At 55.1% G+C, this 115,343-nt stretch carries 97 protein-coding genes and 1 riboswitch (2 of these 98 running past the window's edge); of the genes, 45 read left to right on the forward strand and 52 right to left on the reverse strand.

Annotated features, from left to right (window positions below):
- The 3 genes from glnD to AAGR08_RS15050 form a co-directional block, all read left to right on the forward strand.
- Positions 1–2,205: the 3' portion of a bifunctional uridylyltransferase/uridylyl-removing protein GlnD gene (gene glnD, locus AAGR08_RS15040; RefSeq protein ID WP_097097593.1), read on the forward strand. 450 nt of this gene lie to the left of the window's left edge; 2,205 of the gene's 2,655 nt are visible here — the last part of the coding sequence; its start codon lies off the left edge, out of view; the stop codon is at positions 2,203–2,205.
- Positions 2,206–2,338: 133 nt separating this feature from the next.
- Positions 2,339–3,163: a 2,3,4,5-tetrahydropyridine-2,6-dicarboxylate N-succinyltransferase gene (gene dapD, locus AAGR08_RS15045; protein ID WP_049851491.1), complete on the forward strand. Its 825-nt coding sequence runs from the start codon at positions 2,339–2,341 to the stop codon at positions 3,161–3,163.
- A gap of 293 nt (positions 3,164–3,456) precedes the next feature.
- Positions 3,457–3,849, forward strand: coding sequence for a DUF3461 family protein (locus AAGR08_RS15050; RefSeq protein WP_097094878.1), 393 nt, complete (start codon positions 3,457–3,459; stop codon positions 3,847–3,849).
- A 42-nt stretch (positions 3,850–3,891) separates the two neighbouring features.
- Here the strand turns inward: AAGR08_RS15050 and AAGR08_RS15055 are convergent, their stop codons facing one another.
- The 4 genes from AAGR08_RS15055 to dgt all read right to left on the reverse strand — a co-directional run bounded on the left by AAGR08_RS15055 (position 3,892) and on the right by dgt (position 9,537).
- Positions 3,892–5,124 carry an alginate lyase family protein gene (locus tag AAGR08_RS15055; protein ID WP_345827239.1) on the reverse strand — a complete coding sequence of 411 codons (1,233 nt, stop codon included), beginning with the start codon at positions 5,122–5,124 and terminating at the stop codon, positions 3,892–3,894.
- On the reverse strand, positions 5,124–6,281 hold the full coding sequence (locus AAGR08_RS15060; RefSeq protein ID WP_097094880.1) for a CdaR family transcriptional regulator: 1,158 nt from the start codon (positions 6,279–6,281) through the stop codon (positions 5,124–5,126). The genes AAGR08_RS15055 and AAGR08_RS15060 overlap by 1 nt, the downstream gene beginning before the upstream one ends.
- Positions 6,282–6,465: 184 nt before the next feature.
- The gene (gene degP / locus AAGR08_RS15065; RefSeq protein ID WP_345827240.1) at positions 6,466–7,908 is read right to left on the reverse strand and encodes a serine endoprotease DegP; all 1,443 of its coding nucleotides are present in this window, start codon (positions 7,906–7,908) and stop codon (positions 6,466–6,468) included.
- Between the two features lie 135 nt (positions 7,909–8,043).
- The gene (gene dgt / locus AAGR08_RS15070; RefSeq protein ID WP_345827241.1) at positions 8,044–9,537 is read right to left on the reverse strand and encodes a dGTPase; all 1,494 of its coding nucleotides are present in this window, start codon (positions 9,535–9,537) and stop codon (positions 8,044–8,046) included.
- Between the two features lie 97 nt (positions 9,538–9,634).
- Between dgt and mtnN the strand changes: the two genes are divergently transcribed.
- The 3 genes from mtnN to AAGR08_RS15085 all read left to right on the forward strand — a co-directional run bounded on the left by mtnN (position 9,635) and on the right by AAGR08_RS15085 (position 11,493).
- Complete coding sequence (gene mtnN, locus AAGR08_RS15075) at positions 9,635–10,333, forward strand: 5'-methylthioadenosine/S-adenosylhomocysteine nucleosidase (RefSeq protein WP_345827242.1); 699 nt, start codon at positions 9,635–9,637, stop codon at positions 10,331–10,333.
- A complete protein-coding gene (btuF, locus tag AAGR08_RS15080; protein WP_345827243.1) occupies positions 10,326–11,135 on the forward strand; it encodes a vitamin B12 ABC transporter substrate-binding protein BtuF in 810 nt (269 codons plus the stop codon). The genes mtnN and btuF overlap by 8 nt, the downstream gene beginning before the upstream one ends.
- 106 nt (positions 11,136–11,241) lie before the next feature.
- Complete coding sequence (locus AAGR08_RS15085) at positions 11,242–11,493, forward strand: hypothetical protein (RefSeq protein ID WP_345827244.1); 252 nt, start codon at positions 11,242–11,244, stop codon at positions 11,491–11,493.
- 35 nt (positions 11,494–11,528) lie between these two features.
- Here the strand turns inward: AAGR08_RS15085 and erpA are convergent, their stop codons facing one another.
- Entirely contained in the window at positions 11,529–11,876 is a 348-nt protein-coding gene (gene erpA / locus AAGR08_RS15090; RefSeq protein WP_013507930.1) for an iron-sulfur cluster insertion protein ErpA, read from the reverse strand.
- Positions 11,877–12,076: 200 nt separating this feature from the next.
- Here erpA and hemL point away from each other — a divergent pair, with 200 nt between their 5' ends.
- Positions 12,077–13,357, forward strand: coding sequence for a glutamate-1-semialdehyde 2,1-aminomutase (hemL, locus tag AAGR08_RS15095; protein WP_345827246.1), 1,281 nt, complete (start codon positions 12,077–12,079; stop codon positions 13,355–13,357).
- Positions 13,358–13,387: 30 nt separating this feature from the next.
- On the opposite strand, the gene fhuB is transcribed toward hemL, so the two are convergent.
- The 6 genes from fhuB to hrpB all read right to left on the reverse strand — a co-directional run bounded on the left by fhuB (position 13,388) and on the right by hrpB (position 24,675).
- Positions 13,388–15,364, reverse strand: coding sequence for a Fe(3+)-hydroxamate ABC transporter permease FhuB (gene fhuB / locus AAGR08_RS15100; RefSeq protein WP_345829931.1), 1,977 nt, complete (start codon positions 15,362–15,364; stop codon positions 13,388–13,390).
- Positions 15,364–16,242, reverse strand: coding sequence for a Fe(3+)-hydroxamate ABC transporter substrate-binding protein FhuD (gene fhuD / locus AAGR08_RS15105; RefSeq protein ID WP_345827247.1), 879 nt, complete (start codon positions 16,240–16,242; stop codon positions 15,364–15,366). Before fhuD ends, fhuB begins: the two co-directional genes overlap by 1 nt.
- Before the next feature lie 8 nt (positions 16,243–16,250).
- Complete coding sequence (gene fhuC, locus AAGR08_RS15110; protein ID WP_097094888.1) at positions 16,251–17,045, reverse strand: Fe3+-hydroxamate ABC transporter ATP-binding protein FhuC; 795 nt, start codon at positions 17,043–17,045, stop codon at positions 16,251–16,253.
- An 88-nt stretch (positions 17,046–17,133) separates the two neighbouring features.
- Positions 17,134–19,350 carry a ferrichrome porin FhuA gene (fhuA, locus tag AAGR08_RS15115; protein ID WP_345827248.1) on the reverse strand — a complete coding sequence of 739 codons (2,217 nt, stop codon included), beginning with the start codon at positions 19,348–19,350 and terminating at the stop codon, positions 17,134–17,136.
- A gap of 214 nt (positions 19,351–19,564) precedes the next feature.
- On the reverse strand, positions 19,565–22,102 hold the full coding sequence (gene mrcB, locus AAGR08_RS15120; RefSeq protein WP_345827249.1) for a bifunctional glycosyl transferase/transpeptidase: 2,538 nt from the start codon (positions 22,100–22,102) through the stop codon (positions 19,565–19,567).
- Between the two features lie 98 nt (positions 22,103–22,200).
- Positions 22,201–24,675 carry an ATP-dependent helicase HrpB gene (gene hrpB, locus AAGR08_RS15125; RefSeq protein WP_345827250.1) on the reverse strand — a complete coding sequence of 825 codons (2,475 nt, stop codon included), beginning with the start codon at positions 24,673–24,675 and terminating at the stop codon, positions 22,201–22,203.
- A gap of 36 nt (positions 24,676–24,711) precedes the next feature.
- Between hrpB and thpR the strand changes: the two genes are divergently transcribed.
- The 9 genes from thpR to panD all read left to right on the forward strand — a co-directional run bounded on the left by thpR (position 24,712) and on the right by panD (position 31,661).
- Complete coding sequence (gene thpR, locus AAGR08_RS15130; protein WP_097094892.1) at positions 24,712–25,251, forward strand: RNA 2',3'-cyclic phosphodiesterase; 540 nt, start codon at positions 24,712–24,714, stop codon at positions 25,249–25,251.
- Positions 25,252–25,956 carry a DNA/RNA nuclease SfsA gene (sfsA, locus tag AAGR08_RS15135; protein ID WP_097094893.1) on the forward strand — a complete coding sequence of 235 codons (705 nt, stop codon included), beginning with the start codon at positions 25,252–25,254 and terminating at the stop codon, positions 25,954–25,956. It abuts the gene before it with no gap.
- 182 nt (positions 25,957–26,138) lie between these two features.
- Positions 26,139–26,594 (forward strand): RNA polymerase-binding protein DksA, encoded by a 456-nt coding sequence (gene dksA / locus AAGR08_RS15140; protein ID WP_007888770.1) that lies wholly within the window; start codon positions 26,139–26,141, stop codon positions 26,592–26,594.
- A gap of 70 nt (positions 26,595–26,664) precedes the next feature.
- Positions 26,665–27,600, forward strand: coding sequence for a tRNA glutamyl-Q(34) synthetase GluQRS (gluQRS, locus tag AAGR08_RS15145; protein WP_345827251.1), 936 nt, complete (start codon positions 26,665–26,667; stop codon positions 27,598–27,600).
- 37 nt (positions 27,601–27,637) lie between these two features.
- Complete coding sequence (pcnB, locus tag AAGR08_RS15150) at positions 27,638–29,050, forward strand: polynucleotide adenylyltransferase PcnB (RefSeq protein WP_320204508.1); 1,413 nt, start codon at positions 27,638–27,640, stop codon at positions 29,048–29,050.
- Positions 29,047–29,532, forward strand: coding sequence for a 2-amino-4-hydroxy-6-hydroxymethyldihydropteridine diphosphokinase (gene folK / locus AAGR08_RS15155; RefSeq protein WP_097094896.1), 486 nt, complete (start codon positions 29,047–29,049; stop codon positions 29,530–29,532). The genes pcnB and folK overlap by 4 nt, the downstream gene beginning before the upstream one ends.
- A 42-nt stretch (positions 29,533–29,574) precedes the next feature.
- On the forward strand, positions 29,575–30,369 hold the full coding sequence (panB, locus tag AAGR08_RS15160) for a 3-methyl-2-oxobutanoate hydroxymethyltransferase (protein WP_097094897.1): 795 nt from the start codon (positions 29,575–29,577) through the stop codon (positions 30,367–30,369).
- 15 nt (positions 30,370–30,384) lie between these two features.
- Entirely contained in the window at positions 30,385–31,239 is an 855-nt protein-coding gene (gene panC / locus AAGR08_RS15165; RefSeq protein ID WP_097094898.1) for a pantoate--beta-alanine ligase, read from the forward strand.
- A 41-nt stretch (positions 31,240–31,280) separates the two neighbouring features.
- Positions 31,281–31,661 carry an aspartate 1-decarboxylase gene (gene panD / locus AAGR08_RS15170; protein ID WP_007888760.1) on the forward strand — a complete coding sequence of 127 codons (381 nt, stop codon included), beginning with the start codon at positions 31,281–31,283 and terminating at the stop codon, positions 31,659–31,661.
- Between the two features lie 75 nt (positions 31,662–31,736).
- Here the strand turns inward: panD and AAGR08_RS15175 are convergent, their stop codons facing one another.
- The 3 genes from AAGR08_RS15175 to hpt form a co-directional block, all read right to left on the reverse strand.
- Complete coding sequence (locus AAGR08_RS15175) at positions 31,737–32,507, reverse strand: ABC transporter permease (protein ID WP_007888752.1); 771 nt, start codon at positions 32,505–32,507, stop codon at positions 31,737–31,739.
- Positions 32,504–33,430, reverse strand: coding sequence for an ABC transporter ATP-binding protein (locus AAGR08_RS15180; protein WP_049851473.1), 927 nt, complete (start codon positions 33,428–33,430; stop codon positions 32,504–32,506). The genes AAGR08_RS15175 and AAGR08_RS15180 overlap by 4 nt, the downstream gene beginning before the upstream one ends.
- A 202-nt stretch (positions 33,431–33,632) precedes the next feature.
- Positions 33,633–34,169 (reverse strand): hypoxanthine phosphoribosyltransferase, encoded by a 537-nt coding sequence (hpt, locus tag AAGR08_RS15185; protein WP_097094899.1) that lies wholly within the window; start codon positions 34,167–34,169, stop codon positions 33,633–33,635.
- Between the two features lie 165 nt (positions 34,170–34,334).
- Here hpt and AAGR08_RS15190 point away from each other — a divergent pair, with 165 nt between their 5' ends.
- Positions 34,335–35,624 (forward strand): cystathionine gamma-synthase family protein, encoded by a 1,290-nt coding sequence (locus AAGR08_RS15190; RefSeq protein ID WP_097094900.1) that lies wholly within the window; start codon positions 34,335–34,337, stop codon positions 35,622–35,624.
- Here AAGR08_RS15190 and cueO read toward each other — a convergent pair.
- On the reverse strand, positions 35,617–37,206 hold the full coding sequence (gene cueO, locus AAGR08_RS15195; RefSeq protein WP_345827252.1) for a multicopper oxidase CueO: 1,590 nt from the start codon (positions 37,204–37,206) through the stop codon (positions 35,617–35,619). The two genes, AAGR08_RS15190 and cueO, sit on opposite strands and share 8 nt — an antisense overlap.
- 177 nt (positions 37,207–37,383) lie before the next feature.
- Here cueO and AAGR08_RS15200 point away from each other — a divergent pair, with 177 nt between their 5' ends.
- Positions 37,384–37,731 carry a YacC family pilotin-like protein gene (locus tag AAGR08_RS15200; protein WP_097094902.1) on the forward strand — a complete coding sequence of 116 codons (348 nt, stop codon included), beginning with the start codon at positions 37,384–37,386 and terminating at the stop codon, positions 37,729–37,731.
- Between the two features lie 57 nt (positions 37,732–37,788).
- On the opposite strand, the gene AAGR08_RS15205 is transcribed toward AAGR08_RS15200, so the two are convergent.
- From AAGR08_RS15205 to AAGR08_RS15215, 3 genes are read right to left on the reverse strand one after another with little or no spacing between them, the layout of a single operon-like run.
- Positions 37,789–38,547, reverse strand: a complete 759-nt coding sequence (locus tag AAGR08_RS15205; protein WP_097094903.1) for a DeoR/GlpR family DNA-binding transcription regulator — start codon at positions 38,545–38,547, stop codon at positions 37,789–37,791.
- 6 nt (positions 38,548–38,553) lie between these two features.
- Positions 38,554–39,534 (reverse strand): D-threonate 4-phosphate dehydrogenase, encoded by a 981-nt coding sequence (locus AAGR08_RS15210; RefSeq protein WP_097094904.1) that lies wholly within the window; start codon positions 39,532–39,534, stop codon positions 38,554–38,556.
- Positions 39,527–40,798, reverse strand: a complete 1,272-nt coding sequence (locus AAGR08_RS15215) for a four-carbon acid sugar kinase family protein (protein WP_345827253.1) — start codon at positions 40,796–40,798, stop codon at positions 39,527–39,529. Before AAGR08_RS15215 ends, AAGR08_RS15210 begins: the two co-directional genes overlap by 8 nt.
- 185 nt (positions 40,799–40,983) lie before the next feature.
- On the opposite strand from AAGR08_RS15215, the gene AAGR08_RS15220 reads away from it, so the two are divergent.
- The 6 genes from AAGR08_RS15220 to AAGR08_RS15245 all read left to right on the forward strand — a co-directional run bounded on the left by AAGR08_RS15220 (position 40,984) and on the right by AAGR08_RS15245 (position 47,930).
- On the forward strand, positions 40,984–42,132 hold the full coding sequence (locus AAGR08_RS15220) for an iron-containing alcohol dehydrogenase (RefSeq protein WP_345827254.1): 1,149 nt from the start codon (positions 40,984–40,986) through the stop codon (positions 42,130–42,132).
- A 17-nt stretch (positions 42,133–42,149) separates the two neighbouring features.
- Complete coding sequence (locus tag AAGR08_RS15225; protein ID WP_345827255.1) at positions 42,150–43,034, forward strand: dihydrodipicolinate synthase family protein; 885 nt, start codon at positions 42,150–42,152, stop codon at positions 43,032–43,034.
- Positions 43,035–43,163: 129 nt separating this feature from the next.
- Complete coding sequence (locus tag AAGR08_RS15230; RefSeq protein WP_097094908.1) at positions 43,164–44,117, forward strand: phosphoglycerate dehydrogenase; 954 nt, start codon at positions 43,164–43,166, stop codon at positions 44,115–44,117.
- Positions 44,118–44,161: 44 nt separating this feature from the next.
- Positions 44,162–45,481, forward strand: coding sequence for an MFS transporter (locus AAGR08_RS15235; RefSeq protein ID WP_097094909.1), 1,320 nt, complete (start codon positions 44,162–44,164; stop codon positions 45,479–45,481).
- Positions 45,482–45,552: 71 nt separating this feature from the next.
- Complete coding sequence (locus AAGR08_RS15240) at positions 45,553–46,890, forward strand: MFS transporter (protein ID WP_345827256.1); 1,338 nt, start codon at positions 45,553–45,555, stop codon at positions 46,888–46,890.
- A complete protein-coding gene (locus tag AAGR08_RS15245; RefSeq protein ID WP_097094911.1) occupies positions 46,887–47,930 on the forward strand; it encodes a cyclase family protein in 1,044 nt (347 codons plus the stop codon). The genes AAGR08_RS15240 and AAGR08_RS15245 overlap by 4 nt, the downstream gene beginning before the upstream one ends.
- Positions 47,931–47,995: 65 nt before the next feature.
- Here the strand turns inward: AAGR08_RS15245 and yacL are convergent, their stop codons facing one another.
- The 7 genes from yacL to pdhR all read right to left on the reverse strand — a co-directional run bounded on the left by yacL (position 47,996) and on the right by pdhR (position 59,606).
- On the reverse strand, positions 47,996–48,358 hold the full coding sequence (gene yacL / locus AAGR08_RS15250; protein WP_097094912.1) for a protein YacL: 363 nt from the start codon (positions 48,356–48,358) through the stop codon (positions 47,996–47,998).
- Between the two features lie 172 nt (positions 48,359–48,530).
- Positions 48,531–51,128 carry a bifunctional aconitate hydratase 2/2-methylisocitrate dehydratase gene (gene acnB, locus AAGR08_RS15255; RefSeq protein ID WP_097094913.1) on the reverse strand — a complete coding sequence of 866 codons (2,598 nt, stop codon included), beginning with the start codon at positions 51,126–51,128 and terminating at the stop codon, positions 48,531–48,533.
- Between the two features lie 338 nt (positions 51,129–51,466).
- Positions 51,467–52,099, reverse strand: a complete 633-nt coding sequence (locus AAGR08_RS15260) for a hypothetical protein (protein ID WP_345827257.1) — start codon at positions 52,097–52,099, stop codon at positions 51,467–51,469.
- A gap of 440 nt (positions 52,100–52,539) precedes the next feature.
- Positions 52,540–53,964, reverse strand: coding sequence for a dihydrolipoyl dehydrogenase (gene lpdA / locus AAGR08_RS15265; RefSeq protein ID WP_008108560.1), 1,425 nt, complete (start codon positions 53,962–53,964; stop codon positions 52,540–52,542).
- A 173-nt stretch (positions 53,965–54,137) separates the two neighbouring features.
- On the reverse strand, positions 54,138–56,033 hold the full coding sequence (gene aceF / locus AAGR08_RS15270; protein WP_345827258.1) for a pyruvate dehydrogenase complex dihydrolipoyllysine-residue acetyltransferase: 1,896 nt from the start codon (positions 56,031–56,033) through the stop codon (positions 54,138–54,140).
- A 14-nt stretch (positions 56,034–56,047) separates the two neighbouring features.
- Positions 56,048–58,714 (reverse strand): pyruvate dehydrogenase (acetyl-transferring), homodimeric type, encoded by a 2,667-nt coding sequence (aceE, locus tag AAGR08_RS15275; RefSeq protein ID WP_345827259.1) that lies wholly within the window; start codon positions 58,712–58,714, stop codon positions 56,048–56,050.
- Positions 58,715–58,841: 127 nt separating this feature from the next.
- The gene (gene pdhR, locus AAGR08_RS15280; RefSeq protein WP_097094917.1) at positions 58,842–59,606 is read right to left on the reverse strand and encodes a pyruvate dehydrogenase complex transcriptional repressor PdhR; all 765 of its coding nucleotides are present in this window, start codon (positions 59,604–59,606) and stop codon (positions 58,842–58,844) included.
- A 513-nt stretch (positions 59,607–60,119) separates the two neighbouring features.
- On the opposite strand from pdhR, the gene aroP reads away from it, so the two are divergent.
- The 3 genes from aroP to AAGR08_RS15295 all read left to right on the forward strand — a co-directional run bounded on the left by aroP (position 60,120) and on the right by AAGR08_RS15295 (position 63,994).
- Positions 60,120–61,475 (forward strand): aromatic amino acid transporter AroP, encoded by a 1,356-nt coding sequence (gene aroP / locus AAGR08_RS15285; RefSeq protein ID WP_097094918.1) that lies wholly within the window; start codon positions 60,120–60,122, stop codon positions 61,473–61,475.
- A 162-nt stretch (positions 61,476–61,637) separates the two neighbouring features.
- Positions 61,638–63,044 (forward strand): MFS transporter, encoded by a 1,407-nt coding sequence (locus AAGR08_RS15290; RefSeq protein WP_345827260.1) that lies wholly within the window; start codon positions 61,638–61,640, stop codon positions 63,042–63,044.
- On the forward strand, positions 63,041–63,994 hold the full coding sequence (locus tag AAGR08_RS15295; protein ID WP_345827261.1) for a family 43 glycosylhydrolase: 954 nt from the start codon (positions 63,041–63,043) through the stop codon (positions 63,992–63,994). The genes AAGR08_RS15290 and AAGR08_RS15295 overlap by 4 nt, the downstream gene beginning before the upstream one ends.
- On the opposite strand, the gene ampE is transcribed toward AAGR08_RS15295, so the two are convergent.
- A complete protein-coding gene (ampE, locus tag AAGR08_RS15300; protein WP_097094921.1) occupies positions 63,976–64,830 on the reverse strand; it encodes a beta-lactamase regulator AmpE in 855 nt (284 codons plus the stop codon). The two genes, AAGR08_RS15295 and ampE, sit on opposite strands and share 19 nt — an antisense overlap.
- Before the next feature lie 16 nt (positions 64,831–64,846).
- Positions 64,847–65,398 carry a 1,6-anhydro-N-acetylmuramyl-L-alanine amidase AmpD gene (gene ampD / locus AAGR08_RS15305; RefSeq protein WP_345827262.1) on the reverse strand — a complete coding sequence of 184 codons (552 nt, stop codon included), beginning with the start codon at positions 65,396–65,398 and terminating at the stop codon, positions 64,847–64,849.
- Positions 65,399–65,580: 182 nt separating this feature from the next.
- Between ampD and nadC the strand changes: the two genes are divergently transcribed.
- The 4 genes from nadC to hofC all read left to right on the forward strand — a co-directional run bounded on the left by nadC (position 65,581) and on the right by hofC (position 69,679).
- On the forward strand, positions 65,581–66,477 hold the full coding sequence (gene nadC / locus AAGR08_RS15310; protein WP_345827263.1) for a carboxylating nicotinate-nucleotide diphosphorylase: 897 nt from the start codon (positions 65,581–65,583) through the stop codon (positions 66,475–66,477).
- Positions 66,478–66,655: 178 nt separating this feature from the next.
- Positions 66,656–67,099, forward strand: coding sequence for a prepilin peptidase-dependent pilin (gene ppdD, locus AAGR08_RS15315; RefSeq protein WP_097094924.1), 444 nt, complete (start codon positions 66,656–66,658; stop codon positions 67,097–67,099).
- Complete coding sequence (gene gspE / locus AAGR08_RS15320) at positions 67,099–68,487, forward strand: type II secretion system protein GspE (RefSeq protein ID WP_345827264.1); 1,389 nt, start codon at positions 67,099–67,101, stop codon at positions 68,485–68,487. Before ppdD ends, gspE begins: the two co-directional genes overlap by 1 nt.
- A complete protein-coding gene (gene hofC / locus AAGR08_RS15325) occupies positions 68,480–69,679 on the forward strand; it encodes a protein transport protein HofC (RefSeq protein WP_345827265.1) in 1,200 nt (399 codons plus the stop codon). The genes gspE and hofC overlap by 8 nt, the downstream gene beginning before the upstream one ends.
- A gap of 33 nt (positions 69,680–69,712) precedes the next feature.
- On the opposite strand, the gene AAGR08_RS15330 is transcribed toward hofC, so the two are convergent.
- Positions 69,713–70,753, reverse strand: a complete 1,041-nt coding sequence (locus AAGR08_RS15330) for a GMP reductase (RefSeq protein WP_345827266.1) — start codon at positions 70,751–70,753, stop codon at positions 69,713–69,715.
- Positions 70,754–70,972: 219 nt separating this feature from the next.
- Between AAGR08_RS15330 and coaE the strand changes: the two genes are divergently transcribed.
- The 3 genes from coaE to yacG are packed head-to-tail and all read left to right on the forward strand — an operon-like array spanning position 70,973 to position 72,535.
- A complete protein-coding gene (coaE, locus tag AAGR08_RS15335) occupies positions 70,973–71,581 on the forward strand; it encodes a dephospho-CoA kinase (protein ID WP_097097596.1) in 609 nt (202 codons plus the stop codon).
- A 4-nt stretch (positions 71,582–71,585) separates the two neighbouring features.
- The gene (gene zapD / locus AAGR08_RS15340; protein WP_097094927.1) at positions 71,586–72,329 is read left to right on the forward strand and encodes a cell division protein ZapD; all 744 of its coding nucleotides are present in this window, start codon (positions 71,586–71,588) and stop codon (positions 72,327–72,329) included.
- Positions 72,330–72,337: 8 nt separating this feature from the next.
- Complete coding sequence (gene yacG, locus AAGR08_RS15345; RefSeq protein ID WP_097094928.1) at positions 72,338–72,535, forward strand: DNA gyrase inhibitor YacG; 198 nt, start codon at positions 72,338–72,340, stop codon at positions 72,533–72,535.
- 31 nt (positions 72,536–72,566) lie between these two features.
- Here the strand turns inward: yacG and mutT are convergent, their stop codons facing one another.
- The gene (gene mutT / locus AAGR08_RS15350; protein ID WP_097094929.1) at positions 72,567–72,962 is read right to left on the reverse strand and encodes an 8-oxo-dGTP diphosphatase MutT; all 396 of its coding nucleotides are present in this window, start codon (positions 72,960–72,962) and stop codon (positions 72,567–72,569) included.
- 186 nt (positions 72,963–73,148) lie between these two features.
- Between mutT and AAGR08_RS15355 the strand changes: the two genes are divergently transcribed.
- Positions 73,149–73,544, forward strand: a complete 396-nt coding sequence (locus AAGR08_RS15355; RefSeq protein WP_097094930.1) for a response regulator — start codon at positions 73,149–73,151, stop codon at positions 73,542–73,544.
- 42 nt (positions 73,545–73,586) lie between these two features.
- Here the strand turns inward: AAGR08_RS15355 and secA are convergent, their stop codons facing one another.
- From secA to ilvI, 21 genes are all read right to left on the reverse strand, one after another.
- Positions 73,587–76,292, reverse strand: coding sequence for a preprotein translocase subunit SecA (gene secA, locus AAGR08_RS15360; protein ID WP_097094931.1), 2,706 nt, complete (start codon positions 76,290–76,292; stop codon positions 73,587–73,589).
- Between the two features lie 77 nt (positions 76,293–76,369).
- Entirely contained in the window at positions 76,370–76,870 is a 501-nt protein-coding gene (secM, locus tag AAGR08_RS15365) for a secA translation cis-regulator SecM (protein WP_320204463.1), read from the reverse strand.
- Positions 76,871–77,144: 274 nt separating this feature from the next.
- A complete protein-coding gene (gene lpxC / locus AAGR08_RS15370) occupies positions 77,145–78,062 on the reverse strand; it encodes a UDP-3-O-acyl-N-acetylglucosamine deacetylase (protein ID WP_097094933.1) in 918 nt (305 codons plus the stop codon).
- 101 nt (positions 78,063–78,163) lie between these two features.
- Positions 78,164–79,318 (reverse strand): cell division protein FtsZ, encoded by a 1,155-nt coding sequence (gene ftsZ / locus AAGR08_RS15375; protein WP_008108602.1) that lies wholly within the window; start codon positions 79,316–79,318, stop codon positions 78,164–78,166.
- 71 nt (positions 79,319–79,389) lie between these two features.
- Positions 79,390–80,646: a cell division protein FtsA gene (gene ftsA, locus AAGR08_RS15380; protein WP_007888634.1), complete on the reverse strand. Its 1,257-nt coding sequence runs from the start codon at positions 80,644–80,646 to the stop codon at positions 79,390–79,392.
- On the reverse strand, positions 80,643–81,482 hold the full coding sequence (gene ftsQ, locus AAGR08_RS15385) for a cell division protein FtsQ (RefSeq protein WP_345827267.1): 840 nt from the start codon (positions 81,480–81,482) through the stop codon (positions 80,643–80,645). Before ftsQ ends, ftsA begins: the two co-directional genes overlap by 4 nt.
- Before the next feature lies 1 nt (position 81,483).
- Positions 81,484–82,404 carry a D-alanine--D-alanine ligase gene (locus AAGR08_RS15390; RefSeq protein WP_345827268.1) on the reverse strand — a complete coding sequence of 307 codons (921 nt, stop codon included), beginning with the start codon at positions 82,402–82,404 and terminating at the stop codon, positions 81,484–81,486.
- Positions 82,397–83,872: a UDP-N-acetylmuramate--L-alanine ligase gene (murC, locus tag AAGR08_RS15395; RefSeq protein ID WP_097094936.1), complete on the reverse strand. Its 1,476-nt coding sequence runs from the start codon at positions 83,870–83,872 to the stop codon at positions 82,397–82,399. The genes AAGR08_RS15390 and murC overlap by 8 nt, the downstream gene beginning before the upstream one ends.
- A 70-nt stretch (positions 83,873–83,942) precedes the next feature.
- Positions 83,943–85,001, reverse strand: a complete 1,059-nt coding sequence (gene murG, locus AAGR08_RS15400) for an undecaprenyldiphospho-muramoylpentapeptide beta-N-acetylglucosaminyltransferase (RefSeq protein ID WP_345827269.1) — start codon at positions 84,999–85,001, stop codon at positions 83,943–83,945.
- Positions 84,998–86,212: a cell division protein FtsW gene (ftsW, locus tag AAGR08_RS15405; protein ID WP_097094938.1), complete on the reverse strand. Its 1,215-nt coding sequence runs from the start codon at positions 86,210–86,212 to the stop codon at positions 84,998–85,000. Before ftsW ends, murG begins: the two co-directional genes overlap by 4 nt.
- Entirely contained in the window at positions 86,212–87,528 is a 1,317-nt protein-coding gene (gene murD, locus AAGR08_RS15410; protein WP_345827270.1) for a UDP-N-acetylmuramoyl-L-alanine--D-glutamate ligase, read from the reverse strand. Before murD ends, ftsW begins: the two co-directional genes overlap by 1 nt.
- Before the next feature lie 2 nt (positions 87,529–87,530).
- Positions 87,531–88,613: a phospho-N-acetylmuramoyl-pentapeptide-transferase gene (gene mraY / locus AAGR08_RS15415; RefSeq protein ID WP_097094940.1), complete on the reverse strand. Its 1,083-nt coding sequence runs from the start codon at positions 88,611–88,613 to the stop codon at positions 87,531–87,533.
- The gene (gene murF, locus AAGR08_RS15420; protein ID WP_345827271.1) at positions 88,607–89,968 is read right to left on the reverse strand and encodes a UDP-N-acetylmuramoyl-tripeptide--D-alanyl-D-alanine ligase; all 1,362 of its coding nucleotides are present in this window, start codon (positions 89,966–89,968) and stop codon (positions 88,607–88,609) included. Before murF ends, mraY begins: the two co-directional genes overlap by 7 nt.
- Complete coding sequence (murE, locus tag AAGR08_RS15425) at positions 89,965–91,452, reverse strand: UDP-N-acetylmuramoyl-L-alanyl-D-glutamate--2,6-diaminopimelate ligase (protein WP_345827272.1); 1,488 nt, start codon at positions 91,450–91,452, stop codon at positions 89,965–89,967. Before murE ends, murF begins: the two co-directional genes overlap by 4 nt.
- On the reverse strand, positions 91,439–93,205 hold the full coding sequence (locus tag AAGR08_RS15430) for a peptidoglycan glycosyltransferase FtsI (RefSeq protein ID WP_097094943.1): 1,767 nt from the start codon (positions 93,203–93,205) through the stop codon (positions 91,439–91,441). The genes murE and AAGR08_RS15430 overlap by 14 nt, the downstream gene beginning before the upstream one ends.
- 16 nt (positions 93,206–93,221) lie before the next feature.
- Entirely contained in the window at positions 93,222–93,542 is a 321-nt protein-coding gene (ftsL, locus tag AAGR08_RS15435) for a cell division protein FtsL (RefSeq protein WP_097094944.1), read from the reverse strand.
- The gene (rsmH, locus tag AAGR08_RS15440) at positions 93,539–94,480 is read right to left on the reverse strand and encodes a 16S rRNA (cytosine(1402)-N(4))-methyltransferase RsmH (RefSeq protein ID WP_345827273.1); all 942 of its coding nucleotides are present in this window, start codon (positions 94,478–94,480) and stop codon (positions 93,539–93,541) included. Before rsmH ends, ftsL begins: the two co-directional genes overlap by 4 nt.
- A 2-nt stretch (positions 94,481–94,482) precedes the next feature.
- Positions 94,483–94,941, reverse strand: a complete 459-nt coding sequence (gene mraZ, locus AAGR08_RS15445) for a division/cell wall cluster transcriptional repressor MraZ (RefSeq protein ID WP_097094946.1) — start codon at positions 94,939–94,941, stop codon at positions 94,483–94,485.
- A gap of 493 nt (positions 94,942–95,434) precedes the next feature.
- Complete coding sequence (gene cra, locus AAGR08_RS15450) at positions 95,435–96,445, reverse strand: catabolite repressor/activator (RefSeq protein ID WP_097094947.1); 1,011 nt, start codon at positions 96,443–96,445, stop codon at positions 95,435–95,437.
- Between the two features lie 197 nt (positions 96,446–96,642).
- The gene (ilvN, locus tag AAGR08_RS15455) at positions 96,643–97,134 is read right to left on the reverse strand and encodes an acetolactate synthase small subunit (RefSeq protein ID WP_007885011.1); all 492 of its coding nucleotides are present in this window, start codon (positions 97,132–97,134) and stop codon (positions 96,643–96,645) included.
- A 2-nt stretch (positions 97,135–97,136) separates the two neighbouring features.
- A complete protein-coding gene (gene ilvI / locus AAGR08_RS15460; protein WP_345827275.1) occupies positions 97,137–98,861 on the reverse strand; it encodes an acetolactate synthase 3 large subunit in 1,725 nt (574 codons plus the stop codon).
- Between the two features lie 911 nt (positions 98,862–99,772).
- Here ilvI and leuA point away from each other — a divergent pair.
- The 4 genes from leuA to leuD are packed head-to-tail and all read left to right on the forward strand — an operon-like array spanning position 99,773 to position 104,449.
- Positions 99,773–101,335, forward strand: coding sequence for a 2-isopropylmalate synthase (leuA, locus tag AAGR08_RS15465; protein WP_097094949.1), 1,563 nt, complete (start codon positions 99,773–99,775; stop codon positions 101,333–101,335).
- Positions 101,336–101,337: 2 nt separating this feature from the next.
- Positions 101,338–102,429 carry a 3-isopropylmalate dehydrogenase gene (gene leuB / locus AAGR08_RS15470; protein ID WP_345827276.1) on the forward strand — a complete coding sequence of 364 codons (1,092 nt, stop codon included), beginning with the start codon at positions 101,338–101,340 and terminating at the stop codon, positions 102,427–102,429.
- 4 nt (positions 102,430–102,433) lie between these two features.
- Positions 102,434–103,840: a 3-isopropylmalate dehydratase large subunit gene (gene leuC / locus AAGR08_RS15475; protein ID WP_345827277.1), complete on the forward strand. Its 1,407-nt coding sequence runs from the start codon at positions 102,434–102,436 to the stop codon at positions 103,838–103,840.
- Positions 103,841–103,843: 3 nt separating this feature from the next.
- Entirely contained in the window at positions 103,844–104,449 is a 606-nt protein-coding gene (gene leuD, locus AAGR08_RS15480) for a 3-isopropylmalate dehydratase small subunit (protein WP_097094951.1), read from the forward strand.
- Between the two features lie 35 nt (positions 104,450–104,484).
- On the opposite strand, the gene AAGR08_RS15485 is transcribed toward leuD, so the two are convergent.
- On the reverse strand, positions 104,485–105,672 hold the full coding sequence (locus AAGR08_RS15485; RefSeq protein ID WP_345827278.1) for an MFS transporter: 1,188 nt from the start codon (positions 105,670–105,672) through the stop codon (positions 104,485–104,487).
- A 254-nt stretch (positions 105,673–105,926) separates the two neighbouring features.
- Between AAGR08_RS15485 and sgrR the strand changes: the two genes are divergently transcribed.
- The 4 genes from sgrR to thiQ all read left to right on the forward strand — a co-directional run bounded on the left by sgrR (position 105,927) and on the right by thiQ (position 111,098).
- The gene (gene sgrR / locus AAGR08_RS15490) at positions 105,927–107,588 is read left to right on the forward strand and encodes an HTH-type transcriptional regulator SgrR (protein ID WP_097094953.1); all 1,662 of its coding nucleotides are present in this window, start codon (positions 105,927–105,929) and stop codon (positions 107,586–107,588) included.
- 112 nt (positions 107,589–107,700) lie between these two features.
- Positions 107,701–107,793: riboswitch (TPP riboswitch) on the forward strand.
- 47 nt (positions 107,794–107,840) lie between these two features.
- Positions 107,841–108,827: a thiamine ABC transporter substrate binding subunit gene (gene thiB / locus AAGR08_RS15495; protein ID WP_345827279.1), complete on the forward strand. Its 987-nt coding sequence runs from the start codon at positions 107,841–107,843 to the stop codon at positions 108,825–108,827.
- Positions 108,827–110,413 (forward strand): thiamine/thiamine pyrophosphate ABC transporter permease ThiP, encoded by a 1,587-nt coding sequence (thiP, locus tag AAGR08_RS15500; protein ID WP_345827280.1) that lies wholly within the window; start codon positions 108,827–108,829, stop codon positions 110,411–110,413. The genes thiB and thiP overlap by 1 nt, the downstream gene beginning before the upstream one ends.
- A complete protein-coding gene (gene thiQ / locus AAGR08_RS15505; RefSeq protein ID WP_345827281.1) occupies positions 110,397–111,098 on the forward strand; it encodes a thiamine ABC transporter ATP-binding protein ThiQ in 702 nt (233 codons plus the stop codon). Before thiP ends, thiQ begins: the two co-directional genes overlap by 17 nt.
- Here the strand turns inward: thiQ and AAGR08_RS15510 are convergent.
- The gene (locus AAGR08_RS15510; protein WP_097094957.1) at positions 111,095–111,859 is read right to left on the reverse strand and encodes a DedA family protein; all 765 of its coding nucleotides are present in this window, start codon (positions 111,857–111,859) and stop codon (positions 111,095–111,097) included. The genes thiQ and AAGR08_RS15510 overlap by 4 nt on opposite strands.
- Before the next feature lie 165 nt (positions 111,860–112,024).
- On the opposite strand from AAGR08_RS15510, the gene polB reads away from it, so the two are divergent.
- A complete protein-coding gene (gene polB, locus AAGR08_RS15515) occupies positions 112,025–114,385 on the forward strand; it encodes a DNA polymerase II (protein WP_345827282.1) in 2,361 nt (786 codons plus the stop codon).
- Positions 114,386–114,537: 152 nt separating this feature from the next.
- Positions 114,538–115,343 carry the 5' portion of an RNA polymerase-associated protein RapA gene (rapA, locus tag AAGR08_RS15520; protein ID WP_345827283.1) on the forward strand. 2,101 nt of this gene lie beyond the right edge of the window, so the window shows 806 of its 2,907 coding nt (coding positions 1–806); its start codon is at positions 114,538–114,540; its stop codon lies beyond the right edge, outside the window.

Raw genomic sequence — 115,343 nt, forward strand, 5'->3', positions numbered from 1 at the left:
ACCGTCGCCACTAATCTGATCGAATCGCGCATGCTGACGGGCGACGTGGCGCTGTTTCTCGAGCTGCAAAAGAATATCTTTAGCGATGGTTTCTGGCCATCGTCGCGCTTTTTCGCTGCCAAAATTGAAGAGCAGCAGGAACGCCACCAGCGCTATCACGGCACCAGCTATAACCTCGAACCCGACATCAAAAGCAGCCCGGGCGGCCTGCGCGACATTCACACGCTGCAATGGGTGGCGCGTCGTCACTTTGGTGCCACCACCATGGATGAGATGGTTGGTTTCGGCTTTATCACCGAAGCGGAACGCAATGAAATCAATGAGTGTCAGGAGTTCCTGTGGCGCATTCGTTTTGCGCTGCACTTAACGCTGCCGCGCTATGACAATCGCCTGCTGTTCGATCGTCAGCTAACCGTAGCTCAACGCCTCAACTACCTGGGCGAAGTCAACGAGCCGGTTGAGCGCATGATGAAGGACTTTTACCGCGTTACGCGCCGCATCGGCGAACTCAATCAAATGCTGCTGCAGCTGTTTGATGAGGCCATTTTGGCGCTATCGACCACCGAGAAACCACGCAACCTTGATGATGACTTCCAGATTCGCGGTGACTTAATCGATCTGCGCGATCCCTCGCTGTTTGAGCGTGAACCGCAAGCCATCCTGCGCATGTTTTACGTGATGGTGCGTAACGAAAACATCAAAGGCATTTACTCCACCACCCTGCGCCAGCTGCGCTATGCGCGTCGCCATCTGAAACAGCCGCTGTGCCATATTCCTGAAGCGCGTGAAACCTTTATGGCGATACTGCGTCATCCCGGCGCAGTCAAGCGCGCACTGGTGCCGATGCATCGTCACAGCGTACTGTGGGCCTATACGCCGCTGTGGGGCAATATCGTCGGCCAGATGCAGTTCGATCTGTTCCACGCTTACACCGTTGATGAACACACCATTCGCGTGCTGCAGAAGCTGGAGAGCTTTGCCGATGAAGCCACGCGACCGATGCATCCGCTGTGCGTAGAACTCTGGCCGCGTCTGCCACAGCCGGAACTGCTGCTGATGGCCGCGCTGCTGCATGATATTGCCAAAGGCCGCAATGGCGATCACTCGATTCTCGGCGCGCAGGATGCGCTGGATTTCGCCGAATTACATGGCCTGAACTCCCGTGAAACGCAGCTGGTTGCCTGGCTGGTACGCCATCATCTGTTGATGTCGGTCACCGCGCAGCGTCGCGACATTCAGGATCCGACCGTGATTCAGCAGTTCGCCGAAGTGATGCAAAACGAAAACCGTCTGCGTTATCTGGCGTGCCTGACGGTGTCTGATATCTGCGCCACCAATGAAAGCTTGTGGAACAGCTGGAAACAGAGCCTGTTGCGCGAGCTGTTCTTTGCCACCGAAAAACAGCTGCGTCGCGGTATGGAAAATAGCCCGGATCTGCGCGAGCGGGTACGTCACCATCGGCTGCAAGCGCTGGCGCTGCTGCGCATGGAAAACCTCGACGAAGAGCGCCTGCACCATATCTGGAGCCGCTGCCGCGCCGACTATTTCCTGCGCCACACGCCGAATCAGCTCGCCTGGCACGCGCGTCATTTAATTCATCACGATCTCAACAAGCCGCTGGTGCTGGTGAGTCCGCAGGCCACGCGCGGCGGCACCGAAATCTTTATCTGGAGCCCGGATCGCCCGCACCTGTTTGCGGCGGTGGCTGGCGAATTGGATCGTCGCAATCTCAGCGTGCATGATGCGCAAATCTTTACCAGCCGCGACGGCATGGCAATGGATACCTTTATCGTGCTGGAGCCCGATGGCAGCCCGCTGGCCGCTGACCGTCATCCAATGATCATTCACGCGCTGGAGCAAGCCATTACGCAAACTGAGTGGGTGCCGCCGCGTACGCGCCGTCAGTCAGCACGTCTCAAGCATTTCAGCGTGGATACCGAGGTCAATTTCCTGCCGACGCATACCGATCGCCGCAGCTATCTGGAGTTAGTCGCACTCGATCAGCCAGGCTTGCTGGCGCGCGTGGGAGAAGTGTTCGCCGATTTGGGTGTATCGCTGCACGGTGCGCGCATCAGTACAATTGGTGAGCGGGTTGAGGATCTTTTCATCCTGGCCGATAGCGAGCGGCGTGCGCTGGGGGTCGAAATGCGCGATGTGTTGCAACAGAGGTTGACAGAGGCCCTTAATCCAAACGATAAACTCTGACCTGGCTTTCATCGTTCACGTTGCAGGTGCGTTGGCTTTCCTCGCTTGACCTGCAGCTTGAATGATTTAGGGTAGATATTTTAATCATGTCCGAAATTACGGACATCCGCTATGACAGAATCAGGAAATAAATATGCAACAGTTACAGAGCGTTATCGAATCTGCCTTTGAGCGCCGCGCCGACATCACGCCATCTAGCGTAGACGGTGCAACCCGTGATGCTATCAACCAGGTTATCGGCCTGCTGGATAGCGGTGAACTGCGCGTGTCTGAAAAGATCAACGGTGAGTGGGTAACGCATCAGTGGCTGAAGAAAGCAGTGCTGTTGTCGTTCCGCATTAACGATAACCAGGTGATGGAAGGTTCTGAAACCCGTTTCTACGACAAAGTGCCGATGAAATTTGCCGGCTGGGACGAAGCGCGCTTCAAAAACGCCGGTTTCCGCGTTGTGCCACCGGCTGCCGTGCGTCAGGGCGCATTCATTGCACGTAACACCGTGCTGATGCCTTCTTACGTCAACATCGGTGCGTACGTCGATGAAGGCACCATGGTAGATACCTGGGCAACCGTGGGTTCATGTGCGCAGATCGGTAAAAATGTTCACCTGTCTGGCGGCGTAGGCATCGGTGGCGTACTGGAGCCGTTGCAGGCAAATCCAACCATCATCGAAGATAACTGCTTCATTGGCGCACGCTCAGAAATCGTTGAAGGCGTGATCGTTGAAGAAGGTTCAGTGATTTCAATGGGTGTTTACATCGGCCAGAGTACCAAAATCTTTGACCGCGAAACCGGCGAAGTGCATTACGGCCGCGTACCGGCGGGTTCGGTGGTGGTTTCCGGCAATCTGCCATCGAAAGATGGTAGCTATAGCCTGTACTGCGCAGTCATTGTGAAGAAAGTAGATGCTAAAACCCTCAGCAAAACAGGCATTAACGAACTGCTGCGCAGCATCGATTAAGTTTATCCTGCCTTAAAATCTTCCTAACGGGCCTGTATTCAGGCCCGTAATTATTTGTTTACACTCCCACCTGAATTACCTGTTTCGCGCCGCGAATTAACCCGTGCGTTTATTTTTCAAACAGTTCATAATCCGCGCCAAGTTAACTCCGGTCGCGCACTGTTCATCCCGGTTTTTGTGTCTACAGTTGATTAAGTATGCCGTAAGCGTTCCGGTTGCCGCGTTTCTGCAGCATCCCGAATGATGATGATAGTCCTGCGCGCTCACCCACTCTTAGATGGAATATAAACGCTATGTACGACAACCTGAAAAGCTTAGGTATCAGCAACCCTGACGACATCGACCGTTACAGCCTGCGTCAGGAAGCTAACAACGACATTCTTAAAATCTACTTCCGCAAAGACAAAGGTGAATTCTTCGCGAAAAGCGTGAAATTCAAATATCCGCGTCAGCGCAAAACCGTCGTCGCCGATCACACCAGCCAGGGTTACAAAGAAGTGCAGGAAATCAGCCCGAACCTGCGTTATGTGATTGATGAGCTGGACCAGATTTGCCAGCGCGATCAGGTTGAAGTGGATCTGAAACGTAAAATTCTGGCGGATCTGCGTCATCTGGAAAGCGTCGTGTCAAATAAGATCGCGGAGATCGAATCTGACCTCGACCAGCTGACTCGCAACGGTCGTTGATTTTAGCGTGTTTGATAAGAGGCCAGCCGATGCTGGCCTTTTTTATGGCTGCTGAAAAGGCAGCGAAAGCAGCCAGGTATCGCGCTGCGCCTGCATCACCGCTCCCCTGCTCTTTTTATCTGTCGACCAGTGCGCCTGCGCGATCCACTGCTGATAACGGGGCTGCTGCAAACTGTTGTCGGCGATAGACAGTAATGGGATCAGCCGCTGGCTCACCCGATCGCGGTTTTTCCACGGCCAGGCTTTTTGCTCATCGCTATACGGCGCTATAGCATCCAGCGCATCCAGCAACGATCCGCTTTGCTGGCGGCTATGCCATAAATCACCCAGCCCCGCTTTGCTGGCCAACTGCGCCATTGCGGTCAACGCCTGCAGATTAAAATAGCTGTAATGGAACGATCGCGTACGTGCCAGCTCGGCTGGCTGGCTACCATCAGCACGAATTTGCATGGCCATTTTGCTGCGCGCCAGCTGTACCATCGCGGTTACCGTTGCACGATCGTCCAGATACCATGCGATCCCAGCCACCTGAGCGCAATACCAGCTGCCATGGTTATTTTCCGCCGCCGCTTCCTCAAGCGCCAGCGGGCTGCGCTGTAGCCAATGCAGATAATCAGTAAACCACTGCCGCATCACCTTTTCATCTGCTGGCTGCCAGCCCGGCGCGGCGCGCAACAGCGTCAATGCATCCACCACACGCGTGGCAAAATAGCGCCCATCCAGTACGCCATCATGACGACCAGCGGACCGGCCTGGTATGCCTTGCGCAAAATTAAGATTGGGATTCATCCGGCTAGCGGGCTCGATAAACCAGTGGCGCATCATCGCCAGCGCTTTATCTGCATAGCGTCGCTCGCCGGAGAAGTACCAGGCCAGCGTCAACGCCTGAAAGTCAGCGGTAAAACGCGCCAGGCGCACGCCATCGCTTTGCGCGTTTTTACTGGCGGGATTGACTTCACCATCGCGGCGCTGCCAAGGTAGGCCATCCGCCTTGCTGGCGTCTGGCCACCAGTAGGCGCTTAAACTTAAATAATCCTGCTTTGAACCGCTGGGTGGCAGCATGCCCTTATCGGTGACGCTGGGATTAGGGTGCTTCAGCGCCTTATCCGCCTGCTGTTGCAGTTGCTGCCAGCTATCGAGCGTGGGCGGCGCAGCCTGGTGTTGTGCGAGCTGCTGCTTCACCCGCTGAAGATCGGATAAGGAGAGGAAAGCCGGATCGTTGGCAAAACTTAGTGCACTACAAACCCACAACAGCAGAACCCAGGCGTTCTTCATCAACTTTGCTCATCCAGTTGTAACGCCACGTACAGCAGCAAACGATCGTCAAAGTTGCCCAGATCGAGTCCGGTCAGTTCAGAGATACGATTGAGGCGATACTCCAGCGTATTGCGGTGAATAAATAGCGCGCGCGCCGTCGCGCTGGGCTGTACATTATGACTGAACCATGCCACCAGCGTACGTCGCAGCAAACCATTGTTATCCATGCTTTTTAGTTTAGCCAGCGGGCGCGCCAGTTCGTTGGCTTGCCAGCCGCCGCGCAAACTGTCGAGCAGTACCGGCAGCACCAGATCCTGATAAAAATAACTGCGCTGCTCCGGCATACGCTGCTTCCCCACCATCATGGTGGTACGCGCCGTGCGATACGAACGCGCAATACTGCCAGGACCGGTGAAATAGTTACCGAGCGCAATACGCATGCGCACCTGGCCACTCTCTTTCATACGTTGCAGCAGTTGATCAACGCGACGTCGATGGTCGTCCTGATCGTAGCGACCATGCGCATTGAGCGCCGGTTTCAGCACCACCATTTCGGTGAGTGAGACAATGGCAATCAGATTGTCGCGCTCAGGCGTCGTCAGCAAGGTTTGCAGTTGCTGCAATTCTGACATGGCGCTATCTACGCCAAGCTGGCCGCTATCAACCTCAACCACCGCCACCACACGCGGCTGATTGAGATCGATGCCAAGCCGCTGTGCCCATTCACTCAGTGCCGGTGAAAGGGTTTCACTGCGCACCAGATTCAGGACCAGCTCTTCACGTAGTCGACTGTCTTGCGCCAGCATATGCAGTAAGCGAGCCTGCTCGAGCATCATTTCAGCGGTCATGCACACCAATTCACCGTAGTGACGCAGCGTTGCTGGCTGCCCGGTTAAACCGATAACGCCAACGATTTCGCCATCAATCCGCAGCGGTAAATTAATACCGGGACGTACCCCGTGCAGGTGTTTTGCTACGGCTTCGTCGATGTCCACCACGCGGCCTTGTGACAGCACCAGCAGTGCCCCTTCGTGCAATTCGCCAATACGCTCACGATCGCCACTGCCGATAATACGACCACGCGCATCCATCACGTTGACGTTGCTATCAATAATTTGCATCGTGCGCGCAACAATATCCTGAGCCAGTCGCGCATCGAGATGATAGGTGGCCATCAATCACTCCGAAGATAAGGACGAACGGACAGAATACGCATCCGTAATCGCGCTGACATTGTGCAACTGCCCATAGCCGAAGGGAGAATGCCGAATATGCGGCGGCCGTCACATTCAGTACCGGGCATTTGCACAGGCATTAAAAAGGCGAGCCTAAGCTCGCCTCTCATTTACTGCCTGAAACTTACTGCATCAGCAGATACAGGCTACTATCACCACGCTGTACATTCAGTGCCAGTACGGAAGGTTTAGTGTCGAGAACTTTGCGCAGCTCGCCAAGATTGGCCACCGCTTGCTGGTTCACGCCTAAAATCACGTCACCTTTTTTCAGACCAATACGCGCCGCTGCACTTCCCGCCTTCACGTTATCAACGCGCACGCCTTTCTGGCCGTTGCTGTCGATGTTGCTGAGATCGGCACCTTCAATGCCGGTGTAAATGGTGGCGGACTGTACTTTGTCCTGCGAGCTCTGCTGCAGTTCAACCGTAACGCTCACAGGTTTCCCCTCACGCAGCAGGCCCAATTGCAACTTGGTGCCTACCGGCAGCGAACCAACTTCCGCACGCAGCGCGGCGAAGCTGGTCAATGCTTTGCCATTCATTGACACCACGACGTCGCCGGCTTTCACACCCGCTTTAGCGGCGGCTGAGTTTGGCAGCACCTGACTAACGAAGGCACCGCGCTGTGCGTCGACTTTCATCGCTTTCGCCAGTTCGGAATTCAGCTCGGTACCCATAATGCCCAGCTCGCCACGTTTCACCTGGCCATATTCCACCATCTGCGCCGTCAGGTTTTTCACCATTGAGCTTGGGATAGCAAAGCCGATGCCGATGTTGCCACCGTCCGGCGCCAGAATCGCGGTGTTAATACCGATCAGTTCACCATTAAGGTTAACCAGTGCGCCACCGGAGTTGCCGCGGTTAATGGCCGCATCGGTCTGGATAAAGTTCTCATAATTCTCAACGTTCAGGCCGCTACGGCCCAGCGCTGAAACAATCCCCGACGTGACGGTTTCGCCGAGGCCGTAAGGGTTACCAATCGCGACGGTGTAATCTCCGACACGCAGATCGTCAGAATTGGCAATCTTAATCGCCGTAAGATTTTTGGCGTCCTGCAGCTGAATCAGTGCGATATCAGACTGCGGATCTTTGCCGATCACTTTGGCTTCGTAGCGACGACCATCGCTCAGCTGAACCTGAATTTTGGTGGCGTTATCCACAACGTGGTTGTTAGTCACCACATAGCCTTTGTCGGCGTTGATCACGACGCCAGAACCCAGTGCGCGGAATTGCTGTTTCTGCGCGTTAGCCCCGCCATCGGCGCCACCGTCACCCCCGCCGTTCTGGCACATGGGCGAACTCTGGAAAGGTGAGCCGTCCTGGCAGAAGGGTGAATTATCACCAAAGAATTGCTGGAACTGCTGCGGCATGCGCGGCGTTTTCACCGTGGTGCTGCCTTCAACGCTGATACTCACTACGGAAGGCATGACTTTTTCCAGCATCGGTGCCAGGCTTGGCAACTGTTGGCTCGAGGAAGACGCCGTCTCCGCCGCGAACGCACTCACAGGGCTCAATGCCATGCCAAGACTCAGCGCCAGCGCACTTAACATTAAGGTGCTTTTTTTCATTTTTCTCTGTCTCTCTAAGATTTAGGGCAGACCATTGCTGTGGCCGTGATGATGAGATTAAGTTTGTAGCGCGAAGTTCCTAATAAAGTTTTAGGGAAAGGTAAAAAATTGTTCTTCATCTTTACAAAACTCCGCTTATTCAACCGCCATTAAACGGCGATATTCATCCCATGCATAATTGTCCGTCATTCCACTAATGTAATCCTGAATCAGGCGTGCACGATAATAGCGTTCCCACAACAAACGCTCATATTTATGCTCAACAATTAATGCACGCATGTGCTGTTGATACGCTTTGCGATGTTTTCCAGAGAGCTTATGAAACAACCGCGTTTCAATAGGATGCTTTGCCAGAAAATCCTCGTTCATCAGGGTGGTGAATTGTTCATAATCCAGTAGCAGCAAAGATTGATATATCTCAAGCAATCCTTTAATTACGCGATAACCCTGTAATTCTAACTGCTCAACTTCCGGATGATTAAATACGTGCTGGCGCGCGACGGTCTTAAATAATTTAAGCAAACGCCCTTCTTCACCATCATCTTCCAGCAATGCGTGATTAAAATCCCCTTCATAAATCGCAGGAAGGTTATCGATAAAACGACGTACCGCATGGCTCACTAATACGTTTTGCACATTAACCCGTAGCGACATAAAGAATTGATCGCTAATGCTGCGACGCTTTTTCTGATTAGCTTCTTTCCAGGCATCACCAATGGTGCGGCTGAATACATCGCCATTTTTTACCGGCCCCCACGCCTCAATGAGATGCTTATACAATGTTTCAACATGGAAAATATCTTTTTCTACGGCGTCATCCAGGTCGGCAATACAATAAGATATGTCATCAGCGGCTTCCATTATCCAGGTCAGCGGAAAACGGTGATGTTCTTTAATATTCGTCGCCTCACGCAGCTCAGCTACATATTCCCGCTCTGATAAGTAGAAACCCGGCTTTTTCATTAGAACGCTGAATGCCTCAGGTTTATCTCCCTGCCACCAGGCAGGCGCGGTGTATTTCAGAATACAGGCGACCTGTGCATAGCTAAGATTAAGCTGCAGCAGCGTATGCACCAGACGAATGGCTTGCGCATTGCCTTCAAAATGGCACAAATCCTGACGAATCATGGCATTTAATTGGTCAAACGCTGAGCGCTCGGCTTCATCGGCAACGCCCGCCACCAGCGGGTCGACGAGCTCGGCAGACAAATTATCGTCGAACCAGTCATTGATCGCTGCTTCACCAAAATGTCCAAATGGCGGATTGCCGACATCGTGCAGCAGACAAGCCATCTCAATCAGGCTTTCAAATGCCCCTTCAAACTCATCCAACCCATAATTGGCCAGCCCGCCGCCCTGCGTTTTCAGCGCTTGCAGAATCTCTTTGGTGATATAGCGTCCGGTTTGCTGCACTTCCAACGAGTGTGTCAGACGCGAACGTACCGCGGCATTCCTTTCAAGCGGAAAAACCTGGGTTTTCTGTTGCAGACGCCGAATCGCAGCGGAATTAATAATGCGCCCGCGATCGCTTTCAAAGTGGCGCGTAATAAAGTATTCCCCTTCGGGATCTTTGCGGCTGGTATAAGGGCGGGTGAAACTGATCTTCTTCCTGAAATTGATCGTCGCCATAATTACCCCTTATTTTTTCGTGAATTCTTCCTCAATCAGCCATGTTAGACTATGCCTCACTTTTGCGGGCTACATCCATTAAATTAGCGAGATTGTTATGAAAGTAGGCATTATTGGCGCGATGGAGCAGGAAGTTACCCTGCTGCGTGACAAAATTGAAAACCGTCAGACGCTGACGCTGGCTGGCTGCGAAATTTACACCGGCACGCTGAACGGTGTTGAAGTGGCACTGCTGAAATCAGGCATTGGTAAAGTCGCTGCCGCGCTGGGTACCACCCTGCTGCTTGAACTGTGCAAGCCGAATGTCGTGATCAATACCGGTTCCGCAGGCGGATTAGCGCCGACGCTGAAAGTAGGCGATATCGTGGTTTCAGATGAAGTGCGCTACCACGATGCTGATGTTACCGCCTTCGGTTACGAGCCTGGCCAGATGGCCGGCTGTCCGGCAGCGTTCGTCGCGGATAGCAAACTGATTACCGCCGCTGAGCAAGTAATAAAGCAACTCGACCTCAACGCGGTGCGTGGCTTAGTGGTGAGCGGTGATGCGTTTATCAACGGGGCTGAACCACTGGCGCGCATTCGTACTACCTTCCCGCAGGCAATTGCCGTGGAAATGGAAGCGACCGCGATTGGCCACGTTTGCCATCAGTTCAAGGTACCATTTGTGGTAGTGCGAGCCATTTCTGACGTTGCCGATCAGGAATCACACCTGAGCTTCGACGAGTTTCTCAGCGTTGCGGCGAAACAATCTTCCCTGATGGTAGAAAACCTGCTGGTTCAACTGGCGCGTGGCTAAATATGTGCTGCTGGGGCTATTGCTGCTGTGCAATAGCCTGCTTGCCGCTGCGCCGCGGGTTGTCACCCTTTCACCGCATCTTACCGAGTTGGCCTTCGCCGCTGGCATTACGCCGGTAGCGGTCAGCACCTACTCTGATTATCCCGCCCAGGCCAACGGGCTGGAGCAGGTGGCGAACTGGCAAGGCATCAAGGTGGAGCGCATTCTGCAACTCAAGCCGGACGTGGTGCTGGCGTGGCGCGGTGGCAATCCACAGCGGCAAATCGAACAGCTGCAACGTTTCGGCATTAAAGTTGAGTGGATCGATCCGCAGACCATCGATCAAATGATTGATGCGCTGGCGGCGTTACAGCAGTGGAGTCCGCGGCCGCAGCAGGCCATTGATGCGGCGCAAGCGTTGCGGAAACAGGAAGCGGAATTACGACAGCAGTATCAGCAAAGCACGCCAGTTCCGCTGTTTCTGCAGTTTGGCCAGCAGCCGCTGTTTACGGCTTCACGTAATACTCTGCAAAATCAGGTCATTGAGCTGTGTGGTGGGAAGAACATTTTTGCCGATAGCAGCGTGAGCTGGCCGCAGGTGAGCCGTGAACAGGTGCTGATGCGCCATCCGCAGGTGATTGTGATGGGGGGAGACGCTGCACACGCCGTCAGCATTGCCAGATTCTGGCAGCCCCAGCTCAATGTGCCGGTGATCGCCATCAATGATGATTGGTTAAGTCGCCCCGGTCCACGTATGCTGCTGGCAGCAAAACAGCTGTGTACAGCTTTACATCCGACGAAAAAAAATACCGAAAAAGAGTAAAGATTCGGCAAAAATTGTCGAAAATCAGAATACAAGGCACTGCAGCCACGTATGCTCTGTGCCCCTTTAGCGCGTAGCGCAATTTTGTCTTCACCAGGAACTAACCATGACCAGAGCTCTGCTGCTGGCCATAGGGCTTATGATTGCTGCGCCACTGAGTGCAGCAACGTCCACCGGCTCTATTGCCGTCGCGTTGACGCTATTCTCGCGTTGCGACATCTCGCGCCAGAATGAACACACGCTGCCGACTATTGATTGTGGTCGTCACTTTAGCGCGCAGCCGCGTATCACCGAACGCGTATTAAAACGCGACGCCAAGCGCCGTGAATCGGCACGCTTAGTCACTATTGAGTGGTAAAGATCTGGCTACCGGGACGGCAGCCAGAAGCAGCATTAGATGCTGAAGGAAGAACCGCAGCCGCAGGTGGTTTTGGCGTTAGGGTTAGTGACGATAAAACGTGAACCTTCCAGGCCTTCTGTGTAATCCACCGAGCCGCCAACCAGATATTGCAGGCTCATCGGGTCAACCACCAGCGCCACACCTTGTTTCTCGATGGTCATGTCGCCGTCGTTCATTTGATCGTCAAAGGTAAAGCCGTACTGGAAACCGCTGCAACCGCCGCCGGTGATGTAAACGCGCAATTTCAGCTCAGGATTCTCTTCATCAGCAATCAGGTTTTTTACTTTTTTAGCTGCTGCATCAGTGAATTGCAAAGGCAGCGCTGCTACGTCGTCACTCATCTTTTACTCCGGGTAAACGTCCAGGTCAGAAAACGACCTTAATTTCGCTATTATCTGCCAGCCGTCCAGTGCAATCAAGTCTCAAGCTTGGCACTGTGTGCCGCAGCATGCGCATGAAAGTATATACCCTAAACTTTAGCGCAAGCCGTTCTTCCCGTAGAATGGCGCCAGATTTTTTCCCGAACAGCAGGAGCAGAACCATGAGTAAGTCAGAAAACCTGTATGCCGCAGCGCAACGCCTGATCCCCGGCGGTGTGAACTCCCCGGTACGTGCCTTTACCGGTGTGGGCGGTGTGCCGCTGTTCATCGAACGCGCTGACGGTGCCTATCTTTATGATGCCGACGGCAAAGGCTATATCGATTATGTCGGTTCCTGGGGCCCGATGGTGCTGGGGCATAACAACGCCAACATCCGCAATGCGGTGATTGAAGCGGCCGCGCGCGGTTTGAGCTTCGGCGCACCGACCGAGATGGAAGTCAAAATGGCCGAGCTGGTGTGCGAACTGGTGCCAAGTATGGACATGGTACGTATGGTGAACTCCGGCACCGAAGCCACCATGAGCGCCATTCGCCTGGCGCGCGGCTTCACCCATCGCGACAAAATCATCAAATTCGAAGGCTGCTACCACGGTCACGCCGATTGCCTGCTGGTGAAAGCCGGTTCTGGCGCGCTGACCCTTGGCCAGCCAAACTCGCCGGGTGTACCGGCCGATTTCGCCAAACACACGCTGACCTGCACCTATAACGATCTCAGCACCGTACGTGCCGCGTTCGAGCAATATCCTGAGGATATCGCCTGTATCATCGTGGAACCGGTGGCAGGCAACATGAACTGCATTCCACCGCAGCCAGACTTCCTGCCGGGCCTGCGTGCGTTGTGCGACGAATTTGGTGCGCTGCTGATCATTGACGAAGTGATGACCGGCTTCCGCGTGGCATTGGGCGGTGCTCAGGCTTATTACGACGTCACGCCCGATCTCACCTGCCTGGGTAAAATCATCGGCGGCGGTATGCCAGTAGGCGCGTTTGGCGGTCGTCGTGATGTCATGGATGCGCTGGCACCCACCGGTCCGGTTTATCAGGCCGGTACATTGTCCGGTAACCCAATTGCGATGGCGGCGGGCTTTGCCTGCCTGACGCAGATTGCACAACCGGGCACGCACAGCACGCTGACCGATCTGACCACGCAGTTAGCAGAAGGTCTGCTGGCAGCGGCGAAAGCCGAAAACATCCCGCTGGTGATCAATCACGTTGGCGGCATGTTTGGTATTTTCTTCACCGATGCGCAAGAAGTGACGTGCTATCAAGACGTAACGCAGTGCGATGTTGAGCGCTTTAAGCGCTTCTTCCACCTGATGCTGGAAGAAGGCGTCTACCTCGCACCATCAGCGTTCGAAGCGGGCTTTATGTCGCTGGCGCACAGTAAGGAAGATATTCAGCGCACCATCGATGCGGCGCGCCGCAGCTTCGCGCAGCTGTAAATGACAAGGGCGCCACATGGCGCCCTTCTGCTATGCCCTTCTCAGCAGCCAGATAAAATATGGCGCGCCGAAGAAGGTGGCCATCAGCCCTGCTGGAATCTGATCCGGGAACGCCAGCATCCTGCCGCACCAGTCGGCGAAGATCATCAATCCGCCACCCAGTAAACCGGCCATCAGCACCTGCGGTAACGCGCGGCGGAAGCCGAGCATTCTTACAATGTGGGGTGCCATCAGGCCGACAAAACTCAGCGGCCCAATGGTTAAGGTGGCTGTGGCGGTTAGCGCTGCCGCCAGCAGCAGCAAACAGAGGCGTGATGTGGTCAGCGCCATGCCTGCCGAACGCGCAGTGGCGCTGCCAAGTGGTAGCAATGTCAGCCAGCGGCTCGCCAGCGGCGCCAGGGCAATCAGCACTATGCCAACCACTGCGCTTTGAACGGCCTGCTGCATATTGATGTTGTAGGTCGAGCCAGAAATCCAGCTCAGTAAGCCGCCCATGCGCGGATCGCCACTCGCCAACAGCACCATCAATAACGTCACGAAGGCGCTGTTGAGCGCCATACCCGCCAGCAACATGCGTTCTGGCGAGAACCCGCCGCGACTCGCCACCAGCATAATCACCAGCAGCGTCAGGGCCGCACCGAGCGCGCCGGCGGGCAGCAGCCATGCCACGGCATCGCCCGGGACGAAGAACATCATCACCACGACGCCGCACGCGGCCCCCGAGCTGATGCCCAGCACTTCCGGGCTTGCCATGGGGTTACCGGTCAGCCGCTGAATCAGCGCGCCTGCTACGCCAAGCATCATCCCGACCACCAGCGCGGCCAGTACGCGCGGAGCGCGCCACGGCAGCAGCTGTTGCAGCATATCGCCGCTCACCCAGCTAAAGCCTTGCGCGTCACGCCCAAAAGTGATGCCAATCCAGCTCAACAGCGCCAGAATCAGTAAGCCAGTCAGGCACCAGCGCAACACGTTCTGCCGCTCGGCAGGCACATTGTCACCCTGATTGAGCGCAGGTGGCACCGAGCCCGTGCGCAGTCGCGGTAGCAGCCACAGCAGAATCGGCACGCCAATCAGCGCGGTCGCCGTGCCGGTAGAGACTTCACGCCAGTGGCCGGTCAGCCACTGCACGGCTTGATCCGCCAGCCACAGCAGCAGCGCACCAATCAGCGGGGCCAGCAGCATGCGGCTAAATAAGCGACGTCCGCCGAGCATCTTCGCCAGCAGCGGCGCAAACAGGCCGATAAAGCCGATAATACCCGCCACATTGACCAGCTGCGCGCTAAGCAAAATTGCCAGCGCTAATGCGGCAATTCGCGCCGCCGATAGCGCCAGACCGAGGTTTTTCGCTACACCATCGTCCAGCCCCATTAGCGTCAGCGGACGCAGCAGCGCCAGCGCCACCACAAACGCCAGCAGCAGACGCGGCCATAGCTGCGCCACGTTGTGCCCATCAAGCTGATTGAGCGCACCAGTACTCCACAGGAACATGTTCTGCAGCTGATCGTGATTGAAGATAGCAAAGATCTGGTTCACCGAACCGGCATACAGACTCAGCACCAAACCGGCAAGAATCAGCGTCACCGGCGAAAGACGTTTGCCCCAGGCAACCCCAAAGACCAAAACCCCGACCATCACCGCGCCACCCATCGCTGCAAACTGCTGTGTCAGCTCGCCACCCGGCAGCTGCCACAGCGTTGCCACGGTAATACCAAGCTGCGCACCGGACGATACGCCGAGCGTAGTGGGTTCTGCCAACGGATTGCGCAGTACCTGCTGGAACAGCAAGCCGGCCAATCCCAAGCCCGCACCGACCAGCAGCGCCAGCGCTAAACGCGACAACATGCTGTGATGAAAGACCACTTGCTGGATGTTGTTAATATCGGGCGCAAAAAATCCCTGCGGCCACTGTTCGATCGGCAATGCGTTACGTAAGTTAATAAACGTTAGCGCCAGCGCCAGCAGACATAGCGTACTCAGCAGCGCGACGGGAAAAAGACGATTGCGCATCATTGCGACTCCAGCGCGTGTTCCAGCACGCTAACAAATTTCAGCGCCGAATAGGTCGCACCGTAATACCACACCGCCGGAACGCGCTGGAAACGTCCGCCGCGTACAAACGGCAGCGCCTGCCACAACGCGGTTTTCATGACTTGCTGCATATCGCGCTCGTTGTCGTGATCGAAGCAAATCACCTGTACATCACCGACCTCCGCCAACCGCTCCAGCCCGACGACCGCGCTGCCCCAAAAGTTGGTTTCGCCCTGCCAGGCATTCCGCAACCCGAGGATCTCCATCACTTCGAGAAACAGGCTGTTTTTACCGAAGGTGATGGCATGGCGACTATCCATTAGCGACATCAAGAGCACCGGGCGATTGGCCCACGGCTTAAGGCGATCACGCGCTGCCGCCAGCTGCGCATCCACATACTGTAGATGCGCAGCTGCCTGCGCTTCTCGCCCAATCCTTGCTCCCAGCGCATGTAACGAGTGGCGCGCGGTGGTTAACGGTTTGCCATCGCCGCTATTGAGGTCAAAACCCATGGTTGGCGCAATGCGCTGCAATTTATCCAGCGCCGGGCCGTAACCATTGGAGTGCAGAATCAGTGAAGGTTCGAGCTGGGTCATTAGCTCAAGATTAGGTTCGGTGCGTAACCCCAGGTCAATCACGCGGGATGGCAGTGGTGGATCGCCCACCCACACGTTGTAGTTGTGCATATCAGCCACGCCGAGTGGCACCACGCCGAGCGCCATCAGCAGCTCCACCGGCAGCCACTCCAGCGCCAGAATGCGTTGTGCATCCGGCAATGCCGCTCGCAGCGGTAGCGCGGACATGAAGGGTGAGAGCGCCAGCGCCGTCAGTAGGCGGCGGCGAGAGATGTCTAACATAGTGCGCCTCAGTACACGAAACTGACGGGCGCGCCGCCCTGCGGATGAGGCAAAATCCCCATCGGAATACCGTAGATGTTGCCCAGCACATCAGCCTGCATGATCACTTCGGGGCCGCCTGCGGCAATCACTTCACCGCCACGCAGCGCCACTAAACGATCGCAATAGCGTGCCGCCATGTTGAGATCGTGCAGTACCGCAATCACCGTTAGCCCGCGCTCGCGGCTGAGTCGTTGGATCAGCGCCAGCACATCAACCTGATGGGCGATATCCAGCGCTGACGTGGGTTCATCCAGCAGCAGACAGCGGCTGTTTTGCGCCACCAGCATCGCCAGCCACGCGCGCTGCCGCTCGCCGCCGGAAAGGCTATCCACCAGACGTCCGGCAAAGGGTTTTAATCCCACCAGCGTAATCGCTTCGTCCACCCGATCGCGATCTTCCTGACCATAACGCCCCAGCGCGCCGTGCCACGGATAACGGCCAATCGCCACCAGTTCACGCACCGTCATCCCCTCTGCCGCTGGCAGCTGCTGCGGCAGATACGCGACCTGGCGCGCAAAATCTTTACTGCCCCAGTTTTCCACCGCATCTTCATTCAGCAGTACACGCCCTTCACTCGCCGCATGGTGACGGCCGAGCATTTTCAGCAGCGTAGATTTGCCGGAGCCGTTGTGACCGATCAGCGCCGTGACTTTGCCGGGCGCAAAGGTGAGAGACAGCGGATGAAGGAGCGTGCGGCCAGGCACCCGAAAACTAACGTTATCGAGCCTGAAAGTGGTTTCTGCGTGATGCGGATGCTGCATGATAATCCCTGGTTAATGGGCATTGTAAGGTCGCCATTAATGGCGACCAGAAACTCAGGTGCGCATAAATGCGCACCCTACAAACGCGTTAGAAGCGGAAAGTCGCGGTTCCGACAATCTGCCGCTCAGCGCCCCAATAGCAGGCGTATTCGCGGTAGCAACTGGCAACGTATTCACGATCGAACAGGTTATTCACGTTCACGCCAATCGAAGAGCCCGGCAGGCCGAAACGGGCAAGATCGTATTTCAGCGCGGCATCAACGGTGGTGTAACCGGCTACGTCAAAGTTTTGGTTAACGTTAGCCGCGTCATTGGGGCTGTAGATACCTTTACTTTCACCGACATAACGCACGCCTGCGCCCACCGTTACGCCTGAAAGCGCCGTTTCATGGAAGGTGTAATCGGTCCACAGCGATGCCATATGCTTCGGCACCTGATTTGGCGTTTTGCCCTTCAGGTTGGTGTCTTCGGTATACTCCGCATCGGTGTAGGTATAAGACGCCGTCATGTTGATGTTGGCATTCAGAGCCGCTTTAGCTTCCAGCTCAACGCCGCGTGAGCGAATTTCACCACTCTGAATACTGGCAAACGGGTGGTTAACCGTATCCGGATCGGCCGTCAGATTCTTGGTCTTCGTCAGTTGATAAACCGCAGCCGTGAGGACAACAGGACGATCTTTTGGTACGTATTTCACGCCCGCTTCATACTGTTTAGCGCGGGAAGGATCAAATGCCTGGCCATCCCAGGTTGAACCCGAGTTCGGAATGAAGGCTTCGCTATAGCTGAAGTATGGCGCGATCCCATTATCGAACACGTAGTTCAGGCCACCGCGCCAGGTGAAGGCCTGATCGTTCTGGCGATCAACCTTATCCGTCACGCGATCGTAAACCGAGTTCATGGCGTAATCGTAGCGTCCGCCCAGGGTTAACACCCAACGGTTCCATTCCATCTGATCCTGCGCGTACAAGCCGGTTTGGCGCTGCTTGTTAAGATGCTGATACGGATCATCAAACGGCGTTACGCTATCGTCGCCATATTGTGGATTGACTGCACTCAGCGGTGATGCGGTACCAAACTGCGCATCAATGTCGTTGCGGGTTCGCTGGAAATCAACACCCAGCAGCAGTGTATGATCAACCTGGCCCGTCGCAAATTTGGCTTGCGCCTGGTTATCCACCGCAAACTGATTCAGCTTTTCATTGGAAACGGCAGAACCGCGAATGATCTCTAAAGTGGCCGGATTAAAGTTGCTGCCATAAATACTGCGATAATCGGTACGCAGATCGGCATAGCGCAGATTCTGCCGCACCGTCCAGGTATCGTTGAAGCTGTGCTCAAAGTTGTAGCCCACCATCTTGGTGTTACGCGAGATCTTGTTGCTGTCTTCGCCTTCATCAAAGTTGGTCGGCAATTTGTATTCGCTACCATCAGGACGTTTAATGCCTACAACGGTTCCCTGACGCGGCAGCCAACCGTAATAGCCGGTTTCCGGTTCGTTCTGGAAATAGGTCAGCAGATCGAAACGGGTATTTTCATCTGGACGCCAGCTGAATGATGGCGCAATGGTATAGCGCTTCTCTTTGTTCATATCTTGCTGGGCGTCAGCGCTATGCGCCAGACCGGTGAGGCGATAACTGTACACGCCGTCATCATCAATCGAGCCGCCGAAGTCGAAACCGGTGGAGAAGAGGTTGTCAGTGCCCATTTGGAACTGCACTTCACGCAGCGTCTCCTGCGTTGGACGTTTGCTCACCAGCGATACAACGCCGCCTGGATTGCTCTTGCCATACAGCACCGAAACCGGACCGCGCAGCAGTTCGGCGCGTTCCAGGAAATAGGGATCGATCGCAAACTCTGAGTAGTTATCACCCTGCAGTTTCAGGCCATCAAGATATTGGTTGGTATTCGTTTCGCTGAAACCACGAATCGACAGGGCATCAATGACATTGGAACTGCCGCGGTTGCCGGTCAACACGCCAGGCGTATAGTTGAAAGCCCCTTTCACGCTGGTGACGTTTTTCATCGCCATCTCTTCCTGCGTGACCACAGAGATCGACTGCGGGGTCTTCTCAATCGGAGTATCGGTTTTAGTACCGGTAGCGCTACGCTTGGCGGCGATGGTAGGTGACGGCCCCCACGCGCTCTCCTGCGCAACGGCACTGCCGCCATCCGCGCTGACAACGACAGTATCTTCTGCCAGCGCCTGCGCGCTGAGCGTGCCCAGAGTCAATGAAATAAGCCAGGCCAGCGGTCGACGGGGTGAACTCGGGCGTAAAAAACAAGGATTAGTGCTTCGCGTATTCATAAGTGAGATCTCTCGAAAAAAGTCGATGCAGGCGAATACAAACGAGAATGATTATTATGACGCACGGATAATAGGCGAAATACGCCAATATTCGCAACTTGTAATGGCTTATTGCGCGGGGTTAGCGACCAGATCGCGCATATCCATGATCGCGATTAACAAAGTTGCAGGCATGAAAAAAGGGCGCCGTAGCGCCCTCTGTTTTCTCAGCATGCTATTTGCTGCCGAACATATCCTTAATCCAGCCAGCCACGCCGTCTGAATCTTTCTGCTCGTTTTGCGGCTGCTGCTGTTGCTGCTGCTGTTCTTGCTGCTGCAACTGCTGCTGCTGTTGCTGCACCTGCTCTTGCTGCTGCTGACACAGCGCATTCGGATCCAGCGACCACACCGGCAGAGAACGCCATGTGCTGCTGCCGCTACCACAGATAAAGTTACCGGCAGAATCGACGTTCATCTGCGTGATATCTTCCGGTGGCGTCAGCACCAGCGGCATCGGCGCCTGATTATCGAGATAGCGGCGATAGAGTTGCATCGCCCCGCTCGCACCGTACAGCTTCGATGTCTGGTTGTTGTCGCGGCCTACCCAGGTAATCGCCACCTCTTTGCCATCAACACCGGCGAACCAGCTGTCGATCAGGTCATTGGTGGTACCGGTTTTGCCGGCCAGATGGGCATTCGGGTAACGCGCACCCAGCGCACGCGCGGTACCATGATCTGCCACCTGCTGCATGGTGTAGAGCGTGAGATAAGCGGCCTGCGCCGGCTCCACGCGCTGCGCCTGCGGGTAGCTCTGATACAGCACGGTACCATCTTCAGCAATCACCGAGCGCACAGCCGAAAGCTCCGCGCGGTTCCCTCCACTGGCAATCGACTGGAACGCCTGCGCCACTTCAATCGGCGTCAGGTTCAATGCCCCCAGCAGCATGGACGGCACCGGATGCAGCTGATCTTTCGGCACGCCCAGCTTGGTCCAGGTATCCACGACCGCATCCAGACCCAACGTCATACCAAGGTTAACCGTCGGTACGTTCATCGAGTTGGTTAATGCATCCACCAGCATCACTTTGCCGCTGAAGCGACGATCGTCATTCATCGGTTTCCAGATGGTGCCGTTCGGCTGTTTCAGCGCAATCGGCTCATCAGCGATCCAACTGTTAAGGCGATAGCTGTTCGGCTGGCTCAGTGCGGTTAAATAGGTAGCCGGTTTCGCCAGCGAACCAATTGAACGACGCGCCTGCAGCGCACGGTTATAACCGGCAAACTGCGGATCGGCACCGCCTACCATGGCGCGCACTTCACCGCTAAAGCGGTCAACCACCACCATCGCGGTTTCCAGATCCTTCAGGCCACGCTGTTTTTTCAGCGTTGGAATCCCTTCCACCACCGCTTTCTCGGCCGCATCCTGTGAAATCGCATCCAGCGTGGTGAAAATTTTCACGCCAGAGAGATCTTTCATTTTGTCGCCGAGCTTAGCCTGCAGCTCATTCCGCACCATCTGCATAAATGCCGGCTGCGGCGTGATGACACCGCCTTTCGGCTGCACGCCAAGCGGACGCGCCGACAGCATGTCGTAAAGCTCCTGATCGATGACGTTCTGCTGCTGCAGCAAACGCAACACCAGATTACGTCGCTCCAGTGCCAATTTCGGGTTACGCCACGGGTTATACAGCGACGCTCCTTTCACCATACCCACCAGCATCGCCTGCTGATCGAGGCTCAGCTCATCCACCGGACGCCCAAAGTAATACAAACTCGCCAGCGGGAAGCCGCGGATCTGATCGTTACCGGTCTGGCCGAGATACACCTCGTTGAGGTAGAGCTCGAGGATGCGATCTTTGCTGTAGCGCGCATCCATGATCACCGCCATGTAGGCTTCACGCGCTTTACGCCACAGCGAACGCTCGTTGGTGAGGAACAGGTTTTTCACCAGCTGCTGCGTCAGCGTACTGCCGCCCTGCACCGCTTTACCGGCAGTCAGGTTGGCGAGGAACGCGCGACCAATCGAGTACGGGCTAATGCCATCGTGCTCGTAGAAGTGGCGGTCTTCGGTGGCGATCAACGTGCTGACCAACAGGTCCGGGAAACCGGCGCGCGGCACGAAGAGACGTTGTTCACCGTTTGGCGACTGCAGCATGGTGATCAGACGCGGATCGAGGCGGAAAAAGCCAAAATCGCGGCCGGTGTCGAGGTTTTTAATCTCGCTCAGCTCATTTTTGCTAAACGTCAGACGGGCGTTAATCTGCCCTTCTTTGCTGTCCGGGAAATCAAACGGACGACGCAGCAGATCAATGGTGTTGCCCTTAACGCTGAACTCACCCGGACGCGTGATGCGCGACACTTCGCGATACTGCGTGCCTTCCAGCAGCGCAATCATCTCTTTTTTGTCGTAGGGCATGCCCGGTTCAAGGCTCACCATGCGACCATAAACGGCCGCGGGCAGTTGCCACACTTTGCCGTCGATGCGACTGCGAATTTCCGAGTCGAGATAGACGCCCCAGGCGGCCATCACCACAACAAACACCAGGAAGAGTTTAATCAACCAGCCTAACCAACGACGTTTGCCGCGTGGCGGTCGTTTTCCTTTACCTTTACCTTTTGGTGGCACTGGTCCACTCTCCTCATCTTCTTCGTCAAAATCGTCCTGATCGATATCATCATCCAGCTCCCTGCGGCGACCCCGACGCGCAGTGCTGCGCGGTGGCTTTGGCGTTTTTCCTTTACGCCCAATAGGTTCGCGATCGTTCCCAGACATGCTTTTATTCTCCAGGCATTGCTACGGCGGCGGCCGTTACTCTAACTGCTTTCTCGTGCTGCGCATGGCAGAACCCTCTGAATTCGATCCAAAGCGTTTCACGATGAAAATTTCTTGGTCCGCCTTGTGGGTAAGGCGTTGGCCGGATCGTCCGGCCACGGATGCTTCGGATAGCGCCCTTTCATCTCTTTCTGCACGTCCAGATAGGCACCGCGCCAGAAGGCTGCCAGATCGCGGGTGATCTGTAGCGGACGGTGTGCAGGTGAGAGCAGCTCCAACACCAGCGGTATGCGGCCATCCGCCACCGCCGGATTCTGCGCTTCGCCAAACATCTCCTGCATCCGCACCGCCAGCGCAGGTGGCTTCTCAACATCGTAGCGGATCGGCAGGCGGCTTCCGGTCGGCACAGTGTAATGAGTTGGCAGCACACTATCCAGCCGCTGGCGCTGTGACCATGTCAGCAAATGTAATAATGCGCTGACAAGGTTGATGCCCTGCAATCCTTTCAAATCGCGCACCGTGCTCATCTCAGGTAATAACCAGCTTTCCAGCGTATCGAGCAAACTGTCATCGTCCAGCTGCGGCCACGCCTCTTCCGGCAACCACTGCGCTGCACACTGCACCCGCAAGCGTAGCTGTTCGGACTCCGGTTGCCAGCCCAGTACCGCTAAGCCTTTTTCACGGATCCAGCGCAGCATCGCCGGATGCAATATTTCGGCTTCCGGACGCGCCTGCGGCTGCGCTTTTAGCACCAGCGCACCGATGAGTTCGCGTTTCCAGGCGCGTAACGTGCCTTTCTCCTCATCCCACTCCACGTCGGTGCGTTGCTCAATCAGCGTTGGGCACTCGCGGCTTAGCGCGTCGATGTTCACCGGCAGCGCCAGCAGCATGCGCGCATCCGCCGCGCTCGCGCCCTGCAACAGCACCGGCGCGATCAGCCATTCATAGCGGCTCAACCCATCCTGCTCGTTGAGCATTGCGCCAATGCCGTTCGCCAGCTGATAGCGCGCGCTGTCGCCACGGCGCTGCGCCAGACGATCGGCAAAACCAGCAGCCAGCAGTTGCGGAAACAGATCGGGATTGATGTTGCCGCCGCTGGCGTTAAGGCGTTTTTGCCACTGACGCGCACGGCGTTGCCAATGCGATTGCGGATGGTTGAGCGCATCGCGCAGATCGACGCTGCTGCTGCGCGGGGGATCTTCCAGAATCGCCACCAGCAGCGCGGCGCTGGCAATGGCGTTGTTGTCTTGCCCGGCAGCAACCAGAATGGCACTCAGACGCGGATCGCTACCCAGCGCAGCCATTTTGCGACCGCGCGCGTTGAGCTGGTGATTTTTCAGCGCGCCTAAGCGGGTTAATTGTTCGCACGCTGCGCGCAAATTACGCGGCGGTGGTGCGTCGAGCCAGCTGAGCTGAGCTGCCTCCAGGCAGCCCCATTGCAGCAAGTCGATCTGCAGCGACGTCAGATCGCTGTTAAGGATCTCCGGTTCGCTCTGCGCCGCGGCACGCAGTGCCTGTTCCTGCGGCAGTAAATGCAGGCAGATTCCGGGTTCAAGACGTCCGGCGCGACCGGCGCGCTGCGTCATCGACGCCTGGCTAATGCGCTGCGTTTGCAGCCGCGTTACGCCGCTGCGCACATCAAACTGCGCCGAGCGTTCCAGCGCGCTGTCGACCACCAGACGAATGCCCTCGATGGTCAAACTGGTTTCCGCAATGTTGGTCGCCAGCACCACTTTGCGACGCCCCGCCGGTGACGGTAAAATTGCCTGCCGCTGGGCATCCAGCGATAACGCGCCATATAAAGGTGCCAGATCCACCTCTTCACTGACGCGCGCTTCCAGCTCGCGCTTCACCCGCTCAATCTCTGCCACGCCGGGTAAGAACAGCAGCAGCGAACCGCCTTCTTCGCGCAGTAGCTGCGCCACTTCGCGCGCTACCGCTTCTTCAAAACGTTGCTGGCTATTAAGCGAGGCATAACGGCGTGTGACCGGGAAGCTGCGGCCTTCCGACACAATAAAGGGCGCGTCCGGCAGCAGCTGACGCAAACGCTGGTTATCGAGCGTCGCTGACATTAGCAAGATCTTCAGATCGTCGCGCAGCCCCTGCTGCACATCGAGCAGCAGCGCCAGCGCTAAATCCGCTTGCAAACTGCGCTCGTGGAATTCGTCGAGGATCACCAGCGACACGCCTTCCAGCATCGGATCGTGCTGCAGCATGCGCGTCAGAATGCCTTCAGTTACCACTTCCAGTCGGGTAGTGGCGCCGCAACAGCTTTCACCGCGCATGCGATAGCCGACAGTCCCGCCTGGCTGCTCGTCGAGCAGCTCTGCCAGACGCTGTGCCACGTTGCGTGCAGCTAACCGACGCGGTTCCAGCATGATGATGCGGCCCGGTAATTGACCGTGTTGCAGCAGCTGTAACGGCAGCCAGGTGGATTTACCTGCGCCCGTTGGCGCCGCCAGCAGCACCTGTGGCGACTGCGCCAGCGCGGCCAGCAATTCGGGCAGCACCTCGCTTACCGGTAACTCACTCAAACTCAACTCCCAAAATGCCTGTGCTAAGATGGCGCGCATTGTAGCACTCTACGACGCGGATTACCGGAGGCCAACCTGGCAACGCAACGTCTGTTTTTTGCCCTTGAACTGCCCGCTCCGCTTCAGCAACAGCTGGTGCAGTGGCGTGCAGATAACTTTGCTGCGGAGGCGGGTAAACCGGTGGCGGCGGCCAATTTGCACCTGACGCTGGCGTTTCTTGGCGAGGTGAGCGATGAGACATCGCGCAAGCTGCAGCGGTTAGCCTCGCGCATCGTGCAACCGGGCTTTGCGCTGGATCTGGATGATGCCGGCCACTGGCCGCGTCCCGGCGTGGTGTGGCTAGGTTGCCAGCGTGCGCCGCGCGGTTTATTGCAACTTGCCAGCCTGCTACGCGCACAGGCCGCACGTCATGGTTGTGCGCAGAGTCCACAGCCTTTTCATCCACACGTCACGCTGCTGCGTCACGCCGCGCATCAGGTTACGCTGCCGCCGCGCGGCTTTCACTGGCGCGCTGATATCCGCCATTTCGCCTTGTTTGCATCGAACGTTGCTGGCGGGCGCACGCGCTATCAGGCGCTAGCCCGCTGGCCGCTGCCCTCATCGACAGGAGTATAAATGCAGTTCGATCCGCCGCTCAGACCCGCCCGCTTAATCGCCCGCTACAAACGTTTTTTAGCCGATGTGATAACGCCAGAAGGCGAAACGCTGACCATTCACTGCGCTAACACCGGCGCGATGACCGGCTGCGCCACGCCGGGTGATACCGTGTGGTACTCAACCTCCACCAGCGCCACGCGCAAATATCCGCACAGCTGGGAGCTCACCGAGACCCAACAAGGCCACTGGATCTGCGTGAATACCCTGCGCGCTAACCAATTGGTGCGTGAGGCGCTGACTCTCAATACGATTCCGGAATTATCCGCTTACAGCCATTGCCAGCCTGAAGTGAAATACGGCACGGAAAAAAGCCGAATTGACTTCCTGCTGCAAGCGGAGGGCCGATCGAACTGCTATATTGAAGTCAAGTCCGTCACCCTTTTACATCTAGGTAAAGGCTACTTTCCGGATGCTGTGACGACTCGGGGCCAGAAACATCTGCGCGAACTTAGCACTATCGTGGCAGAAGGCCATCGGGCCGTTTTGTTGTTCGCTGTTTTGCATACGGGGATTGAGGACGTTTCCCCGGCACGCCATATCGACGTGCAATACGCAGAACTACTGGAACAGGCGCAACGCTGTGGTGTGGAAGTGTTAGCGTACCGTGCTCAGATATCACCTTTACAGATATTACTTACGCATCCAATTAACGTAGCGTTGTAATATTTATAGCAATTTGCTGTGATAGGAATGTTCTGGGCGAGGCGCTGAATACGCGATTCTTCAGAGGCTTGTCAAGTAGTGGTCAGGATTAATTGCCAACCTTGATTGCTTCTGCTATTTATAGCGGCCTGTTTTTTTCCCTTTAAGGGAATCGATAGTGCGTGTTATCCAGGAGAAACAACATGCAAGAAGGGCAAAACCGTAAAACATCGTCCCTGAGTATCCTCGCCATTGCTGGAGTGGAGCCGTATCAGGTGAAACCGGGCGAAGAGTATATGAACGACGCCCAGCTAGGTCACTTCCGTAAGATTCTGGAAGCCTGGCGCAACCAACTTCGGGATGAAGTAGATCGCACTGTGTCACATATGCAGGACGAAGCTGCCAACTTCCCGGATCCGGTCGACCGTGCCGCACAGGAAGAAGAGTTCAGCCTGGAATTGCGTAACCGCGATCGTGAGCGCAAACTCATTAAAAAGATTGAGAAAACGCTCAAGAAAGTGGATGACGACGATTTCGGTTACTGTGATTCCTGCGGTGTAGAAATTGGTATTCGCCGCCTTGAAGCGCGTCCGACTGCCGATCTCTGCATTGACTGCAAAACGCTGGCAGAAATCCGCGAGAAGCAGATGGCAGGCTAATGGCCGTGAGCAGACTGTTACCGCACAGCCGGGAAAATGCTGGTTTTCCCGCCGTGCGGTACACTTCTTTATGAACACTTCAACCTCTCCCTGCATCGGGCGCTTCGCTCCCTCTCCTTCTGGTGACCTGCATTTTGGTTCACTCATCGCCGCATTAGGCAGTTATCTGAGTGCGCGCGCGCAACAGGGACGCTGGCTGGTTCGTATTGAAGATATTGATCCCCCCCGTGAAGTTCCCGGTGCGGCAACGCGTATTTTGCAGCAGCTGGAACATTATGGTTTGCATTGGGATGGCGACGTTCTATGGCAGTCACAGCGTCATGAAGCCTATCGTGACGCACTCAGCTGGCTCCAAACCCATCGTCAAAGTTACTTTTGCAGCTGCCCGCGCAGCCGTATTCAGCTGCTCGGCGGCAGTTATGACGGCCATTGCCGCGATTTGCAGCTGCCGCGGGAGAATGCCGCACTGCGCCTGCGCCAGCATGCACCGGTGTATGGCTTTGACGATCGCCTGCGCGGGCATTTACAGGCGGAAGAACGGTTAGCAGAGGAAGATTTTATTATTCATCGCCGTGATGGGCTGTTTGCTTATAACCTGGCGGTGGTGGTTGACGACCATTTTCAGGGCGTGAACGAGATTGTACGCGGCGCGGATTTAATTGAACCCACCGTACGGCAAATTGCGCTCTATCAGCAGTTCGGCTGGCCGGTGCCGGCGTACCTGCATTTGCCGCTGGCAATCAATCAGGATGGCAATAAGCTTTCCAAACAGAATCATGCGCCCGCGCTGCCCACTGGTGATGCGCGACCGCTGTTAGTCCAGGCATTGCGCTTCCTGGGCCAGCCGGTAGGTGAAGGTTGGCAGGATGAATCGCTGGAAAGCCTGCTGAAACAGGCTGTCGCACAGTGGAATATCCGCCTGATTCCGTTGCAGAACGCCATGAAGCCCGATGAAATGACATCGCCATTCCTAAATGGTTCTCAACAGGCTATGATTAGCCGCTGATTTTATTAACACCCTTTTATCACTGTCGAGGTGTCCCATTTTTACCCGAGTCGCTAATTTTTGCCGGAGAGTCCTCAAGCGTGATGAGGAGGCGCCTGAAGAGGTGGAAGCTGAGAGTCTGATGACCGTCATTCCACGAGAAAGCCACAACATCTCACGCAAAGATATCAGCGAAAACGCCCTCAAAGTGCTCTATCGTCTGAATAAAGCCGGATACGAAGCCTACCTGGTTGGCGGCGGCGTGCGCGATTTGCTGCTGGGCACCAAGCCGAAAGACTTTGATATCACCACCAACGCCACGCCTGAGCAGATGCGTAAGCTGTTCCGCAACTGCCGCCTGGTGGGACGTCGTTTCCGTCTGGCGCACGTGATGTTCGGTCCGGAAGTGATCGAAGTGGCGACGTTCCGTGGCCATCATCAGGAAGAGAGTGAAGAAGATCGCAATAGTTCGCAGCGCGGCCAGAACGGCATGCTGTTGCGCGACAACATTTTCGGCAGCATAGAAGACGATGCTCAGCGCCGCGATCTCACCATCAACAGCCTCTATTACAGCGTGGCGGATTTCACCGTCCGTGATTATGTTGGTGGCCTGCACGATTTGCAGGAAGGCATCATTCGACTGATTGGCGATCCGGAAACCCGCTACCGCGAAGATCCGGTGCGCATGCTGCGTGTGGTGCGCTTCGCCGCCAAGCTCGAAATGCGCATCGCGGCAGAAACCGCCGAGCCGATTCCACGTCTGGCTACCCTGCTCAACGATATTCCTCCGGCGCGTCTTTTTGAAGAGTCGCTGAAGCTGCTGCAGGCCGGTTACGGCTACCGCACCTATCAAATGATGCGTGAATATCAGCTGTTCCAGCCGCTGTTCCCAACGCTAACGCGCGGCTTCACCGCTGAAAGCGATAGCCTGATGGAACGCATGCTGGCGCAGGTGCTGAAAAACACCGATACCCGTATTCAGAATGATATGCGCGTGAATCCGGCGTTCCTGTTCGGTGCAATGTTCTGGTATCCACAGCTGGAATCCGCCGAGCGTATAGCGCAGGAAAGCGGCCTGACCTATTACGATGCCTTCGCACTGTCGATGAACGAAACGCTGGATGAAGCCTGCCGTGCTCTGGCGATTCCGAAGCGTATTACCACGCTGATTCGCGATATCTGGCAGCTGCAACTGCGTATGTCACGCCGTCACGGCAAGCGTGCGTGGAAGCTGATGGAGCATCCTAAGTTCCGCGCGGCCTACGATTTGCTGGCGCTGCGTGCCGAGGTGGAAAACAATCCAGAGCTGCAAAAGCTGACGCATTGGTGGGGTGAGTTCCAGGCGGCCGCGCCGGTTCAGCAAAAAACCATGATGACCACGCTGGGCGACGATCCGGCACCACGCCGTAAACCGCGTCGTCCGCGTCGCCGTCCAACCGGGCCACGTCGCGATACCAATAGCGCGCAATGACCCGCGTTTACCTCGCTTTAGGCAGTAATCTGGCCGATCCGCTGCATCAGGTTGATGCAGCGCTGGCCGCGCTCGATGCCATCCCACACACCTCGCGCATCAAAACCTCTTCGCTGTATCGCACACCGCCCTACGGCCCGCCGGATCAGCCCGATTACCTTAATGCGGTGGTTGAACTGGAAACCGCGCTGGACGCCGAAGCCCTGCTCGATCACACCCAACGCATTGAGCTGAAACACGGGCGCGTGCGCAAAGCCGAACGCTGGGGACCGCGCACGCTGGACCTCGACATCATGCTGTTTGGCGACGCCACAATAACTACGCCACGTCTTACCGTGCCGCACTACGACATGCACAACCGCGCTTTTATGCTGGTGCCGCTGCTGGAAATTGCCCCGCAGCTGTCGCTGCCGAATGGACAAGCATTGTCCGCCATTCTTGCCACGCTCGATCGCAGCGCTATCCGTTTGTGGTCTGAGTAACCCGTAGTACACTGCGCGCATCAGAAAACTCTGGAGTGTGTGATGAAACCGACAACTATCTCCCATTTACGCCAACTGAAAGCCAGCGGCCGCAAATTCGCCACGCTAACGGCTTATGACTTCAGTTTTGCCCGCCTGTTTGCCGACCAGGGCATTCAGGTGATGCTGATTGGTGATTCGCTGGGCATGACCGTGCAGGGCCATGAATCGACCCTGCCCGTCACCGTGGCGGATATCGCTTATCACACCGCCGCCGTCCGTCGCGGCGCACCGCATGCGCTGGTGATGGCCGATTTACCGTTTATGAGTTACGCCACGCCGGAGCAGACCTTCACCAGCGCCGCGCAGCTGATGCGTGCCGGCGCCAACATGGTGAAGCTGGAAGGCGGCGAGTGGCTGGCAGAAACCGTGCGCATGCTGACCGAGCGCGCCGTGCCGGTATGTGGTCATCTGGGCCTGACGCCGCAGTCGGTGAATGTATTCGGTGGCTACAAGGTTCAGGGACGCGATGAAGCCGCCGCCGAACGTCTGCTGGCCGATGCGCTGGCGCTGGAAGCCGCTGGCATGCAGCTGCTGGTGCTGGAGTGCGTGCCGGTGGCATTAGCCGAACGCGTCACTAAAGCGCTGTCGGTGCCGGTAATTGGTATCGGTGCCGGCAATGTCACCGACGGTCAGATTCTGGTGATGCATGATGCCTTCGGCATTACCGGCGGCCACATTCCCAAATTTGCCAAAAATTTCCTCGCCGAAACCGGCGACATTCGTGCGGCGATTCGCCAATATATTGCCGACGTTGAGGCGGGCACCTATCCAGCCGCTGAACACAGTTTCCAGTAAATCAGGAGATTTGCAGTGCTGATCATTGAAACACTGCCGTTGCTGCGTCGTGAAATTCGTCGCTGGCGTCAGGCAGGCAAACGTATCGCGCTGGTGCCCACCATGGGCAACCTGCATGACGGTCATCTGACGTTGGTCGATGAAGCGCGAGAACGGGCCGATATTGTGGTGGTGTCGATTTTCGTAAACCCGATGCAGTTTGATCGCCCCGACGATTTGGCGCGTTATCCCCGCACGTTGCAGGACGATTGCGAGAAGCTTAATCGTCATAGCGTGGATGTGGTCTTCGCCCCAGCGCCGGCGGAAGTTTATCCGCAAGGCCTTGATAGCCAGACATTTGTCGAGGTGCCGGGACTCTCATCGCTGCTGGAAGGTGCCAGCCGTCCGGGCCATTTCCGTGGCGTCTCCACCGTCGTCAGTAAACTGTTCAATCTGGTGCAGCCGGATATCGCCTGCTTTGGCGAGAAAGATTTCCAGCAGCTGGCGATTATCCGCAAGATGGTGGCGGATATGGGCTTCGATATTGAAATTGTTGGCGTACCTACCGTGCGGGCCAAAGATGGCCTGGCGCTAAGCTCGCGCAATGGCTATCTCACCGCCGACGAGCGTAAAATCGCGGCGGGCTTAAGCCAGGTGATGAACAGCATGGCTGAACGCCTGAGCAAGGGCGAACGTCATGTGGAAGAGATTATTGAACAAGCGGAAGCCGCGCTACGTGAAAAGGGTTTCCGTCCAGACGGACTGGCCATTTGCGATGCCGCCACGCTGCAAGCATTGACGGTTGATAGCCAACGCGCGGTGATCCTGATGGCAGCCTGGCTGGGCAATGCGCGTCTGATCGATAATCAGCAAGTGGATCTGACGGAGTAACGTTCCGTCGTTTATTAGCAGCATACAAAGGTTATCCCGCTATGATACGTACCGTACTTCAAGGCAAACTGCATCGCGTTAAAGTGACCCAGGCAGATTTGCATTACGAAGGTTCCTGCGCCATTGACCAGGATTTCCTCGACGCGTCCGGCATTCTGCAATATGAAGCCATCGATATCTATAACGTCACCAACGGCCAGCGTTTTTCCACCTACGCTATCGCCGCAGAACGCGGCTCGAAGATCATCTCCGTTAACGGTGCCGCCGCACGCTGCGCCTGCGCTGGCGATATTATGATCATCTGTTCTTATGTGCAGGTAGAAGATGAAGTCGCCCGCAGCTGGCAGCCGAAAGTCGCCTATTTCGAAGGTGATAATGAGATGAAGCGCCTTGCCAAGGCGTTGCCAGTTCAGGTCGCCTGATGCAACAAGGGCGCGGTTTTTATACCGCGCCCTTGTTATTCGGCGGGTCGCCACTGCTGGTGACCGCGACCGTCATTACGTACGTAATCCCCTGCCACGCTGAATCAGCGTATACACCAGCACGTAAAACACCACGATAAAGGCAATTAGCACCGAGAGCGTAAACACCAGCGGCACATCGTTGATGCCGAGGAAACCGTAACGGAAGCCGCTGATCATATACACCACCGGATTCAGCTTCGACACCGCTTGCCAGAACGGCGGCAGCAGCGTCAGCGAGTAGAACACGCCGCCCAGATAGGTTAACGGTGTCAGCACGAAGGTAGGAATCAGGCTGATATCATCAAAAGTGCGCGCGAAGACCGCATTCAGCAGGCCCGCCAGCGAGAACAGGATGGCAGTGAGCAGCAGCGTCAGCGCCACCATCGACCACGAATGCACGTGGAACGGCACGAAGAACAGGGAAATCGCAGTAACCAAAATGCCCACGCACACGCCACGCGCCACGCCACCGCCGACATAACCGGCAATGATAATGTGCGTCGGCACCGGCGCCACCAGCAGCTCTTCAATATTGCGCTGGAACTTGGCGCTGAAAAACGACGACGCCACGTTGGCATAAGCGTTGGTGATCACCGCCATCATAATCAGGCCCGGCACGATAAACTGCATGTAGCTGAAACCGTGCATATCACCGATACGTGAACCAATCAGGTTGCCGAAGATGATGAAATACAACGTCATGGTGATGACAGGCGGTACCAGCGTCTGAATCCAGATGCGGGCGAAGCGGTTAATCTCTTTGCTCCAGATACTCTTGAGCGCCACCCAATACAAGTGCGTCATGCTTTCACTCCTGTTTTTCCCTGCGTCAGGCTGACGAACAGCTCCTCAAGGCGGTTAGCTTTGTTACGCATACTCAGCACCTGCACGCCCTGCGCGCTCAGCTGGCTGAACACACTGTTCAGCCCCTGCTCGCGCATCACTTCCACTTCCAGCGTGGAGGTATCCACCAAACGATACTGGAAGCCCTCCAGCTGCGGCAGCGGGCTGCGCGGAGCGAGATCCAGAATGAAGGTTTCGGATTGCAGCTTGGAGAGCAACCCTTTCATCGAGGTGTTTTCCACCAGCTCGCCGCTCTGGATAATACCGATATTACGGCACAGCATCTCCGCCTCTTCCAGGTAGTGCGTGGTGAGGATAATGGTGGTGCCTTTGATGTTCAGCTCTTTCAGGAAGCTCCACATAGAGCGGCGCAGTTCGATATCAACGCCGGCAGTGGGTTCATCGAGGATGAGCAGCTTCGGCTCATGCATCAGCGCACGCGCAATCATCAGGCGACGCTTCATGCCGCCCGAGAGCATGCGTGCACGTTCGTTGCGTTTGCCCCATAGATCGAGCTGATTGAGGTATTTTTCCGCGCGTTTATTGGCTTCAGCGCGTTCAACACCGTAATAACCGGCCTGATTGACCACAATCTGCATCACGGTTTCAAACGGGTTAAAGTTGAACTCCTGCGGCACCAGCCCGAGCTGACGCTTGGCATTGACCACATCTTTTTGCAGGTCATAACCAAACACGCGCACGCTGCCGCCGGATTTATTCACCAGCGAGCTGATAATACCGATGGTGGTCGATTTTCCGGCGCCGTTGGGGCCCAGCAAGGCGTAAAAATCACCCGCTTCTACGTTGAGATCGAGTCCTTTCAGCGCCTGTACGCCGCCGGGATAGGTTTTGGTTAGCCCGGAAATTTCCAGTGCATATGTCATTGCGAATCCATACCTTGTTGTAGTGACATCAAAGCCAGATGAAAAAAGCCGATGCGCGCGAATCTGCATGCGCTGTCGCAGGTCATTAAGATTAAGAAATCAATGGAGTTTAGCAGAGAGTCGAGCCAGCCCATAAGCCGCTGGCTCACGGGCTGCGCAGTTTATCTCAGGCGGGAGAGATTAGCCTTGGAAGATTGTGCGGTTATTCGCCAGTTGGGATAACTTTGCCGATATACGGCAAATGGCGATAGCGCTGGGCGTAATCGATACCGAAGCCCACCACGAATTCATCCGGAATGGTGAAGCCGACATATTCCACGGTCACATCCACTTCGCGGCGCTCTGGCTTATCCAGCAGCGTACAAATCGCCAGCGACTTTGGCTCGCGCAGGCGCAGAATCTCGCGTACTTTGCTCAGGGTGTTGCCGGAATCGATGATGTCTTCGACGATCAGTACATCTTTGCCGCGAATATCTTCATCAAGATCCTTGAGAATTTTCACGTCGCGGGTGCTCGACATTCCGCTGCCATAGCTTGACGCCGTCATAAAGTCGACTTCATGCGGCACGTCGATAGCGCGGCACAGATCGGCCATAAACATAAAGGAGCCGCGCAGCAGACCCACCAACACCATTTCGCTGCCGCTGTCGCGGTAATGTTCGTTAATCTGCGTGCCCAGTTCGGCAATGCGGGTTGCAATCTCTTGCTCGGAGATCATCACGTCGACGGTATGTTTCATTGCATGCGTCCAATAACGGTTTTTGGAAAGCCACGAAGTCTATCATAGACGAACGGGCGTCTAACGCTGCGCACACAACGCAAACGATTTCGTGGCGAAATTTATCGCGCTGACGTTAACTGTATGGATGAGTTCGCCCCTTCACCGCTTGGTTCTGGAGTTCCTATGACCGCTTCATCCAGTAAAAAAACACAGATAGGTACGCGCGATTTGCATCCGGAAACGCAGATGCTGAATTACGGTTACGATCCGCAGTTGTCAGAAGGCGCGGTTAAACCGCCGGTGTTTCTTACCTCCACCTTTGTGTTTAACAGCGCCGAAGAGGGACAGGACTTTTTCGATTTTGTCGCCGGACGCAAGCAGCCGCCGGAAGGCAAAAGTGGCGGCCTGGTCTATTCGCGCTTCAACCATCCCAACAGCGAAATCGTTGAGGATCGGCTGGCCATCTATGAAGGTGCCGAGAGCGCTGCGCTGTTTTCTTCTGGCATGTCGGCAATTGCCACCACGCTGCTGACGTTTGCCCGCCCGGGCGAAGTGATTCTGCATTCTCAGCCGCTGTACGGCGGCACCGAAACGCTGTTAAGTAAAACGCTGCACGATTTGGAAATCAAAGCGGTCGGTTTTAGCGATGGCACCAGTGAAGACAAGGTGCATGAAGCGGCGAAAATGGCATGGCAACGCGGGCGCGTGGCGCTAATTTTGATTGAAACGCCAGCCAATCCCACCAACAGTTTGGTGGATATCAAACTGATGCAGGAAGTCGCGGATGTGATTGCTCAGCAGCAAGGCTCGCGCCCCATTCTCGCCTGCGATAACACGCTGCTGGGCCCGGTGTTTCAGCATCCGCTGCAGCATGGCGCGGATTTGTCACTCTATTCGTTAACCAAATACGTGGGCGGCCATTCGGATTTGATTGCCGGCGCGGTGCTGGGCAGCAAAGCGTTGATCGGTAAAGTGCGATCGCTGCGCAGCGCCATCGGTACGCAACTCGATCCACACTCTAGCTGGATGATTGGTCGATCGCTGGAAACGCTGTCGCTGCGGATGGAGAAAGCGGCGAGTAATGCGGAGAAAGTGGCGGCATTTTTACGCGATCATCCGCAAGTGGAAAAACTGCATTGGCTGCCGTATCTGGATGCAGAGAGCCCGGCGGGCCAAACCTATCAGCGTCAGTGCAGCGGCGCGGGATCGACGTTCTCGTTTGATATTCGAGGCGGACAACCGGCCGCATTCCGCTTCCTCAATACGCTGGCGCTGTTCAAGCTGGCGGTGAGCCTCGGCGGCACGGAATCGCTCGCCAGCCATCCAGGCAGCACCACCCATTCAGGCGTGCCGCAGGAAGTTCGTCAGCGTATCGGTATCACCGACGCGACCATTCGCTTATCAATTGGCATCGAACACGCCGATGATTTGATTGAAGATATGCGCCTGGCGCTCGAGGCAGCGCTTAACTAACGCTAAAACCGAGCATCATGCCGGTATCTTCATGTTCCAGCAGATGACAATGCGCCATATAGGCATTTTCAGCGTTAGCAACATAGTTGAAGCGCACCAGCACTTCACTGCGCCAGCCGTTGACGCTGACAATGTCCTTCCATCCGGCGCGGTGCGGCTCCGGCGGCTTGCCATTTTCTGACAGGATGCGGAACTGAGTGCCGTGAATGTGGAACGGATGCAGCATCGCATCGCCTTCGCCGGAGATGGTCCACTTTTCCAGCTTGCCGAGTTCAGCATGGAACATCGGCTTGGTCATGTTGAAAGCCTGGCCGTTGATCTTGTTGCCGTTGTGGAAATCATACGCGGCGGCTTTGCCGTGGCTGCTGTGATCCATCGCCATATTGCCATGGTCCATCGGCTTGTCGCCGCTGCTCATGTCCATGTTGCCGTGGTCCATTTTCATGTCGCCCATGGCTTTATCGCCATAACGATCCATAAGCGCCTGCATACCTTGCTGATCAAGCTGCGGATCCATCATTAGCTGCAGCCAGCGGCTTTGCAGGCCATCGGTCGACGGGATCGGCGGCAGATCCACCAGCTTATCCGGCAACGTGCCGCTCGCCATCACACGCAGCGGCAGGATCTGCACCAGCGGAAGGGGTTGATCAAACGGCGCTAACGTCATGCCCATTTGCGTCACGGGTAGCGTTACCACGTCGAAGGTTTTGCCATCCGAGGTATCCACCATCACTTCAAAACGTTCGCCCGGCAGCAGCGGCAGGTTCTGCACTTTTATTGGCTCAGCGAGCAAACCGCCGTCGCTGCCAATCACATACAGTGGGCGACGATCGCTGGTGGAGATGTTTAGCGAACGCGCGTTACAGCCGTTCAATAAGCGCAGACGCAGCCAGCCGCGCGGTACCGCATGCTGTGGATAAGGCACGCCGTTGGTCAGCATTAAATCGCCAAACCAGCCGACGGCGGCCTGCATGATATCGAGTTGATAATCGATTTTCGTGCCCGCTTTGTTCAGCTGTTTATCCTGAAAGATCAAGGGGACATCGTCTTCACCCCACTGCATCGGCAGACGCAGCTTGCCGGAGGCCTCATCTTCCAGCAGCACCAAACCCGCCAGGCCTTGCGCCACCTGATAGCCGGTTTTGCCATGTTGATGCGGATGGAACCAACAGGTCGCCGCCGGTTGATCCGGGGTGAAACTCACCTGTCGCGTGGCGCCTGGGGCGATGATGCCCTGCGGTCCGCCATCGACATCGCCGGGTATTTCCAGGCCGTGCCAATGCAACGTCGTGGCTTCGGGCAGTTGGTTATGAATGTTCACCGTAACGGCTTTTTCGCGCTGTAGTCGCAGAGCTGGCCCCAGCAAGCTGCCGTTGTAGCCCCACGTAGGCACGGCTTTGCCATTCCATTGGCTGCTGCCGGTCATGGCGGTTAAGGTATATTGCCCGCGCGCATCAGGTTCCAAAATGGAAGGAATCGGCAATAACGGGCGCGTGGCGGCCATAAGCGAGCGGCTCCACAACGGCAGCGCGCCGGCGGCGCTGAGTGCGGCAGTCAACTTTAGAAAATGACGACGTTGCATATTCTTATCCTTGTCGTGAATAAGGGCACAGCGTAAACCTTTACCCTGCGGGAGGGTCAAGCACTGAAACAGAATGGGCTGATAAAAAGGCCGCAGATGGCCCAAAAGGGCAAATTTAGCGGAATAGCGTCAATAACTGTGCTAACGTCAATAAATTGTCCCTTGTTGAGAATGATTATGACGAAAAGCATCAAGATCCTGCTGCTGGCGGGACTCCTTGGCTTCTCCTCCACCAGTTTTGCCCTGAGTGAATCCGAAGCAGAAGATCTGGCCGACCTCACCGCGGTGTTCGTTTATCTAAAGAACGATTGTGGCTATCAGGATTTGCCGGACGCGCAGATTCGTAAAGCGCTGGTGTTTTTTGCCCAACAGAACCGTTGGGATTTGAGCAACTACAGCAACTACAACATGAAGTCGCTCGGTGAAGAGAGCTACAAGGATTTGAGCGGCATCGCCATTACCAACGACCAGAAGTGTAAGTCGTTAGCACGCGATTCGCTGAGTTTGCTGGCTTACGTTAAGTAATCAGATTGGGGGCGGTCTGATGCCCTCTCCCACGGGAGAGGGAGACGCTGCAACATGTTAGGTTAACTGCAAACCCAATCCACGCTCGCGCAGGTCGCGACATACCGCTTCATCCAGACGCGCATCCGTCACCACATCGGTCAGGCTATCAATGGGTGCCGCGCAGTACAGCGACCATGACCCGTATTTACTGCTGTCAGCCAATAGTACCCGGCGGCGCGCATTGGCCAGCAGGTCCATCTTCAATCCGGCTTTATCTTCGGTAGGCGTGGTAATACCGCGTTCGATACTCCACGAGTTACAGCTGACAAAGGCGATATCCGGATTGATGCTGCGCAACAGGCGACGCCCATGTTCACCAATACAGGACTGGCTGGAATCATCGATGCGTCCGCCGATTATGGTGGTTTCGATTTGCTTAAACTCGGATAAAAACAGCGCGATATGCAGATCGGCGGTGATGACGCGCAGCTTGAGATGCGTCAGCTGGCGCGCCAGCTCCAGCATGGTGGTGCCAGCATCCAATACTACCGCATCACCCGACTGCACATAACGGGCGGCAAACTGAGCGATGGCCTGTTTTTCCGCCAGATTACGCTGCATCTTCTCCAGCGTGGTGGGCTGGTTGGGAATAAAGCGATTCAGCGTAACGCCGCCGTGGCTGCGGCTAATCACGCCTTCCATGTCCAGCTTAATCAGATCGCGGCGGATGGTCGCTGGCGAGGCGGAAATAGCGCTCACCAGTTGTTCAACGGTGACCAGATTATGACTCTTCAGATAGTCCATAATCTGGTCGAGACGACTTTGTCCCTTCATATTTCCCTATGCAAGCTGCATCGCGAGTTTAATGGAGATTGCCATGCTCGCAGAGTTCGCTTTACCTGTCCAGGCGATATCAAATGCGGTGCCGTGGTCCGCCGAGGTGCGGATAAAGGGCAAGCCCGCAGTAATATTTACGCCATCATAGAAACCTAATAATTTGAGTGGAATATGCCCTTGGTCGTGGTACATCGCCACCACCATATCGTATTGCCCCTCCTGACACTGCAGGAACACGGTATCGGGCGGGCATGGGCCATGTACATCAATGCCTTGTTGTTTCATCTCTTTAATCGCTGGCGCGACGATAGCGATCTCTTCATCGCCGAACAGTCCGTTTTCACCGGCATGAGGATTAACCCCCGCTACCGCGATGCGCGGCTTATCAAATCCCACGCGGCGCAGGAAGCTGTCGGCCATGCCGATCACCGTCTGAATACGTTCACCGTTTAAGGTATCGAGGAACTTACGCAGCGCGATATGTGTGGTGACGTGAATCACTTTCAGCTTATCGGTGTAAAGCACCATGGCGTAATTTTTCGTGTTGGTTAGCTGGGCCAGCAGCTCGGTGTGACCAGGATAAAGATGACCTGCCGAGTGCAGCGCTTCTTTATTCAGGGGGGCGGTCGCAATAGCGTGTACTTCCCCGGCCAGCGCTAACTCGGTAGCACGTTTAACACAGCGCCAGGCCAGATCGCCCGCCTCTTTCTGCACCACGCCCGGTTTTAGCGCATCAGCATCCGCCAGCGGTTCATCAATCACGTTGATAATGCCCGGCGCGAAATGTGCCTCTTTAATCTGATCAAGTACCCGTAGCTCAGCTTGCGGGGTCACATTTAGCCCCATCACCCGGCGCAGCGTATTTGCACAGCCAACCACCACGGCCGGCACGCCCGCTAACTCACCTTCTGCCAACGCTTTAATGATGATCTCCGGGCCAATGCCCGCCGGATCGCCCATGGTAATCGCAATAATTTTATTCACTCAACTTCTCCTCAATAAAACGAATGGCTTCTACCAGGGTATTTTCGTCACCAAAGCCACCTGCTTTGGTCATCACCGGCAGGTGTAATTCACTGTCAAGCAGAACCCCGTGCGGCACACAGCCCGCCACCAGGCCCTGAATCTGGAAACCGCTGGCACCTAACGCCTGCGCCACGGCAATCGCCACATCTCCGCCAGAGAGATAAAGCCCCGCAGGCTGCACCTGACGACAAACGGTGCTGGTTAACTGCGCGAGAAACTGGCAGATGCGTTCGCCTAATGCCTGGCGCGAAACCTGATGCTGCAGACAGAGTTGCTCAATGTCGTGACGCTGATCGGCATGCTGCGTGGTGCGCACCACGCAATGTGCGCCATCGTGCAGCGCCTGCAGTATCGCCTGTTGCCAATCGGCGGCTTGCGGCCAGGCCGGCTGGGCAAACAGCTGGCGGATATCAATGTCGATAATGCGGATGTCGCGCTGACTGGCGAGGCGCGCAATTTGCTGCTGCGCCATCGCGCTCATCGACCCCACCACCGCCAGCACCGGACGCGGCTGACGGGCAGCCAGCAGTTCGCCCAGCGCATCGCTCAGGCCAGAGGCTCCGGCCAATAGCGGCCGCTCATCTAACGCGGCCGCCGCCGCCATTAATAAGGCAAGATCGGCATCCTGCTCGATATCCACCACCAGTAAGCCCTGTTTGCTCGCCAGTACCTGCGTGAGTTGGTCGCCGCGTACCGTGGCGAGATCGAGAGTTTCGCCGGTCAACGCGCTTTGCATTTGCAAACGCGTCAGCACATGGCTGCTGGTGACCGGGGTTTTGGGATCGCTGGCGAATTCGGTATCGATCAAACGCTGCCGATCGATCCAGACTTCACCGTCGCGTGTAGTACGGCCCAGTTTTGGCACCGCCGGCACGACCAATGCTAATTTTTTGCCGCTGGCCTGCAGCGCCGCGCTGATTTCCGCACCGGGATTGCCGCGCAGCGTGGAATCGATTTTCTTAAACAGCCAGCCATCGTTGACCATCGCCTGATGCTGCTCCAGCGCAGTACGGGTGCGACGCGCCGCTTCTTGCGCGCTCACCGCGCGGCTATCGGTGCTGATCACCAGCACATCGGCGCTGCCAGCTGGATGCGGCGTGCTGCTGTCAAACAGCACATGCACGCGCGCTCCGACGCGTGCCAGCCCGCTCCCCGCATCATTAGCACCGGTAAAATCATCGGCAATCACTAAGACGGGTGTTTTCCATGGCTGTGAAGTCATTCTCTCTCCTTAATCGGCTACCGCCGCGCTGTAATGATTATATTCAATCATGATTGATTATATGTGAGCAAGATCAAATTAATCGAAATCAATTTGTCCTATAAAATTAGGCTCTGTAGTGATGGACCTCGCGCCGTTTGAGCAAAATTAATCATTCAGCACGAAAAACGCGATAAGGGTATGTAATGAATATCAACAGCACCGTGATAAGTGGCTTTCAGGCGCTTAATGACCTCAGCTATCTGCTGCGAGGTAAGAAGCAAGCCCTGCTGGTGACCGATAAGAATATCGAAGGCATTCCGGCGGTTCAGAGGCTGATCGCCCAGCTGCAGCAGCAAATGGGTAGCCTGTGCATCATCAATACGGTGCCGCCAGAACCAAGCCAGCATGATGTGGCGTCCATTGTCGCTGCGCTACCAGGCAGCGATATCGATCTGGTGATTGGCGTCGGCGGCGGCAGCGTATTGGATGTCGCGAAGCTGCTCTCTATTCTATGCGTCGCGGGCGCGCCAACGCTGGATGCGTTACTGGCCGGTGAAAAACCGCATACGCGCACCCCTTCGCTGCTGATTCCCACCACGGCAGGTACCGGCTCGGAAGCCACGCCAAACGCCATTCTGGCTATCCCAGAGAAAGAGACCAAAGTCGGCATTATCACGCCGGTGATGCTGCCGGATTATGTCGCGCTGATACCGGAACTCACCACCAGCATGCCGCCGCATATCGCCTCTTCTACCGGGATCGATGCGCTGTGCCACCTGATCGAATGCTTTACCGCTACCGTGTCAAATCCGGTAAGCGATAACTATGCGCTGATCGGCATGAAAAAGCTGTTTACCAGCCTCGAAACCACTATTGCAGAGCCAGATAACCTTGAAGCGCGCCTGAACATGCTGTGGGCATCTTATTATGGCGGCGCATCGATTGCGCATGCCGGTACGCATCTGGTGCACGCGATGTCTTATCCGCTAGGTGGCAAATATCACCTTCCGCACGGCGTGGCTAACGCCATTCTGCTCGCGCCGTGCATGCGCTTTGTGCGTCCAGCGGCAGTGAGCAAATTCGCTCAGGCTTACGATTTGTTGCCCAATGTCGATACGTCACTGGATGAAGAAGCCAAATCTCATGCGCTGGTTGAATACTTTGCCGCGCTGGTAAAACGCCTGAAGCTGCCCGCCAGTCTGGAAGAGCTGGGTATCGGCCCGGATCACCTGCCGTATCTGGTTGAAGCCGCACTCGACGTGCAGCGCCTGATGAAGAATGTACCGATGAAAGTGGGCGCCGATGACGTACGCAACGTTTACCTGACGCTGTTTCCCGCTTTGAGCCACTAAGCATTATCGAGGACACCATGAGTAAGAAAATTCAGGGCGTGTTAACCGCCATCGTTACCACCTTCGATCGCGACGGTGCCTTTAATCCCGTCGCCCAGCGCGAGCAGGTCAAACGCCAGTTAAGGGCTGGCAACGGTATTTTCTGCGGCGGCACCAACGGTGAATTCTTCGTGCTGAACGAGCAGGAGAAGCTGGCGGTGACGCAAACCTGCGTCGATGAAGTTAATGGCACGGCGCCGGTAGTGGCGCACATTGGCGAAATCTCCACGCGTGAAACCATTCGCCTCGGCAAGCAAGTGGCGAAGCTGGGCGTGGATGCGGTTTCGGTGATTACGCCCTATTTCGTGCCGCTGAAACAGGAAGAGCTGATCGCCCACTATCGCGCGGTAGCCGACGCCATTGATGTGCCGCTGTTCCTCTATAACATCCCGGCGCGCACTGGCAACACGCTGCAGCCAGAGACCGTGCGCACGCTGGCTGCGCATCCGAACATCATCGGCATCAAAGATAGCGCAGGCAGCTATGAAAGCCTGAGCGGTTTTCTGCAGGCGGCAGCAGGCATCGATAGCTTCGATGTGCTGAATGGTCCGGATTCGCTGATTCATCAGGGCTTCGTCGACGGCTGCTCGGCTTGTATTTCAGGGCTCGCCAACGTTGCCCCCAACGAGATCAACGCCATTTGGGCGCGCTTCCATGCTGGCGACATCGAAGGTTCACGTCTGGCGCAGGAAAATGTCACCGGCTTGCGCACCGATCTGTATAGCGTCGGCTTCTCGCCGGCTGCAGTAAAAAAAGCGGTGTCGCTGCTCGGCTTTGACGTGGGCGATAGCCGCTATGCGGTGAGTTTCTCTGCCGAGGAAGAGCAGAAAATTCGCCAGATTGTGAACCAGTATTTGCAGTAATTAGCGGATGAGCGGCCTGCCAGGTCGCCATAAATGGCGCCCCTAGGTGTTTTGTAGGGTGCGCATTTATGCGCACCCTGTTAATCGCCGCACCGGCTCTTAGCTGTATTTTCAACATCGGGAAGATTTATGAAAGTCATCTGTACTTCACCGTCGTTTGCGAAATATGACGCGACGCCCATTGAAATCCTGCAACAACAGGGTTTTGAGCTGATCACCCTGCCCGCCGATGCGCCGCTGAGCGCGCTTGAGCCGCATCTGGCTGATACGGTCGCGCTGATCGTCGCTTTTACCGACGTCAACGACGCGTTACTGGCGCTGGCGCCACAGCTGAAAATCGTCTGTAAGCACGGCGTGGGCGTCGACAATATCAATCTGGATGCCACACGCAAGCGCGGTATTTACGTCACCAACGTGCCGGACGCCAACAAACATGCGGTAGCCGATTTCGCCTTCGCGCTAATGCTAAATTGCGCGCGCCAGGTGACACAGGCGGCGATTGAAACGCGCGCCGGCACGTGGCCGCGCATTTTTGCCACCGATGTTTACGGCAAAACGCTGGGCATTATTGGGCTGGGCAATATCGGCAAGCAGGTCGCGCTGCGCGCTAAAGGCTTCAACATGCGGGTGATTGCCTTCGATTTTTATCCAGACGAGACATTTGCTGCCGAGCACGGCATCGAATTCGTCACGTTGGATCAGCTGACGGAAACCAGCGATTTCATCACCCTGCATATGCCGCTGACCGACAAAACCCACCACTTGTTCGATGCCGCCCGGCTGAAACGCATGAAGAAGAGCGCCTTCCTGATTAATGCCTCACGCGGCGGTGTGGTGAATGAGCAGGATCTCTATCAGGCGCTGCGGGATAACGTGATTGCCGGGGCTGCGGCTGACGTGTTCGTGCAAGAACCGCTGACGGAGCATCCGCTGTTCACGCTCAGCAACTTCATTCCCACCGCGCACATCGCCGGTTACACCGACGGCGCCATCAGCGCGATAGGCGAACGTTGCGTGACGCAAATCGTGCAGTGCATTTGTCAGGGCGAACGCCCGCTTAACGTGATGAACGGGCTGGAATAATTCGCCGCCTCTCCCTGTAACCCTTTTTCGAGTGGATAATTATTATGACTAACTCTGCGCGCTCGAGTCGTATCCGTTGGTGGATCGCTGGCCTGATGTGGCTGGCCATCGCCATTAACTACATTGACCGCACCGTTCTCTCGGCGGCGGCACCGCATCTGATCAAAGAGCTCGATATCAATCCGGAAATGATGGGCTTTATCATGGCGGCATTCTTCTGGTCTTACGCGCTGCTGCAGATCCCGGCGGGCTGGTTCGCCGATCGCTTCGGTCAGAAAAAAGGCCTGGGGATTGCCGTCGGCTGGTGGTCAATCGCCACCATGGCAATGGGTCTGGCGACCGGCTTTAAATCGCTGCTGGCGCTGCGTTTAGCGTTGGGCGTGGGTGAAGCAGCAGCCTATCCGAGCAACGCGGGCATCACCGCGCGCTGGTTCCCGGACCGCGAACGCGCCACGGTGTCGGGCCTGTTCGACAGCGCCTCGAAGTTTGGTGGTGCGGTGGCGATGCCGCTGATTGTGTTTATGATCGCCATGTTCGACTGGCGTCTGACCTTCCTCGCCATTGGTGCACTAGGGTTGTTCTGGGTTATCGCCTGGTACTTTATCTACGCCGAAAACCCGGAAGATCATCAGTCGATCAGCAAAGAAGAAGTACGCTTTATCCGCGGCGGTCAGACGCAGAAGCATGGCGATAAAAGCGTGCGTCCGATGAAGTGGTACAAGCTGCTGCGCTATCGCAATATCTGGGCGATGTGCATTGGTTTCTTCACCATCAACTACACCTCCTACTTTTTTATCACCTGGCTGCCGACCTATCTGGTGAAAGATAAAGGTATGGATTTCCTCAAAATGGGAATGGTGGCTGCGCTACCGCTGATTTGCGGCATGGTGATTGAAGTGCTGGCCGGTTGGGCATCGGATCGTATGGTCCATAACAAAGTGCTGTCGCTGACCGCCACGCGCAAACTGTTCCTGACCATTGGCCTGTTGATGGCGCTGTGCATCGGCTTTGCGCCGTTCACCGACTCGGTGTTCATGACCGTGCTGCTGCTGTGTATCGCAAAATCAGGCACCACCGTTGCGGCCTCACAGGTATGGGCACTGCCGGGCGATGTTGCGCCGCAAAATAGCGTATCGATTGTCGCCGGGCTGCAAAACACCGTCTCCAATATGGGCGGTGCCGTTGGCCCGATTATTACCGGCGCCATTGTCGGTGCGACCGGCCACTTTACCTGGGCGCTGGTGTTCTCGGCGGTGCTGGTGGTGATTGGTATTCTTAACTATCTGTTCCTGATGGGAAAAGTTGAACCTATCGTGGATGAGGAACAGGTGACGCATTCCCACTCTGTCGTAAGCGGCGCATAAGCGCCAAACCCGCCGCATCGTTCTGATGCGGCTTTTCCCCTACTGAAAATAAAAAATAATTGGAGGCGATGATGTCGCTAAATTCCAATGGATCACCTGCTGCAATTTCGGCAAGTAAAGCGAAAGGGAAATTTCGTTTCGTCATTCTTACGGTGCTGTCCGTCGGCATCGCCATCAACTATATCGATCGCGCCGCAATGAGCGTAGCGATGCCGTTTATGAGCCAGGAGCTGAACTTTTCGCCCACCGACAGCGGCTTGCTGCTCTCCGCCTTCTTTTGGAGCTACGTGCTGTTTCAACTGCCCGGTGGCTGGCTGGTGGATAAACTCGGACCGCGCATTACCTTTGCGCTAAGCAGCCTCGGCTGGGGATTAGCCACTGCCGCATGCGGACTTGCCAGTTCGATTACGGCGTTGGTTGGCTTTCGCTTTGTGCTCGGTGCCGTGGAGGCGCCGAGTTATCCCGCTAGCTCCTCTACGGTTACACGCTGGTTCCCGCGTCAGGAGCGCAGCTTCGCCGCAGCGACCTTTAACAACGGCAGCAAAATTGGCGGCACGCTGGCCATTCCGATCATCTCGTTTCTGATTGCACTGGTTGGCTGGCGTATGACCTTCGTTATTTCTGGCGTGGTGGCGGTCGTGTGGGCGCTGGCGTGGTATCTGTGGTATCGCGATCCACGCCAGCACCCCAGCGTAACGCGCGAAGAAGTGGAATTCATCGAAACCAACCAGGATCCGCAAACCGGCGATCCGATGAGTGTACGTCAGCTACTTAGTCAACGCACCGTGCAGGCGATGATGGCCGGATTCTTCTGCATCAACTTCGTCTCGTACTTTTTCTTCACCTGGTTCCCCAGCTATCTGGTGGAAACCTTTCATCTGTCGCTGATGAAGTTCGGCTTGCTCGGCATGCTGCCGGGCGTTGCCGCGATTATCGGTGGCTGGTGTGGCGGATTGCTGTCGGATGCGCTGGTACGTCGTGGCTATTCGCTTAGCGTGGCACGCAAGATCCCGCTGGTAGGCGGCATGCTCGGCAGCGCGACCATTGGGCTGGCGGCCTTCTCGCCAACCGTAGGCCTGGCGTTGACAGCACTGTGCTTTGCCAACTTCGCCGCCACGTTTGCTTCGGCAGCCTTATGGGCGCTGCCTTCGGACGTTGCGCCTAACCGCGCCAACGTGGCCACTATCGGCGGCATTCAAAACATGGCGGCTAATCTTGCCGGGATCATCTCACCGATTTTGATCGGCGTGCTGATGCAATTCACCCATTCGTTCGTGATTCCACTGGAAATTGCCGGTGTCATCGGCGTGGTTGGCGCGCTGATTTACGCGTTCTGGTTGCCGCGCGTACAGCCAATGGGTGCAGACCACAACGCCGCGCTGGATGGCACCTTAAGGAGAGAAGTATGAATGCACGTTGGAAAAAACGCCCAGCCCAATCGACATGGGGCGATTTCGGTTCGGACGATCAGCTCGGCCGGCTTAATCTGCTTACTGCTGCCAAAGTGCGAGAAGGTGTCGCAGAGGTGAAGACGGGGGAAACCTTCTGCCTGAGTTTGCCACTCGATTTACCCGGCGGTACGGCGATGAATCCACGGCGTCCACCGCCTCAGCTTAATGCCACGCGACGCGGTGAACACGCCAATATGACCTATCCTCTTTCGCGTGACAATCCGCAGCTCACCGATGTGATCTGCGACGATAGCGTAACGCTGGCGCTGCAATATTCAACGCAATGGGACAGTCTGGCGCACATGGGCCAATGGTTTGACGTCAACGATAACGGCGAGCCGGAAATGGTGTTCTACAACGGGTACAAGGCCAATGTGGATATTGTCGGCGAAACCGATTATCGCGCTGGCTGTGGCTGCGATCGCGGTAGCCATCTCGGTGCCAAAGCGCTGGGCATTGAGAACATGGCAGCGCACGGTATGCAAGGCCGTGCGGTGATGATTGATATCAAACGCCATTTCGGTAACCGACGGTTTGCCTTTGGTTATCCGCATCTGCAACAGATTCTGCAGGCCGATAATATTGAGGTGCGAGCGGGCGATTTCGTCTGCTTCCGCACCGGCATGGACGAAGCCATTCTCGCCATGCAGGGTGAGCCGAATATGGACTTCCTCAATACGCATTTTGCCGGACTGGACGGTAGCGATCGGGCCTTACGTAACTGGATTGACGAGAGCGGCGTGGTGGCATTAATCGCAGATAACCCGGCGGTGGAGATTCTCCCAGCGCGGCCAATGAATGATGATTTCTATCCGTCGCATCCGCTGCACGATCTCTGCTTGTTCCGGCTGGGCGTCTATCTCGGAGAGTTGATGCTGCTGAGTCCGCTGGCAGACTGGCTGGCACAGCATCAGCGCCATGCGTTTCTGCTCACCGCGCCGCCGCTACGTTTGCCGGGCGCAGTGGGCTCGCCCGCTACGCCGATTGCGACAGTGTAGATAGTGGCGTGGTCGCCATGAATGGCGACAGTAGGGTGTGAGGTGCGCGTGAATGCGCACCGATTTCACTTCCCGGCTAAAAACCGCCGATAAGCAGCGATCACTGCGAGGAAATCTTCCACCCCGCAAAACGACAGGCTCTCTTCGTCGTAATAGGTCATGCCCTCTTCCATGCCGTCATCCTCCAGCGCCAGCTGGTTGGCACGAATCATCACCTCTTCTTCATCGAGCCACAGCGTGTATTCATGCCCCACGCGCTGCCATTGATTAATGGTGCCTTTTACCTGCTGGGCAGCGGCCTCAACTTCATCCAGCAGCGGCAGATTGTCTTTGACCTCTTCGTTGAACCAGTGCCCCACTGCTTCGTGGTCCATCGACATACGTACTTTGACCTGACCGGTCAAATCACGCAGAAATTCATACTCCATGGGTTTGCCTCATACTGATGACGCGCCGTGCGGCACCGTCTTAGTGCATTTTGTGCGCAGCACGCTGAATAAAGTGGGATCGCGCTCGCATTATGCCTGGAGATGTCAGCGGAAAAAAGCGCATAAAAAAAGGGACGATTTTCATCGTCCCCTTGTTAATCCTGAAAACCGCTTAAACGGCAGTCTGGAAGATCACGCTATCCGCTTTGTCAGTGTATTGTCCCAGCTGATCAAAGTTGAGGTAACGGTAGGTGTCAGCGGCGGTCTTATCAACCTGCAGCATAAACTGTTGGTACTCGTCCGGCGTTGGCAGTTTACCGAGCAGTGAAGCTACCGCTGCCAGCTCAGCCGATGCGAGGAACACGTTAGCCCCGGTACCGAGACGGTTCGGGAAGTTACGGGTTGAGGTGGAAACCACCGTCGCGCCGTCCGCCACACGCGCCTGGTTACCCATGCACAGTGAACAGCCCGGAATCTCAATACGCGCACCGCTCTTACCGAACACGCTGTAATAGCCCTCTTCGGTCAGCTGAGCGGCATCCATCTTGGTTGGCGGCGCAACCCACAGACGGGTTGGCAGCTGCCCTTTATGGGCATCCAGCAGTTTACCGGCTGCGCGGAAGTGACCAATGTTGGTCATGCACGAACCGATGAACACTTCGTCGATCTTCTCGCCCTGCACGTCAGACAACCAACGCGCATCGTCTGGATCGTTCGGTGCACACAGAATTGGCTCTTTGATCTCCGCCAGATCGATATCGATCACCGCAGCGTATTCGGCATCGGCATCGCCTTCCAGCAGTTGCGGATTGGCCAGCCATTTCTGCATGCCTTCAACGCGGCGCTCCAGCGTACGGCGATCGCCGTAACCTTCAGAGATCATCCACTTCAGCAGCACAATGTTCGAGTTGAGGTACTCGATGATCGGCTCTTTATCCAGCTTGATGGTACAACCGGCAGCAGAACGCTCAGCAGAGGCATCCGTCAGCTCAAAGGCCTGCTCAACTTTCAGCTTCGGCAAGCCTTCGATTTCCAGCACGCGGCCAGAGAAGATATTTTTCTTCCCTTTCTTCTCCACGGTCAGCAGACCCGCTTTGATGGCGTACAGCGGAATGGCATGGACCAGATCGCGCAGGGTGATGCCCGGCTGCATTTCGCCTTTGAAGCGCACCAGCACCGATTCTGGCATGTCGAGCGGCATCACGCCGGTGGCAGCAGCAAACGCCACCAGACCCGAACCTGCCGGGAAGGAAATGCCGATCGGGAAACGGGTATGCGAGTCACCGCCGGTACCAACGGTATCCGGCAGCAGCATGCGGTTCAGCCAGCTGTGGATAACGCCATCGCCCGGGCGCAGCGATACGCCGCCACGGTTCATGATGAAGTCAGGCAGCGTATGGTGCGTGGTTACGTCAACCGGCTTTGGATAGGCCGCGGTGTGACAGAATGACTGCATCACCAAATCGGCTGAGAAGCCAAGGCACGCCAGGTCTTTCAGTTCATCACGCGTCATTGGACCGGTGGTGTCCTGAGAACCCACTGAGGTCATTTTCGGTTCGCAGTAAGCACCTGGACGGACACCTTCTACGCCGCACGCACGACCAACCATTTTCTGCGCCAGTGAGTAACCACGGGTGCTGGCAGCCACATCTTTGGCTTGCACAAACACATCGCTGTGCGGCAGACCCAGTGATTCACGCGCTTTGGTGGTCAAGCCACGGCCGATGATCAGCGGAATACGACCGCCGGCACGAACTTCGTCCAGCAGCACGTCGGTCTTCAGTTCAAAGGTCGCCAGCACTTCATCGGTTTCATGATTGCGCACTTCGCCTTTGTACGGGTAAACGTCAATAACATCGCCCATGTTCAGACGATCAACATCAAGTTCAATCGGCAGTGCGCCCGCATCTTCCATGGTGTTGAAGAAGATCGGTGCGATTTTACCGCCAAGGCACAGACCGCCGCCCTTTTTGTTCGGTACGTATGGGATATCGTCGCCCATAAACCACAGCACCGAGTTGGTGGCGGATTTACGTGAAGAACCGGTACCCACTACGTCGCCGACATAGGTCAGCGGGAAGCCTTTGGTCTGCAGCGCTTCAATCTGTTTGATCGGGCCAATGTTGCCAGCATCATCGGGTTCGATGCCTTCACGGGCGTTTTTCAACATCGCCAGCGCGTGCAGTGGAATATCCGGACGTGACCATGCATCCGGCGCCGGAGAGAGGTCGTCGGTGTTGGTTTCGCCGGTCACTTTGAACACGGTAGTGGTGATTTTTTCAGCCAGTTTTGGACGCTTCAGGAACCATTCGGCATCGGCCCAGGACTGGATAATTTTTTTCGCGTGTGGGTTACCCGCCTTGGCTTTCTCTTCGACATCGTAGAAGTTATCGAACATCAGCAGCGTGTGGGACAGGGCTTCAGCAGCAATCGGTGCTAAGGCTTCATCATCAAGCGCTTCAATCAGCGCGTGGATGTTATAACCGCCCTGCATGGTGCCCAGCAGCTCAACGGCTTTTTCGCGAGTAACCAGAGGAGAGTGGGCTTCGCCCTTAGTGACAGCTGCCAGGAAACCGGCTTTAACATACGCCGCTTCATCAACACCTGGTGGAACACGGTTGACCAAAAGGTCGATAAGGAATTCTTCTTCACCCGCTGGCGGGTTTTTCAGCAGTTCAACCAGCGCGGCCATTTGGGAAGCATCTAACGGCTTAGGTACGATTCCCTGGGCAGCACGCTCGGCAACGTGCTTACGGTATTCTTCTAGCACGACGTTCTCCTCGCTCTCATTGTATAGCTTTCCGGTGCACCCCTGGATGCTGTCAAACAGTAGGGTGAGGTGCCCGGTTCCGCGAGGGGCAGCATAGCAGCATTTCGAACGATTGTTAATCTGTTTACAAAAAAGCAACATAAACCCGATATATCACTGCCTAACCTCCCTACGACCACTCAACTATAAGGCCTGACGGAGTAAGTCAGGGCTGAAAATCCATTACCTGAGGCTATTGCTCATTAAGAATGGATAGCTATGGTTAATGGAAAAAGCCTGGAATTTAACAATCTCGTTAATCTATCCGGCTGCGTTAAGATCCCAGGGCTGATGAGGCGTTAATTGAATTTTGGTAGCCAGTGATAGGGTATTCTCAAATCCCATGGACGCGGCTTGCCATGAAAACAGCAAATACGCGTATTCATTGGTAGCTCTCCAGGTTTAGGATTTGCGGAATGCATGACATGCGCTTTAAAGCTGACGACTTGATCAAAAAAGACACTCTGCCATGCCGTAATCCCTTCCATTTCGCGCGAGATAAAACCCTGATCGCCCCAGCATTCTGGCGTGCTGCAGTGATTCATATGTTCTTCTGGATTTTTCAGGAAGGCAGACCATACGCGCGCTTTTGCCTCGTGTGGGATAAACATCAGTGCACTATTAAATTTTTGGGGAGCATAAAAGTCGCTAAGCATCATCGGGCGATGAACGCTGAGCATTCCCGTGATGTCGCCGGTAATGACCGTATCGAGATCAAGATAAAATATATCGTCGGGAATATCTGGACGGAAAAGTTCCATTTTCGCCCACCATCCTGGCCAATCATATTGAAGCGGAATAGTTTCAATTCCTTCAATATTTACATCAGAAAAACATACAATCTTATATCCTTTAGGTAACTGACGATGAAGCCAATGCACATGGCGAGCATTGTATTCACCACCACTGCGCAAAACCATTGCAATAATCATTATATATATCACTCATAATTAGGCTGAAGACTAAACCTGAAACACCACCCTCATCCTGAGGTTTGTTGGCGGCGTAAATCAAGACATGAACTCATCATTTCACATATGGATTTATTCAACCGCATCTTAAGCGTTGATAATAAAATACACATGACTGCATGAATCATTTGATTATTGTTATTTAGCAATAGGCATTCAAGATTATTTTGGGGGGGAGGAGAGGAATAATTATATGCCATCAGTAATGACTTATTAAACTATCAGTTATTTCTTATTACCCGGAAAGAACTTACTACATACACCTGTTAATTCTAAAGCAATGCGTGACAATGCATAAATAATAAAAAAGTAATCCACCGAAAATATTATTATCGCTATTTTATGCATAAAAAAACGGCCGCTCTGGGCCGTTTTTTAGCAACAAGCTCACTTACGTAAGCTTATTTCTTTTTCGCTTTCGGATTCGGCAGGTCAGTGATGCTACCTTCGAACACTTCAGCCGCCAGGCCGACAGACTCATGCAGCGTTGGGTGCGCGTGAATGGTCAGCGCGATATCTTCGGCATCACAGCCCATTTCAATCGCCAGACCAATTTCACCCAGCAGCTCGCCGCCGTTGGTACCGACAATTGCGCCACCGATGACACGGTGCGTTTCTTTATCGAAGATCAGCTTGGTCATACCGTCGGCACAGTCAGAAGCGATCGCACGGCCTGAAGCTGCCCACGGGAAGGTGGACACTTCGTAGCTGATGCCTTTCTCTTTCGCTTCTTTCTCGGTCAGGCCAACCCAGGCAACTTCTGGCTCGGTGTAGGCAATAGATGGGATCACTTTCGGGTCGAAGTAGTGCTTCAGACCGGAGATCACTTCCGCCGCTACGTGGCCTTCGTGCACGCCTTTGTGCGCCAGCATTGGCTGACCCACGATGTCACCGATAGCATAGATGTGCGGTACGTTAGTGCGCATCTGCTTATCGACGCGGATGAAGCCGCGATCGTCCACTTCCACGCCCGCTTTACCGGCATCCAGGCCTTTACCGTTCGGTACGCGACCAATGGCCACCAGCACCGCGTCGTAACGCTGTGCATCGGCAGGTGCTTTTTTGCCTTCCATTGAAACGTAGATACCGTCGTCTTTCGCTTCAACCGCGGTGACTTTGGTTTCCAGCATCAGGTTGAATTTCTTGCTGATGCGTTTGGTGAACACTTTCACCACGTCTTTATCGGCGGCCGGGATCACCTGGTCGAACATCTCAACCACGTCGATCTCTGAACCCAGCGCTTTATAAACGGTGGCCATTTCCAGGCCGATGATACCGCCACCCATAACCAGCAGACGCTTCGGCACTTCTTTCAGTTCCAGCGCATCGGTAGAGTCCCACACGCGCGGATCGTTGTGCGGAATAAATGGCAGTTCGATTGGACGAGAACCGGCCGCGATAATCGCGTTGTCGAAGTTGATGGTGGTGGCACCACCTTCACCTTCTACCACCAGCGTGTTCGCACCGGTGAATTTGCCGAGGCCAGTCACCACCTTCACTTTACGACCTTTCGCCATACCCGCGAGGCCGCCAGTGAGTTGGTTAATCACCTTCTCTTTCCAGCTACGAATTTTGTCGATGTCAGTTTGCGGCTGGCCAAACACGATACCGTGCTCTTCCAGGGCTTTTGCTTCGTCAATCACTTTGGCGACGTGCAGCAGCGCTTTTGACGGGATACAGCCTACGTTCAGACAAACACCGCCAAGGGTGCTGTAACGCTCAACGATTACGGTTTCCAGACCTAAATCAGCGCAACGGAAGGCTGCAGAGTAACCTGCAGGACCTGCCCCAAGTACCACGACTTGAGTTTTAATCTCTGTACTCATCATGACCTCTTGTTTGATTACCGGCAGTCAGGAGAAAGCTTTTCCCAAGCTCTAATGCCCTATATCCGCCGGGACATTTCACCGCGAGAGTTTACAGAATTGTTAACAAACTGCCAACCGCGGCAACATTGAATGCTTACAACAAGGCCGGCATTCGCCGGCCTTGATTAACTTCACATCACCAGACGGCGGATGTCGGACAGCGTGTTGTTGATGATGGTGATAAAGCGCGCACCATCAGCACCGTCGATCACGCGGTGGTCGAAGGAGAGTGAGATTGGCATCATCAGACGCGGCTCAAACTCTTTTCCGTTCCACACCGGCTCCATCGCTGACTTGGAAACACCGAGGATAGCCACTTCCGGCGCGTTAACGATCGGCGCGAAGTGCGTGGTACCCAGGCCACCAAGGCTGGAGATGGTGAAGCAACCGCCTTGCATATCGCCTGCCGTCAGCTTGCCATCACGCGCTTTCTTCGAAATCGCCATCAGCTCGCGAGACAGTTCAGTGATGCCTTTCTTGTTCACATCTTTGAACACCGGAACCACCAAACCGTTTGGCGTATCCACCGCCACACCGATGTTGATGTATTTCTTCAGCGTCAGTTTCTGTGCATCTTCAGACAGTGAACTGTTAAAGCGTGGCATCTGCTCAAGCGCCGCAGCAACCGCTTTCATGATGAACACCACTGGCGTGAATTTCACATCCAGTTTACGTTTCTCCGCTTCAGCATTCTGCTGTTTGCGGAAGGCTTCCAGATCGGTGATGTCGGTTTTGTCGAAGTGCGTAACGTGTGGGATAACCACCCAGTTACGGCTCAGGTTGGCACCCGAGATTTTCTGGATACGGCCCAGTTCCACTTCTTCGATTTCGCCGAACTTACTGAAGTCCACTTTCGGCCAAGGCAGCAGACCAGGCAGGCTTCCGCCGCTGGCTGCAGCAGCCGGAGCCGCTTCAGCGCGTTTCACCGCGTCTTTAACGTAAGACTGTACGTCTTCTTTCAGGATGCGACCTTTACGGCCGGTGCCTTTGACTTTCGCCAGGTTAACACCGAACTCGCGCGCCAGGCGACGAATCACCGGCGTTGCGTGCACGTAAGCATCGTTCTCAGCGAACTCACCCTTAGCATCCGCTTTCGCAGGCGCTGGCGCAGCGGCAGGTTTGGCCGCTTCGGCTGCCGGAGCGGCTTCCTGCTTCGCTGCTGGAGCCGCAGCCGGTGCCGCGCCTTCCACTTCGAACACCATGATGAGTTTACCGGTGCTGACTTTATCGCCCGTTGCCACTTTCAACTCTTTCACGGTACCGGCGAACGGTGCAGGCACTTCCATTGACGCTTTGTCGCCTTCAACCACGATCAGTGATTGCTCAGCCGCCACTTTGTCGCCCACTTTCACCAGGATCTCGGTAACTTCAACTTCATCGCCACCAATGTCCGGCACGTTGACGTCTTTCGCGCCAGCGGCCGCAGGGGCTGCTGCTGGAGCCGCTTCCTGTTTGGCGGCTGGAGCCGCAGCAGGCGCTGCGCCTTCTGCGTCGAACACCATGATCAGTGAACCGGTATTCACTTTATCGCCGGTGGCGATTTTGATCTCTTTCACCACACCCGCGAACGGTGCAGGGACTTCCATCGAGGCTTTGTCGCCTTCAACGGTGATCAGTGACTGTTCAGCTTCAACTTTGTCGCCCACTTTCACCAGGATCTCGGTAACTTCAACTTCGTCGCCGCCGATGTCCGGTACGTTGACCTCTTTACTGACCGCAGCAGCGGCAGCAGCTGGAGCAGGAGCGGCTTCCGCTTTCTTCTCTTCTGCTGGCGCTGGCGCCGCTTCTGCGGCACCTTCTGCGTCAAAGATCATGATGAGTTTGCCGGTTTCCACTTTGTCACCGGTTGAGATTTTGATCTCTTTCACCACGCCGGCCTGCGGCGAAGGCACTTCCATTGAGGCTTTATCGCCTTCTACGGTGATCAGCGACTGTTCAGCTTCAACTTTGTCGCCCACCTTCACCAGAATTTCGGTGACTTCAACTTCGTCTGCCCCGATGTCCGGCACGTTAATTTCAATAGCCATTACTCTCTTACCTCTTAAGCCAGACGCGGGTTAACTTTATCGGCGTCGATGTTGAACTTGGTGATTGCTTCTGCCACCACTTTCTTATCGATTTCGCCGCGTTTAGCCAGCTCACCCAGCGCAGCCACAACCACATACGATGCATCCACTTCGAAGTGGTGACGCAGGTTTTCACGGCTGTCTGAACGACCGAAGCCGTCAGTTCCCAACACGCGATAATCGCTGGAAGGCACGTAGCTGCGAACCTGTTCTGCGAACAGCTTCATGTAGTCGGTTGATGCCACGGCCGGCGCTTCGTTCATCACCTGCGCGATGTACGGTACACGTGGCTCTTCGGTTGGGTGCAGCATGTTCCAGCGCTCGCAATCCTGGCCATCACGCGCCAGCTCGGTGAACGAGGTCACGCTGTAGACGTCAGAACCGATGCCGTAATCTTTCGCCAGAATCTGCGCGGCTTCACGCACGTGACGCAGGATGGAACCTGAGCCCAGCAGCTGTACTTTGCCTTTGCTACCGTCTACGGTTTCCAGCTTGTAGATACCCTTACGGATACCCTCTTCCGCACCCTGCGGCATCGCCGGCATGTGGTAGTTTTCGTTCAGCGTGCTGATGTAGTAGTAGATATTTTCCTGCGCTTCGCCATACATACGCACCAGGCCATCTTGCATGATGACCGCCACTTCGTACGCGTAAGACGGATCGTAAGAGATACAGTTCGGAATAGTCAGCGACTGAATGTGGCTGTGACCATCTTCGTGCTGCAGACCTTCGCCGTTCAGCGTGGTACGACCGGAGGTGCCGCCGACGAGGAAGCCGCGCGCCTGCTGGTCGCCCGCCAACCACATCAGATCGCCGATGCGCTGGAAGCCGAACATCGAGTAATAGATGTAGAACGGAATCATCGGCAGGTTGTTGGTGCTGTAAGAGGTCGCCGCCGCCAGCCAGGATGAACCTGCGCCCAGCTCGTTGATCCCTTCCTGCAGAATCTGGCCTTTCTCGTCTTCTTTATAGTAAGCAACCTGCTCGCGGTCCTGCGGGGTGTACTGCTGACCGTTCGGGCTGTAGATACCAATCTGACGGAACAGACCTTCCATCCCGAAGGTACGGGCTTCGTCCGCGAGGATCGGAACCAGACGATCTTTGATCGACTTGTTCTTCAGCATCACGTTCAGGGCACGCACAAAGGCGATGGTGGTAGAGATCTCTTTGTTCTGCTCTTCCAGCAGCGGACGGAACTCTTCCAGCGTTGGCATTTCCAGCTTCTCGCTGAACTGCGCCTGACGCGTTGGCAGATAGCCGCCCAACTTCTCACGCTGACCGTGCAGATAGTTGTACTCTTCAGAGCCTTTTTCGAAGGTCACGTACGGCAGCTCTTCGATTTTCTCGTCAGCTACCGGCACGTTGAAGCGATCGCGGATGTAGCGAACGCCATCCATGTTCATCTTCTTAACCTGGTGGGCGATGTTTTTACCTTCGGCCGTGTCACCCATACCATAGCCTTTAATGGTATGCGCCAGAATCAGCGTTGGCTGACCTTTGGTTTCCTGCGCTTTTTTCAGTGCTGCATAGACTTTCTTCGGATCGTGGCCGCCGCGGTTCAGGGCGAAGATCTCTTCGTCTGACCAGTCTTTCACCAGCGCGGCGGTTTCCGGATATTTACCGAAGAAGTGCTCACGCACGTAGGCGCCGTCACGGGATTTGAAGGTCTGGTAATCGCCGTCAACGGTTTCGTTCATCAGCTGAATCAGCTTGCCGCTGGTGTCCTGACGCAGCAGCTCATCCCAACGACCGCCCCAGATCACTTTGATCACGTTCCAGCCAGCACCAGCAAAGATGCCTTCCAGCTCGTTGATGATCTTGCCGTTACCGGTGACCGGGCCATCCAGACGCTGCAGGTTACAGTTGATGATGAACACCAGGTTGTCCAGCTTCTCACGGGTAGCGATGGTGATCGCACCTTTGGATTCCGGCTCATCCATCTCGCCATCACCAAGGAAGGCATAAACGGTTTGGGCTGAGGTGTCTTTCAGACCGCGATGCTCCAGATACTTCAGGAATTTCGCCTGATAGATCGCCGACAGCGGGCCCAGGCCCATAGAAACGGTCGGGAACTGCCAGAAGTCTGGCATCAGTTTCGGGTGCGGATACGACGACAGGCCGTTGCCATGCACTTCCTGACGGAAGTTGTTCATCTGCTCTTCAGTCAGACGACCTTCAAGAAACGCACGTGCATAGATGCCTGGAGAGATATGACCCTGGAAGTAAACCAGATCGCCACCGTCTTTGTCGCTACGCGCGCGGAAGAAGTGGTTGAAGCACACTTCATAAATGGTCGCGGAAGACTGGAAGGAGGACATATGGCCACCCAACTCCAGATCTTTCTTCGACGCACGCAGCACCGACATGATGGCGTTCCAACGAATTGCGGAACGGATACGACGTTCAAGAGAGGTGTTGCCCGGGTATTCCGGCTCATCTTCAACAGCAATAGAGTTAATGTAGTTGCTGATTGCAGAGGAACCTGCGGCAACTTTCACGCCACCTTTGCGTGCTGCACTCATTACCTGATCAATCAGATACTGCGCGCGCTCAACACCTTCTTCACGGATGACCGATTCGATCGCTTGTAGCCAATCACGAGTTTCGATCGGATCCACGTCATTCTGTAAACGTTCTGACATGGGGTGTATTCCTTATCTGTGTCTAATACGTTGAAATTATCAGGAGCCTGTCTGCTTGTGCTTTGCTTCTGGTTCACAGCACAAGAAGACAGGCCCGTCGTGTTTTCCGCACGTTCGTTGCCGTGCGTTATTCCTTACGTTGCTGTAAACGACGCAGGGAGCGTTCACGACGACTCTGCTCCCGACTTCTATCCAGCAAGATTTCCTCAATGAACGCCAGGTGACGATGAGAGGCCTCGCGTGCTTGTTCTGGCTCACGAGCCACAATCGCCTCATAAATACTGGCGCGGTGACCGCTCACTTTCGCCAGCATTTCCCGGCGAGCGTAGAGCAATTCAAAATTCTGGCGGACGTTTTGTTCCAGCATAGGGCCCATGGAACGCAGCAAATGCAGAAGCACCACATTATGGGCCGCTTCTGTGACAGCGATCTGATACTTCATCACCGCATCAGCTTCGGCGTCGAGATCGCCGCTGTCCTGTGCCTGCTGAATATGAACATGGCAGTCGCGGATGCGCTGCAGATCTTCATCGGTACCCCGTAGCGCCGCGTAGTAGGCAGCAACACCTTCCAGCGCATGGCGGGTTTCCAGCAGGTCAAACTGAGATTCTGGATGTTCGGCAAGCAGACCGACCAGCGGGTCGCTCAGGCTTTGCCAGAGATTTTTCTGGACGAAGGTGCCACCGCCCTGACGGCGCATCAGCAGGCCTTTGGCTTCCAGGCTCTGAATCGCTTCGCGCAAGGATGGACGTGAGACATCAAACTGTTTCGCCAGTTCGCGCTCGGGGAGCAGTTTTTCACCCGGCTGGAGCGTCCCTTCCATGATCAGGGATTCCAGCTGCTGCTCAATCGCATCGGAGAGCTTGGGTTGGCGAATTTTACTGTAAGCCATCTTCCCTTCTTATGAGCCAAACGTCCGGAGTAAATTGGTAATACCAATTGAAAAATAGTGCCCGTAAAGTAACAAAGTATTCACCTTGTGTCTATATGGTCGCGGTCACACTTCAGGGGAAGAATGCTGTTGGAATGCGCTAACTTACCGGCATAAAGCAAGAAATTTCCTGGGTGAGGTAAATGTTAATAAATTGCACTTTTACCAAACCTTACACTGAGTTAGCACCTTCATCCTGGCTGAGATATAAGGGAAAGCTATTCGTGTTTTCGCCAGGTTCGTGGCAGAAATAATTTGCGCAGTGCCCAGAGGATGCTGCTGCTTTTTCAGTCATCTCTCAGCACAAAAAGCAAAAGCAGGTGCAAAGCGGCGCGCTTATCACTATTCTGGACGCCTTGGTAGCTCACGCATGCACACAGCACGCCAGATACCGTAAAGAAAAGAGTACATTAGGATAAACAGCCTTACAGTGCGCGCACTGCAGGTGCACAATAACAACATCACGAGGTTTGTATGGAACAACAGCATGGCGACACGCTGCATCGCGGCTTAAAGAATCGCCATATTCAGCTGATTGCGCTGGGCGGAGCCGTAGGTACTGGCCTGTTTCTGGGCAGCGCATCAGTGATTAAATCGGCCGGTCCTGCCGTTATTCTCGGCTACGCGATTGCCGGTTTTATTGCCTTTCTGATTATGCGCCAACTGGGTGAGATGGTCGTTGAAGAGCCGGTTGCCGGTAGCTTCAGTCACTTCGCCTACAAATACTGGGGCAACTTCGCCGGTTTCGCCTCAGGCTGGAACTACTGGGTGCTGTACGTGCTGGTTGCCATGGCTGAATTGACCGCCGTCGGCAAATACGTGCAGTTCTGGTGGCCAGATTTCCCCACTTGGGCCACGGCTGCCATCTTCTTTGTGCTGATCAACGCCATCAACCTGACTAACGTAAAAGTCTTTGGTGAGATGGAGTTCTGGTTCGCCATTATTAAAGTCGTCGCCGTTATCGGCATGATTCTGTTTGGCGGTTGGCTGCTGTTCAGTGGCAACGGCGGCCCGCAGGCCAGCGTAAGCAACCTATGGAATCAGGGTGGCTTCCTGCCGCACGGCATGACCGGACTGGTCATGATGATGGCGATCATTATGTTTTCGTTTGGCGGCCTTGAGCTGGTGGGCATCACCGCCGCCGAAGCCGACAATCCAGAAGAGAGCATTCCCAAAGCCACGAACCAGGTGCTGTGGCGTATCCTGATTTTCTATATCGGCTCGCTGGCCGTGCTGCTGTCACTACTGCCGTGGACGCGCGTAACCGCCGACACCAGCCCGTTCGTACTGATTTTCCATGAGCTGGGCGATGCCTTTGTGGCGAATGCGCTAAACGTGGTGATCCTGACGGCGGCGCTGTCGGTCTATAACAGCTGTGTTTACTGCAACAGCCGCATGCTGTTCGGTCTGGCACAGCAGGGCAACGCGCCTAAAGCATTGCTGAAAGTCGATAGTCGCGGCGTGCCGGTGGCAACGATTCTGGTCTCTGCCGTCGCGACGGCCCTCTGCGTACTGATTAACTATCTGATGCCTGGCGAAGCCTTCGGCTTGCTGATGGCGCTGGTGGTATCTGCGCTGGTAATCAACTGGGCGATGATCAGCCTTGCGCACCTGAAATTCCGTAAGAAGAAAGATCAGCAGGGTGTCACCACGCGCTTTAAAGCGGTGCTGTATCCGCTGGGTAACTGGGTTTGCCTGATCTTCCTCGCGGGCGTTCTGGTGATTATGCTGATGACGCCTGGCATGGCGATTTCGGTATGGCTGATTCCGGTCTGGCTGGTGATCCTGGGTATCGGCTACACCATCAAAAACAAACTGCAAAAAGCTTAATGTTTCTCTCTGCCCGGCACGCCGCTGCCGGGCAGTTCCACCGATCTGGCTCACACTTTTCCCCGCCCGCGCGTTTTGTCCATCTACCTAACCATTTGCTCCCCAGCAGATTACTGATTTAGCACAGATAATTCCTGCTCATCTTGTCGCTGGAGACGATCAATGAAAGGAGCAGTCCTCTCGTTCCGGGAGAAACTGGGGTATGGCATGGGTGATGCCGGATGCAACATGATTGGCGGTGCTATCATGTTATTCCTCAACTATTTCTACACTGATGTGTTTGGATTAGCGCCGGCGCTGGTCGGCACGCTGTTGCTTTCGGTGCGCGTGCTGGATGCCGTCACCGATCCGATCATGGGCGCGATTGCTGACCGCACGCAAAGCCGCTGGGGCCGTTTCCGCCCGTGGCTGCTGTGGGTTTCCGTGCCTTACGTGCTGTTCAGCGTCTTGATGTTTACCACGCCGGACTGGAGCTATGACGACAAAGTTATCTGGGCATTTGTCACCTACTTCCTCATGTCGCTGACCTATACCGCCATCAATATTCCTTACTGCTCGCTGGGCGGTGTGATTACCAACGATCCCGGCGAGCGCGTGTCGTGCCAGTCGTATCGCTTTGTAATGGTGGGCGTCGCCACGCTTATTCTTTCGCTTTCGCTGCTGCCGATGGCCGAATGGTTTGGCGGCGGCGACAAAGCACGTGGCTATCAGCTGGCGATGAGCGTGCTGGCGCTGATTGGCCTGGCGATGTTCCTGTTCTGCTTTGCTACCGTGCGTGAACGCATTCGGCCTGCGGCGCCAAGCAACGATGATTTGAAACAGGACCTGCGCGATGTCTGGAAAAACGATCAGTGGGTGCGTATTTTGCTGCTGACCTTCTGCAACGTTTGCCCTGGCTTCATTCGTATGGCTGCCACCATGTATTACGTTACCTGGGTGATGGGGCAGTCGACGCACTTCGCCACGCTGTTTATCAGTCTTGGTGTTATTGGCATGATGTTCGGCAGCACGTTGGCGAAAATCCTTACCGATCGCTGGTGCAAGCTGAAAGTGTTTTTCTGGACCAATATTGCGCTGGCGCTGTTCTCCTGCGGTTTCTACTGGATCGATCCGCACGCCACCGCGGCAGTGGTCATCGCCTATTTCCTGCTGAATATCCTGCATCAGATTCCATCACCGCTGCACTGGTCGCTGATGGCCGACGTGGATGATTACGGTGAATGGAAAACCGGCAAACGCATCACCGGGATGAGCTTCTCCGGCAATCTGTTCTTCCTTAAAGTCGGGCTGGCGGTGGCGGGTGCGATGGTTGGTTTCCTGCTGTCGATTTATGGCTACGATGCCGGTGCCAAACAGCAAGCGCCCAGCGCCATTAACGGCATTATGCTGCTGTTTACCGTGATTCCGGGCGTGGGTTATCTGATTACCGCTGGCGTGGTGCGCCTGATGAAAGTGGATCGCCAACTGATGCGTACCATCCAGGCCGATCTGGCGCTACGCCGTGCCCATTCACCTCACCTATCCTCTGTCGTGTCCTCAGCGACTTCACAACCTGGAGAGATCAAATGAGCTGGCCCAACCCTTTTATTACCCAACGCGCCGATCCCTTTATTCTGCGCCAAGCGGATGGCTACTATTTTATCGCCTCGGTGCCAGAGTATGACCGGCTGGAGATTCGCTTTGCGCCCACGCTGGCTGGCCTCATTGATGCGCAAGCCGTTACCGTATGGCATAAACCCGATACCGGTCCGTTCAGCGCGTTGATTTGGGCACCGGAGCTGCATCACATTAATGGGCAATGGGTAATCTATTTTGCTGCGGCGCCCACGCGTGAGATTAAGGATGGGCTGTTCCAGCACCGCATGTATGCGCTGGTGTGCAATGATGCCGATCCGCTCAGTGGCAACTGGCAGCCCTGCCGCCGCGTACATACGCCCATTGACTCCTTCGCTCTGGATGCCACCTACTTCGCACACCAGGGTAAACACTGGTATCTCTGGGCGCAGAAAGATCCGGCCATTCCCGGCAACTCTAATCTCTATCTCGCCGAGTTACTCAATCCGTGGACGTTGAAAAGTGCGCCTGTGATGCTGAGCCGTCCTGAATATGAGTGGGAGTGCGCGGGATTTAGCGTCAATGAAGGACCGGCGGTGATTCAGCACGGCGATAAGCTGTTTGTCACCTATTCCGCCAGTGCGACCGATGAAAATTACTGCCTGGGCATTTTAAACATCGATATATTGGCCGATCCGCTCAACCTCAGCGCCTGGCGCAAATCGGCGCGGCCGGTATTTGCTACCAGTTGGGATAATCAACAATACGGGCCGGGGCATAACAGCTTTACGGTGGATGAAGCAGGAAGAGATGTGCTGGTGTATCACGCACGAAATTACACCGAAATTGAAGGCGATCCGCTGTGGGATCCAAATCGTCATACGCGATTGAAATACTTCCATTGGCGCGAAGACGGCACACCCGATTTCGGTGTGCCGCCAGCCGATCACACCAGCGTGCCGTAAATGGTCAACAGCGCCACCACCACCACCAGCACTAAGGAAATACGTTTTGCCAACGCCACCGCAATACGTGGCGTTTCCACCTTATCCATATGCGGATCGCGCGCCAGTGAGAACTGCGCCAGGCTGGTCAGCACCTGATACTGTGGGCGATGCAGATCGCCCAAGGCGGCAAACCAGGCTGGCAGCGCGCGCTCGCCGTGTCCAAGGAGCGCGTAAGCTACGCCGGCCAGCCGCACAGGAACCCAGTCAAGCAGGTGCAGCAGGCGATCAACCCCGGACTGCGAGCGTTCCAGCGGCGAATGATGTCTTGCCAGCCAGCTCTGCCAGGCACGCAGAAATGCATAACCCACCAGAAGTACCGGACCATAAGGACCACCGACCACAAACCAAAACATCGGCGCAAGATAGTAGCGGAAGTTAATCCAAATCAGCGCATTCTGCAGTTCACGCAAGAACTCACGCTCACTGCACTCCACCGGCACGCCATGAATCAGCGTCAGCTCAGCGGCCATCGCCTTGTGCGCAGCTTCATCATCATGGCTCGCGGCCTTGAGATAGCTGTGATAATGCAAGCGTACCGAGCCCGCACCGATACACAGCAACCCCACGACAATCCAGAACAGCAATTGCGCCACACCAAACAGAATACCTTTTAGGCTCCACACCACCAGCCAGACAATCAGCATCGCGATGACGGTCATGACGACTGTGCGCAACAACGAAAAGCGCTGGCGTCCACGGAACAGGGCCTCAAGCCGATGATCCAGCTGCCAATGTTCACCTAACTTAAAAAGGCGCTCCCAACCTAAAACTAATAACAAGCTAAACAACGTCATACCTGCTCCTGCTGTCTCAGGGATTCTTTTGCCTGATGGACTCTCTATAGCGCAACCAGTCAAAAGCGGGACCGGGATCCGTTTTTCGCGCTGGTGCTATATCGCTGTGACCGGTGATGCGCGCGGGCGTCAGCGGATAATGCTGTAATAACAACGATGTCACCTGCTGTAAGGTGGCATATTGCGCGTCGGTAAAGGGCAACGTATCGGTGCCCTCCAGTTCGATGCCTATCGAAAAATCGTTGCAGCTCTCGCGCCCTTCAAACTGCGACACCCCAGCATGCCACGCACGCTGGTCAAAAGAGACATATTGCACCAGCTCGCCATCGCGGCGAATCAAACAGTGCGCTGCCACGCGTAGATGGGCGATATCGGCAAAATAGGGATGTGCATCGGCAGGTAGCGTGCCGGTAAACAGCCGATCGATCCACGGCCCACCAAATTCACCCGGCGGCAAGCTGATGTTGTGAATCACTAACAGCGAGGGAACTTCATCATTCGGACGCTGATTAAAGTGCGGTGAAGGTACTTTGCGTGCGCTGGTAATCCAGCCCTCTTCCAGTTTCATGCCGTTAAATCCTAAGCAAAATCAGGCTGAGAATAACATGTTTCAGACTTGGGGCTTGCGACTTAATGCGCCCGCCCATGTGAGTTCAGGATACTAAACATTTCATTGGTGATAACTGGCAATAGATGATAAATCACGCTAAGGTGAGCGCACGAAATTTCGTCTTGTAGAGTGGTAAAACCATGGCAACGCGTCGTTACGATCCCGATCAACGCCATCAGGCATTGATTAAACGAATTGAACAGGACATCCCCGAAGCCGTATCCCGCGCGCTTCAGGAGGATTTAGGGGGTGAAATTGATGCCGACCGTGATATCACCGCGTTGCTGCTCCCCGCAGAGAAACAGGCTGTGGCACAAGTCATCACACGTGAGCCCGGTGTTTTTTGTGGTAAACGCTGGGTGGAAGAAGTGTTTATTCAACTGGGCAACAAAGTAACGATAAATTGGCAAGTTGAAGATGGCCAGGCCCTCGTTGCCGATCAACCGCTATTTGAGCTTACCGGCCCGGCGCGCCTGCTTCTAACGGCTGAACGTACCGCACTTAATTTCGTGCAAACGCTGTCAGGCGTTGCCACCGAAGTCAGTCGCTATGTCGCCCTGCTGCAAGGCAGCGAAACCCAACTGCTTGATACGCGCAAAACATTGCCTGGCCTGCGCACGGCATTGAAATATGCGGTGCTGTGCGGTGGCGGTAATAATCATCGTTTAGGTTTGTCGGATGCTTTTTTGATCAAAGAGAACCACATTATTGCCAGCGGTTCGGTGCGCAACGCAGTAGAAAAAGCGCTGTGGCTTTCACCCGATGTGCCGGTAGAAGTTGAGGTTGAATCCATCGCCGAGCTACAGGATGCCATTGATGCAGGTGCAGATATCATCATGTTGGATAACTTCAGCCTTGAAATGATGCACACAGCGGTAGTGCTAACCAATAAGCGCGCGTTGCTCGAAGTCTCCGGTAATGTGACGGAAACCACCCTGCCGCACATTGCGCAGACGGGTGTCGACTATGTTTCGGTTGGTGCACTGACCAAACATGTGCACGCGCTGGATCTATCGATGCGCTTCCGCGAGTTGTGATTTCCTCTCTCCGCCGCTTAGTCGTGCGGCGGATTTGCGTGATGACTTCCACATTTCTGCTTTCTCACCTGCAATTCTGACGATTCTTTGCGCGTCGCTTTCCAACCTCGCGCAGACCTGACTTCCGCTTTGGCTCCCCCTTTTCTACCGTAGCGGCTCCACAACAAGGAGCCTTATCATGGAAAGACAACGCGGTTTTACCCTCATTGAACTGATGATTGTGATTGGCATCGTCGCCATTCTTAGCGCCATCGGTTTACCGGCCTACCAAAATTATCTGCAACGCGCAGCGCTCACCGACATGCTGCAAACCATGGTGCCCTACAAAACCGCGGTAGAACTCTGTGCCATTGAGCGTGGCGGCCCCGCCCAATGCCAGGCAGGACAACGCGGTATTCCTGCGGCTAAGGGTTCGCGCTATGTGGCAACGCTTAGCGTGGTTAATGGCACGATCACCCTTACTGGGCAGGAGAGCCTTACCGGGCTGGCGGTTGAAATGACACCAAACTGGAACGCCACCGATGGCACCTTAAGCTGGCAGCGTACCTGCACCAGCGATAACAGCAGCCTGCGTGATAGCTGCCTCGAACAGTTCCGCTTTGCTGACAAGGATGCCAAATAATGGACAATGCTAATGCTGCACTGCAAGCGTTGTGCGCACGCTATCAGGCGGTGATTTTGCATCACGATACCACGCAACTTCGCGTGGCAGTGGCTGAGACACCCGACCCACTGCTGCTGGAGGCCCTGCGATTCGCTAGCCAATGCAACGTCGATATTGAGTGCTGGCCTGCAGCGCGAATTGAGCAATTGTTACACGAACCTGAGCCCGACGCGGCCCCTCGCGAGCATGCCAATGCGGAATCGGCGATTAACGCGGTGGATCAAATACTGCGCCAGGCCATTCAGCGCCGTGCGTCTGATGTCCATTTCGAACCGCAGCGGCATGGATTGCGTGTGCGCCTGCGCATTGATGGTGTGCTGCACAAATTGCCGCAGCCCGCGGAAGCCCAGCCGGCTGCAATACTGGCACGCCTGAAAATCCTCGGTGGACTGGATATTGCCGAAAGACGTCTGCCGCAGGATGGGCAATTTACCCTTGAGATGGATGGCAAACTGGCGGCTTTCCGCCTCTCAACGCTGCCGATTAGCCACGGCGAAAAAGCCGTGGTGCGGCTACTGCAAAGTGAGAATAGCGCCATCACGCTCGATAAACTGGGCATGCCAGCCATACAGTTGCGGCTGCTGAAAAGCGCGTTGGCAAAACCTCAGGGGTTGATATTGGTTACCGGCCCTACCGGCAGCGGCAAAACTTTCACGCTCTACAGCGGGTTAAGCGCACTTAACGTGCCCGAAAAAAATGTATGCAGCGTTGAAGACCCAGTCGAAATTCCGCTGGAGGGGATCAATCAAACGCAGATACAACCGCGTAGCGGACTCGATTTTAATCGTGTGCTGCGCGCGCTGCTGCGCCAGGATCCTGATGTGATTATGGTAGGAGAAATCCGGGATGCCGAGACCGCAAGTATTGCCGTCAAGGCAGCACAAACCGGCCACCTGGTGCTCTCCACGCTGCATACCAACTCCACCGCTGAAACACTCACGCGCCTGCGGCAGATGGATATTCCCGGTTATCTGCTGGGCCCCGCGTTGCAGCTGGTGGTAGCGCAGCGGCTGGTCAGACGCCTGTGCGTGCATTGTCGTCAGCCAGGACAAGCCATCGCTCATTTACCCACAGAACTCTGGCCAGGCACGCTGCAAACCTGGCGAGCACCCGGTTGCGATCACTGCTTTTCGGGTTATTACGGGCGGCTGGCGCTATTTGAAATACTGCCCGTTACCAGCAAATTGCAAAATGCGATTTCGGCCGACATGCCGCTGGAGCATCTGCTGGCGCTAGCCAATGAGCAGGGAATGAAAACGCTGCTGGCTGCAGGACTGGAGGCGGTGAGCCGAGGCGAAACCTCCTTTGAAGAGATGCAGCGCGTGGTAGGGCTAGGCGATGGCTAATCTTTATCATTTCCGCTGGCAGGCACTTGATACGATGGGCGTGCTGCAGGAGGGGGAATCGCTTAGCGTCAGCCAGGATGCGCTGCTTAATCAACTCTCCGATCGCGGCATGCTGCCGGTGAGCTGGCAGCGTGGTAAATGCTGGCGCACGCGTGACTGGAAGTGGCAGCAGAAGATCGATCTGGTACGACAGCTGGCCACTCTCCTTAAAGCCGGTTTACCGTTGGCAGAGAGCCTGATACTGCTGGCGGAAGGCCATCCACATAGCGGTTGGCGGGTACTACTGAAAGGATTACAGCGGCGGGTCATCGCGGGAGAACCCTTCTCGCAGGCCCTGCAGGAGTGGCCGCAAATCTTTCCGCCGCTGTTTCCCGCGCTGATGCAAGTGGGTGAGTTAACAGGACAACTCGACGAATGCTGTCGCCAGCTGGCTCAGCAGCAGAGTAAGCAACAATATCTAAGGCAAAAAGTCGTGAAGGCGCTGCGCTATCCCTTATTTATCTTATTGGTGGCGCTCGCGGTCAGTGCCGGCATGCTGCTGTTCGTCTTGCCGGAGTTTGTCTCGGTGTATGCCAGCTTTGATGCACCGTTGCCCGCATTTACCGTCGCCGTGATGTCGCTATCGGCGCTGTTGCAGCAAGCCGCACTTCCGCTGTCGCTGATATGTGCGACTGTGCTGGGGATTGCGCAGCAAACATATCGGCGTTCAGTGCCCTGGCAAAAGCGCACGCATCAATGGCTGCTACGTATGCCGCTACTCTCTCCGCTGTGGCGCGGCGGACAACTCAGCCAGATTTACGCCATCCTGCAACTCACGCAGCAATCAGGTTTAACCTTGCTGCAGAGCCTGCAGGCGGTTGAGGTTACGCTGGTGTCTCGTCTATGGCGTGATGCGATTGTTCAGTTGCAACAGCACATTGCTGCGGGTGCTCCGCTCTATCAGGCTCTTCAGCAACATCTGCTTTTTACGCCACTCTGCGCGCAGCTGATCAGAGTGGGTGAGGAGGCAGGTGCGCTGGATGTGATGCTTGCGCGTTTAGCAGAATGGCATGAAGCACAAACGCTGGCGCGTGCAGACGCTTTGGCTGCCTCGCTGGAACCGATGATGATGGTGGTGATTGGCGGGATTGTCGGCACACTAGTCATTGCGATGTATCTGCCGGTATTTGGCTTAGGGGATGCGATTCGTTAACGGGCACGCGCAGTGCGCGCCCGCTATCTCTGCTTAACGCGTAAACACGCGGTTTTCCTGTTCTGCTACGCGGATAAAGGTGGTGCGCTTAGTCAGCTCTTTCAAACGCTCTGCGCCCACATAGGTACAGGCTGAACGCAAACCACCGAGGATATCCTTTACGGTATCTTCAACCGGGCCACGCAACGGCAAGCGCACAGTTTTACCTTCAGCTGCACGGTATTGCGCCACGCCGCCGACATGGCGCTTCATCGCAGATTCGGAGCTCATGCCGTAGAACAACATAAACTTCTCGCCCTGATCTTCAACGATGGTGCCTTCACACTCGTCGTGCGCCGCAAGCATTCCGCCGAGCATGGTGAAATCTGCACCGCCACCGAACGCTTTGGCAATATCGCCAGGAACCGAACATCCGCCATCGCTGACAATTTGTCCACCCAAGCCGTGCGCAGCATCGGCGCACTCAATAACAGCGGAAAGCTGAGGATAGCCAACACCGGTTTTCACTCGCGTGGTGCATACCGAGCCGGGGCCAATCCCGACTTTAACGATATCTGCACCAGACAAAATAAGCTCTTCTACCATCTCGCCGGTCACCACGTTTCCTGCGCAGATAGTCTTGCCTGGGAAGCTTTCACGTACCCGCAGCAGAAATTGCACGAAGTGCTCAGAATAGCCATTGGCCACATCAATACAGATAAAATTAAGCTGCGGCGATAACGCCAGAATCGCAGACAACTTTGTGAAATCTGATTCTGATGTACCGGAGGAAACCATCACATAGTTCAGCACCGTTGACGGGACACGCTGCACAAACGCTTGCCAGGCCTCGACGCTATAATGCTTGTGCACCGCGGTGAGGAGGTTAAAACTGGCGAGAGCTTCAGCCATGGTGAATGTGCCAACGGTATCCATATTGGCGGCAATAATCGGTATGCCACTCCAGCTTAAGCCAGAATGTTTAAAGGTGAAGGTGCGTTCCAGTTCAACCTCAGAACGACTTTTCAGGGTGGAGCGTTTTGGGCGGATCAACACATCCTTGAAACCCAGTTTTAAATCTTCTTCAATACGCATAGCTGATTGTCCTGGTTGGTGACGACGAACCGCAGTTCGGGTAGCACTCACGGCTCCAGTGTCGTTATCATACGCGCCATTCGTTCCGCGACAAGACTGCGAATTTCACTTTATTTAGGCTACAATCCCTTAAATTTAGCTGAGAAAAATGATTGTGATCCTGCTCTCATCTTGCTGCGGTCAATGGCTGCTCACGATTTAAATTTTTGCGAGAACGCTATGCCTTATACCGTTGCGCTCACCGGTGGCATCGGCAGTGGTAAAACCACGATCGCCAATGCTTTCGCCGCGCTAGGCGTTGATATCATTGACGCTGACGTCATTGCCAGAGAAGTGGTTGAACCTGGAACGCCGGCGCTAAAGGCGATTGTTCAACGCCACGGAGATGCCATCCTGACGGCTGAAGGCACACTCTATCGTGCTCGCCTGCGCGAAATTATTTTCCAGCAGCCGCAAGAAAAAAACTGGCTCAATCATTTGCTCCATCCGCTTATTAATGCCCGCACGCAGCAGCTAAAGTTACTGGCTGCTTCACCCTATGTTCTTTGGGTGGTACCGCTGTTGGTGGAAAACGGCCTACAGCACCAGGCCGATCGGGTATTAGTTGTTGATGTGGATGCGGAGACGCAGTTGCAGCGTACACAACAGCGCGATGGCATTTCATTGAGTCAGGCGAAGAATATTCTTGCCGCACAGGCCAGCCGTGAACAGCGCCTCGCCTGTGCGGATGACATCATTGATAACAGCGGTAAGCCTGAACAGGCTCTACTGCGCGTTGCTGAACTCCACCAGTGCTATTTACGCCTGGCAGCAACCGGAAAGGATTAACATCATGAGTACAGTTGTTCTCTTTGAACACCCCTTAAACGAGAAGATGCGTACCTGGTTACGCGTCGAATATCTGATCGACCAGCTGCATGAAACCGTACCCGTAGATGGTTCGGTCTCGGCACTTGGCGTTTTTCGTACCCTTAGCGACCTACTGGATATTTTTGAACGCGGTGATATGCGCACTGAACTGCTGAAAGAGCTTGAGCGTCAGCAGCAGAAATTACGCGCCTGGCTGGATGTGCCCGGCGTTGACGAGCTGCGCGTCGATAACTTACGCCTGCAGCTGAAGCAATTTTCGAGCGAGTTAATGGCGGCACCTCGTATGGGCCAACAGTTACGCGAAGATCGCCTGATTGCGCTGGTACGGCAGCGTCTAAGCATTCCCGGCGGCTGCTGTAGTTTCGATCTGCCGAGCCTGCATATCTGGCTGCATCAGGAACAATCCGTACGTGATGTGCAGGTTAATGGCTGGCTTGAGTCATTGAATCCGTTGCGTAACAGTTTGACGATGATCCTCGATCTGGTTCGTCAGTCCGGCGTTTTTCGTCATCAAACCAGCCTCAATGGGTTTTATCAAGACAACGCCGAAGGCTCTGACCTATTGCGTCTGCAGTTAACCCTGGAAGATGCGTTGTACCCGCAAGTCTCGGGCCACAAAAGCCGCTATGCGATTCGTTTTCTACCGCTAGACAGTGAACGCGGAGAAGTGCCAGCCCGACTGAATTTTGAATTAGCTTGTTGCTAGAGGACGTTATGCCGGAAGAGATTATTACCGTACCTTGCCCTAATTGCCGCAGAGATGTGATCTGGGATGAGTTGAGCCCGTGGCGGCCATTTTGCAGTAAACGTTGCCAGTTGATTGATTTAGGTGAGTGGGCTGCGGAAGAAAAACGCATTCCCAGCAGCGGTGACCTGACGGACAGCGATGACTGGAGCGAAGAGCAGCAGTAACAAAAAAGTAAGGGGCCAGCAGCCCCTTAACTTAAATCTCGCCGGCTACCAGACGACCTATCAGCTCATGGTTTGCCGGAGGAAATTCATCCGCAACCAAATCCTGCTGTTCAACCCAGCGTTGTGGCTGCCCTTCTCGTCCATAAGGTTCACCGTTCCAACCCTCTACCAGGAAGAAATGCAGCGTAACGCGCAGATCGTCATAACTGTGATCGGCCTGGCCAATCGCAGTAGCCGCAGTGACTTCAATGCCGGTTTCTTCCATTAATTCACGTTTTAACGCCTGCTCAGCAGTTTCATCTTGTTCGATTTTTCCACCAGGAAACTCCCATTTATTAGCCATGTAGGAGCTTGCCGCGCGCTGAGCCAGAAAGATTTGACCATCTGTATTGCGAATGATGCCCACCGCAACCTGCAGGTGTTTCATAAGCTGGATTCCGCTTTTAATAAGTGAGCGCAAAGTGTAAATCAGATGCTAAGCGATGTTAACCCGCGAAGGGGAAGTGACGTCTGGTGTCGCACAAAACTCGCGTATTGAGACAGGTCGTAATGATCCCGACCGGGAATGTTGGGAATACTCGCTGCTTCTCTCTTCTGCTAAACCCGATTACCTATGGAATTCGAAGATACAACGCTGCTGGAGCAAAACAAACCTGAACATCCCCACGCTCTACGACATTTGGCATTTCACGATGTGTTGACGTTAGACAGCACGCAAAACACCTTAACCTGGTGGCCTGACCATAAAATCATCCCGCTAAATGAAGCGCAAAAGCGTTTTCTCTCCTGCCTGTTGCTGCGCATCACCTCTAAACATCAGATCATTGCCACTGTATGGAATGAAAGCTATCCGAGCATCAGTGATAATAATTACCATCAGCTGCTCTTTCAAAGCAGAGCATTGTTTAAGCGCTTTGGCTTGCCGGATGGGCTGCTTATTACTCTGCCCTACCACGGCGTACGATTAAACGAAGAGAAACTGATCGCTTTTACGCAGAGATTCTCATAACGCGATAGCAAAGAAAAAGGAGCCCTGAAGCTCCTTTTTCTATCAGGCCAAACGTCCGTGGCACTGTTTGTATTTTTTGCCGGAACCGCATGGGCAAAGGTCATTACGCCCTACTTTGCGTTCGCCACCTTGTGCCGCTAAGGCTTCGGCTGCTGCAGTTGCATCATCAACATGGCTCAACTGCTGCTGCTGTGCTAAACGCTCAGCTTCTTCACGACGCTGCTGCTCCATCGCTTCAACTTCTTCTGGCATGCGTACCTGCACCTTGCTTAAGGTGCTAATCACTTCATACTTCAGCGACTCCAGCATGGCGGCAAACATTGCGAAGGATTCACGTTTGTACTCCTGCTTGGGATCTTTCTGCGCATAACCACGCAGGTGGATCCCCTGGCGCAGATAATCCATTGCCGCCAGATGCTCTTTCCAAAGTGAATCCAGCGTTTGCAACATCACGCCTTTCTCGAAGTTACGCATCATCTCAGCGCCAACCACTTCTTCTTTAGCAGCATAGTTTTCGGCAGCGTTACTCATAATACGTTCGCGCAGCGTCTCTTCATGAAGGTCTGGCTCTTTATCCAACCATTCGGCAATCGGCAAATTCAGATCGAAGTCATTACGCAGACGCTCTTCCAGTCCCGCCACATCCCACATTTCTTCCAGCGACTGCGGTGGAATGTACGTATCGATAGTGGTTTTGTAGACATCTTCACGGATGCTGTTGATGGTTTCAGACACATCAGAAACATCCAGCAGTTCGTTGCGCTGGCTATAGATAGCACGACGCTGATCGTTAGCGACGTCATCGTATTCCAGCAGCTGTTTACGAATATCGAAGTTGCGACTTTCCACTTTGCGTTGAGCGTTGGCAATTGCTTTGGTCACCCATGGATGCTCAATCGCTTCACCTGGCTTCATACCCAGTTTACGCATCATGTTTGATACGCGGTCCGAAGCGAAGATACGCATCAAGGCATCTTCCATCGACAGGTAGAAGCGTGAAGAACCGGCATCACCCTGACGACCAGCACGACCACGCAGCTGATTATCGATACGACGTGATTCGTGACGCTCAGTACCAATGATGTGCAGGCCGCCCGCCGCCAGCACTGCATCATGACGCAGTTTCCAGGCGGCTTTCATCGCCTCAATTTGCTCTTCAGTCGGCTCGTCCATGGCGGCAAGCTCAGCCTGCCAGCTACCGCCCAGCACGATATCGGTACCACGACCAGCCATGTTGGTGGCGATGGTTACTGCCGATGGCTGGCCTGCCTGTGCCACGATATCCGCTTCACTGGCGTGGAACTTGGCGTTCAGTACGCTGTGTTTGATGCCCGCGCGCGTCAGCTCATTGGAAACCACTTCAGATTTTTCAATCGAAATTGTACCTACCAATACCGGCTGACCTTTTGCCGTGCAGTTACGAATGTCTTCAATAATGGCATCGATCTTCTCTTTCTCAGTCATATAAACCAAGTCGGCCATATCTTTACGCACCATCGGGCGGTTAGTTGGCACCACGATAGTATCGAGCTTATAGATTGAGCTGAATTCAAACGCTTCGGTATCGGCGGTACCGGTCATACCGGCCAGTTTCTCGTAGATACGGAAGTAATTCTGGAAAGTAATGGAGGCCAGCGTCTGGTTTTCATTTTGAATTTCCACGCCTTCTTTCGCTTCAACCGCCTGATGCAGACCATCTGACCAGCGACGACCTTGCATGGTACGACCGGTATGTTCATCGACGATGACCACTTCGCCATCTTTCACGATGTAATCCACGTCGCGGGTAAAGAGCGCATGGGCACGCAGTGCCGCAGTAACGTGGTGCATTAACATAATGTTGGTTGGAGAGTAGAGAGACTCACCTTCTTCCATGATGTTTTGGCTAACCAGCAGCTCTTCAACTTTAACCAGGCCGCGCTCGCTCATGTGTGCCTGACGCGCTTTCTCATCAACCCAGAAATCGCCTTCACCCTGGAAGGTGTCAGAGTCTTCTTTTTCCTGACGAATCAGATGCGGGATAATTTTGTTTACCTTGGTATACAGCTCAGAACTGTCTTCGGCTGGACCAGAGATGATCAGCGGCGTACGCGCTTCATCGATCAGAATGGAGTCAACTTCATCCACCAGCGCATAGTGCAGTTTGCGCTGAACACGCTCTTCAGGGCTGAACGCCATGTTATCGCGTAGATAGTCGAAGCCGTATTCATTGTTCGTACCGTAAGTAATATCAGCCGCATAGGCTGCACGCTTCGCTACGGCTGGCATATTAGGCAGGTTAATACCGATGGTCAGGCCAAGGAACTCAAACAGTGCACGGTTATTTTCGGCGTCGCGCTGCGCCAGATAGTCGTTGACGGTGACCACGTGCACACCTTTACCGCTTAGCGCGTTCAGATAAGCAGGCAAGGTCGCGGTCAAGGTTTTACCTTCACCGGTGCGCATTTCAGCGATGCAGCGATCGTTTAACACCATGCCGCCAATCAGCTGGACGTCAAAATGACGCATGCCGAATACACGCTTACTCGCTTCCCGCACGGTGGCGAAGGCCTCAGGAATCAGGCTTTCAAGGCTTTCGCCCTTTTTCAGGCGCTCACGGAACAGATCGGTTTTTGCTTTCAGTTCATCATCAGAGAGCTTAACGAAATCCGGCTCCATCTTGTTGATGATGTCTACCACTTTGCGCATACGACGCAGAGTACGATCATTGCTGCTGCCAAATACTTTAGTTAACAGTTTGATTAACATAATAAATTATTCTCTTTTCAGCCGTGACTTCACGGACTGCAAAATCTAAAACAGGATGTGGAAAAAAACGTTAGCAGTTAGGCAATGAAAGGTCCGGCGCGGATGCCATGGATAGCAGCCTGCCAGTCAGCAGAAGTGTGGATTTGCGGTTCCCGGTGGCGCAGTGCTAGCTGTGGCTCAACGGCATTAAGCGGTTGCGTAGGTGATGTCAGTAGCGCCTGAAGCGAACCAATCAACGCCAGTTTTTGTGCCGCTAATGGTACAGCTTGATTGGCCTCCGCCTGAGCAGGCGGCGTCATGCTAAAAGAAAGATGTCTGATAACTGTGCGGATGGCATGTTGATGCCAGTAATCGACGTTAAAACTTGGTCGACGCGCACTTTCCTGCAGACGAATCAGATGATCGAAATGGACAACATTGCCAACAAACAGGCTGCTGATCGGCGAATCGTTCGCCGTGGGCTCAGAACTTTGCGCACAGGCAGGCAAACCCAAACTGGCCGCCACCATCCCTAATAGGAGATGAGGCCAGAAGTAGCGTCTGCCTAATTGTCGCCAGCGTGAGAAAATCCCGATCACAACCCGTCCACAATGCATTGAATAAAAGGATAAAGCCTTCGCGTGAGTCTGCGTTACCCGGCTTATATGAGCGCCAGATAATAGCACTTATGTTGCGCTTCGACACCAGTGTTTAAAGGGGCTTCGGCGGAATTCACGTTTTTTTGTACAGGGTTTCGCCAGTCACGACAGTGAAATGAGATCGGTTTTGCAGGATTAAAAGCGAGGCAATAAAAAACGGCAGATTCCACTGACCGGAGAGGGTGTCAGCGAAACCTGCCGCATTACGTCTGACTTACGCCAGAACTAAATTAGGTGCTTTGAATGCCAGTGGCAGTTCAGCTTCGTCTTCGAAGGTAGCCCATTCCCAAGCTTCCTGCTTCGCCAGAACCGCTTGCAGTAACTTGTTATTCAATGCATGGCCCGATTTAAAGGCGGTAAATGCGCCAATAACATTGTGGCCGCACATGAACAGGTCACCGATCGCATCGAGCATTTTGTGACGAACAAACTCGTCTTCAAAGCGCAAACCGTCTTCGTTTAATACGCGGAAATCATCAAGGCCAATCGCACAATCTAAACTACCGCCCAGGCACAGGCCTTTAGACTGCAGATATTCGATTTCACGCATAAAGCCAAAAGTGCGCGCACGGCTGATTTGACGCACGAAATTCTCAGCCGAGAAGTTGAGCTGGTAACGCTGCGAACTTGAGTCAATCGCTGGATGTTTAAAGTCGATAGTAAAGTCGAGTGAGAACCCGTTATAAGGTTTGATCTCAGCCCACTTATCGCCATCTTCCACACGCACGGTTTGCTTAACACGCACAAATTTCTTCGCGCTGCTCAGCTCTTCAATGCCTGCATCCATCAGCAGATAGACAAAAGGTGCGGCACTGCCATCCATAATCGGGATTTCCGGTGCATCAACTTCAACAATAATGTTGTCGATGCCTAAACCCGCCAGTGCGGCGTTCAGGTGTTCAACTGTTGAAATACGCACGCCTTCATCATTCACCAGGCACGTACTTAGCATGGTGTCGCGCACATATTTTGCATCAGCCGGGAAATCAACCGGTGGATTCAAGTCAGTGCGACGATAGATGACCCCGGTATTAGCCGACGCAGGGCGTAATGTCAGCGTGACTTTCTTGCCGGTATGTAAACCGACACCTGTCGCCTGAACAATACGTTTTAATGTCCTTTGTTTGATCATCGCATTATCTCGCAATATTACCCTTCCGACCGCCAGTATAAATTACCGGCGGGGGAATACTTTAGCACAAAGAGCGGAGAATCCCAATTCTCGGGATATTCTTAGTCAGCCTGTTTACGCAGGAAGGCTGGAATATCCAGATAATCAGGTTCTTTGCTTGATGCGGCAGGCTGGTCATTAACCACTTTAGCAGCAGGTTTCTGCTCCTGCGGCAGCGGCGCCATGCCGTGCTGCTGGTAGCGATGATCCATCACTGGCTGTGTGGCTGGCTTATTCGTTACCAGGGTGATTTCTGGACGCTTATCCATGCCAATACCGGTCGCAACTACGGTGACACGCAGTTCGTCGTTCATCTCTGGATCCAGAGAAGTACCAATTACTACGGTAGCATTGTCAGACGCGAAGGCGCGAATAGTGTTACCCACGGTTTCAAACTCATCCAGACGCAGATCGAAGCCAGCGGTGATGTTGACCAGCACGCCGCGCGCGCCAGAAAGATCGATATCTTCCAGCAGCGGGCTTGAAATCGCCATTTCAGCGGCTTCTTCCGCACGATCTTCACCGCATGCCACGCCTGAACCCATCATGGCGTAACCCATTTCTGACATCACGGTACGCACGTCTGCGAAGTCAACGTTCATCAAGCCAGGGCGCGTGATCAGCTCAGCAATACCCTGTACAGCGCCTTTCAGTACATCGTTAGCTGCGCCGAACGCATCCAACAGCGAAATACCACGGCCTAATACTTTCAACAGCTTGTCGTTTGGAATAGTGATCAATGAATCGACGTGCTTCGAAAGCTCAGCGATACCCTGCTCAGCAAAAGCCATACGCTTTTTGCCTTCAAAGTTGAATGGCTTCGTTACCACTGCAACAGTCAGGATACCCAAATCTTTGGCTACTTCAGCGACCACTGGCGCAGCACCCGTACCGGTACCGCCGCCCATGCCTGCTGCGATAAACACCATGTCTGCACCATCCAGCGCAGCACGCAGTGCTTCGCGATCCTCTTCTGCAGAGTTACGACCCACTTCTGGGTTCGCACCTGCACCGAGACCTTTAGTGATATTGGTCCCGATCTGGATCGTCTGGCCGACCGCTGTCTTACGCAACGCTTGCGCGTCGGTGTTCACAGCGAAGAATTCCACACCTTCGATACGCTCGCGTACCATGTGCTCTACGGCGTTACCGCCGCCACCGCCGACGCCGATGACTTTAATCACCGCGTCATTGGTTAATTCCATAGGTTCAAACATGATTTCTCTCCGTTATGTGCCTGTCGCCTGGAGATCATAAACATTGCCAGCATGATCTCCTTTTTCAAAAATTAAAACTCTTTCTTCAGCCAGCTATTGATTCGCTTAAACCAATTGCCCACCGAAGCACGTTTTTCCGTTTCCGCATCACCGTTCATATGTGACTCTTTGCCATAATGCAGCAGTCCAACCGCCGTAGAGTAATACGGCTCCTGCGCATAATCCGTCAGGCCGGTGATGTTGAGCGGCTGTCCAATGCGCACCTGCGTGTGGAATACACGCTGTGCACAGGCTGCCAAACCTTCAATCTGCGCCGCACCACCGGTCAGCACGATACCGGCCGCCAGATGATGTTTTACGCCCTGCTGGCGCAGCTGCTCCTGTAGTTGCAGAATCTCGTCGTTAACCAGATTCAACAGTTCGGTGTAACGCGGCTCAATCACTTCGGCCAGCGTTTGGCGCTGCAGGCTGCGAGGTGGACGTCCACCGACGCTCGGCACTTCGACGTTTTCGTCTTTGCCGACAATCGAGCCTAATGCACAACCGTGACGCACTTTAATCGCTTCCGCGTCGGTAGGCGGTGTACCAAAGGCGTAAGCAATATCGCTGGTCACCACGTTCCCGGCATACGGGATCACTTTGGTATGACGCAGCGCTCCGCCAGTATAAACAGCGATATCCATTGTACCGCCACCGATATCAACAACACAGACTCCCAGCTCACGTTCATCTTCAGTCAAGACGGAAAAACTGGAAGCCAGCCCGGCAAAAATCAGTTGGTCAACTTTCAGGCCGCAACGTTCAACGGCTTTAACAATATTTTTTGCCATATCGTTGTGGCAGGTGATCAGATGCACCTTCGCCTGCATACGTACGCCGGAAAGGCCTACAGGATTTTTGATGCCTTCCTGATAATCGATGGCATATTCCTGCGGTATCACATGCAGGATACGATGCTCATCACGTACGCGAACGGATTTCGCCGTATGCACTACGTTCTCTACATCATCCTGAGTCACTTCCTCTTCCGAAATCGGAACCATCCCGATTTCGTTCTGGCAACTGATATGTTTGCCCGATAATGCAAGGTAGACCGAAGAAATCTGGCAATCCGCCATCAGTTCAGCCTGATCGATGGCGCGCTGTACGCATTTCACCACCGACTCAAGGTCGTTTACGCCGCCTTTATCCATACCGCGAGACGGGCAACTGCCCACCCCAATAATATTGACCATACCATCGGGCAGAATTTCCCCAACCAGGGCGGACACCTTTGCGGTGCCAATTTCGAGTCCTACTACCAGTTTTCTGTCCGTTGCCTTGATCATTGTGGTTTAGCCTGTGCCTGGTTCTGTTGCTGATTACTGTCCTGTGGCGCTATCGGTGCCGCTGCCCAGCCCACTGCGGCGCCCGAGTCGTAGCGCAAATCGACGTAGGTAATGCGCTGATTTTGACTCTGGCCCTGCTGCTGCAGCTCCGGATAGAGCTCAATAAAACGGTTCAGACGCTTCATGGTATCGCTGCGTCCCAGCTCAATGCGCACATCGTCACTGGTCACTAATTGCCATGAGCGCCGCGCCGTCATCGACGCGACCTTCAGGGTAAACTTGTTAGCCTTTAACACATCACTCATGGTGTGATAGCCGGCCAACACCTCATTTTCACTGCCTTCCGGGCCATAAAGCATTGGCAAGGTTTCTTTGCCAATGTGACTGGCCGGAACGCTGAAGGAGACGCCATCGGCGTCAACCATATGTGAGTCGTTCCAACGTGCCACCGGAACATACTCCACCAAATTTATCTTCAGCTCATCAGGCCACTGCTTCCGCACACTGACCTGCTTTATCCAGGGCAAACGCTCGATCTGCTGTTGAATGATATCGACGTTCTGCGACATGAAGGTCCCAGGCGCGCCGAGCGATAAAATCGCCTGGCGAATATCATCATGCGTGGTGTAGTGGGTTTGCCCCGTCACAACCAGCCTGGATAACGGCAAGCGCGACGCGTCATTCATCCACTTCAGCACCACAAGGCCGCCCGCCACCATAATGCCTAACACTATCAGCAGGAACACGATGCCAAACAGTCGTGCACCGTTGCTACGCCCGGAGCGCGCACGCTCCTGAGGTTCACGATTGCGTACTCGTATCGCCGCCTGAGACATATCAGTCAGCCAGCTCCAGAATACGCGCCACTAGCTGCGGGAAACTGTATCCCGCCTGCTTCGCCGCCATGGGTACCAGACTGTGGCTGGTCATGCCTGGTGAGGTATTCACTTCCAACAGCTGGAAATTGCCCTCGCCGTCAGCCATAACGTCCACACGTCCCCAGCCGCTGCAACCCAACGCGCGCCAGGCTGCCCACACCAGCGTCTGCAACCCTGCTTCCTGCTCAGCGCTTAAACCGCTCGGACAGAAGTACTCAGTATCGTCAGAAATGTATTTAGCTTCATAGTCATAGAACTCGCTGGCGGTTTTAATTCTGATTGAAGGCAGAATTTGCTCACCCACGATGCCCACGGTGTACTCGGCGCCGCTGAGAAACGCTTCAATCAGCACGTCGTTATCGTGACGAAATGCCTCTTCCAGCGCGGCGGGTAGGGCGTCCGCATGATTCACACGGCTGATGCCAACGCTGGAACCTTCACAGCTGGGCTTCACAAACAGCGGTAAACCCAGCGCCTGAACGGCGGCGGTGGTATCTGCATCTAAACCTTGCTGATACTGCTGACGCGTCAGCCAGACAAATTTGCCTGAAGGTAATCCCCTGCCCTGCCACAACAATTTACTGCGCAGTTTGTCCATGGTGATCGCCGAGGCCATTACGCCACTGCCGGTATAAGGGAGCTGCAGGAACTCCAGCACCGCTTGCAAGGTGCCGTCTTCACCACCGCGACCGTGCAGCGCAATAAACGCTTTCGCAAAGCCTTGCTGTTTTAGCTCCAGTACCGACACATCACGCGTATCGACAGCATGCGCATCAATGCCCATTTCACGCAGTCCGGCCAGCACCGCCGCACCTGACATCAGCGAGACTTCACGTTCGGCCGAGGTGCCGCCCATCAATACTGCGACCTTCTCAGTCATGACGCGCCTCCATTTTTACCGCAGGCTGCAGGGCGTTTTCCGCCAGCTTACGTGCAATCTTGCCGATGTTGCCTGCGCCCTGAACGATCACCAGGTCATCACCTGACAGCAACGGGGCCAATGCATCTGGTAAGGCATCATGCTCAGAGACCAGAATCGGGTCCACCTTGCCACGGTTACGAATCGCGCGGCACAGGGAGCGGCTATCGGCGCCCGGGATGGCGGCTTCACCGGCCGGATAAACATCCAGCATCAGCAGCACATCCACCTGCGACAGCACGTTAGCGAAATCATCAAACAGGTCACGCGTACGCGTGTAACGATGTGGCTGGAATACCATCACCAGTTTCTTCTCAGGCCAGCCGGCACGTGCGGCTTTGATGGTGACATCCACTTCGGTTGGATGATGGCCGTAATCATCGACCAGCATCGCGCTGCCGGGATTGCCATTGACGGCGGCGGTATCAAACTCGCCCAAGACATCAAAGCGGCGTCCGGTGCCCTGGAAGCTCTCCAGCGCGGCCAGAATCGCGTTATCTTCAATCCCCTCTTCGCTGGCCACCGCCACCGCCGCCGCCGCGTTCAATGCGTTATGACGGCCAGGCGCATTCAGCGTGACGTTCAGCACTGGCTTGTCCTGACGGATCAGCGTGAAGTGCCCCTGTGCGCCACGCTGCTCGTAATTTTCAATACGCACGTCAGCGTCATCGCTGAAGCCGTAAGTTGTGACCTGACGGCCTACACGTGGAATCAGGTCACGAATCACCGCGTCATCCACACACATCACCGCGCGTCCGTAGAATGGCAGGTTGTGCAGGAAGTTAATGAACGTCTGCTTCAGATTCTCGAAATCGCCCTGATAAGTGTCCATGTGATCCGCTTCGATGTTGGTCACAATCGCCACCATCGGCTGCAGATGCAGGAAGGACGCATCGCTTTCGTCCGCTTCGGCGATCAGGTAACGGCTGCTGCCAAGGCGCGCATGTGTACCTGCAGCTTTAACCAATCCACCGTTAACGAAAGTCGGATCCAGGCCGCCTTCGGCATAAATACTGGTTACCATCGCGGTAGTGGTGGTTTTGCCGTGCGTTCCGGCAACCGCAATGCCGTGACGGAAACGCATAAGTTCCGCCAACATTTCCGCACGGCGAATCACAGGAATACGCTGCTCACGCGCGGCCACTAATTCCGGGTTATCTTGCGCTACGGCCGTTGAGACCACGACAACACTCGCATCGGTCACGTTTTCTGGACGATGGTTGAAGTAAATCGTTGCGCCCAGCGAGGCCAAATGCTGCGTCACGGGGTTTGGCGCCAAATCAGAACCGCTGATGTGATAACCTTCGTTCGCCAACACCTCGGCAATACCGCCCATGCCAGCACCACCGATGCCAACAAAGTGAATGTGCCGGACGCGACGCATCTCGGGCACAATAGAACGCAGTTTTGCCAATTGTTGTGTATTCATCTGTTTCAATTACCTGTTTTTCCCGTTTGTACCCGCTTAAGGTACGGGCCAAATCAACTGGCCGATTAATTTACTTCGCGACGCGCGCCACTTCATTTGCAACCCGCTCGGTTGCATCGGGAATCGCCACCTGACGGGCTTTTTCTGCCATCGCCAGTAATGAGGTGCGATCCCAGTGACGCAGCGTGTCCGCTACAACAGACGCAGTAAACTGCGGCTGCTCGAAAATTTTGGCCGCGCCCGCCTTTTCCAACGGCAGCGCATTCCAGTACTGCTGACGATCTTTGTGCTGAAACGGCACGAAGATCGCCGGTAAACCTGCGGCAGCCACTTCGCTAACCGTCAAAGCCCCAGAACGGCACACCACCACATCCGCCCATGCGTAGGCTTCGGCCATGTCATCGATAAACTCAGTGACTTTGTGCTGCGGCTGGCCCGCGGCGCGATAAGCCTGCTGCACGGTTTCCAGCCCGCCTTTGCCGGTTTGATGCCAAACCGTAATGGCTTCACCCAATTCCGCAGCCACCTTTGGCACGGTCTGATTGAGGATGCGTGCGCCCTGGCTGCCACCGACCACCAGCACGCGAATCGGGCCGAAACGTCCACTCAGCCGCTCTGCCGGTAACGGCAGGGCTAGCACATCGGTGCGCACCGGATTCCCCACCACTTCAGCCGTTGGGAATGCGCCCGGAAATGCCTGCATCACTTTGGTGGCGATTTTCGCCAGCCACTTATTGGTCAGCCCGGCAATGCCGTTCTGCTCATGCAGCACCACCGGAATGCCGCAGCTCCACGCGGCCAATCCGCCGGGACCCGAAACGTAACCGCCCATGCCCAGCACCACATCCGGTTGCCAGCTCTTCATAATGCGACGCGCCTGGCGCCAAGCATTAAAGATGCGCACGGGTGCCAAAAGCTGCGCTTTCACACCTTTGCCGCGCAAACCGCTGATGCGGATAAAATCAATTTCGATACCGTTTTTCGGCACCAAATCCGCTTCCATACGGTCAGCGGTTCCGAGCCAGCGTACCTGCCAGCCCTGTTCCATCAGGTGATGGGCAACGGCCAGACCGGGGAACACGTGTCCGCCAGTACCGCCTGCCATGACCATCAGCCGTTTGCCACTCATCGAGCACCTCGGGTAAACGCCTGCGCTTTTGCCAGACGCGTTTCATAATCTATGCGTAATAAAAACACGATGGCGGTCGACATGATGATCAGACTCGAACCACCGTAACTGATCAGCGGCAGCGTCAGACCTTTGGTGGGCAGCATACCGGCTGCCGCACCGACATTAACCAGCGCCTGGAAGCTGAACCACACGCCAATTGAGCAAGCGAGGAAGCCTGAGAAGCGCTGATCGATCTCCAGAGCACGGCGACCAATCGACATCGCGCGAAAAGCGACGAAGAATACCATCAACAGCGCTAAAACCACACCGACATAACCCAACTCTTCACCGATGATGGAGAAGATAAAGTCGGTATGGGCTTCTGGCAGATATTCCAGTTTCTGTACCGAGTTGCCTAAACCCTGGCCCCAAAACTCACCGCGACCAAAAGCCATTAAGGATTGCGTCAGCTGATAGCCGCTACCAAAGGGATCTTCCCATGGATTCCAGAAGGAAGTGACGCGGCGCATACGGTAAGGCTCAGCGATGATCAGCAGCACCACAGCAAAAATGCCGGAGCCGATAATCGCCAGGAACTGCCACATTTTCGCACCGGCGAGGAACAGCATCGCCAGCGTGGTAACAAACAGCACCACCACGGTACCGAGGTCCGGCTGTGCCAGCAGAAGTACTGCCAGCACCACCATTACGCCCATTGGTTTACAGAAACCCCAGAAGTTATTGCGCACTTCTTCCACTTTGCGCACCAGATAGCTGGCGAGATAGCAGAACAGCGTTAACTTCGAAAGCTCGGCTGGCTGAATACGCAGCGGGCCAAGGGCAATCCAGCGAGATGCGCCGTTAACGGAGCTGCCGACAACTAATACAATCAGCAGCATGACGACCGAAACCATCAGCATCACGTTGCTATAGCGCTGCCAGAAATCCATTGGGACACGTAATGTCACCAGCGCCATACCGAATGCCAGGGCGATATAAAATGCATCACGCTTGGCAAAATAGAAGGGATCTTCGTTGAGGCGCTGGCCTACTGGCATTGACGCCGATGTCACCATAACAAAACCGATCAGCGCCAAACCAAAGGTCAGCCACAGCAGCGTTCGGTCATACAGCACCACCGGCGCATCATCGTTATCACGCGCGCCCATCACCCAATCGCGTAAGCGAAGTGACAGATAGCTGGCTATACCGGAACCGGGAATACGCATCAGCTCAGCTCCTTCGCCAGTTGCGCGAACCGATCGCCACGCTGTTCAAAATTACGAAACTGATCGAGGCTGGCGCAAGCCGGTGATAACAGCACCATGTCGCCAGGCTTCACCTGAGCGGCGATCTGAACCATCGCCTGCTGCATAGTCTCGGTGCGCGTTGCGATTTCCGGGCGGAGATCCGCTAACGCGTCGCCATCGCGGCCAAAGCAGAACAGCTTCACGTTGTCGCCTTGCAGATAACGCGCCAGCGGGCTGAAATCAGCCGACTTACCGTCACCGCCCAGCAGCAGCCATAGCGTACCTTTCACCTGCAGGCCATTCAGTGCCGCTTCGGTGCTACCCACGTTGGTGGCTTTTGAATCGTTAATCCAGCGCACACCGTTAGCTTCATGTACCAGCTGGAAGCGATGCGCCAGGCCAGTGAAGGTAGTAAGCGCTTTTAAACTGGAGGCACGCGGAATATTTACCGCATCGGCCAATGCTAACGCAGCCAGCGCGTTGGTGTAGTTATGCTGACCTACCAGCGTCATCTCATCGGTATTCAGAACCTTTTCGCCCTTCACTCGCAGCCAGGTACTGCCCTGCTGCTGATTGAGATGATAATCGCCAAGGTTGATACCAAAGCTCACGCAGCGCTGATCGACGCCGCGTACCGGCATGGTCATGCCATCGTCGGCATTGACCACGCAGACGCTGGCGTTTTCGTAAATGCGCAGCTTGGCTGCACGATATTGCTGCATGCCCAGCGGATAGCGATCCATATGATCTTCAGTAAGATTGAGGATCGTTGCCGCCGCCGCTTTCAGGCTATGCGTGGTTTCCAGCTGGAAGCTGGAAAGTTCTAATACATATAGCTGAGCCGGTGATTTCAGTAGTGTCAGCGCGGGTAAACCGATATTGCCGCCCACGCCCACCTGCCAACCTGCCGCGCGAGCCATCTCGCCCACCAAGGTAGTTACGGTACTTTTGCCGTTGGAACCGGTAATCGCCACAATCGGTGCCTGGGCTTCACGGCAGAACAGCTCAATATCGCCGATGACCTCAATCCCGGCATCCGCTGCTTCGCTTAAGGCAGGATGAGCCAGCGCGATGCCAGGGCTGGCGATAATCAAATCAGACGCCAGCAGCCAATCGCTATTGATACCGCCAACATAGCGCTCCACCGAGGCTGGCAGTTTTTCCAGTCCCGGCGGCGAGACACGGGTATCCATCACGCGTGGCGTTACGCCTTGCGCGAGGAAGAAATCAACACAGGAGAGGCCAGTGATGCCTAATCCAATGATGACGACTTTTCTGCCCCGATAGTCAGCCATGATTAACGTACCTTCAGCGTTGCCAGGCCAATCAGCACCAGCATCAGCGAAATAATCCAGAAGCGCACGATGACGCGCGGCTCCGGCCAGCCTTTCAATTCATAGTGATGATGAATTGGCGCCATGCGGAAAATGCGTTGGCCGCGCAGCTTGAACGATCCCACCTGCAGAATCACCGACAGCGTTTCCACGACAAACACGCCGCCCATAATTACCAGCAGGAATTCCTGACGCAGCAGCACCGCGATGGTGCCAAGCGCGCCACCCAGCGCCAATGAGCCGACATCGCCCATAAACACCTGCGCTGGATAAGTGTTGAACCACAGAAATCCGAGGCCTGCCCCGACAATCGCGGTGCAGACAATCACCAATTCACCGGCGTGCCGTAAATACGGAATATGCAGATACTCAGCAAATTTTACGTTGCCGGTCGCCCAGGCCACCAGCGCGAAGCCAGCTGCCACAAATACGGTTGGCATAATCGCCAGGCCATCAAGACCATCCGTTAAGTTAACGGCGTTACCCGTGCCGACAATCACGAAATACGCCAGCACTACGTAGAACAAACCCAGTTGCGGCATAACATCTTTAAAGAACGGCACCACCAGCTGTGTGGCTGGCGTATCTTTGCCAGCGATAAACAGCGCAAACGCGACGGCCAGAGAAATCACTGACATCCAGAAGTACTTCCAGCGCGCGATCAGGCCTTTGGTATCTTTACGCACCACTTTGCGGTAGTCATCCACAAAGCCGATGATGCCAAAGCCAACCAGCACCACTAGCACGCACCAGACATAAGGATTGGACGGGTACGCCCACATCAGCACCGAAATGGTGATGGAGGTGAGGATCATCACGCCGCCCATGGTGGGCGTGCCGCGCTTGCTGAAGTGCGATTCTGGGCCATCGTTACGTACCACCTGGCCAATCTGCAGTTTCTGCAGCCAGGCAATCAGGCGTGGACCCATCCACAGAGAAATGAACAGAGCGGTCAGCAGGCTGACAATGGCGCGAAACGTCAGATACGAGAAGACGTTAAAGCCGGAATAAAATGCGACCAGATGTTCGGCCAGCCAGACTAGCATGTTCCTTTCTCCTGTAAGCTCTGTACTACCTGCTCCATGGCGGCACTACGTGAACCTTTAACCAAAATAGTGATGTCCTGATGTTCGGACAGCAATGTGCGTAAACGTTCAGTCAACGCGGCTTTAGTGGCGAAATGCTCGCCTTTACCGCTACTTTCGCCAATCAGCTGGCTGAGCGTTCCGGTGCTTAATACGCAATCAATGCCTGCGGTTCTCGCTGCGTCGCCCACCTGACGGTGACACAACTCCGCTTCATCACCCAGCTCTGCCATATCGCCCACTACCATCACGCGGAATCCAGGCATATCACCCAGTACCTGCGCCGCGGCCGTCATCGAACCGACGTTGGCGTTATAGCTGTCATCCAACAGTAATTGATTGGCCGCCAGACGAATCGGGTACAGGCGTCCGGGAACCGGCTGCAACGTTTTTAGCCCGCTCTGAATTGCCGTCAGTGGTGCATCTACCGACAGCGCCAGCGCTGCTGCGGCTAACGCATTGGCGATGTTATGACGCCCAGGCAGCGGCAGCTCAACCGCAATATCGCCGCGCGGTGTATGCATGGTGAACAGCGTGGCATCCGCACGCAGAATGATTTCGCTGGCACGAAACTCAGCATCAGCCATCGGCTGCGGTGAGAAGCGCCACAAAGTTTTATCCACGAACTGAGATTGCCAGTGGGCAAGGTCGTTGCTGTCGGCGTTGACGATCGCGGTGCCGTGAACCGGCAGTCCACCAAAAATTTCGCCTTTTGCTTTGGCGACGCCCGCCAGCGAACCGAAGCCTTCCAGATGCGCCGCCGCAAGATTATTCACTAGCGCCGTTTCCGGACGCACTAAATCAGTGGTGTAGGCAATTTCACCCTGGTGGTTGGCGCCCAGCTCAATCACCGCGTAAGCATGCTCTTTGGTGAGACGCAGCAGCGTCATTGGCACACCAAAATCGTTATTCAGATTGCCTGCGGTGTAGAGCGTTTCACCGCATTGGCGCAGAATCGCGGCGGTCATCTCTTTAACGGAGGTTTTACCGGATGAACCTGTCAGCGCTACGACACGTGCGTTCGCCTGCTGACGCACCCACGCAGCGAGCTGTCCAAAGGCAATGCGCGTATCAGCCACGACCACCTGCGGCACTGTAGACGGCAACAGTTTGCTGACCAGCAGCGCCTGCGCACCGTTGGTAATGGCATCATTGGCGAAATCATGGGCATCGAAACGTTCACCGACCAGCGCCACAAACAGGCTGCCGGCGGTGACTTTACGCGTATCGGTGGTGACATCGGCGACGGTTAAATCCGCACCGTGCAGTTTACCGCCGCTGATATCGGCCAGGGTTTGCAGAGAAACGGGGATCATGCCATCACCCCCAACAAACGAGCGACGGTGTCACGATCCGAATAATCTAAGCGGCGGTTACCAATGATTTGATAATCTTCGTGGCCTTTTCCGGCCACTAGCACGATGTCATCCGCGCGGGCTTGCATGACGGCGTTGGTCACCGCTTGCGCACGCCCTGCGACTACGCGTGCACGGCCTGGATCGAGCAGCCCGGTGAGAATGTCATTCACAATGGACATCGGCTCTTCGCTGCGCGGATTATCGTCGGTGATCACCACGATGTCGGAGAATTGCTCAGCAATTGCACCCATCAATGGGCGTTTGCCTTTATCACGATCGCCACCGCAGCCAAACACGCACCAAAGCTGACCTTTACAGTGCAGACGCGCGGCTTCCAACGCTTTCTCCAGCGCATCCGGCGTGTGAGCGTAATCGACAACAACCGTAGGTTTTTCTGGTGCGGTGAAGACTTCCATGCGACCACAAACCGGTAACAACTGTGGCGCAGTCGCTACCAACGCATCGAGCGGATAATCCAGCGTCAGCAATGTCGCTAGCGCCAGCAGCAAATTGCTGACGTTGAAAGCGCCCATCAGGCGGCTATCAAACTCGCCGTCGCCCCAGCTGGAGCTGAATTGAATATGTGCGCCACCATCGTGGTAATTCACCGCCGTGGCTTTGAGCCAGCGGCCATGGCAGCCAGATTGCAGATTATTTTCCATAGTCACCGCTACGGCATCCGGCAATTTTGCCAGCCAGCGACGTCCTACTTCATCATCGGCATTGATAATGGCTTCGGCCACCTGATGCTCAGAGAACAGTAGCCATTTGGCAGATTCGTAGCCCTGCATATCACCATGATAATCAAGGTGATCGCGGCTTAGATTGGTAAATACCGCCGCGGCAAACGGCAGCGCTGCGACGCGGTGCTGCACCAAACCGTGTGAAGACACTTCCATTGCTGTCAGGGTTGCGCCCTGCTCGACCAAATCATTCAGAACGTGTTGCACATCTACCGCGGAACCGGTGGTGTTTTCAGTTGCCACCAGTTGACCGTAAAGACCATTGCCCACCGTGCCCATCACTGCGCCGGTTTCACCCAGCAGATTGGCCCACTGCGCCATCAGTTGTGTGGTGGTGGTTTTACCGTTGGTGCCGGTCACACCAATTAATTTCAGTTTGCTCGCAGGCTGCTGATAAAAGCGTCCGGCCAGTGCAGAGAGACGCTGCTGTAACTGCGCCAGATAAATAACCGGGACGCCATGCATCTCGCGGATATCTCCATCGCTGGCTTCGCCTTCGGCCTCGGCAATGACTGCTGCCACGCCTTGTGCGATAGCCTGCGGAATAAAACGACGTCCATCAGCATGATGGCCCGCCACGGCGATAAACAGATCGCCAGAAGCCGCCGCGCGGCTGTCTAGTGTCATGTCACGGAGTGGACGCGCCGGCGCACCCGGCACCCACGGGGCCAGTAAGTCGCGCAGGTTACGATCTGTCACTTGATTCCTCACTTCTATTCTTCACCAACTCGTTCTTATCAACCGTTGGCAGCGCATCAGGTTCAATGTTCATGGTACGTAACACGCCGCCCATGATGGCGCCAAACACCGGTGCTGAAACCGCACCACCATAATATTTACCGGCCTGTGGATCGTTGATAACCACAACCAGCGCAAAACGAGGATGACTGGCAGGCGCAACGCCTGCGGTATAAGCAATGTATTTATTGACGTAACGACCATCCGGTCCCACCTTTTTGGCGGTACCGGTTTTAATGGCAATGCGATAGCCTTTGATGGCGGCTTTGACGCCGCCACCGCCTGGCAACGCCACGCTTTCCATCATATGCATCACCGTTCTCACCAGGTCTTCCTGGAAAACGCGTTCACCCGCTACCGGCGGGTCAACTTTGGTGATCGACAGCGGGCGGTTAATGCCATAGCTGCCAATGGTTGCGTAGACTCGCGCTAACTGTAACGGCGTTACCATTAGCCCGTAGCCGAAAGAGAAGGTGGCCCTCTCTATGTCAGACCACCGTTGTTTTTGAGGGTATAAGCCACTGCTTTCCCCGACCAGCCCCAAATTGGTCGGTTTACCCAAGCCAAAGCGCGCATAAGTATCTACAAGCGCTGAGGAGGGCATCGCTAACGCCAAACGTGAAACCCCGACGTTACTCGACTTCTGTAAAACCCCGGTAAGGGTTAATTCGCTGTAGCGCGCCACGTCTTTGATCTCATGACCATTCACGCGGTACGGCACGGTATTTAGGACGCTATTTTCTTTCACCACGCCACGCTGTAAAGCCGTCATCACCACCATCGGTTTCACGGTGGAACCCGGTTCGAAAATATCGGTGATGGCGCGGTTACGCATGACATCTTTCGGCGTGTTGCTGAGATTATTCGGGTTATAAGCGGGGCTATTTGCCATTGCCAGCACTTCACCGGTGTTCACATCCACCAGCACCGCAGTGCCCGACTCCGCTTTGTTGAAGGCCACGGCGTTATTCAGTTCGCGGTAAACCAGCGCTTGTAGACGTTCATCAATGCTCAGCGTCAGGTTATGTGCCGCACGGCTATCAACCGAGGAGATATCTTCGATTACGCGGCCGTTGCGGTCTTTACGCACAGTACGTTCGCCTGGTGCGCCAGTCAGCCATTTGTCGAAGCTCTTTTCGATGCCTTCGATGCCCTGGCCATCGATGTTGGTGAAACCAATCAGGTGCGCGGTAACCTGGCCCGCGGGATAATAACGACGCGACTCTTCACGCAGATAAATGCCCGGCAGTTTAAGTTTTTTTACGTACTCGCCAATCGCTGGATTTACCTGACGCGCCAGATATACAAAGCGTCCTTTTGGGTTGGCGTTAACTCGGGATGCGAGCTGATCCAGTGGAATCGATAAGGCATCAGACAGGGCCTTCCAGCGACCATCCAGTGATACACCGCCGTGCTCATGAAGCTCTTTGGGATCGGCCCAGATCGCATTTACCGGCACGCTTACCGCCAGCGGACGTCCCGCTCGATCGCTGATCATGCCGCGCGCTGTGGGCACCGCCTGAACGCGCAGCGAACGTAAATCGCCCTCTTTAACCAGTTTATCGGGGTTGATCACCTGCAGCCACGCTACGCGCGACAGCAGTCCGCCCAGCGCCAGTAAAATGCAACCGCACAGTAACGCAAAACGCCAGCTTACAAAGCTGGCCTTATCTTCTTGTTTTTTTAACTTCAGCGTTTTGCCTGCGCCACTCATTGAGTTCTGCGATTCCTTATTTCTGCACCACAATATTTTCCTGTGAAGGATCAACATGCTGCATTTGCAGTTTATCGGTTGCTATCCGCTCTACCCGGCTATGATCGCCGAGCGCGTTTTCTTCAAGAATCAGGTTGCGCCATTCGATATCAAGCGCGTCACGCTCCAGCACCAGCTGTTCACGTTGCGCCGTCAGCAGACGCGTTTTATGCGTAGTCGTCACAACCAAGACTGAGGAGACCAGCACGGCCACCAACAGCAGCACCGGTATCTTGCCAAATCGCAGCAGATCCCCCCCGATGACGCCCGGTAAGCTATGGCGCTCGTTGCCAATCATGACGCGGTTCGCTCCGCGATACGCAATACCGAACTGCGCGCTCGTGGGTTTTCGTTCACTTCGGCTTCGCCGGGGATCAGCTTGCCAAGCGTTTTCAATTCACGGCCGCCCAAGGCTTTAAGCTGCGCTTCAGTCATTGGGATCCCGGCCGGCACCTGCGGACCACGGCTCTGATCGCGCATAAAACGCTTCACTAAGCGATCTTCCAGCGAATGGAAGCTGATGATCGATAATCTGCCGCCGGGAGCAAGAACTGACAGCGCGCCCTTCAACGCGATATCGATCTCTTCCAGCTCGCTGTTGATCCAGATACGAATCGCCTGGAAGGTACGCGTCGCCGGATGCTTAAACTTGTCTTTCACCGGCATTGCCGCAGCGATAACCGTGGCCAGTTCTTTGGTGCGCGTCATTGGCTGTTCACGATTGCGCTCAACGATGGCGCGCGCGATACGTTTACCAAAACGCTCTTCACCGTAGGTTTTAATCACGAAGGCGATATCGGCCTCTTCAGCGCTCATTAGCCACTCTGCTGCCGACTGCCCACGCGTGGGGTCCATGCGCATATCCAGTGGTCCATCACGCATGAAGGAGAAGCCACGTTCGGCATCATCCAGCTGCGGTGAAGAGACGCCAAGATCAAGCAAAACGCCATCGATCTTGCCCGTCAGCCCGCGTGCTTCGACATACTCCGCCAGCGCCGAAAATGGCCCATGAACGATCGAAAAACGGGGATCTTTTATCTCAGCGGCTGCGGCTATCGCTTGCGGATCGCGATCAATCGCTATCAATTGCCCTTTCTCGCCAAGCTGCGAAAGGATTAAGCGCGAGTGACCGCCGCGACCAAAAGTGCCGTCAATATAAATGCCGTCTTCCCTGATATTGAGGCCGTTAACCGCCTCATCCAGCAGCACTGTGGTGTGTTTAAAATTTTCCTGCATAGCTATAGCGACAAGTCCTGCAACCGCTCAGATAAAGGCTCCTGAGCCGACTGTTCTGTGTCAATATCATCCTTAACTTGTTGATACCAGGTCTGTTCATCCCACAGCTCAAACTTGTTGAACTGTCCAACCAGCATCACTTCTTTGCTCAGGCCTGCATGTTGTCGCAGCGTATTCGCCAACAACAAACGGCCCGCATTATCCATCTGACACTCACTAGCATGTCCTAACAGCAATCGCTGCACGCGACGCTCGCTGGGATTCATGCTGGATAAGCGAGAGAGCTTTTTCTCAATAATTTCCCATTCGGGCAGGGTATAAAGCAGCAGGCATGGCTGGTGGAGGTCAATGGTGCATACCATTTGCCCCTGAGACTCTGCGACAAGCAATTCACGATAGCGTGTTGGTACTGCTAATCGTCCTTTGCTGTCGAGATTGACTAACGTTGCTCCACGGAACATGCCAGCCTTACCCCTCAATCACCCGTTTTCACCACTTTATCCCACTTTTTACCACGAAACGAGTTTACGGAGCCGATGAAATCCTTGTCAAGCCGCAACGGCAAGTGAATATCATTATTTACATCGCGTGAAATTAATCCGGGAGGGAATAAAAGGGTAATAAGTAGAGAAATAAAAAATTAACCTGATGAATAGTTGAATAAATTTTTTCGCAATGTGAAAAGTGGCGAAAAATAAAACGCTGTCAGGCAAAAATATATTTGCCCCGTAATATGCGACAGCGGCTGCATTTTAGGGGATTTCTGAAAGGAAGCCCAGCACCATCACAACAGCTCTGCTAGCAGCGAGTGCTGAATATGTAAACAAATACGAAAAGTCAGTGGGGATAAATTGTTAGATAGGGTGGCGATAATTTACGCTTTTTTACGCCTGGCGCATTTGAGCAAAATAGTTGTGAAGATAATAAAGCGCGGGCAGAGAACTGCCCACACTTTCATTTAGTGCGACGACTTAATTGTCCGCGGCGGAATAAATTACGGCGAATGCGCGTTAAACCCGGCTTCGGTTTCCGCGGCTCATCTAATGAGGCTAATACCAGCTCCAGAACTCTTTCCGCAACATCGCGGTGACGCTGCCCCACTGCCAGGACCGGGCATTCCAGGAAATCCAACAGTTCGTGGTCACCAAAGGTGGCAATCGCCAGATCGGTGGGTAAACGACCATCGCGCTTGAGCGTGATATCCATCACCCCTTGTAACAGGCCAAATGAGGTTGTGAATAGTGCGTCCGGCATCGGATGATCTTCGAGGTACTTTTCAAACAGCGTTGCCGCCGCAGCACGATCGAAGCTATTGCAGTAGATGTAATCGATTGGTCGCGCGTCATCCTTCCACGCATCGCGAAAGCCCAATTCACGCAAAAAACTGACCGACAGCTCCGGCAGCGCGCCAAGGAACAGCACATTTTTAACCGGAAGCTGACGCAATTCAGCGGCAAGCATCTGCGCATCATCCTGATCGGCACCCACAACACTGGTGAAGTGCTCACGGTCCAGCGCGCGGTCCAGCGCGATAATTGGCAAAGGATCGTTAATCCAGCGCTGATAGAACGGATGCTCAGGCGGCAGCGAGGTGGAAACAATGATGGCGTCCACCTGGCGCTGCAACAGATGCTCAATACAGCGCATTTCGTTATCTGGCTGATCTTCCGAGCAGGCAATCAACAGTTGATAACCACGTTGACGCGCCTGACGCTCAAGATAATTAGCGATACGCGTATAACTGGTATTTTCCAAATCAGGGATCACCAGGCCAATTGAGCGCGTGCGTCCGGCGCGAAGGCCTGCCGCGACGGCATTGGGGTGATAATTGTGTTCACGCACCACCGCCATGACTTTCTCGACGGTTTTTTCGCTGACACGATACTGCCGCGCTTTGCCATTGATTACGTAGCTGGCGGTGGTGCGCGACACGCCTGCCAGGCGCGCAATTTCATCCAGTTTCACGATGACACCTTAATTCTGATAAGCCAGCGCTGGCGAAAATATCCGCAGAGTAGCTAAGGATAAAACATTTGTAACATCTAACCGCAGAAAAGTACGCTGAGCAACCGCTTTTCTCCAGCATCTTGCCGAAGCGCATAAAATAAAAAAACCCGGCATTTCGCCGGGTTAGCACAGAATATGATGGTTACGGTGCGTTATTAGCGCATAACGCGATCGCCGCGTGATACGCCAACGATTCCTGAACGTGCCACTTCAACAATTTCCGCCACGTCACGAACCGTGTTGAGAAACGCGTCGAGTTTATCGCTCGTTCCCGCTAGCTGAACCGTGTAAAGCGTTGGTGTGACGTCAATAATCTGCCCACGGAAAATCTCCGCACTGCGTTTCACCTCTTCACGACCGTAGCCGCTAGCCTGAATTTTCACCAGCATGATTTCGCGTTCAACATAGGCGCCCTGCCCCAGCTCGCTGACACGTAACACGTCAACCAGCTTGTGCAATTGCTTTTCGATCTGCTCCAGCACTTTCGCATCGCCAACCGTTTGGATGGTCATACGCGATAGCGTGGGGTCATCGGTGGGCGCCACGGTAAGACTTTCGATGTTATAGCCGCGTTGCGAGAAAAGCCCCACTACGCGGGACAATGCGCCGGATTCGTTTTCCAGCAGAACCGATAAAATACGACGCATAATTAAGTCCTCTCCGTTTTGCTCAACCACATCTCATCCATCGAACCACCGCGAATCTGCATCGGGTAAACGTGCTCGCTGCCGTCAATATTCACATCAACAAACACCAGACGCCCTTTCGCCAATGTATCCAGCGCCAGCTGCAGCTTCTCTTCCAGCTCAGCAGGATGATGAATCGCGATACCCACATGACCGTACGCTTCCGCCAGACGAACGAAGTCCGGTAGCGACTGCATGTAAGACTGAGAGTGGCGACCAGAGTAAATCATGTCCTGCCACTGCTTAACCATGCCGAGGAAGCCGTTGTTAAGGTTCAACACCAGCACCGGCAAATCGTACTGCAGCGCAGTAGAGAGTTCCTGAATGTTCATCTGGATACTGCCATCGCCGGTCACGCAAATAACCGTTTCATCCGGCAGCGCCATCTTCACGCCCAGCGCAGCAGGCAGGCCGAAGCCCATGGTGCCCAGGCCGCCGGAGTTAATCCAACGACGTGGTTTGTCGAATTGGTAATAAAGCGCAGCGAACATCTGATGCTGGCCCACGTCAGAGGTGACGTAAGCTTCGCCTTTCGTCAGACGACAGATGGTTTCGATGACCGCCTGCGGTTTAATTTTGTCGCTGGTGCGATCAAATTCCAGGCATTTACGACTGCGCCAGCCTTCAATGGTTTGCCACCAATCGCGCAGGCTATCAAGCTCCTGCTTCGCATCGCTTTGTGCCAACAGTTCAAGCATTTGCGCCAGCGTCTGTCTCGCATCACCGACAATTGGAATATCTGCGCTGACGGTTTTTGAAATCGAGGTTGGATCAACGTCGATATGCATGATGGTGGCATTCGGGCAGTACTTCGCCAGGTTGTTGGTGGTGCGATCGTCGAAACGCACGCCAATCCCGAAAATCAGGTCAGCGTTATGCATGGTCATGTTAGCTTCGTAGGTGCCGTGCATTCCAAGCATGCCAACGCTCTGACGATGTGTGCCGGGGAATACACCCAAGCCCATCAGCGACATGGTTACCGGTATATTGAGTTGCTCAGCCAGCTGCAGCAGCTCAGCTTCACAGCCGGACATAATCGCACCGCCGCCCGCGTAAATCACCGGCTTATGTGCCGCCAGCAATGTTTGCAATGCGCGCTTAATCTGGCCTTTATGGCCCTGAATCGTTGGATTGTAAGAGCGCATGCTCACGGTTTCCGGCCAGACGTAAGGCAATTTATTAGCCGGATTGAGGATATCTTTTGGTAGATCGATAACCACCGGGCCCGGACGACCGCTCGCCGCCAGCCAGAAGGCCTTTTTCAGCACGGTTGGAATCTCTTCGGTGCTTTTTACCAGGAAGCTGTGCTTCACCACCGGGCGGGAGATGCCGACCATGTCGCACTCCTGGAACGCATCGTAGCCGATGAGTGAAGAAGGCACCTGACCCGACAGAATCACCATCGGGATAGAATCCATATAGGCGGTTGCAATGCCGGTAATGGCATTGGTGGCGCCAGGACCCGAAGTTACCAGCACTACGCCCACTTCGCCGGTGGCGCGCGCCAGGCCATCGGCCATGTGCACCGCGCCTTGTTCATGACGGACCAATACGTGGTCAATTCCACCGACCGTTTGCAGTGCATCGTAAATATCGAGCACCGCTCCGCCCGGATAGCCGAATACCTGCTTAACGCCCTGATCGATTAACGAACGGACGACCATTTCGGCTCCTGACAACATCTCCATTTTCTGCCTCCAGGCTTGAGGGACTGAATCCACTGACGTTCGCGTTTCCCGCACGCCACTGATATCCGGCCCCCGCATACCAATTAAGATCAAAACCTTATGTTTATGCTCAGAAGACGGCGTTCATTTCCGCCTTCCAGGTACAGGGAATCTACTTGAGTTAATTCTTCTGAGAGTAGGTCGATTACCATAACCGCAGACAACCCGGCCTGCAAACGCCAGCACGCCACCTCACGTTCGATCCAGCAATAAAGGCACTGATGCGTGATTATCGCCTGCGAGGATTAAACTAATGCTTTGTCATAACCTCAGAGGAAAATGCTGGATTGGAGATTATTTGCAGCGTGATATAAGAAATATGATTTTCATATTACCTGGCCACTCAGGCCACAATCTTTTGGGATAATTACTTTCTGGCGTGATTAACTGGAAAATGCTTCGCTCACATCATATTCCTCTAAACAACAAGCTTTGTCCTGTTTTTACCACATCTTGCCTCAATCATTTAAAACGTTAAATAACAACAATTTAAAATAAACTCTATTTTATAAACGTTTGTTTAAGCTGCGGATTCTGCTTATCCAACCGCTAATTAATGCCATTGCTCTGCTCAGCCGAAAAATCGCAGCACATCACCCTTTTGACTGCGCTAAAATACCCTTGCACTTGAGGTTGACTTCACTCGTCAATTCCAGTACCAATATGTGCAGCACACAATTTACGAGGTTTGAGTCATGTTTCATTCTTTCCGCCTACTCGGTCTACTACTAAACGCATCCAGTTTGCGCGGTAGACTCGTGGGCGGAATCAATAACTGATTCGAACCTGCAGAAGTTTAAGAAACCCGCGCCAATGCGCGGGTTTTTTTATGCTCGTAGCACCGGCAAAGTTAATGCAAAAGGAAGATTACGATGAGCCAGCAAGTTATTATTTTCGATACCACTCTGCGTGACGGCGAACAGGCTTTACAGGCTAGCCTGAGTGTTAAAGAAAAACTGCAGATCGCTCTGGCGTTGGAACGTATGGGCGTGGATGTGATGGAAGTGGGCTTCCCCGTTTCCTCCCCAGGTGATTTCGAATCCGTACAAACCATCGCTCGTACCATTAAAAACAGCCGTGTCTGCGGACTGGCACGCTGCGTTGAGAAGGACATTGACGCCGCATATGAATCATTGCGTGTTGCTGAAGCGTTCCGTATTCACACCTTCATCGCCACTTCGCCGATGCACATCGCCACCAAATTGCGCAGCACATTGCCAGAAGTGATTGAACGCGCAGTACACATGATTAAACGCGCCCGCAACTATACCGACGACGTTGAGTTCTCGTGTGAAGATGGCGGCCGTACGCCAATCGACGATCTGTGCCGCATGGTTGAAGCTGCAATTCATGCCGGTGCAACCACTATCAACATTCCGGATACCGTCGGCTACACCTTACCTGGCGAATACGCCAACATCATCGGCCAATTGGTAGCACGCGTGCCGAACATCGATAAAGCCATCCTGTCTGTTCATACCCATGACGATTTGGGTATGGCGACCGGCAATGCTATCGCCGCAGTGTTAGCAGGTGCACGTCAGGTTGAAGGAACCTTAAATGGTCTGGGTGAGCGCGCCGGTAACTGTGCGCTGGAAGAAGTGATTATGGCGATTAAAACCCGTCAGCAGATCATGAATGTGCACACCAACATCAATCATCAGGAAATCTACCGCACCAGCCAAACCGTTAGCCAAATCTGCAACATGCCAATTCCCGCTAACAAAGCGGTGGTCGGCTCCAACGCCTTCGCCCACTCCTCGGGCATTCATCAGGATGGCGTGCTGAAGAATCGTGAAAACTACGAAATCCTGACGCCAGAATCTATCGGCCTGCATAAAATCCAGCTGAATCTGACCTCACGATCGGGTCGTGCTGCGGTAAAACACCGCATGGAAGAGATGGGCTACAAAGAGTCTGATTACAATCTGGATACCTTATATGACGCCTTCCTGAAGCTGGCTGATAAGAAAGGTCAGGTCTTTGATTACGATCTGGAAGCCTTAGCCTTCATTAACAAACAGAACGAAGAGCCAGAGTATTTCCAGCTGAACGAATTCAACGTGCAGACCGGCTCCAGCGTTACCGCTACCGCATCTGTGCAATTGGGCTGCGGTGAAGAGACGAAGTCGGATGCCGCCACCGGTAATGGCCCAGTGGATGCGGTTTATCAAGCCATCAACCGCATCACCGGCTTTGAAGCCGAACTGATGAATTACAAGTTGACCGCGAAAGGCCACGGCGAGAACGCGCTGGGTCAGGTTGATATCGTGGTCAATTACAACGGTCGTAAATTCCACGGCGTGGGTCTGGCGACCGATATCGTCGAATCCTCTGCTAAAGCGATGGTGAACGCGTTGAACAACATTTGGCGTGCTAAGCAGGTGGAAAAAGAATTGCAGCGTAAATTTAAAGATCAGAAGGAAACGGTGTAACTATGTCTAAGTCTTCTCATATCGCGGTATTGCCAGGCGACGGAATTGGCCCGGAAGTGATGGCGCAGGCCATGAAAGTTCTCGATGCCATTCGTACGCGTTTCGATATGCGTATCACCACCAGCGAATATGATGTTGGCGGTATCGCCATCGATCGTCACGGCGAACCGCTGCCACCGGCTACCGTTGCTGGCGCAGAACAAGCCGATGCGATTCTGTTCGGCTCAGTAGGTGGGCCCAAATGGGAGCATCTGCCGCCTGCCCAGCAGCCAGAGCGCGGCGCGTTGCTGCCGCTGCGGAAGCACTTCAAGCTGTTCAGCAACCTGCGTCCGGCTGCGCTGTATAAAGGTCTTGAAGCCTTCTGTCCGCTGCGCAGCGATATCGCCGAGCGCGGTTTCGATATCCTGTGCGTGCGTGAACTGACCGGCGGCATCTATTTTGGCCAACCGAAAGGCCGCGAAGGCAGCGGTCCGCACGAGCGCGCTTTCGATACCGAGGTGTATCACCGTTTCGAAATTGAGCGCATTGCCCGCATCGCCTTTGAATCTGCCCGCAAACGTCGCAACATCGTCACCTCTATCGATAAAGCCAACGTGTTGCAGACGTCAGTCATGTGGCGCGAGATTGTCAACGAAGTGGCAAAAGATTACCCGGATGTGCAGTTGAGCCATATGTACATCGATAACGCCACCATGCAGCTGATTAAAGATCCCTCACAGTTTGACGTGCTGCTCTGTTCTAACCTGTTCGGTGACATCCTGTCTGACGAATGCGCGATGATTACCGGTTCCATGGGCTTGCTGCCTTCCGCCAGCCTGAATGAAGAGGGTTTCGGCCTGTTTGAACCCGCAGGCGGCTCCGCACCGGATATCGCCGGTCAGAACATTGCCAACCCGATTGCGCAGATTCTGTCGCTGTCGCTGCTGCTGCGTTATAGCCTGAATGCGGATGACGCCGCTGCTAGCATTGAACGCGCCGTGAGCCGCGCGTTGGAAGCGGGTTATCGCACCCGTGATTTGGCCGGTGATGGCAAAGCCGTGAGCACCGATGAGATGGGCAGCATCATTGCCGAGTTTATCGCCGAGGAAAAATAATAAAATGAAAAGCTTATACCAGAAGTTATTTGATGCACATGTCGTCCACGAAGCGCCTAAAGAAACCCCGTTACTGTATATCGATCGTCATCTGATTCATGAAGTAACGTCACCGCAGGCCTTTGATGGTCTGCGCGCGCACGGCCGCAAAGTGCGCCAGCCGTCGAAAACCTTCGCCACCATGGATCACAACGTTTCCACTCAGACCAAAGATATCAATGCGTCTGGCGAAATGGCGCGTATTCAGATGCAAGAGCTGATTAAGAACTGTGCTGAGTTCGGCATTCAGCTGTATGACCTGAATCACCCGTTCCAGGGCATTGTGCACGTCATTGGGCCAGAACAAGGCATGACGCTGCCGGGCATGACCATCGTCTGCGGCGACTCTCACACCGCCACCCACGGTGCGTTCGGTTCGCTGGCGTTCGGGATCGGCACCTCGGAAGTTGAGCATGTCTTCGCCACGCAAACCCTGAAACAGGGTCGCGCGAAAACCATGAAAATTGAAGTGCTGGGCAAGGCTGCACCGGGCATTACCGCCAAAGATATCGTGTTGGCGATCATTGGCAAAACCGGCAGCGCCGGTGGTACCGGTCACGTCGTTGAATTCTGTGGCCCCGCGATCGAAGCGCTGAGCATGGAAGGCCGCATGACGCTGTGTAACATGGCGATTGAAATGGGTGCCAAAGCGGGTCTGGTCGCGCCGGATGACACCACGTTCAATTACCTGCAAGGCAAGCAGTTCGCACCAAAAGGCGAACAGTGGGATCAAGCGGTGGCTTACTGGCGCACGCTGAAATCCGATGAAGGTGCCACATTCGATACTATCGTTACCCTGCATGCGGAAGATATCGCACCGCAGGTCACCTGGGGCACCAATCCAGGCCAGGTGATGGCGGTGGATCAAGCCATCCCGAATCCACAATCCTTTGCCGATCCGGTGGAGCGCGCCTCCGCAGAGAAAGCACTGGCTTATATGGATCTGCAACCTGGTATCAAACTGACCGACGTAGCGATCGATAAAGTGTTTATCGGCTCCTGCACTAACTCACGTATTGAAGATCTGCGCGCGGCGGCCGCGATTGCTAAAGGTCGCAAAGTGGCACCAGGCGTTGTGGCAATGGTGGTGCCGGGCTCAGGTCCGGTGAAGGCCCAAGCCGAAGCCGAAGGCCTGGATAAAATCTTCCTCGAAGCCGGTTTTGAATGGCGTTTGCCGGGATGCTCTATGTGTCTGGCAATGAACAACGACCGCCTGAATCCGGGTGAGCGCTGCGCATCAACCAGCAACCGCAACTTTGAAGGTCGTCAGGGCCGCGGTGGACGCACTCACCTGGTAAGCCCGGCGATGGCTGCGGCGGCTGCCGTAACCGGTCGCTTTGCCGACATTCGTGAATTGACTCAGGGAGCTTAAACCATGGCGAACAAATTTACTCAACACACCGGGATTGTGGCGCCATTGGATGCGGCCAACGTCGATACTGATGCCATCATTCCGAAGCAGTTCTTGCAGAAAGTGACGCGCACCGGTTTTGGCGCGCACCTGTTCCACGACTGGCGTTTCGATGACGATGCAGGTACCCAACCCACCGCCAGCTTCGTGCTGAACAAGCCAGAATTCAAAGGCACCAGCATTTTGCTGGCGCGTGAGAATTTCGGTTGCGGATCGTCGCGTGAGCATGCGCCCTGGGCGCTGACCGACTTCGGTTTCCATGTGGTGATTGCGCCAAGTTTCGCCGACATCTTCTATGGCAACAGTTTCAACAACCAGCTGCTGCCGGTGAAGCTGAGCGATGAAGAAGTGGATGAGATGTTCAAACTGGTCGCCGCACAGCCGGGCATCACTTTTACGGTAGATCTGGAAGCGCAAACGGTAACCGCAGGCGATAAAACCTACAGCTTCGAAATCGACAGCTTCCGCCGTCACTGCATGATCAACGGCCTTGATAGCATTGGCCTGACGCTGCAGCACGAAGCGTCGATCTCCAGCTACGAAACCAATCAGCCCGCGTTCTTACGCTAAGGTAATAAGGGCGACTGATGTCGCCCTTCTCTTTGCTAACTCTCCACCACATCTCGCACGCGCGACGCTAATGCCAGCGCCAGCACCGCTAACCCCAACGCCAGCCAGTAAACCGACTCGTGACCAAAGCGCTCGCTCATGGTGCCCTGGATGATGCCCGCGATAATCATGCCGGTGGAAATCGACGTGGTAAACAAGGTGGTTGCCGCACCCGCGCGCCCCGGCATTAAATCCTGGAACCACAGCATGCCAATCCCGGCGATGATGCCGATAAATGCCGCGTTGAATAGCTGCAGCACCATTAGCGCAGTGCGCGTCTGGAACATCACCAAACCGAGATAAAATACAATCGCTGCCACCAGTGCCAGCAACATCAGCATCCGTTTGCCGATACGACGCGCGTAATGCCCGGCCACCAGCATGATCGGAATTTCCAGCCCGGCGGCGGTGCCCATCAGTAACCCTGCTAGCTTCTCCGGCAGGCCAAGCGTGGTACTGATATACAGCGGCATATCAATGATATACATGGTGTTGCATGTCCACATAGTCACCGAAGCGATAAACAGCAGCCGCACCTGACTCTCTTTCCACGGGCTCAGCTGCGTTAACGCTTCTTCGGGTGAAGCCACCACGCGTGGCACCGACGGCAAGGTGCGCCAGATCAGTAGCATGCTCAGCAGAAAAATCCCCGCCGCGACGCAAAACAGCGTCACAAAGCCGTAATTAAGCGCCAGTGCAAACGACAAGGGCGGGCCGATCACCCACGCCAGCGACAGCTGCGCGCGCATCACCGAGCTGAACATCACCACTTCACGCGCTGACTGATCGGCATATTCACGCGCGAGCGCAAATACCTGCGGAATGGAAACGCTGGCAAGTGCAGATAAAAACACGCCCAGCGTGACAAGGGTTAAATAGTGGCGATTGAAGGCAAATAGCAGCGCATTAAGCGTCGCCATCAGACAGCAGAATAGAATCAGGTTGCGACGATCGCCCCGATTATCAGAGCGCTTGGCCATGAGCAGGCTGATGGCAATCCCCGCTATCGCATTGATGGTAAAGAACAAGCCAACCCAAAACGGGCTCACCTGCACTTCACGCGTCAGAAACAGACTTAACGTCGGTGCCTGCAGCGCACCGGCGACGCCGGTCATAAATGACACCGCCATAAACGAGAGATAGACCGGATTGATGCGACGTTGACGCGTTAACAGCGATTTCATGCCGAAATCCCTTTGCGGAAAAAACAGGTAGAAAAATGAGGGTAGAAGATCCTACAGCAAAACGAAAAAAGCCAGCAGATAAAGCGCTGCTGGCGGTGAAAATGCACCCTACTCAGAAAGAGGTTCCACGTCGGCGGAACCGCTGGCAGAGCGCCATTCATTGCTGAATGCCTCCCGCTCTTCCATTGCCGGGCAGTATGCCTCTAATATGAGGCAGGAAAAACTGAGCGATTCTGAGAAGGAGTTCCCCTTTTATGTCCTCTTCACGTCTGCAACAGCAATTTATCCGCTTATGGCAAAGCTGTCAGGGGCAGGATCAGGAAACTACGTTAAGCGATCTGGCCGATCTGCTGCATTGCTCACGCCGCCATATGCGTAATCTGCTTAACGCCATGCAGCATGAAGGCTGGCTGATTTGGCAGGCGGAAGCGGGGCGTGGCAAGCGTTCAACGCTGAGTTTCTGTTACACCGGTTTAGCGCTGCAGCAGCAGCGTGCTGAAGATCTGCTGGAGCAGGATCGCATTGAGCAGCTGGTGCAGTTGGTCGGCGACAAAAATCAGGTGCGCCAGATGATCGCGGCACATTTAGGCCGCAGCTTCCGCCAGGGCAAGCATATCCTGCGCGTGCTCTATTATCGCCCGTTGCCCAATCTGCTGCCCGGTTCACCGCTACGCCGCTCAGAAACTCACCTGGCACGGCAAATCTTCAATGGCCTGATGCGCATAAATGAGGAAAAGGGGGAAATCGAACCCGATATCGCGCACCATTGGCAGCAAACCTCACCCCTGCACTGGCGCTTTTTCCTGCGCCCGGCGATTCGCTTTCATCATGGTCGCGAACTGGAAATGGAGGATATCATTACCTCGCTGGAGCGCGTGCGCAGCCAGCCGCTGTTTTCCCATATCGAAAAGCTGCATTCGCCCGCCCCCTGGACGCTGGATATCTATTTGAGCCAGCCGGATGACTGGTTGCCCTGGCTGCTGGCGAGCGTTAGCGCAATGATTCTGCCGCGCGAATGGCCGACGCTACGTCATTTTGCCCGTCAGCCGATTGGTACCGGGCCGTACAGCGTGGTGCGTAACCAGCAAACGCAGCTAAAAATCGCCGCCTTCGATGATTACTTTGGCTATCGTGCCTTGATTGATGATGTGTCGATTTGGGTACTGCCCGAGATCAGCGATGAGCTAGTGTACGCTGGCGTAAAACTGCAGGGCGAAACCGCTGATGAGAAATCAGAAGAGAGTCGTCTGGAAGAAGGCTGTTATTTCCTCCTTTTCGATCAGCGTTCTGAGCGGGGACAAAATGCCCATTTTCGCCGCTGGGTGAGCTATCTGTTCAATCCTATCGCCCTGCTTAACCATGCGGGTGTAGGTTATCAGCGCTACTGGTTTCCGGCGTATGGCCTGTTGCCGCGCTGGCATCATCGCCGCGACCTCACGCCTGCCGACAAGCCGGAAGGACTCACACAATTAACCCTCAGCTGGTACAGCCATCACGTTGAGCATGAGGGTATCGCTAACGCGCTGCGTCCGCTGCTGGCGCTGCAAGGCGTCGAGTTGATTACGCGTGAGGTGAGTTATGAAGCGTGGTTTGAGGGCGCGGGCGAGAGTGATATCTGGCTCGGCAGCGTCAACTTTACCCTGCCGCTCGAGTATGCGCTGTTCGCTCAGCTGTATGAACTGCCGCTGATGCATCACTGCATTCCGATTGACTGGCAAGCCGACGCAGCGCGCTGGCGTCAGAAAGATTTAGCGCTGGCAGAATGGAGCAAGCAGTTAATTGATAGCGATTACTTGCATCCGCTGTTTCACCACTGGCTGCTGCTGGAAGGTCAACGCAGCATGCGCGGCGTGCGGCTGAATACCCTCGGCTGGTTTGACTTTAAATCCGCCTGGTTTGCGCCTCCTGAGCTGTGACCACCGCGCCGGCGCGGTTTTGTAGGGTGCGCATTCATGCGCACCGGGAAGCGTGGCACCAGACTTCCAACCGGTGAACCTTTCGCGCTGTCATTTAAATGTCTAGAATGTGCCGTTCTCAACGGGGTGCCTTAATTTGGCTGAGATAGACCCGTCGAACCTGATCCGGCTAATACCGGCGTAGGGATTTGAGATGCCTCACTCCTCAGATCCTTTGCGACTCAACCTTATCTTCTCCTCAAGGAGCGCAAAGTGTTAAACAAAGTTCTGCCTGTGATGCTGTTGGTTGCTGCACCGGCTTTGGCTGCCAAACCGGTTCTGACCGTTTACACCTACGATTCATTCTCTGCCGATTGGGGCCCCGGTCCGGCGGTAAAAAAAGCCTTTGAAGCGCAGTGTGGTTGCGAGCTGAATTACGTGGCACTGGAAGATGGCGTATCGCTGCTTAATCGCGTGCGTATGGAAGGCAAAAACAGCAAAGCCGATGTGGTGCTGGGCCTTGATAACAATCTGCTGCAGGCGGCAGAGAAAACCGGCCTGTTTGCCAAAAGCAGCGTCGATACCCAGGCTTTGCAGCTGCCGGATGGCTGGCACAACGAGACTTTCATCCCATTCGATTATGGCTACTTCGCCTTCGTCTACGATAAAAACAAGCTGAAGAACCCGCCGAAAAGCCTAAAAGAACTGGTCGAAAGCCCGGAGAAATGGCGCGTGATTTATGAAGATCCGCGCACCAGCACGCCTGGCCTTGGTCTGCTGCTGTGGATGCAGAAGGTCTATGGCGATAATGCGCCAGATGCCTGGCAGAAGCTGGCGCAAAAAACCGTCACCGTCACCAAAGGCTGGAGCGAAGCTTACGGTCTGTTCCTGAAAGGCGAAGGCGATCTGGTGTTGAGCTACACCACCTCTCCGGCCTACCACATCATCGAAGAGAAGAAAGAGAACTACGCCGCGGCCGAATTTAGCGAAGGCCACTATTTGCAGGTGGAGGTTGCCGCGCAGCTCGCCAGCAGCAAGCAGCCAAAGCTGGCGCAGCAGTTCATGCAGTTTATGGTTTCTCCAGCCTTCCAGCAGACCATTCCCAGCGGTAACTGGATGTACCCGGTGATCAAAAGCGATTTGCCAGCGGGTTATCACGCGTTGCAGGTGCCAAATAAAGCCCTGCAATTCACGCCAGCGGAAGTAGCCGATCATCGCGCCGCGTGGATTAGCGCCTGGCAACGCGCAGTTAGCCGCTAATGCCCGGTTGGTTAATTCCAGGCAGCATCACCGCGCTGTTGCTGTGCGCGGTGGCGCTGTTGGCCTTTGGTGCGCTGGTGATGGTCGCACCGGCTACTGACTGGCGCGCGTTGCTTGATGACAGCTATCTGCATCATGTGCTGGCGTTTTCCTTTGAACAGGCGCTACTTTCGGCGCTGCTGTCGGTACTGCCTGCTATCCTGCTGGCACGCGCGCTCTATCGCCGCCGTTTTCCTGGCCGCACTCTGCTGCTGCGCCTATGCGCCATGACACTAGTGCTGCCGGTGCTGGTGGCGGTATTCGGCCTGCTGAGCGTGTATGGCCGCAGCGGCTGGCTGGCGCAATGGTGCGCGGCCATCGGCTTTGACTACCACTTTTCGCCGTACGGCCTGCAGGGCATTTTGCTGGCGCACGTCTTCTTTAATTTGCCGCTGGCAACGCGTCTGCTGCTGCAGGCGCTGGAGAACATTCCCGGCGAGCAGCGGCAATTGGCCGCGCAGCTCGGCCTGCGCGGCTGGAATCTGTTTCGTCTGCTGGAGTGGCCGTGGCTGCGCCGCCAGATTCTGCCGACTGCGGCGCTAATCTTTATGCTGTGCTTTGCCAGCTTTGCCACCGTGCTGGCGCTGGGCGGCGGGCCGCAGGCTACCACGCTGGAACTGGCGATCTATCAGGCGCTGAATTTTGATTACGATCCGGCGCGCGCGGCGCTGCTGGCGCTGTTACAGCTCGGCTGCTGTTTACTGCTGGTACTGCTTAGCCAGCGCTTTAGCAAAGCCATTCCTACCGGCAGCCAGAACATTCGCGGCTGGCGCGATCCGCAGGACTCATGGCCTGCGCGCGTTGGCGACACGCTGCTCATCATGTCAGCATTACTCCTGTTGCTGCCACCACTGGCTGCGGTCGTGGTGGATGGCCTGCGCGGCGGCGTGGCCGGTGCGCTGCAACAATCCGCGCTATGGCAAGCCACATTGACTTCACTGCGCATCGCTCTCGGTGCCGGCGTGCTGTGTGTGGTGCTGACCATGATGCTACTGTGGAGCAGCCGCGAACTGCGTCAGCGCCAGCGCATGTTTTCCGCTCAGGCCATGGAACTCAGCGGCATGCTGATTCTGGCGATGCCGGGCATTGTGCTGGCGAGCGGTTTTTTCCTGCTGTTTAATGCCACCGTTGGCCTGCCGCAGCGCGCCGATGGTTTGGTGATTTTCACTAACGCGCTGATCGCCATTCCCTACGCGATGAAAGTGCTGGAGAACCCGATGCGCGATATCAGCGCCCGTTACGGCCAGCTCTGCGCTTCACTTGGCATCTCAGGTTTTAACCGCCTGCGGCTGATTGAGCTGCGCGCGCTGAAACGTCCAATTGCGCAGGCGCTGGCATTTGCCTGCGTGCTGTCGATCGGCGATTTCGGCGTGGTTGCGCTGTTTGGCAGCGCCGATTTCCGCACGCTGCCCTTCTACCTGTTCCAGCAGATCGGTGCCTATCGTGGCGCGGACGGTGCCGTCACCGCACTGCTGCTACTACTACTCTGCTTGCTCCTCTTTACGCTGATGGAAAAATTACCGGGCCGCCATGCTGACACTGAATAACCTCACTTACCTTTATCAGCATCTGCCGATGCGCTTCACTTTCGCGGCACAGGCCGGTGAACGCCTGGCGATCCTTGGCCCGAGCGGCGCAGGGAAAAGCACCTTGCTGAGTTTGCTTGGCGGCTTTTTAGCGGTAAACCAGGGTTCGCTGGTGATGAACGGCGTTGATCATACTCAGAGCGTGCCGTCGGCGCGGCCTGTTTCAATGCTATTCCAGGAGAACAACCTCTTTCCGCACCTGACGGTGCAGCAAAACATGGCGCTGGGTTTACATCCTGGCTTGAAACTCACGCGCGCGCAGCAGCAGCAAGTCACTGACATTGCCGAACAAACCGGCTTGCAGGAGATGCTGACGCGCTTGCCGGGCCAACTTTCGGGTGGCCAGCGCCAGCGCGTGGCGCTGGCGCGTTGCCTGCTACGCAATCAGCCTATTTTGCTACTGGATGAGCCGTTTTCGGCGCTCGATCCGGCGCTGCGCGGCGAAATGTTACAGCTGGTGCGTTCGGTGTGCGAAACGCGCAATATCACGCTGCTCATGGTGTCGCACAGCCTGGAAGATGCCCAGCAGATTGCGCCGCGCAGTTTGGTGATTGTCGATGGGCGCATCTACTGGGATGGCAGCACGGAGAGTTTGATGCGAGGCGAAAGTGAGGCAGCCGCCATCCTTGGCGTGCAAGCGCGTTAAGCGAAGAAGACTTTCCACAGCAGCTGGCGGAAGATCGGCATCATCGGATGGAACTGGATCGCGATAAACGCGCCCACCCCAATCGCCGCCGCTAAAGGTGCCAGCCAGCGCAGACGTGCAGTCGGCAGATACTTCGTTGCCCAATCGACGGTTTTCCCGCTGCGCCACCAGCGCCACAGTAGCCAGCCACCGATCCATACCAGCAGCGCCACCAGCAACAGCAGCCATTTAAAGCTGCCGCCCTGCGCGGCCTGCGGTACATCAATCGCCACGCCCGCTAAAATGCCCGGCATCAAATAGGCGGGCGGCCACAGAATGCAGCCGATGATATTAGGCGGCAGAAACTTGCGCACCGGCAACTCCAGCATGCCAGCTGCCAGCGGAATCAGCGGGCGCGTCGGCCCCACAAAGCGCCCCACCAAAATTGTGAACATGCTGTGTTCATGCAGCGCATGCTCAGTTTTATCCAGCAATCCCTTGTACTTTTTCAGATATTTCCAGCGATGCAGCGGCCCCTGAAACTTCCAGCCGATGCCGTAAGAGACCCAGTCGCCGATTAAACAACCCACGAATCCGGCCGCCCACGCGGGGTAAAGACCAATTTGTCCACTGCCAACCAGCGCCCCAAGGCTGGCCATTAATACCGTGCCCGGCAACAGCAATCCCACGAAGGCCAGCGACTCAAGAAAGGTCACCAGCGCTACGGCGATCAGCGCGTACTCCAGCGATTGCGAAAACAGGTGTTGAATCCAGGCTTCCATAAATATCCTCTGCGGAATATAGAGGCTGGATTGTCCAGAGCATACCTGCAGGCGTCAAGGCAAGAATTGTAGAACGATGTTGACAAAGTGGTGACAATTTCACCCGCCGAGACACTGTATAAACATCCATGTTATACTGAGCCTAATTCATTCTCAGGAGTTAACGTGACCGATCCGCGCGCAGGTTTTCTGCTTACCCGACATTGGCGAGATACGCCGACCGGCAGCGAAGTGGTGCTATGGCTGGCAACCGACAGCGGCCCTCAGCGGCTGGTACTGCCTGCCCAGGAATCGGTGGCGTTTATTCCTGAGGAGTTTCGCACGCAAACTGAGGCGCTACTGCACGACGAGCGCCATACGCGCCTGCAAACATTGGAGCTGAAGGATTTCCGCCGCCGCCCGGTGTTCGGCCTCTATTGCCGCAGCAACCGCCAACTGCAGAATCTGGAAAAACGCCTGCGCGAGAACGGCATTCCCGTTTACGAAGCGGATATTCGTCCGCCTGAACGCTATTTGATGGAGCGCTTTATTACCGCGCCGGTATGGTTTAGCGGTGAAACGCGCGGCGACAGCGTGGTGAATGCGCGCCTGAAACCCCATCCCGATTACCGTCCGCAGCTAAAATGGGTATCGCTGGATATCGAAACCACCCAGCACGGCGAGCTTTATTGTATTGGCCTGGAAGGCTGCGGCCAGCGTCAGGTCTACATGCTCGGCCCCGCTAACGGTGACGCCAGTACCCTCGATTTTGAACTCATCTATGTTGAAAGCCGCCCGCAGCTGCTGGAGCAGCTCAACGCGTGGTTTGAGCAACATGAGCCAGACGTGATTATCGGCTGGAACGTGGTGCAGTTTGACCTGCGCGTGTTACAAAAACATGCCGATCGCTACGGCATTCCGCTGCGTTTAGGTCGTCAGAAACAGGCTTTAGAGTGGCGTGAGCACGGTTTTAAACCCGGTGTATTCTTCGCGCAGGCCACCGGCCGCTTAATTATTGACGGCATCGACGCGCTTAAATCTGCCTTCTGGGATTTCCCCTCTTTCAGCCTTGAAGCGGTCTCGCGCCAGCTGCTGGGCGAAGGTAAAGCCATCGACAATCCGTGGCAGCGCATGGAAGAGATCAACTGGCGCTTTGCTAACGACAAGCCGGCGTTAGCGAAATACAATCTTAAGGATTGCGAGCTGGTAACGCGCATATTTCAGCACACCGCCATTATGCCGTTTCTGCTGGAACGCGCCACGGTAAACGGCCTGGCGGTCGATCGCCACGGCGGTTCGGTGGCGGCATTTGGTCATCTCTATATTCCTCGCATGCACCGCGCCGGTTTCGTCGCGCCTAACCTTGGCGAAGTAGCACCGGAAGCCAGCCCCGGCGGCTACGTCATGGATTCCCGTCCCGGCTTGTACGACTCGGTGCTGGTGCTGGATTATAAAAGCCTTTATCCCTCGATTATTCGCACCTTCCTGATCGATCCGGTTGGGCTGGTCGAGGGTCTGGCGCACCCGGATGATGCCGATTCCGTGCCCGGCTTTCGCAACGCGCGCTTTTCCCGCGAAATCCACTGCTTACCGGCGATTGTTGAGCAGATTTGGCAAGGGCGCGAAGCAGCCAAGCGCGACGGCAATAAACCGCTGTCACAGGCGCTGAAAATCATCATGAACGCCTTTTATGGCGTGCTCGGTACCAGCGCCTGTCGCTTTTTCGATCCGCGCCTGGCGTCATCCATTACGCTGCGCGGCCACGCCATCATGCAACAAACGCGTGAGCTGATTGAAGCGGAAGGCTTTGATGTGATTTATGGCGATACCGATTCTACCTTTGTCTGGCTGAAAGGCGCGCACAGCGAAGAGGATGCTGCGGCAATTGGTCGCCGTCTGGCTGTACACGTCAACGGCTGGTGGCAACAGCATCTGCACGCGACTTATGGACTGGCGAGCGCGCTGGAGCTTGAGTACGAAACCCATTTCAGCCGTTTCCTGATGCCAACGATTCGCGGCGCTGAACAAGGCAGCAAAAAGCGCTACGCCGGCATGATGCGAAGCGACGGCGGCGAACGGCTGGTGTTTAAAGGTCTTGAATCGGTGCGTACCGACTGGACGCCGCTGGCGCAGCAGTTCCAGCAAAATCTTTATGGCCGCATTTTCCGCGGCGAACCGTGGCAGGATTATATCCGCGAAACCGTAGCGCAACTGCTGGCCGGGGAGCTCGATGAGCAGCTGATTTACAAAAAGCGGCTGCGTCGTGCGTTAAAAGATTACGAGCGCAATGTGCCACCCCACGTGCGCGCCGCGCGCCTCGCCGATGAGCAAAATCGTAAGCTGCAACGGCCGTTGCAGTACCAAAACGGCGGCTCGATACGCTATGTGATGGCGACGGCAGGACCGGAACCGCTTGAAGCGCGTAACACGCCTCTCGACTACGATCATTACGTCACCAAACAGCTACAACCGGTGGCTGACGGCATTTTACCGTTCGTGGGTGATGACTTTGCTACACTGATTACTGGGCAGCTGGGGCTTTTTTGACAGGTGACGAATGCCTTGCCATCCAGTACCATAGCGCCCTTCCTGATTCTCACCGCACACACAATCTGACCAAACACCCGTTTGGCGGTTGCGTATTGCCTGAGTGCAGGTGAACTTCTTTATGGCATGTAAGAGAGTCGAGCAAAAAATATATGGTTTTTACACTGGGTCAGCGCTGGATTAGTGATACGGAAAGTGAACTGGGACTGGGCACGGTTGTTGCGATCGATACGCGCATGATCACCATGCTGTTTCCGGCAACCGGCGAAAATCGCCTCTATGCCCGAAATGATTCTCCGGTAACTCGCGTAATTTTCAATCCGGGTGACACCATCACCAGCCATGAAGGCTGGCAGATGTGCGTCGATGAAGTCCGCAACGAAAACGAATTAATGACTTACATCGGCACGCGTCTCGATACCGAAGAAACGGGTGTGGTGATGCGCGAAGTGATGCTGGACAGCAAACTGGTGTTCAGCAAGCCACAGGATCGCCTGTTCGCCGGTCAGCTCGACCGCATGGATCGTTTTGCGCTGCGTTTCCGCGCCCGCAAATATCACAGTGAGCAATACCGCTTGCCGATCAGCGGCCTGCGCGGCATGCGCACCAACCTGATCCCGCATCAGCTGCACATTGCGCACGATGTTGGCCGTCGTCACGCACCGCGCGTGCTGCTGGCGGATGAAGTCGGCCTGGGTAAAACCATCGAAGCCGGCATGATCATCCAGCAACAGCTGCTGGCGGGCCGTGCCGAGCGCGTGCTGATCGTGGTGCCAGAAACGCTGCAACATCAGTGGCTGGTCGAAATGCTGCGTCGCTTCAACCTGCGCTTTGCGCTGTTTGATGATGATCGCTATACCGAAGCGCAGCACGACAGCGATAACGCCTTTGAAACCGAGCAGCTGATTATCTGTTCGCTCGATTTTGTACGCCGTAACAAGCAGCGTCTTGAACTGCT

The sequence above is a fragment of the Pantoea sp. BRR-3P genome (assembly GCF_039621635.1).
GTDB classification, from domain to species: domain Bacteria; phylum Pseudomonadota; class Gammaproteobacteria; order Enterobacterales; family Enterobacteriaceae; genus Pantoea; species Pantoea floridensis.

What these genes read in the sequence shown, in the direction of transcription:
- hrpB (WP_345827250.1), bottom strand. Translation starts at nt 24,675, where the DNA reads ATGCGCGCCATCTTAGCACAGGCATTTTGGGAGTTGAGTTTGAGTGAG.
- zapD (WP_097094927.1), top strand. Translation starts at nt 71,586, where the DNA reads ATGAGTACAGTTGTTCTCTTTGAACACCCCTTAAACGAGAAGATGCGT.
- ftsW (WP_097094938.1), bottom strand. Translation starts at nt 86,212, where the DNA reads ATGCGTATTCCCGGTTCCGGTATAGCCAGCTATCTGTCACTTCGCTTA.
- AAGR08_RS15230 (WP_097094908.1), top strand. Translation starts at nt 43,164, where the DNA reads ATGAAAGTCATCTGTACTTCACCGTCGTTTGCGAAATATGACGCGACG.
- mrcB (WP_345827249.1), bottom strand. Translation starts at nt 22,102, where the DNA reads ATGTCTGGGAACGATCGCGAACCTATTGGGCGTAAAGGAAAAACGCCA.
- leuC (WP_345827277.1), top strand. Translation starts at nt 102,434, where the DNA reads ATGAAAAGCTTATACCAGAAGTTATTTGATGCACATGTCGTCCACGAA.
- gluQRS (WP_345827251.1), top strand. Translation starts at nt 26,665, where the DNA reads ATGAACACTTCAACCTCTCCCTGCATCGGGCGCTTCGCTCCCTCTCCT.
- ftsL (WP_097094944.1), bottom strand. Translation starts at nt 93,542, where the DNA reads ATGATTGGCAACGAGCGCCATAGCTTACCGGGCGTCATCGGGGGGGAT.
- AAGR08_RS15205 (WP_097094903.1), bottom strand. Translation starts at nt 38,547, where the DNA reads ATGAAGGGACAAAGTCGTCTCGACCAGATTATGGACTATCTGAAGAGT.
- AAGR08_RS15200 (WP_097094902.1), top strand. Translation starts at nt 37,384, where the DNA reads ATGACGAAAAGCATCAAGATCCTGCTGCTGGCGGGACTCCTTGGCTTC.
- ilvI (WP_345827275.1), bottom strand. Translation starts at nt 98,861, where the DNA reads ATGGAGATGTTGTCAGGAGCCGAAATGGTCGTCCGTTCGTTAATCGAT.
- AAGR08_RS15295 (WP_345827261.1), top strand. Translation starts at nt 63,041, where the DNA reads ATGAGCTGGCCCAACCCTTTTATTACCCAACGCGCCGATCCCTTTATT.
- AAGR08_RS15485 (WP_345827278.1), bottom strand. Translation starts at nt 105,672, where the DNA reads ATGAAATCGCTGTTAACGCGTCAACGTCGCATCAATCCGGTCTATCTC.
- folK (WP_097094896.1), top strand. Translation starts at nt 29,047, where the DNA reads ATGACCCGCGTTTACCTCGCTTTAGGCAGTAATCTGGCCGATCCGCTG.
- AAGR08_RS15175 (WP_007888752.1), bottom strand. Translation starts at nt 32,507, where the DNA reads ATGACGCACTTGTATTGGGTGGCGCTCAAGAGTATCTGGAGCAAAGAG.
- murF (WP_345827271.1), bottom strand. Translation starts at nt 89,968, where the DNA reads ATGATCCCCGTTTCTCTGCAAACCCTGGCCGATATCAGCGGCGGTAAA.
- mtnN (WP_345827242.1), top strand. Translation starts at nt 9,635, where the DNA reads ATGAAAGTAGGCATTATTGGCGCGATGGAGCAGGAAGTTACCCTGCTG.
- ftsZ (WP_008108602.1), bottom strand. Translation starts at nt 79,318, where the DNA reads ATGTTTGAACCTATGGAATTAACCAATGACGCGGTGATTAAAGTCATC.
- hemL (WP_345827246.1), top strand. Translation starts at nt 12,077, where the DNA reads ATGAGTAAGTCAGAAAACCTGTATGCCGCAGCGCAACGCCTGATCCCC.
- leuB (WP_345827276.1), top strand. Translation starts at nt 101,338, where the DNA reads ATGTCTAAGTCTTCTCATATCGCGGTATTGCCAGGCGACGGAATTGGC.
- secA (WP_097094931.1), bottom strand. Translation starts at nt 76,292, where the DNA reads ATGTTAATCAAACTGTTAACTAAAGTATTTGGCAGCAGCAATGATCGT.
- aceE (WP_345827259.1), bottom strand. Translation starts at nt 58,714, where the DNA reads ATGTCAGAACGTTTACAGAATGACGTGGATCCGATCGAAACTCGTGAT.
- dapD (WP_049851491.1), top strand. Translation starts at nt 2,339, where the DNA reads ATGCAACAGTTACAGAGCGTTATCGAATCTGCCTTTGAGCGCCGCGCC.
- AAGR08_RS15060 (WP_097094880.1), bottom strand. Translation starts at nt 6,281, where the DNA reads ATGGCCACCTATCATCTCGATGCGCGACTGGCTCAGGATATTGTTGCG.
- rsmH (WP_345827273.1), bottom strand. Translation starts at nt 94,480, where the DNA reads ATGCAGGAAAATTTTAAACACACCACAGTGCTGCTGGATGAGGCGGTT.
- murC (WP_097094936.1), bottom strand. Translation starts at nt 83,872, where the DNA reads ATGAATACACAACAATTGGCAAAACTGCGTTCTATTGTGCCCGAGATG.
- mraY (WP_097094940.1), bottom strand. Translation starts at nt 88,613, where the DNA reads ATGCTAGTCTGGCTGGCCGAACATCTGGTCGCATTTTATTCCGGCTTT.
- coaE (WP_097097596.1), top strand. Translation starts at nt 70,973, where the DNA reads ATGCCTTATACCGTTGCGCTCACCGGTGGCATCGGCAGTGGTAAAACC.
- panB (WP_097094897.1), top strand. Translation starts at nt 29,575, where the DNA reads ATGAAACCGACAACTATCTCCCATTTACGCCAACTGAAAGCCAGCGGC.
- fhuB (WP_345829931.1), bottom strand. Translation starts at nt 15,364, where the DNA reads ATGCGCAATCGTCTTTTTCCCGTCGCGCTGCTGAGTACGCTATGTCTG.
- AAGR08_RS15330 (WP_345827266.1), bottom strand. Translation starts at nt 70,753, where the DNA reads ATGCGTATTGAAGAAGATTTAAAACTGGGTTTCAAGGATGTGTTGATC.
- nadC (WP_345827263.1), top strand. Translation starts at nt 65,581, where the DNA reads ATGGCAACGCGTCGTTACGATCCCGATCAACGCCATCAGGCATTGATT.
- murD (WP_345827270.1), bottom strand. Translation starts at nt 87,528, where the DNA reads ATGGCTGACTATCGGGGCAGAAAAGTCGTCATCATTGGATTAGGCATC.
- erpA (WP_013507930.1), bottom strand. Translation starts at nt 11,876, where the DNA reads ATGAGTGACGACGTAGCAGCGCTGCCTTTGCAATTCACTGATGCAGCA.
- dgt (WP_345827241.1), bottom strand. Translation starts at nt 9,537, where the DNA reads ATGGCGACGATCAATTTCAGGAAGAAGATCAGTTTCACCCGCCCTTAT.
- fhuD (WP_345827247.1), bottom strand. Translation starts at nt 16,242, where the DNA reads ATGTTAGACATCTCTCGCCGCCGCCTACTGACGGCGCTGGCGCTCTCA.
- panD (WP_007888760.1), top strand. Translation starts at nt 31,281, where the DNA reads ATGATACGTACCGTACTTCAAGGCAAACTGCATCGCGTTAAAGTGACC.
- leuD (WP_097094951.1), top strand. Translation starts at nt 103,844, where the DNA reads ATGGCGAACAAATTTACTCAACACACCGGGATTGTGGCGCCATTGGAT.
- AAGR08_RS15240 (WP_345827256.1), top strand. Translation starts at nt 45,553, where the DNA reads ATGTCGCTAAATTCCAATGGATCACCTGCTGCAATTTCGGCAAGTAAA.
- AAGR08_RS15225 (WP_345827255.1), top strand. Translation starts at nt 42,150, where the DNA reads ATGAGTAAGAAAATTCAGGGCGTGTTAACCGCCATCGTTACCACCTTC.
- AAGR08_RS15220 (WP_345827254.1), top strand. Translation starts at nt 40,984, where the DNA reads ATGAATATCAACAGCACCGTGATAAGTGGCTTTCAGGCGCTTAATGAC.
- AAGR08_RS15235 (WP_097094909.1), top strand. Translation starts at nt 44,162, where the DNA reads ATGACTAACTCTGCGCGCTCGAGTCGTATCCGTTGGTGGATCGCTGGC.
- yacL (WP_097094912.1), bottom strand. Translation starts at nt 48,358, where the DNA reads ATGGAGTATGAATTTCTGCGTGATTTGACCGGTCAGGTCAAAGTACGT.
- thiQ (WP_345827281.1), top strand. Translation starts at nt 110,397, where the DNA reads ATGCTGACACTGAATAACCTCACTTACCTTTATCAGCATCTGCCGATG.
- aceF (WP_345827258.1), bottom strand. Translation starts at nt 56,033, where the DNA reads ATGGCTATTGAAATTAACGTGCCGGACATCGGGGCAGACGAAGTTGAA.
- ppdD (WP_097094924.1), top strand. Translation starts at nt 66,656, where the DNA reads ATGGAAAGACAACGCGGTTTTACCCTCATTGAACTGATGATTGTGATT.
- AAGR08_RS15050 (WP_097094878.1), top strand. Translation starts at nt 3,457, where the DNA reads ATGTACGACAACCTGAAAAGCTTAGGTATCAGCAACCCTGACGACATC.
- mutT (WP_097094929.1), bottom strand. Translation starts at nt 72,962, where the DNA reads ATGAAACACCTGCAGGTTGCGGTGGGCATCATTCGCAATACAGATGGT.
- AAGR08_RS15430 (WP_097094943.1), bottom strand. Translation starts at nt 93,205, where the DNA reads ATGAGTGGCGCAGGCAAAACGCTGAAGTTAAAAAAACAAGAAGATAAG.
- fhuA (WP_345827248.1), bottom strand. Translation starts at nt 19,350, where the DNA reads ATGAATACGCGAAGCACTAATCCTTGTTTTTTACGCCCGAGTTCACCC.
- mraZ (WP_097094946.1), bottom strand. Translation starts at nt 94,941, where the DNA reads ATGTTCCGTGGAGCAACGTTAGTCAATCTCGACAGCAAAGGACGATTA.
- AAGR08_RS15260 (WP_345827257.1), bottom strand. Translation starts at nt 52,099, where the DNA reads ATGATTATTGCAATGGTTTTGCGCAGTGGTGGTGAATACAATGCTCGC.
- degP (WP_345827240.1), bottom strand. Translation starts at nt 7,908, where the DNA reads ATGAAAAAAAGCACCTTAATGTTAAGTGCGCTGGCGCTGAGTCTTGGC.
- sfsA (WP_097094893.1), top strand. Translation starts at nt 25,252, where the DNA reads ATGCAGTTCGATCCGCCGCTCAGACCCGCCCGCTTAATCGCCCGCTAC.
- pdhR (WP_097094917.1), bottom strand. Translation starts at nt 59,606, where the DNA reads ATGGCTTACAGTAAAATTCGCCAACCCAAGCTCTCCGATGCGATTGAG.
- murG (WP_345827269.1), bottom strand. Translation starts at nt 85,001, where the DNA reads ATGAGTGGCAAACGGCTGATGGTCATGGCAGGCGGTACTGGCGGACAC.
- ilvN (WP_007885011.1), bottom strand. Translation starts at nt 97,134, where the DNA reads ATGCGTCGTATTTTATCGGTTCTGCTGGAAAACGAATCCGGCGCATTG.
- hofC (WP_345827265.1), top strand. Translation starts at nt 68,480, where the DNA reads ATGGCTAATCTTTATCATTTCCGCTGGCAGGCACTTGATACGATGGGC.
- lpxC (WP_097094933.1), bottom strand. Translation starts at nt 78,062, where the DNA reads ATGATCAAACAAAGGACATTAAAACGTATTGTTCAGGCGACAGGTGTC.
- gspE (WP_345827264.1), top strand. Translation starts at nt 67,099, where the DNA reads ATGGACAATGCTAATGCTGCACTGCAAGCGTTGTGCGCACGCTATCAG.
- AAGR08_RS15085 (WP_345827244.1), top strand. Translation starts at nt 11,242, where the DNA reads ATGACCAGAGCTCTGCTGCTGGCCATAGGGCTTATGATTGCTGCGCCA.
- AAGR08_RS15055 (WP_345827239.1), bottom strand. Translation starts at nt 5,124, where the DNA reads ATGAAGAACGCCTGGGTTCTGCTGTTGTGGGTTTGTAGTGCACTAAGT.
- fhuC (WP_097094888.1), bottom strand. Translation starts at nt 17,045, where the DNA reads ATGCAGCATCCGCATCACGCAGAAACCACTTTCAGGCTCGATAACGTT.
- AAGR08_RS15290 (WP_345827260.1), top strand. Translation starts at nt 61,638, where the DNA reads ATGAAAGGAGCAGTCCTCTCGTTCCGGGAGAAACTGGGGTATGGCATG.
- AAGR08_RS15510 (WP_097094957.1), bottom strand. Translation starts at nt 111,859, where the DNA reads ATGGAAGCCTGGATTCAACACCTGTTTTCGCAATCGCTGGAGTACGCG.
- leuA (WP_097094949.1), top strand. Translation starts at nt 99,773, where the DNA reads ATGAGCCAGCAAGTTATTATTTTCGATACCACTCTGCGTGACGGCGAA.
- thiP (WP_345827280.1), top strand. Translation starts at nt 108,827, where the DNA reads ATGCCCGGTTGGTTAATTCCAGGCAGCATCACCGCGCTGTTGCTGTGC.
- AAGR08_RS15245 (WP_097094911.1), top strand. Translation starts at nt 46,887, where the DNA reads ATGAATGCACGTTGGAAAAAACGCCCAGCCCAATCGACATGGGGCGAT.
- ampE (WP_097094921.1), bottom strand. Translation starts at nt 64,830, where the DNA reads ATGACGTTGTTTAGCTTGTTATTAGTTTTAGGTTGGGAGCGCCTTTTT.
- dksA (WP_007888770.1), top strand. Translation starts at nt 26,139, where the DNA reads ATGCAAGAAGGGCAAAACCGTAAAACATCGTCCCTGAGTATCCTCGCC.
- lpdA (WP_008108560.1), bottom strand. Translation starts at nt 53,964, where the DNA reads ATGAGTACAGAGATTAAAACTCAAGTCGTGGTACTTGGGGCAGGTCCT.
- ftsA (WP_007888634.1), bottom strand. Translation starts at nt 80,646, where the DNA reads ATGATCAAGGCAACGGACAGAAAACTGGTAGTAGGACTCGAAATTGGC.
- ampD (WP_345827262.1), bottom strand. Translation starts at nt 65,398, where the DNA reads ATGAAACTGGAAGAGGGCTGGATTACCAGCGCACGCAAAGTACCTTCA.
- AAGR08_RS15215 (WP_345827253.1), bottom strand. Translation starts at nt 40,798, where the DNA reads ATGACTTCACAGCCATGGAAAACACCCGTCTTAGTGATTGCCGATGAT.
- yacG (WP_097094928.1), top strand. Translation starts at nt 72,338, where the DNA reads ATGCCGGAAGAGATTATTACCGTACCTTGCCCTAATTGCCGCAGAGAT.
- AAGR08_RS15390 (WP_345827268.1), bottom strand. Translation starts at nt 82,404, where the DNA reads ATGACTGAGAAGGTCGCAGTATTGATGGGCGGCACCTCGGCCGAACGT.
- ftsQ (WP_345827267.1), bottom strand. Translation starts at nt 81,482, where the DNA reads ATGTCTCAGGCGGCGATACGAGTACGCAATCGTGAACCTCAGGAGCGT.
- cueO (WP_345827252.1), bottom strand. Translation starts at nt 37,206, where the DNA reads ATGCAACGTCGTCATTTTCTAAAGTTGACTGCCGCACTCAGCGCCGCC.
- AAGR08_RS15180 (WP_049851473.1), bottom strand. Translation starts at nt 33,430, where the DNA reads ATGACATATGCACTGGAAATTTCCGGGCTAACCAAAACCTATCCCGGC.
- AAGR08_RS15190 (WP_097094900.1), top strand. Translation starts at nt 34,335, where the DNA reads ATGACCGCTTCATCCAGTAAAAAAACACAGATAGGTACGCGCGATTTG.
- aroP (WP_097094918.1), top strand. Translation starts at nt 60,120, where the DNA reads ATGGAACAACAGCATGGCGACACGCTGCATCGCGGCTTAAAGAATCGC.
- sgrR (WP_097094953.1), top strand. Translation starts at nt 105,927, where the DNA reads ATGTCCTCTTCACGTCTGCAACAGCAATTTATCCGCTTATGGCAAAGC.
- AAGR08_RS15355 (WP_097094930.1), top strand. Translation starts at nt 73,149, where the DNA reads ATGGAATTCGAAGATACAACGCTGCTGGAGCAAAACAAACCTGAACAT.
- hpt (WP_097094899.1), bottom strand. Translation starts at nt 34,169, where the DNA reads ATGAAACATACCGTCGACGTGATGATCTCCGAGCAAGAGATTGCAACC.